Below are 80,774 nucleotides of genomic sequence, written 5' to 3' on the forward strand. Positions count from 1 at the left end.
TAGGAGCGAGCGCAGCTCGCGATGGGGCGCCCAGCGCCCCCTGCAACCTGTAACCCAACGCTGATATCGCTGGAGCTGCGTTGCAGCCCCTCTACGTACAACCCAACCCGCGAATGGCCCCATGTACCGGCCACGGGTATTGCAACTCCCACTGCCACGCATGCAGCACGATCTGCTCCAGCGCCGCATAGGCCGGCTGCCACCCCAGCACCTGCATGGCCTGGGTGGCATCGGCCACCAGGCTGGGTGGGTCGCCGGGGCGGCGGGGGGCGTCCAAGGTGGCGATGGGCCGGCCGGTGACCGTGCGCGCCGTGTCGATTACCTGTTGCACGGAGAACCCCAGGCCATTGCCCAGGTTGAATGCAGCCCGCTCACCGCCCGCCATCAGGTAATCGACGGCCAGTGCATGGGCCGCTGCCAGGTCGTTCACGTGCACGTAGTCACGGATGCAGGTGCCGTCGGGGGTGTCGTAGTCCCGGCCAAACACCGTCACGGCTTCACGCCGACCCGACGCTGCCTGCAGAATCAGCGGAATCAGGTGCGTCTCCGGCTCGTGCCGCTCGCCGAGCAGGCCTCGCGGGTCTGCGCCCGCCGCGTTGAAATAGCGCAAGCACACAGACTTCAAACCGTATGCCCGGTCGAAATCTTCCAGTATTTGCTCCACCATCCACTTGCTCAGCCCATACGGGTTGATCGGCGCCTTGGGGTGCGCTTCATTGATTGGCACCGCCTGCGGGTTGCCATACACGGCAGCGCTTGACGAAAACACCAGGTGCCTGACGCCGGCATTCACCATCGCCTGCAGCAGGGCCAGTGTTGCGGCCACGTTGTTCTGGTAGTACTTGCCGGGTGCACTCACTGACTCGCCCACTTGAATGAACGAAGCAAAGTGAAACACTGCATCAAACCGGTACATGCCGAACAGCAGGTCCAGCGCCGCCTCGTCGGCAATGTCCAGCCTGGCCCAGCAGATACCCGGGCCGGGTGATACCAGGTCGGCGACCACCACCTCATGGCCCGCCTCCAACAGGTGGCTGACCATGTGCGAGCCGATATAGCCCGAACCCCCGACCACCAGATACCTCATGCCCACCTCCGCGAAGCTGCCATTGACGCATGCAGTGAACTGCCCCAGGAACGTGCAGGTGGGTCACAGGTGACCTGAGCGTAGATGGCCATATGCCCTATTTCAAGAACAGCCAATTGGACATGTAGCTGCCATCCAGCGTGATGCGGTAACGCCCATCCTTGTAGCTGGCCGGCAGCGGCTTGAGCTGGGCCTGGGCATCCCGGGCGAACAGTTTCAGGCCGGCTGGCGCCTTGATACTCAGGTCGGCTTTGAGCGGTTCGACGTAGAAGGGCGTCTTGTCATCGGCCTTGGGTACAGCGCGGGTGCCCAGCGACAGCAGCAGACTGCGGGATTGGCCCAGAGGCGCGCCGTCCAGGCTCTGCACTGCCACGCTGGCATAAGGCGTATGGGCCTTGATCTCGATGGCACCCAAGGTGACGGTGCGCTCGCCCAGCCAACCGGTAGCCGCCTGGGTCAGTGGCGTATCGATGGTGTAGATGCCCTGTTGCCAGTTGCGCGACAGCTCCCCCGTATCACTGACCACGTGGCTGGCATCGGCTGGCAGCAACGCGTGCCCAGGGTCGACCAGCACCTGCGCATCAGCGGGCACGGCGGCAGGTTTCAGCCATGGCAGTTCTGGCGTCACCGGCAGCGCGATCTGCAACTGGCCCAGGCCCACTGCCGTGCGCAGCAATGCCGAGGTGCGTGGGGTGATTTCCTGGTGGTACAAGGTGGCAGGTGGCGGGGCGAACACGTAGTGGGTCTTGGCCAGTTGCACATCGCCGCGACGGTACAACAGGGCGGCTGCGGGCAGGGTGGCGAGCATGGCCGGGTCGTTGTAGGCATGCCAGTTGTCCGCGGTGCGCCACCCGGGGTTGAATGCCTGCTGGCTGTAGGCGTATTGCAGCATGGCGTCCCAGCCCTGGTAGCTGGCGGTACCGGCCACGTACAGCGGCATTGAATGGCGGTCGGGCAGGGGGAATGGCTCGGCATTCCACTCGGTGACGGTCAGCGGCTTGCCGACCACCTGGGCAGCCGCCAGCCAGTCGATCATGCCATCGCTGGTGAGGGGGTTCTTCTCCAGCTGGCCGCCGGCACCATAGCTGTGGGCATCGATCACATCACCCACGCTCAACGCGGGCAGGGCACTCAGCCCATTGCCACCCCAGGTGCTGGTGGTGGCAATCGGCACCCGCACCCCCAGGCCCCGCAGGTGCGCGATCATGTCGGCGTTGAAGCGCTGTTCCAGGTCATTGAGAAACAGCTTTGACGGGCCGTGCTCCCAGGCGCGCCAGGTCTGGTCCGCTGGCAGGTCGTGCTGCCTGGCAAATGCCTTGGCGGCAGCCATGTAACGCTCACTGTGCTGCGGTACGCCTTTGTCGGGCAACAGCGCGTTGCCGTAATGCTGGATAATGTCGTTTTCGTTGGTGATGAGCACGGCGGCGATGGCCGGGTCATCCTTGTAGGCAAGCCCCGTGTAGGCATTCACGTGGGTCAGGTATTGCTCGGCAAAGCGCTTCATCGCCTGCTGGATGCTGGCGTTGACGTAGGCGTAGCCCTTGAGGTCAACCCGGTCGCCGCCCTTGGCCAGCTCAGCGAAATCATCAATGCCGTCGGCTGCGGTAAGCGCCCTTTGCACATGCATGTCCAGCCAGATGTAAATGCCTTCGTCCTTCAACGCCTTGATCCACAGGTCGAGCTTGCGCAGGGCTTCGGCGTCCAGCTGGCGGGTATCACGCACACGTGTGCCATCGCCGAACACGTTGGGGCTCACCCAGGGCGAGTCGTGGTGGTGCAGGCGTACCAGGTTGAACCCCAGCGCCGACAGCCGCTTGGCTTGCTGGCGAATCTCTTCGTCAGGGCTCTTGAACAGTGAGTAGGCCGACAGGTTGGTGCCCCAGAAGCGCACCGGGGTGTTGTCCTCGAACACCAACCGCTCGCCCTCGGCCTTCAGGAAGCCGTGCTTGCCGGCAGGCTTTTCCTGGGCGTTGAGAAACGACAGGTCCACCGGGGAGGTGCGCCAGTCCAACTGGTCGTCTGGCCAGCTGGCCGGGTCTACCAGGCCAAAGCGTTCAGTGGCCGTGGGCGCCAGGGCGATGTCGCCGGTCACGTTGAGCACGGCTTTTATCTGCTGCTTGCCCGGGGCGATCGGGTCTTTGTACAGAAAAGCGCGGAGCTCGGCCGGGTTGCCCCGCTCGAAGTAGATTTTGGCCAGTGGCGGGTCGAAGCGCATTTCCACGCGCCGCCCCTTGTCTGCATTGCCCCACGACCAGCCGCTGTTGCCGGGCAACAGTTGTGGCGGGCCCATTTCGCCACTGATTTGGGCGGGGTCGAACTGGAACATGATGCCGCCCCCCATTACCCCGGCCTGGCGGCTGTGGGCGGTGAGGTCGAAGGCCCAGCCGAGGGTTTGTGGCTGTTCTCTACCGATGCTGGCCTGCAGGTCGAAGTCCAGTGCCTTGTTCTGCCCTTGCAGGCTGTACTGGTAGGGGCCGTCTACCTTGAACCCGGTCTGGAAGGCCGTCCAGCTCCAGTTCCCTGCCCAGAAGTCGAACTTGGCCGTCATCACGGGCCCGCCGCCCCGGGTCACGGTGGGCAAGCCATTGCTTTCATCGACACTCACTTGCCAGGCCGTCGCCCACCCGGCCAGTGGCAGCACGGCCAGTGCGGCCAGGGTAGAAAGGCGCAGCAGGGATCGCAGCCGGTGCGGGGTCATGGCAAGTTCCTGGGAAGGGAGGGCCTGGGGCCGGTGGCGGGGTCTGCCAGCGGCAACGCCTGGCGCTGGTGAAGCCTGCGCACCATGTGCACATAGGCCACACCAATGCCCGCGATTGACCAGTAGACGATGGGGATGAAGGTAATGCTGCTGACGGTGAAGATGATGACCAGAATGCCGACCAGCGTGGCCAGCAGCACCCGGCCCAGCTGCCTTCGCTCGTCGTCCTTGTCTTCGAAACTGCGCATGGCCTTGTAGATGCCATGCAGCACCACCGCGAAGAACGCCACGAACAGGCCCAGGCCCACCAGCCCGACCCGCAGCGCCAGGTTGATGTAGGTATTGACGATATCAATGATGCCTTCGCCCTGGATCATCGACTGCATTTCGGGCGTGTTGCGGAAATCGAACGAGCCGAACAGCGGGTTACGCTGGATGACGATCCAGGCGTTGTCCATCAGCCGTTCGCGATAGGTGATGTTTTCTTTTTCCAGGTTGCCAATGAATGGCAGCAGGTCCAGCACCTTGTCACCACCCGGTACCACGCTGAGCAAGGGCAGGGTGAGCATGCCGGCCGCTGCCAGCAGCGTCAGGCGCTTTACCGCCCCCCTGCCCAAGGCAATGAACACCGCCACGATAACCACCGCGCCAATCCACGGCCCCCGGGACAACGGCGCAAACAGCCCGGCAGCCAGCAACAGTGCGCCCATCAGCCGGTGAAGCGGGCGGCGTACGTACCCCTGCACAAACAGGAACAAGCCAATGGCTACGCTCATCACGTAACCCAGCACGATGGCCTGCCCGGTAGTGACGCTGGCACGCAATGCCCCGCCTCGGCTGAGGTAACCGGACAGGGTCCAGGGCACGCCCATGGCGTCGATCAGCGCGCTGTAGAGCAGCCAGTGCCGCACGTATTCGGCCACCGCAATGATCGCCAGCACAAATGACACCAGCACGAAGGCCAGCATCGCGTCCTTGAACTCACTGAGCTGGCGCAGCCCACGGCTGGCAACGTAGTAAGGCAGGAACACATCGATGTACAGGTACAGGGCCTGGCGCAGGGTGTCGGTGAGCGTGGTTTCGCGCAGGTACAGCCCGCCCATCAGCAGCAGGCCGGCTGCCAGCAGCCGGTCGGCCCAGGTGCGGCCAAAGCGCAGCCCATCGGGTTGACGGCGCAGTGCCAGGGCCGCCGGCAACAGCACGCACAGGGTCAATAGCCTAATGTGGTTGAGATCGACCAGGTAGTTGACCACGCCAAACCCTGGCACCTGTACCGCCGCAGGGGGGATCAGGAACAGCAGCATGTAGAACAGCGCCGTTGGGTTGTGCTCCCGGCGCCCGGCCAGGTACAGGATGACGCCCGCCGCAATGACGTACAGCCAGAAGCTCTGGGACACGAACGCCAGTACCGTCAACACGAACCACAGGTTGCGCCGGCGCTTGAAGTCGGCGGGTGGAATCAGGTCGGTGGCTGGCCGGCGAGCCAGCACGAAAACCACGGTTGCCAGAAACAGGATGACGATCAGCGCGCGTAAATGTTCAGGCATCGGCTATGTACACCTTTCCCTTGGTGGGCAACGGCTAGCAACGTGGCTAAATGAAACTATAGTGACTTTTAGCCATTCAGTCAGAGATTGAACGCATGCCGTCGATTGATGTGCCAGCCGCCGCCAGCCTGCGCTCGCGGGCCCTGCATGCCGGGTCGTGGAACCTGGTGTCGCAGGTGGCATCGCAGCTCATGCGCCTGGGTGGCAACCTGATCATGGCGCGCCTTCTGCTCCCGGAAATGTTCGGCGTGATGGTCATCGCCACCACGGTATCCGTGCTGCTGCATTTGCTGTCAGACGTGGGCCTTCGGCAGAACATCATCCAGAGCCACCGGGGCGATGACCCTGCGTTTCTCAATACCGCCTGGACCGTGCAGATCATTCGCGGCTTCACCTTGTTCGCCCTGACCTTGCTGCTGTCGCTGCTGGCCTGGCTGGCCCAGGTGGAGAACGTGTGGCCTGCCGATTCCACCTATGCGGCACCGGTACTGCCCTGGGTACTGGCAGCCACCGGCCTGTCTGCGGTCATTTGGGGTTTTCAGTCGACCAAGCTGGATGTGGCGGTGCGCACCTTCCAGCAAAAGCGCGTGGTGCTGGTAGACCTGGCTTCGCAACTGGTCGGCTTGCTGGTGATGCTGGTGCTGGGCTACCTCACCCACTCGATCTGGGCGCTGGTGATCGCCGGGCTGGTGTCGGCGCTGGTGTGGACGGTGCTGGGGCATACCGCGCTGGAAGGCCACGGCAACCGGCTGCAGTGGGACCGCAGTGCGCTGACCGAGCTGATTGTGTTTGGCCGCTGGATCCTGTTGTCATCAATGGTAGGGGTGCTGGCCATGTACGGCGACCGCATCTGGTTCGGTGCCAGCATGACGGCTGCGCAACTGGGCGTGTACTCCATCGCGGTACTGATCCTCGGTGCCGTGCAGATGGCAATCATGAAGGTGGTGGGGGCCGTGGCCCTACCCGCATTCAGTGAAGCGGCGCGTGCCGATGACCGGCCGCGCCTGAACGCCCTGTACCAGCGCTTCCGCCTGTTGGTAGACCTGCTGGTGCTGTTTGTCTGCGGTGGCTTCCTGACCGCCAGCCCACTGCTGATCGGCTGGATGTACGACGAGCGTTACAGCGAGGCTGGGCCGATGCTCGCGATTCTTTCACTCTCTTTCCTTACATTGCGCTATACATTGGCGCATCAGGTATGGATTGCCCTGGGGCTGACCAAGTACCAGGCCATGGACAACATCATCCGCCTGGTATCGCTGTGGGGGCTGCTGCCGCTGCTGCTGGCCCTGGGCGGGGTGGACTGGGCGATCTGGGGCGTCGCCCTGCATACCGCCCCCACGCTGGTGTTGATCGTGTACGTGAATTGCAAGCTGGGGATATTCAGCCTGAAACGTGAACTGGTGGTGTTGCCGATGCTGCTGGTCGGCGCCCTGTGCGGGGCATTGCTCACGGCGTTATCCGAGCGGCTGTAGTGGGGCAGGCAAGTGTAACTTTCTTGGGGACGGGTCGGGTGATCATGGGGAAGCTGACAGTGTGTGCGTCGCAAGTGGGTCGTAGGGGCTTTCTGCAGAGTTGCGTACTGTTGGGCGTGGGGGGCGCAGTGCTTGGCCCCCGGGCGGTGCTGGCGGCCAGGCCTGCCGGGCAGGCGGGCTTCGTGGTGATCAACGGCTGGGTGTTGCCCGCCCGGTATTTTCGGGACCAGCCGGCATGATTGCCGATTATCAGCAGCAGAAAACGCTGCGGGGCAGCTATGACGTGTGCATCATCGGCGCAGGCCCTGCGGGCATCACCTTGGCGCTGCGCCTGGCAACTGCCGGGCACAGCGTATTGCTGGCCGAGGGCGGCGGGCAGGAATATTCGCCCCGCTCCCAAGGGCTGTACGCCTGCTCATCCAGCGGCCTGCAACTGTATGCCGAGGAAGCCCGGCTGCGTTACCTGGGCGGTACGTCCAACCATTGGGCAGGCCGCTGCCGACCGTTCAGCCCCTCGGATTTCACGATCGCGCCCCCGGGCGACCTGCCGGGCTGGCCCATCCCCTATGGGGAAATCGAGCGTTATTTGCCGGCGGCGATGGACATTGTCGACCTGCCTGCCGGCGCGCCGTTCAAGGCCATCAATACCGGCCTGGATGGCGGTGAATTCGACCCGGACCGCTTTCTGCTCAGCCCACCCACCCGGTTTGCGCAAAAGTACGCCACGGCCCTGGAGCAGACCGAGGGCCTGGACGTGTTCCTCAACTGCAATTGCGTCGACCTGGAATTCGACAGTGCCGCTGGCCGCCTGGCGGCAGTAGTGCTGTCTGATTACGAGGGCAACCGCCAGCGCCAGGTGGCGCGCTATTTCATCCTGGCCGCGGGCGCCATTGAAAATGCCCGGCAGTTGCTCAACAGCCAGTCGCTGGCAGATGCCGGTGTGATCAGCCAGGGCGGGCTGGTAGGCGGGTGCTTCATGGAGCACCTGAACGTCGACATGGGTACCTTCATCCTCAAGCCCGGGCTGGACCAGGAAGCCCGCGAGTACTACACCACCGACACCTTCGTCGAGCAGTACAAGATCGGCAAGGGCAACGTAAGAGCCGCGCTGCTGGCTGAGGTGCAAACCTACGGCCGCACGGCCGAGGTGAAGCATTTTCTGGAAAACCTGGCCTGTGACATGGGCGTGGCCGGCAAGGTGGAGTTCGTGGCCCGCTTCAGCTGCCCGGGTGATGGGGTGATCAGCACCATGATCGAGCAGTTCCCGAGCCTGCAAAGCCGTATCTCGTTGCTGGAGCAGAAGGACGCCCTGGGCGTGGCCAAGGTCAACGTCAACTGGGTGCTCACCGCGGAGGACCGCAACACCATCAAGTGCATCGGTACCACGCTGGCCACCCAGTGGGCCGACATGGAACTGGGCTTTGTCAAACTCAACGACTACGTCTACGACACGTCAATACCGCTGAAACTCTCGCCCCACGCCCACCACATGGGCACCACCCGCATGGCCGCTTCACCCCAGCATGGGGTGGTGGACACCGATTGCAAGGTATTCGGCACCGACAACCTCTATGCGGCAGGTAGCAGCATTTTTGCCACCGGCGGTGCTTCCAACCCGACCATGCCGCTGCTGCAATTTGCCGTACGCCTGGCCGAGCACCTTGACGGGAGGATCAGCGCAGACCGCAGCGCAGCGGCGTAAAAAAGCGACAGGGCATGAGCGCGCACCGGTCAGCAACCACAAGAACGAGACCGTGGCGCTTCAGGGACTATTTGGATTGCATTGATCGCGAGGCCAGGCAGCATGATCGGATGGATACGCAGAGCCGTGACGCACTATGCGCACTCCACAGGGCGAGGACGCGCGTTCTACAAGAAATTCTGCAACCCGTCCGGGTTGGAGTGGGGGGCTTACCTGGCCCGCTGGGGTGGCTTTCATTCGGTGGGCAGTAACTTCTATGTCAACCAGGGCTGCAACATCACCGACCCCTCGTTGGTGCGCATCGGCAACAGTGTGGGGTTGTCCGACTGCACCCTGATCGGGCACGACGGGGTGGTGCTGCTGATCGAGCACCGCTACGGCAAGCACCTGGATTCGGTCGGTTTCATCGACATCAAGGACAACTGCTTCGTCGGCCACGGCGCCATCGTTATGCCCAGGGTGACCATCGGCCCGGAATCGATCGTGGCCGCAGGTGCCGTCGTGACCAAGGACGTGCCGCCCGGCACGGTGTATGGCGGTAACCCGGCCACTTTTATCTGCACCACCGACGCGCTCATCAAACGGGTGGAAGCCCGCTGTGAGGCCTACCCCTGGATCGACATCGTCAAGCAGCGCAACGGCGCCTACGACCCAGAGGTCGAGCCACTGCTGATGGCGCAGCGGCGCCAGTACTTCTTCGGGGACAGCGACAATGGCTAAGCCCGTGGATGTGCTGGTGGTCAATTTCAACACTGGCGCTTTGCTGCAGCCCATGTTCGACGCTTTGCGGCAGGCCGGCAGTGATGACCTGGCCCGTTACCTGGTGGTCGACAATGCGTCGGCCGACGACTCCGTACGACGCCTGGCCGAAGTCTGCCCCGGCGCTGTAGTGCTGGCCAACCAACAGAACGTAGGGTTCGGCCGCGCCAACAATCAGCTGTTGGCGCATCTGCAGGGCCGCTATGCGTTGCTGCTCAATACCGATGCGTTCGTGGCCGCCGACACCCTGCGCAAAACCTTGGCGTACATGGAAAGCGACCCCCAATGTGGGGTGCTCGGCGTCAGGCTGGAAGGGCGTGATGGCGACTTGCAGCCAAGCTGCCGGTACTTTCCCACCCCGTTGAATGTGTTTGCAGGGCGCACAGGGTTGGGGCGGTTTTTCCCTGGGCTGAAAATGGTCGACGAGATGGGCTGGGACCATGCCTCGGTACGCGAATGCGACTGGCTGCCAGGCTGCTTCTACCTGGTACGCCGTGAAGTGCTGGACCAGGTGGGCCTGTTCGACCCAAGGTTCTTCCTCTATTACGAAGAGGTGGACCACTGCAAGCGGGTCAAGGCGGCGGGGTGGAAGGTGGTGTTCTACCCCGACACCACGGTGGTGCACATCGGTGGCGAAAGCTCCAAGTCGGTAGCTGAACTGGAGGCGGCCAGCCGGCAGATCTCTGCTTACCAGATCGAAAGCGAGCTGCTGTACTTTCGCAAACACCACGGCATTGCCGGCCTGGCCTTGCACATGCTGCTGGTCAGCCTGGGCGACCTGGTGCTGGCGCTCAAGGCCTTGCTCAAGCGCCGGGGGCGGGCTGCAGTGCTGGCCTGCTGGCAACACAGCAAGGCGACGTGGTCATTGCTGCTCAAAACCCGCTGCGCCACCCAACCCACGAGGTAGTACGCGCCATGTTCGAGAATATTCGTGCCGACCTGCGGGCCCATGGGGGCGATTGGGGCGCCCAGGGGTTCTGGGTGCTGCTGGTGTACCGCTTCGGGCGCTGGCGCTACGGGGTGCGCCCGGCCTTGTTGCGCAAGCTGTTTTCGTTCATCTACAAAGTGCTGTTCAAGTTCGTGCAGATCATCACCGGCGTCGAGTTGCCCTGCGAAGCGGTGATCGGCCGCAATTTCGTCATCGACCACTTTGGCGGCATCGTCGTCAGTGGCTATGCGCGCTTCGGTGACAATTGCCGTATCCGCAATGGCGTGGTCGTGGGGCTGAAACGGGTGGACAGGCCGGTGGCGCCGGTATTCGGCGACAACGTGGATATCGGCACCGGGGCCAAGGTGCTGGGGGATATCCGTATCGGTAACAACGTGGTGATTGGGGCCAATGCCGTGGTGCTGGTGGATGTGCCGGACGACTGCATTGCGGTGGGGGTACCTGCCACGGTCAAGGCCAGGCGCACAGCCGGTGCGGAGGCTGTCGAGTGAGCGTTACGCCCGAGCTTGGCGTGGTGGTGATTGGCCGCAACGAAGGCCAGCGACTGGCGCGCTGCCTTCAGTCCCTGGCTGAGCGCACCGACAGCGTGGTGTACGTGGACTCCGGCTCCACGGATGGCTCCGTGGCACTGGCGCAAAGCCTGGGTGTTCAGGTGCTCGCGCTGGACCTGCGCATCCCCTTTACCGCTGCCCGCGCCCGCAATGAAGGCTTTGCAGCCCTGCTGCGGTCAGTGCCGGGCTTGCACTGGGTGCAATTCGTTGACGGCGATTGCGAGGTGGCCCCGCGCTGGCTGGCTACCGCCCAGGCCTATTTGCAGCAGCACGCCGATGTAGCCGTGGTGTGCGGGCGCCGCCGCGAGCGCTTTGCCCGGCAAACGCCTTACAACCTGCTTTGCGACATGGAGTGGGACACCCCGGTGGGCGAGGCGAGGGCCTGCGGTGGCGATGCATTGATGCGGGTACAGGCCTTTGACGCCGTCGGTGGCTTTCGCCCAGGCCTGATTGCGGGCGAGGAGCCTGAGTTGTGCGTACGCCTGCGGGCCGCAGGCTGGAAGGTCTGGCGCCTGGACGCCGAGATGACCCTGCACGACGCGGCCATGACCCGTTTCAGCCAGTGGTGGCGGCGCTCCCAGCGGGCCGGCTTTGCCTATGCCGAAGGCGCGCAACTGCACGGTGCGCCCCCTGAGCGGCATTGGGTGCAGGAGTCACGCCGGGCATGGCTGTGGGGCCTGGGCGTACCCTTGGTGGTGGTGCTGGCCTGCCTGGCGCTGGGCGCCTGGGGGTTGCTGCTGCTGGCTGTGTACCCGCTGCAGGTCGTGCGCCTGGCCCGTCGTGGTCAGCGCACCCCCAAGGAAAACTGGCTGCAGGCGGTGTTTCTGGTCATTGGCAAGTTTCCGGAAATGCTGGGGCAGCTGAAATTTTGGCGCCAGCGCCTGCTGGCCGGCAAATCGACGTTGATCGAGTACAAGTGAGAGCCCACCCATGATGCTCGGCACCCTCGTCAGAAGCGTATCCAGCCTGCAACCGGGTTACTCGTTGCGGGCATTGAACAGCAAGCGCCGGCTGGTGCAGCAGATGCTCATCCACCGCCACGACCTGGGCCGGTTCATGCAACGCATGCAGGCGGCGTTGGGGCCTGATTGCTGGCAGCGGTTGGGCATGGACGGCATAGGCGTCGTGCAATGGCCGTACATCAGCCGGGGCTGGGCGGCGCCGCGCCGGCTGGAGGCGGTGGCTGCGCATTTTGAAGTGGTGGCTGGCCAATTTCCGTACCTGCTTGTGGAGGGCCGGGATCAGTCCATTGTGCTGTATGACCTTTCTGCCCACGCTGCGGGTTGCAGCCTGGTACTGGACCGCCCAGTCTGGTTCAAGCGCGAGGGCGAGCTGGTGCTGAACCTGTTCCAAGGTGACCTGCGGGTCGCTTCGCTGGCGTTCACTCTTAGCCGCAGCGAAGGGCCGCTGGTGATGTTCGTCGGTGCCGTGCAGGGCATCCACAGGGGTATCGACAGCGACACCTCGCTGGCCATCTACCGCGACCTGACCAAGGATTTCGAAGGCCTGCGCCCCCGCAGCCTGCTGCTGGAGGCGCTCAAATGCCTGGCCCGGTGCCTGGGCGTGGCGGAAATCAACGCCGTGAGCGACGCCTACCGCCACCATCGGCACGCCTATTTCGGCCATGACGAGGGCAAGCCCCTGGCAGCGGACTATGACGTTATCTGGCAGGAGAGCGGCGGCATGGCGTCGCACCGTGAAGGCTTCTTCGCCATACCCTTGGTGGCCGCACAGCGCGCCGAGGCGGACATCCCGGCCAAAAAGCGTGCTATGTACCGGCGCCGGCATGCGCTGTTGCTGGAGGTTTTCGCAGGTTTGCAGGGGGCATTGGCGGGCGCGGGTGGCAACCATGAACTACAAGGTAAACAGGGGGATGCATGCGTTGAGCGTGTATCGGCAGTGGGCAGACCGCCGGTGATCGACAGCCAGGAACAGGGCTGACACAGGCGCTAGGCCATCAAGCGGGTTTGGATCTGGATTCGTATGCGTATCGCCTACTTCATCAATCAGTACCCGAAGGTGAGCCACAGTTTCATCCGCCGCGAGATCCTGGCGCTGGAGCGCCTGGGTGTGCAGGTGCAGCGTCTGGCGCTGCGGGGTTGGGATGCCGAGGTGCAGGACGCCGACGATGCCAGTGAAAAGCTCAAGACCCGTTATGTGCTGCAAGGCGGCTTGCGTGCATTGATCGCACCCACCTGGCACGTGCTGCGCCATCAACCCCGGCGGTTTCTTCAGGCACTGCGCCTGGCCTTGGGCATGGGCCGCCGGGCCGACCGGGCCTGGCCCTACCATGTGATCTACCTGGCCGAGGCCTGCCAGTTGCTGCAGTGGTTGCAGGCCAGTGGGTCCAGCCATGTGCATGCCCATTTCGGCACCAATTCGGCTGAGGTGGTGATGCTGGCCAACGCACTGGGTGGCCCTGCGTACAGCTTTACCGTGCACGGGCCTGAAGAGTTCGATAAACCGCAGTTCCTGCACCTGGGTGAAAAGGCCCGACGCGCCGCGTTCGTGGCAGCCGTCAGCGCCTATGGGCGCAGCCAGTTGTACCGTTGGGTGGCCCACGAGCACTGGCCCCGGATAAAAGTGGTGCATTGTGGCCTTGAGCAGGCCTTTCATGCGGTACCGGCTGTAGCGGTGCCCGCTGCGCCCAGGCTGGTGTGCGTGGGGCGCTTGTGCGAACAGAAGGGGCAGTTGCTGTTGCTGGAGGCGGCGCGCAGGCTCGCCGCCGAGGCGACGGCGTTCGAGCTGGTGCTGGCAGGTGACGGCGAGATGCGCGGGGAGATCGAGCGGCTGATTGACCGCTACGGGCTGGAGCGCCACGTGCGGATTACAGGGTGGATCAGCAGTGCACAGGTGCGTGAAGAAATCCTCGCAGCACGCGCGCTGGTTTTACCCAGCTTTGCCGAGGGCCTGCCCGTGGTCATCATGGAGGCCATGGCCTTGCGCCGGCCGGTACTCACTACCTATGTAGCGGGCATCCCCGAACTGGTACGCCCTGGTGAAAATGGCTGGCTGGTGCCGGCTGGCGATGTGGAGCAACTGACCGAAGCCATGGCTGACTGCCTGGCGCAACCGGTGCAGAACCTGCAGCACATGGGCGACGCGGCTTACCACCGTGTACTGCAACGCCATGACATCGATACCGAGGCGGCCCGGCTGGCCGGTTATTTCAAGGCAGACGCATGATTAGTGTATTGGGTGGGTTGCTGGGTGTGCTGGCGTTGATCGCCCTGGTGCCGGTGCTGGTGCTTTTGCTGCAGGTGGTGCTGGCTTGCCTGCCCGCGCGCCGGCAACGGCCGATGGCCGGTGGTGCAAGGCCGCGGGTGGCGGTACTGGTGCCCGCCCATGACGAGGCGTCGATCATCGCCACTACCCTGGCCAGCATCACCCCCCAACTGCTGGCCGGCGACCGCTTGCTGGTGGTGGCGGACAACTGCACCGATGACACCGCACGGCTGGCGGGCGTTGCCGGCGCTGAGGTGGTCGAGCGCCAGGACCCACGGTTGCGTGGCAAGGGCTATGCGCTGGACTTCGGCCTGCGCCACCTGGCCAGCCAGGCCCCGGACGTGGTGATTGTGGTGGATGCCGACTGCGTGGTGGGCGAGGGCGCCATCGAGCGCCTGGCGCGCCGTTGCGTTGAGGCGGGCAGGCCGGTGCAGGGGCTGTACCTGATGCGCGCACCGGCAGGTGCCGGGGCGAAAGTGCAGGTCGCCGAATTTGCCTGGCGGGTAAAAAACCTGGTGCGCCCACGGGGTTGGGCCCGCCTGGGGTTGCCGTGCCAGCTGATGGGGGCTGGCATGGCGTTCCGTTGGCAGGACCTGGCGGGGGTCGACCTGGCCAACGGCCACTTGGTCGAAGACATAAAACTCGGGCTGGACCTGTGCCAGCAGGGCAAGCCCCCGCTCTTTTGCCCCGAGGCGTTGGTGACCAGCCAGTTTCCGGTGAGCCAGCAGGGCCTCAACAGCCAGCGCACCCGTTGGGAGCATGGCCACTTGGGCCTGATTCTGGCCGATGCCCCAAGGCGGGCCATGGCCGCGGTGCAGCAACGCAACGGTGACCTGGCAGCCCTGACCCTGGACCTGCTGGTACCACCTTTAGCGCTGCTGGTGCTGGCCTTGCTCGGGCTGAATCTGCTGACCTGGCTGGCCTACGCCGTGCTGGGCCTGGCAACGCCAGCCTGGCTAGCCCTTTGGGCGCTTGTGTTGCTGGCACTTGCTGTTGGCCTGGCCTGGTTGCGCTTCTGCCGGGAGGTCATTCCGTTCTCGGTGCTGCTGTACGCGCCTTTTTATGCCGCCCGCAAGATCCCGCTGTACCTGGGCTTTCTGATCAAGCGCCAGGTCGAGTGGGTGCGCTCCAAACGGGATGACGATTGATGCCTCGACGACTTTGGCGGCAGCGCTGGCAACGCATCATCGATCAGCTGCAGGTTGTGCAGAACAATGACGCAGCCCAGGGGCTGCTTGCGCAGCTCGCTGCCCCCACTGCGCCTACCGTACTGGGGTTCGTCAACGCCCATGCCATGAACCTGGTAGTGCGCGACAGCGCCTACTGCCAGGCGCTGCTGTCGGCAGGCGTGCTGCTGCGCGACGGTTCGGGCATGGCCATTCTGTACCGCAGGCTGGGGCTGGCGCCGGGCCTGAACATGAACGGCACCGACTTCATCCCCAGGCTGCTGGGGGCGTACCGTGGCCGCCGTGTGGCGTTCTGGGGCACGCGCCAGCCCTACCTGGGCCAGGCCGCGCAGCGCGGCGCGGCTACCTTTGGGGTACAGCCGGTGTCGGTGCACGATGGGTTCGCCGCCATCGACACCTACCTGGAACTGGCCGGCAAGCACCGGCCCGACCTGATCGTGCTGGGCATGGGCATGCCACGGCAGGAAGCCGTGGCGGCAGCGCTGGCCGAAAGCGGCCAACCGTGCCTGATCATCTGTGGCGGGGCGATTCTGGATTTTCTGGGGGGCAAGGTCAGCCGTGCGCCGGGCTGGCTGCGGCGCTTCGGGCTGGAGTGGTTGTACCGCCTGGTGCGCGAACCCAAGCGCCTGTTCATGCGCTATGTGGCCGGTAACCCGCTGTTTCTGCTACGCACCCTGCTGTTCAGCAGCCGCTCGCCATGATGCTACAGTGAGATCAATGCATCGGCGCTTCACCCGCTTCGCTTACGCTGTTTTCAGGTTGGCTGTTTGATCGCTGGCAGTTGCCAGGCACCCACCGAAGAGGTCTGAAATGGTTTTCGAACCCCGAAGCAGCCGTTCGTTGCTTCAGCGCAGAAGCAGTGTGAGCAACGCCATTCAGGCGGGCCTGGACGGCATCGCCGTCACCGGGATCGCCTGGTACCTGATCTACGACCAGTTTGGCTACATCACCTCCGACTACGTGATCATGCTGCTGTTGCTGATCGGTGCCCTGGCGGTCATCTATGACCATTACGCCATCTACCGCACCAATGTCAGCTTGTCGATCAAGGCGTTTCGCTTGTTCAAGGCCTGGTCGGCCACCTTCTGCTTCCTGGTGGTGATGGCGTTTCTGACCAAGCAGAGCGAAACCTATTCCCGGCTGTTGGTGGTGCAGCTGTTCATTATTGGCTACATCGCCCAGCTTTTTATGCACATCGCCGTGCGCGAGTTGCAAAAACGGTTCACGGCCCACGCCCGCCTGGAAAATGCCCTGATCATCGGTGAGGGTGACCTGGCCAATTTCCTCTACCAGAAAATCAGCAACAACCCATGGTTCGGCGAACGGGTGCTGGGCTGCGTGCTGCTGGGCCCGGCCCCTGCCGACGCGCCAGAGGCCGCCGAGGCCAAGCAACGCCTGCCAGTGCTTGGGCATATCGGCGAGCTGGACGACATCGTTGCCCGCCATGCCATCCGCACCGTCTACCTGGTGACCCCCCTGGGCGGTTCCGAGGTGATCAACCAGGTGTATTTCAAGTTGCTGGACAAATGCATCGCCGTGAACTGGGTGCCCGATATCTTCTCGCTGCGCCTGATCAACCACAGCGTGCGAGAAATCGCCGGCATCCCGGTGCTCACCCTTTCCGAAACCCCGCTCACCGGCATGAGCCTGTTCCTGAAAAACCTGGAAGACAAAGTGCTCGCTGCGCTGATTCTGCTATGTGCTTCACCGGTGCTGCTGGCGGTGGCCCTGGCGATCAAACTCGACAGCCCGGGCCCGGTGTTCTTCCGCCAGGAGCGCACGGGTTGGACCGGTGAGTCGTTCCGTATCTGGAAATTTCGCAGCATGCACGTGCACCAACCGGATGGCGGGGAGATCAAGCAGGCGCAGAAGCACGACCCCCGGCTGACCAAGGTGGGCGCGTTCATCCGCCGCACCAGCCTCGACGAGCTGCCCCAGCTATTCAACGTGCTGACCGGCGAGATGTCGCTGGTGGGCCCCAGGCCCCACGCCCTGCAGCATGACACCCTGTATTCGCAGGACATCGTCGACTACTTCGCCCGCCACAACATCAAGCCCGGCATGACTGGCCTGGCTCAGGTACGCGGCTTCCGGGGGGAGACCAAGGACATCGAGCAGATGATCCAGCGCGTGGACTCGGACATCGAATACATCAACAACTGGTCGCTGTGGCTCGACTTCGTGATCCTGGTGCGCACCCTCAACGCTTTTACCGGCAAGCACGCCTATTGAGTGGGCGTCGGGCCCTGGCCCAGCGGGTGCAACTCGCGAAAACTGTGGGCCTCGGCCACCAGCCAGTCATGCACGGCCCGCGCGCCGGGTTGGTTCAGGCCGCCAGGCGGGTAGTGCACCACATAGCGCTTGTGGTTGGCGATGGCCACGCCAAACGGCACGATCAGCGCGCCACGTTCCAGCTCGTCATTGAGCAGTGTCCGCCGGGCAATGGCTACGCCCAGGCCGGCAATGGCCGCCTCGATGGTGAGGTGGTTGCGGTTGAAGGTGTGCCCGCGGCGCACATCCTGCGCGGCGGCGCCGATACCCTCCAGGTAGAACTCCCATTCTGCATACTCCGAGCTGCCCCGCCAGGCGGTGATGTCGTGCAGCAGCGGGTAGTGCACCAGGTCGGCCGGCCCGTGCAGGGGCGGGCGGCCACGCAGCAGGCCGGGGGAGCAGACCGGGAAGATCTGCTCGGCCAGCAGCGGGGTAGAAAGCATGCCGGGGTAACTGCCATCGTTCAGGTCGATGGCCAGGTCGAAGTCCCCCGGGGTCAGGGCCTGGGCACTGTCTTCAGCCACCAGTCGGAGTTCGATGTCCGGGTAGCGTTGCTGGAAGCGCGGCAGGCGCGGGGTCAGCCATTTGGCCAAAAATGACGGGATCGAGCGCACCCGCACAGTCCCGCGGATTTCACCCGCGTCCAGGCGCAGCAGTTCGGCTTCGATGCTGCCATAGGCCTCAGCCACGGTTTGTGCCAGGCGCTGGCCCTCCGCGCTGAGCTCCACGCCACGCGCCCGGCGCACGAACAGGCGATACCCCAGGCGTTCTTCCAACTGGCGCATCTGCTGGCTGACGGCCCCGGGGGTGATGTGCAGCTCCTCGGCGCAACGGGTGAATGACAGGTGCCGCGCCGCGCAGGCGAAGACATGCAGCCAGACAAACGATTGGCCAGTGAGTTGATGTCGCATTGTTTAGCCCTGCTAAAGCCTTGCTTAGGAAGTATCGTTGGTCATTCCAGAGGATGAGGGCCAGTATTGCCGATAACAGGCGCTAGCGCCCACTTTCTTCGCATATCTGTTGCATGCCACAAGGCATCCAGCGGTCAGGTTTTAGCATGGCTATCAGTGTTTTCGACCTCTTCAAAATCGGCATAGGCCCCTCCAGCTCACACACGGTGGGCCCGATGCGCGCTGCGGCAACCTTCGCCCAGGCGTTGCGCGAGCAAGGCCTGCTGGCCCGCGCCCAGCGTGTCGAAGTGCGTCTGTACGGTTCGTTGTCGGCAACCGGGGTAGGGCATGCCACTGACCGGGCGTGCCTGCTGGGTTTGATGGGCCAATGGCCTGATCGCATCGACCCGGCCACCATCGACTCGCGCATCGGCCAGGTGTTGCAGGAGCGTTGCCTGATGCTCGATGGCAGCCAGCCGCTGACCTTCGACTATGCGCAAGACATGCTGCTGCTGGACGAAGACCTGCCGTACCACCCCAATGCCATGCGTCTCGAAGCCTTCGACAGCGGCGCCAGCCTGCTCAGCCAGACCTATTACTCGGTCGGCGGCGGCTTCATCGTCGAGCAGGCAGAAATCGACCAGCCGGCTGGCGACAGCCAGGCGGTGGCCCTGCCGTACGAATTCGACAGCGCCGAGCAGTTGCTGAGCCTGTGCAAGGTTCACGGCTTGAGCGTGGCCCAGCTGATGATGGCCAACGAATGTGCCTGGCGGCCTGAGGCAGGCGTGCGCGAAGGCCTGCTGCGGATCTGGGCGGCCATGCGTGAGTGCGTGAACAATGGCTTGCGCAATGAAGGCATCCTGCCGGGCGGGCTGCATGTGAAGCGCCGTGCGGCAAAGTTGCACCGCAGCCTTCAGGAACTGGGCAAGCCCAACGTGATCGGCTCTACCCTCAGCGCCATGGAGTGGGTCAACCTGTTCGCCCTGGCGGTCAACGAAGAAAACGCCGCCGGCGGGCGCATGGTCACGGCGCCCACCAACGGTGCTGCGGGTATCATCCCCGCCGTGCTGCACTACTACATGAAGTTCAACCCCACGTCCTCTGATGCCGATGTGGTGGACTTCCTGCTGGCCGCGGCAGCGGTGGGCATCCTGTGCAAGAAGAACGCCTCTATTTCCGGTGCGGAAGTGGGTTGCCAGGGAGAGGTGGGTTCAGCCTGTTCGATGGCTGCCGCCGGCCTGGCGCAGGTGCTGGGGGCAACGCCGCCGCAGCTGGAAAACGCAGCGGAAATTGCCTTGGAGCATAACCTGGGCCTTACGTGCGACCCGGTGGGCGGCCTGGTGCAGGTGCCGTGCATCGAGCGCAACGCCATTGCAGCGGTGAAGGCGATCAACGCCGTGCAGATGGCCTTGCGCGGCGACGGTGAGCATTTCATCTCGCTGGACCGGGTGATTCGCACCATGCGTGACACCGGGGCAGACATGCACGCCAATTACAAGGAAACGTCCCGGGGGGGCCTGGCCGTCGCCTTTGTGGAGTGCTGATGCCCCTGTGGCGCTTAACGCGCCAGCGTGCCTTTGAACAACCCGCGCAATTGCTCGTTGCCGGCATCGATCAGGTGGTTGTCGTCGAAATACAGCGGCACCCCACCCTTGGACCCCATGCATTTCCCATCAGGGCACAAGTACGGCACCGGGTCGATGACCTTGGCGTTGCACGTGGCCGCCGCCGTGTCCATGGCTGACAGCGCCAGGCGGTTGCGGGCCAGGTAACCCGCCAGTGGGGTTGAGATATCAGCCTTGATGCCCAAAACCCGCGCCTGCAGGTTCAACCCCTTGTAGACACTGAACGGCATTTCCGGGATGGGCTTGACGATGTACACAGGCCGGTGGCTTGCCAGCATGCAGACCGTGTCGGTGTACGCCTGGATGAACCGCTGCTTGAACGCACGGCTGCCTTGGTCCTGTACCCCCTCGAAGTACAGGCTGTAACCGCTGTGGCGACGCGGGTCGGTGTACAGCGCCGCGCGGCTGAACAGGAACAGCGGCACCCCCTGGTGCTCTGTTTGCAGTATCGCGAACTTCTCGGCATTGAACGCCTTGCAGTCGCGCTCGACCTCCTTGTTGTTCATCTGGAACTCGATCAGGGTAGGGCAGCCCGCGCGGGCCCAGCCAAGCGCTGCCTGATCGGTTTCCAGCATCAAGGCTGCCGCGGTTGACTGGGCATGGCTGTCACCCAGCAGAATGGCGGTGATTTCGCCAGCGCCCAACTGGCATTGCGAAGCGCCAAATGCGTTCGGTGTGCACTGCTGGGTATACAGCTTGCTTTCGTATTCCGGTTTTCCGTCCTGCTTGACCCAGCGCACCTGAGGGTTGTGCTTGACCGCAGAACCCAGCGCGCCGGCAGCGGCAACCACCAGCAGGCCCATGCCAACGTAGCGGGCAAGGCCCATGGCTGGCCGTGCCACTTTGCGTGTTCTGGCCTCGACGCCATAGTAGGAGAGCGCACCCAGGCCCACCGACAAGAGCATGGCGACCGTGGTCGCCAGCGGGTTGTCCAGCAGCCCGCAGGTATACAGAAACACCACCAGCGGCCAATGCCACAGATAGATTGAATACGAGCATTTCCCCAGAAACTGCAGCAACCGGTTGCGTGCGAACGCGCTGTTTGAGTTGGCCTGGATCACCAGCATGGCACCGGCAACGGGCACCAGGGCCAGGTAACCAGGCCAGGCAGCGTCGTGTGGCAGCAGCACCAGGGCGGCGCCAATCAGTGCCAGCCCTAGGGTTTCAGAGGCGGCCACCGCCCGCCCCGAAAGCTTCAGCGGGTACAGGTACACCAGCCCGCCGGCAATCATTTCCCACGCCCGGGTAGGCAACAGGAAGAACGAACCTACAGGGTGGCTGGCGCTGTAGGCCATTGAAGCCGCAAGGGAACAGGCCCCAAGGGCCGCCACCATCAGCTTCACCCTACTCAGGTTGCCCAGCTTGAACAGGGCCATGAGGATCAGCGGGTAGAGCAGGTAGAACTGCCACTCCACCGACAGCGACCAGGTGTGCAGCAGCCAGTTTTCCTGCAGTGGGGCGTCGAAGTAGCTGCCGTCCTTGGCAAAGTAGTGGTTGGACGTGAACAGCAGGCTTTCCTTGGTGGTGCGCAACAACTCCCGGTAGTCGTCCGTGGGCAGGAAGAAGTAACCGAACACGGCCAGCACCACGCACAGTGCGGCAAGCGCGGGAATGATCCGGCGCGCCCTGGCGGCATAGAAAGCGATGAGCGAGAACTGCCCGGCTTGCAGGCCAGTGGCGATGATGCGGGTCATGAGATAACCCGAGATCACGAAGAACACATCCACGCCAATGAAGCCCGCGCTCAGGCCTGCGGTCTTGAAGTGGTAGAGCACGACGGATATCACAGCCAACGCCCGCAAGGCGTTGATGTTCTTGTGGAACTGCATGGGTGAGGAATCCTGAACTAACCGGGGCAGCACTGCCCGCTTCCCTTTGAGCGCCCGCTGGGGTGGCGGTGCGTTTTTTTAGCGGGGCAGGTTAGCACAGGGCCTGCTGCACAGGGGGTTAACCGAGCGCTTCGCGCAGGCGGTACCAGAGCATGCCCATGGCCAACAGCGGCGAGCGCAGGGCTTTGCCGCCGGGGAAGGTGAGGTGGGGGACGGCGCTGAACACGTCCAGGCCCTGGCTGTGGCCCACGGCTATACCCTCGGCCAACAGCTTGGCGGTCCAGTGGGTCACGTTCAGCCCATGGCCCGAATAGCCTTGGGCGTAGTAGACGTTGGGGTGCTGGCGCAGCCGCCCCACCTGCGGGAACCGGTTGGCCGTGATGCCGATCATGCCGCCCCACTGGTAGTCGATACGCACGTTGGCCAGCTGCGGGAACACGTTGAGCACCTTGGGCCGCATGTAGGCGCCGATGTCCCGAGGGTCGCGCCCGGAGTAGTGGCAAGCGCCCCCGAACAGCAGCCTGCGGTCTGCCGTGAGGCGATAGTAGTCCAGGCCCACTTTCTGGTCGCACAGGGCCATGTTCTGCGGGATCAGGCTGGCTGCCAGCGCCTCGGGCAGCGGCTCGGTGGCCACCACATAGCTGCCGGCTGGCAACACCTTGCCGCTGAGCGTTGGCTCCAGGCCCTCCAGGTGGGCATTGCAACCCAGTACCAGGTGCTCCGCCTGCACGCGGCCGTAGGCGGTGTGCACGGTTACCCGTGGGCCGTGTACGATGCGCAGCACCGGGGTTTGCTCGAAGATCTGCACGCCAAGGCCTGTCGCCGCACGGGCCTCGCCCTGCACCAGGTCCAGCGGGTGCAGGTGGCCGGAGCCCATGTCGACCATGCCCCCGGCATAGCGATCGCTCGCCACGACCTCATGCAGGCGCTCGGCGCTGACCAGGCGGGTTTCGGGGCGATACCCCAGGCTGGCCAGGTCATCCTGCTCGGCGGCGAACGCTTCGAACTGGGCGGGGGTGTTGGCCAATTCGCAAAAGCCCCAGCGCAAGTCGCACGCGATGCCATAACGGGCGATGCGCTCGGCCACCAGGGTGACCGAATCGATGCCGGCCTGCTTCAGGTAACGCACGCCCTCCTGGCCCACATGCCGAGCAAAGCCCGTGACGTCATGGCCGATGCCACGGATCAGCTGGCCGCCGTTGCGCCCACTGGCCCCCCAGCCGATGCGCCGGCCTTCCAGCAGCACCACCGAAAGCCCGCGCTCAGCCAGCTCCAGGGCAGTGTTCACCCCGGTGAGGCCGCCGCCGACCACGCACACATCGGCGCTCAGGTCACCCGCAAGGCTGGGGTAGGGCGCCGGTTGCCGGGCGCTGGCGGCATAGTACGAGGCAGTGTGTTGGCTCTGTGCAGGCATGGGTATTCTCGGCTCAGCGGTTGGACTTGATCTTGGTCCAGGACCTGGTCATCAGGCGCATGATCTTCGGGCTCTGGGTGGTGGAGATGTACAGCTTGTCGAGCACCTCCTGCGGCGGATAGATCTCGGGGTTGTTTACCAAGGCTGCATCCATGAAGGCCTTGGCATCCGGGTTGCCGTTGGCGTACCCGACCGTGTCGCTGACCTTGGCGATCACCTTGGGGTCCATCAGGTAGTTGATGAAGGCGAGGGCCTGCTCCGGGTTGTTGGCATCCTTGGGGATGGCCAGCAGGTCGAACCAGAGGTTGCTGCCCTCCTTGGGGATGCTGTAGGCGATTTTCACACCGTTCTTGGCCTCGGCGGCGCGGTGGGCGGCCTGGAACACATCGCCGGAGTAGCCGAAGGCGATGCAGATGTTGCCGTTGGCGAGGTCAGACACGTATTTGGAGGAGTGGAAGTAGGTAATGTAAGGGCGCAGCGCCAGCAGGCGTGCTTCAGCCTTGGGGTAGTCGGCTGCATTTTCGCTGCGCGGGTTCATGCCCAGGTAGTTGAGCATCGCCGGGAACAACTCGTCCGGGGAGTCCATGAACGCCACACCGCACTGCTTGAGCTTCTTCAGGTTCTCGGGCTCGAACAGTACCGCCCACGAATCGATACGGTCTATGCCCAGGGCGGCCTTGACCTTGTCGACGTTGTAGCCGATGCCGTTGGTGCCCCACAGGTAGGGCACGGCATAGCGGTTGCCGGGGTCGTTCTGCTCCAGCAGTTTCAGCAACTTGGGGTCCAGGTGCTGCCAGTTGGGCAGCTTGCTGCGGTCCAGGGGCATGAACGCGCCGGCCTGGGCCTGGCGGGCCAGGAAGTGGTTCGAGGGCACCACCACGTCATAGCCGGTGCGCCCGGCCAACAGCTTGCCCTCCAGGGTTTCGTTGGAGTCGAACACGTCATACACCACCTTGATGCCGCTGCTGGCCTGGAAGTCGGCCAGGGTGGTGTCACCAATGTAGTCGGTCCAGTTGTACACGCTGACGCTGGATTCGGCGTGGCTGGTGGTGGCGAACAGCAGGGTGAGTGCAGCCGCCGTCAGGCTGTGCAGATGACGCATGGGAACACCTCGTTGGTCTTGTTGTTCGAAGTCGGTGTAGCGGGGCTGCGGCGCAGCCCCGGTGGCTCAGACGCTCAGCATCAGGAACTCGCGCTCCCACGAGCTGATGACCCGCTTGTAGTTTTCATGCTCGGCACGCTTGACCGCCACGTACCCCTGGACGAACTGCTTGCCCAGGTACTGCTGCACGGTTTCGCAGTCTTCCATGTGCTGCAGGGCGTCTTCGATGGTGATCGGCAGGCGCAGGTTGCGCCGCTCGTAGGCACGGCCCTGCACCGGTGCGCTGGGGTCGATCTGTTCGACCATGCCCAGGTAGCCGCACAGCAGGCTGGCCGCGATGGCCAGGTAAGGGTTGGCGTCGGCGCCGGGCAGGCGGTTTTCCACGCGCATCGACTCGGGGCTGGAGGTGGGCACCCGCAGGCCTGCGGTGCGGTTTTCTTCACCCCACTCCACGTTCACCGGTGCCGAGGTGTCTGGCAGGAAGCGGCGGAACGAGTTGACGTTGGGTGCAAACATTGGCAGCAGTTTGGGGATGTACTTCTGCAAACCGCCAATATGGTGCAGGAACAACGTGCTCATGCTGCCGTCGTCGTTGGCGAAAATCGGCTTGCCCGTGGCGATGTCCACCACGCTCTGGTGCAGGTGCATGGCGCTGCCGGGCTCGTCGGTGATCGGCTTGGCCATGAAGGTGGCGGCCACGTTGTGCTTGAGCGCAGCTTCGCGCATGGTGCGCTTGAACACCGTGATCTGGTCAGCCAGGTCCAGGGCGTCGCCGTGGCGGAAGTTGATCTCCATCTGCGCCGGGCCGTCTTCATGGATCAAGGTGTCCAGGTCCAGGCCTTGCAGCTCGCACCAGTCGTAGACATCTTCGAACAGGGGGTCGAATTCGTTGGCGGCGTCGATCGAAAACGACTGGCGGCCACTTTCGGCGCGGCCAGAGCGGCCCAGCGGTACCTGCAACGGTAAGTCCGGGTCTTCGCAGCGCTTGGTCAGGTAGAACTCCATTTCCGGGGCGACGATGGGCTGCCAGCCTTTGTCGGCGTAGAGCTTGAGTACTTTCTTGAGCACATTGCGCGGCGACAGCGCAATGGGGTTGCCTTGTTTGTCGAAGGTATCGTGAATCACGATCGCGGTGGGTTCGATGGCCCAGGGTATCTGGTAGACCGCGGTAGGGTCGGGGCGGCAGACCATGTCGATGTCGGCCGCGTCCAGCAGGCTGTAGTAGATGTCGTCATCCACGTAGTCGCCGGTCACGGTCTGCAGCAGCACGCTCTCTGGCAGGCGCATGCCACGCTCATGCAGAAACTTGGCGGTCGGGGCGATCTTGCCTCGGGCGATGCCGGTCAGGTCGCTGATCACGCATTCGACTTCGGTGATGCGATGTTCTTTCAGCCAGGCGGACAGCTGATCGAAAGGGGCGTTCATACAGACCTCTTGGTTGGGTTTTGGGCGGGTAGCAACGCAGGCAGGTGCTTCCCAGGTGACGCGCTGAGGGCTATCTTGGCGACTGATGACTGGGTGATCTATCCACTTTTACCACTTGCCAATGCACCAAAAGAGTGCAAACGGGATATTGCGTGACAACCGCCAATGCGATGCAGGTCCAGGCGTTCCACACCACCGACGTCACTGAGCAAGTGCGTGCCACGCCTGGCTGGCAGCAGCAGTACCGGCAGATGTCCCCGGGGCATTTCAATGGTGAGCTGCGCAGCCTGGGCCTCGATGGCGTGCAGGTGTACGAGGAGCGCCTCAATACCCGGGTGGAGCAGTTTTTCCGTGCGCCGCCGGGGTCACTGACGTTCTGTTTCGACCGCAGCGATGACAGCCTGTACCTGCTGAACGAGCACAGCCGCAACATCTGGATCACGCCCGAGAACTATCAGGAGGTGGCGGTGGTGTTCGACCAGGCCTTCCTGGCGCAGCAGGGGCTGCACCCATCGCGGCTGGACGGCCTGTACATGATGCCGCTGGGCAGCAGGCAGAACGCGTTATTCGGCAGTTGGCTCAGTGCCACATTGCGGCAACTGGCCGAAGCGGACTGCCCGCACCAGGCCCAGGCCCTGGCGCCGCAATTGCTGGAGGACTGCCTGTTCATTCTGGACAACGCCTGCCAGCGCCTGCAGGGCGCGGCCCTGGGCCGGCGTGACGAGGCGCGGGCGATCATGCGTTCGGTCAGTGAATGGGCAGCCGATTGCCCTGAAGAAACGCTCAACCTGGTGGAGCTGGCAGACGTGGCCGGGGTGTCGCTGCGCCAGTTGCAACAGGCGTTCCGCGCATTCACCGGTATGCCACCTGCACAATGGTTGCGCTTGCGCCGGCTCAATGGCGCCAGGCGCGACCTGCTGCGTGACAGTGGCGTCACGGTGGCAGAGGTCGCAATGCGCTGGTCGTTTTGGCATTTAGGAAGGTTTTCAGAGAGTTACAGGCAGTTGTTCAAGGAGTTTCCAAGCGAGACATTGAAGCGGGTGAGGGTGGGGATGGCCTGACAGGGGCCTGCATTCCCCCCTGAAAATTGCTATGGTGCCGCCCTGATCAACCCGAGGTGCCGATGTTCTATCTGCCTTTGTCTGGCGAACAGGCTGAGCGCCTCGCCAACGACGCCCCTGCCCACTTCCTGGCTACGGCCTCGCTGCTTCAGGCTGCGGCTGCCGTGTTCGTGCAGAACCTGCCGCGCCAGCCGGCTACGGCCACAGCAGACGCACAAGAGCGCAGGTTTGCCGAGGTGGTGCGTATCGCCAGCCAAGTCGAGGCCGCCGCACCTGGGCGTTTTCAAGGCCAGGTGCAGCAGCAGTTCGACCGCGAGGCGTTTGCCATGGGCCTGGGCATGCTGGGCGAGAATGGCATCGCCCTGCTGGCGGATGATGTGCCCTGCAGCGCCGACGAACTGCTCGATGCGCAGGGTGAGTGGCGGTTCCAGTTCGCCGACCTGTATCGCCAGCGTGTGACACCGCTGCACCCCGTGTACCTACCAGCCTTGGCCAGCGACCTGATGCTCAGTGACCAACAAAACCGGCTGTTGCGCGAGTTCCTTAGTGGCGTCGACGAATCGGTCGCCGTGCAGGGCTTCGCCGGTACCGGCAAGACCTTCCTGATCCATCAATTCGCTCGCCTGCTGGACCCCAAGCGCACCCTGCTGCTGGCCTTGACCGAAGGCCAGTTGCGCGCATTGCAGGCACGGGTGAAGGATGCCGCCGCGTACACCGCGCTCACCTTCGGGCAACTGGCCGACGAGCTGCTCAACCGCGACCTCACCAGCAATGGCTTCCGCCTGCGTGACGCTTACCGCACCAAACGGTCCTGGCGCCCCCAGGAGGCGCAGGTGGTGCGGTGGCTGGGGATTCCCGACATCGGCCCGCTGGCAGCCCGCGACGTGGTTGCGCTGTGCATACGGGCGGTACGCACCTTCTGTTACAGCGCCGACAGCCAGCTGCAACTGCACCATCTGCCCTTGGCCGGGGCGGGCACCACGCCTCTGGACCAGGAAGTGCTGCTGGAAAAGGCCCGCCTGTACTGGCAAGAGCTGATACGCCCATCGGCGCGGGACATCCAGCTGCCTCTTCGCGACTACCACCGGATCAAGCTGTTGTCGCTCACCGGCTACCTGATCGATCCACGCTACACCCACGTTATCGTCGATGAGGCCCACGAGCTGTCCGCGCCCATGCTGGCTGTGCTCGACCGCACCCCGCAGTCGGTCATCGCGCTGGGCGACGAGTTGCAGAACCTCAATGGCCTCAGCCCGCACCATGGCGGTTTCATCCGCCAGCGCTACATCGATCATTCGCTGCGTGCGGGCCCCGCCATGGACAACGTGCTCAACCCGCTGATTCAGGCGCACCCGGCGTCCATCCAGGCCGCGTTCAGCGGCAGTGCCGAGCACTACACCCGCGTCAGCTTCTTCGACACCGTGACGGTGCCGCAGCAGCCCACCGCCTTGATAGTCGATGACGAATGGGGGCTGTTCGGCTGGTTCCAGCGCTTGACCCACCAGGGCGTGCCCTTTGTGCTGCTGCCAAGTGCGCGCAAGGATTTCGAACTGTTCGTCGAAGACTGCATCGAGCTGTACCGCCATGGCACACGCCCGCGCCACCCCATGCTGTTCCGCTATGCCAGCTGGCAGGCACTGGCCCAGGACAAGGGCGACGACAAGGCGTTCATCGCGGTGCACAACATGCTGGGCAAAGGCTACACCCCAGCGCATTTCGCCAAGGCCAAAAGCCGCTACCGCTGGGACAAGGCGCCCACGTTGTTCCTGGGCCGGGTGCGGGATGTGAAAAACAGGGAGTTCGCCCGGGTGATGGTGTCGCCGGAGCTGATGGTGCCCCCGCAGGTGGCGGGTAATCGCCATGAGCGGGCACGCATGCTGGCGGGGTTGTACACCGCCTGTTCGCGCGCCCGGCACGAGTTGATCGTGCCAGGTGGGATGCTGGACTGGGTCAAAGACCAGGTTCGCGATTGAACATCAGGGGCTGTGCCACAGCCCCTGATGGAGAGGTCAGTTGCGGTCCAGCCAAACGGTTTGGGCGTTGGTGAATTCACGCACGCCGAAGTGTGACAGTTCACGGCCAAACCCGCTTTTCTTCACCCCGCCGAACGCCACGCGGGGGTCGGACGCGCAATAGCCGTTGATGAACACCGCGCCGGTATCCAGGGCCGTGGTCATGCGCTCGGCCAAGGCGTAGTCGGCGGTGTAGATGGTCGAAGCCAGGCCAAAATCGCTGTCGTTGGCCAGCTCCACCGCATGTTCCGCATCGCGGGCCGTGATGATGGCGGCCACCGGCCCGAACAGCTCCTGCTTGAAGGCAGTCATGTCCCGGGTAACGTCACCCAGCACCGTGGGTGCATAGACGTTGGCAACGCCCTCCACCTTACTGCCGCCCAGCAACAGCGTGGCGCCCTCCGCCAGGGTAGCCTGCACCTGGCCGTCCAGCTCATCACGCAGGTCATAGCGGGCCATCGGCCCGACGTAGGTGTCGTCCTGCAGCGGGTTACCGACCTTGAGTGCGCGGGTAGCTTCCACGAACTTGCGGATGAAGGCATCGGCGATGCCCTGTTCCACGATCAGGCGCTTGGCAGCCGCGCACACCTGGCCGGTGTTCTGGTAGCGGCCGATCACAGCGGCCTGCACGGCAGCATCCAGGTCGGCATCGGCCAGCACGATGAACGGGTCGGAACCGCCCAGCTCCAGCACGCACTTCTTCAAGGCAGCACCGGCTTGCGCGCCGATGGCCATACCGGCACGCACGCTGCCGGTCAGGGTGACCGCGGCGATACGCGGGTCGTTGATGGCGCGGGTAACCCCGTCCGGGGTCACGTTCAGCACCTCGAACACGCCGTCGGGCAGGCCGGCATCCTTGAACAACTTGCCCAGCAGGTAGGCGCTGCCCATCACGTTCGGGGCGTGCTTGAGGGCATAGGTGTTGCCGGCCAGAATGGCTGGCACGGCGCCGCGCAGCACCTGCCAGATGGGGAAGTTCCAGGGCATCACAGCCAGGATCGGCCCCAGCGGGCGATACTCGATACGGGCTTTCTCGACCTGGGTCGGTTCCGGGGCCAACATGGCCGGGCCGTGCTCGGCGTACCAGCGGCACAGGCCGACGCACTTGGCCACCTCGCCACGGGCCTGGGTGATCGGCTTGCCGATCTCACGGCTGATCATTTGGGCGAAGGTTTCTGCCTGGCGTTCCAGTGCGTCACCCAGCGCCAACAGGTATTCGCTGCGCTGAGCCAGCGATACCTGGCGCCAGTGCGCATAACCCACCTTGGCACGTTGCAGCGCCGCTTCCAGTGCGGCGTCGTTGTCGAACGGGTAGGCACCAATCTGCTCGCCGGTGAACGGGTCGAGGGAGATGGCGTGGGTCTGGCTGCTGATCGCACTCATGGCAAGGATCTCTCGCTGTTATTAGGCAGTGGAGCCAGACTAGCGGGCTAGGGGTTTAATGAAAACTGAATAATAATGAGCGAAACATTCACGTTTGGAGAATGCAGTGGACCTGGTGCAACTGGAAATTTTCAAGGCTGTGGCGGAGCAGGGCAGCATCAGCGCTGCCGCCCAGCACATTCACCGTGTGCCGTCCAACCTCACCACACGTATCAAGCAGTTGGAAGAAGACCTGGGCGTTGACTTGTTCATTCGGGAAAAAAGCCGCCTGCGGCTGTCACCCGCTGGCTGGAACTTCCTCGAGTACACCCGCCGCATTCTCGACCTGGTGCACGAAGCCCGTGCTGCGGTAGCGGGTGAAGACCCCCAGGGCACCTTTGCCCTGGGTTCGCTGGAAAGCACTGCAGCGGTACGTATTCCGGCGCTGCTGGCCGCTTATAACCAGCGCTACCCCAAGGTGGACCTGGACCTGTCCACCGGGCCCTCGGGCACCATGCTCGAGGGGGTGCTGTCGGGGCGGCTGGTGGCTGCATTTGTCGATGGCCCCATCCTGCACCCCACGCTCGAGGGGATGCCGGTGTTCGAAGAGCAAATGGTGATCATCTCGCCACTCAATCACCCACCGGTCACCCGGGCCCAGGATGTGAATGGCGAAAGCATCTACGCCTTTCGCGCCAACTGCTCCTACCGGCACCACTTCGAGAACTGGTTTGTGCAGGACCAGGCGGTGCCAGGCAAGATCCACGAGATGGAGTCCTACCACGGCATGCTGGCGTGCGTCAGTGCAGGCGCAGGGTTGGCCATGATGCCGCGCACCATGCTGGACAACATGCCCGGGTGCAGCACGGTGAGCGCATGGCCCATGTGTGAAGACTTCCGCTACCTCAAAACGTGGCTGGTGTGGCGGCGGGGCACCGTGTCGCAGAGCCTGAGCGCATTTGTGAAATTGCTTGAGGAAAGTAGTACAACCAGCTGATTTGAATGAATTATTTTTCAAACATCAGGTCTGGTGACTTGGCCACTCGTTCTTCAGGGAAGTTTTTTGGCGTCAATGATGGCATTTTCCTTTCTTCTTCCTGAACAAGTGGACAATAATCAGGAAAGTATTACTTGTTGTGACCAAGAAAAGCTTAATGGTCACCCCATATTTCGAGGGGCCAAAGCCCCCGTTTGCCGTGTACACCATCAGGAGATGTCGTCGATGAAAACCCGTATTGCAGCGTCGCTCGCCGCCGCTTTGCTTGCGTTTGCGGGGGCCAACCTGGCCCAGGCCGCGCAGATTTCCGGCGCTGTAGGCGCGACTAGCCAAGGCGACATGACCTACCGCATCGGCTTGTCCTTCGACTGGGACAAGAAGTGGCTGGAGAGCAGTGTCGGCCACCTGACCGGCTACTGGGATGCCGGTTACACTTACTGGGAGGGCGGTGACGCCAGTGGCGCGCACTCCCTGTCGTTCGCCCCGGTGTTCACCTACGAGTTCAGCGGCTTCACCTACACCCCTTATATCGAGGCGGGCATCGGCGTCGCGGCCTTCTCCAAGACCAACGTGGGTGACCAGCACCTGGGTTCGTCGTTCAACTTCGAAGACCGCATCGGCCTGGGCCTGAAACTGCCGTCGGAGCAGAAGGTCGGCATCCGTGCCATTCACTACTCCAACGCCGGCATCAAGCAGCCCAACGACGGTATCGAGTCGTACTCGCTGTTCTACAGCAAGGGCTTCTGATACCAGGAGCCAGGCCGGTGGGTGGCTCGCTGTCCACAGGCCTGGTGCACCTTAGAACGTGTAGGCAACCCCGGCCTGCAACGTACGCGGTGCCCCCGGGTACACGTAGCTGTTGAATGAGCCTTCGTCGTAGCCTTTGTTGAACACGTTCTTCAAGTCCAGGTTCACACGTACGTGCTCGTTGACCTTGTAGAAGCTCAGCAAGTCCACCACGTTGTAGTGCTCCATGGTGTACGTGGTTGCGGCAGTCTGCCCGGCGCGGTCATCCACGTATTTCACGCCCACACCCAGCCCCAGGCCCTTGGCCACGCCGTCCTGGAATTCGTAGGTGTTCAGCAGGCTGAAGGTGTTGCGCGGGATGTTGGCCAGTCGCGTGCCCGAGGGCAGGGTGGTGTCCTTGGTGACCTCGGCATCCACATAGGAATAGCCGCCGATCACCCGCCATTCCGGGGTCAGGTTGCCGGCCACGTTGATATCCAGGCCACGGCTGCGGACCTCACCGGCCGCCACCTTGAAGGTGCCGGTCGGGTCGTTGGGATCGTTGGCCAGCACATTTTCCTTCACGATATGGTAGATCGCCGCGTCGACGCTGAGCTGCCGGTCCAGCGCTTCCCACTTCACGCCCAGCTCGTAGGACTTGCCTTTTTCCGGGTCGAAGCCGCCGCCGCCACTGGCAGGGGTGCCGGTGTTGGGTTTGAACGACCGCGCCGTGTTGGCATACACCGCCACGGTGTCAGTCAGGTCGTAGAGCAGGCCCAGACGGGGTGTGACGCCATTTTCGCCCTTGCTGAAATCGCGGTTGGTCGGCAGCTTGTCGTCATAGTCATGCTCGAAGCGCTCGAAGCGTACGCCGGCCAGGGCCTTCAGGCGGTCGGTGAGGGCAACCTGGTCCTGGATGAAGAACGCCCAGGTCTGCAGGTTTTCCTTGTCCCAGGTGGTGGTGCGGGTGAGCGCGGGGCGTGGCTGGCCCAGCACGGGGTGGTAGATATCGATCGGGTAGGTGCCATCTTTTGCCGACGAGCGCTGGATGATCGAGTTGTAGTCGTAATTTTCGTACTCCACGCCGGTCAGCAGCGTGTGGCTGAACGTGCCGGTGTCGAAGTGCCCGGTCAGGTTCAATTGCCAGTCGCGGTCGGTCCACTCCAGCTTGCGGTAGTTGAAGTTGCGCTGCAGGGTATGGCCGTCGGCGGGAGCCTTGTTGGCCTCTACTGCGTTGCCCTTCAGGCTGCCGTCCAGAAACTGGAAACCACCAGCCAGGGTCCAGTCGTCGTTGAGCAAGTGCTCGAAGCGGACCTGGGCCATGTTGTTGTCGTTGTGCAGCAGGTTGTCGCTGCCTTTTTCCCAGATGTAAGTGTCACGCGAGGCGCTGCGCGTCTGCGTGCCATAGCGGGTGAGGCCACGGTCCAGCGGGTGGTTGTTGCGCATGAAGTCGCCTTCGAAGACGATCTTGGTGCTGTCGTTCACCTGCCAGCTCAGCACTGGGGCCACGTCGTAGCGCTCGCTCTGCACATCGTCGCGGAAGCTTTCACCCCCTTCGCCCAGCACGTTCAGGCGGTACGCCAGGGCGCCGTCCTGGCTCAGTGGCCCAGTGGCGTCCAGCGTAGCGCGGTGCATGCCCTGGTCATCCACCTGGGTGCCCAGGGTTACTTTCGGGTCTGCCAGCGGCTGCTTGCTGACCACATTGAAAGTGCCGCCAGGGTCGCCACGGCCATACAGGCTGCTGGCCGGGCCGCGGATGACCTCCAGGCGCTCGACGGTGTTGGCGTCTGGCGCGTTGGGGTAGCCGCGGTTGATCGGGAACCCGTTGCGATAGAACTCGCCGGTGGTAAAGCCGCGAACGGTAAAGGTGGTAAGGCCCTGGCCACCAAAGTTGTTGGCCCGGCCCACGCCGCCGGCGTAGTCCAGGCCATCTTGCAGGCGGGTGGCACCGGTGTCCTGCAGCACATCCTTGGGTACAACGCTTAGCGACTGTGGCGTGTCGTGCAAGGCGGTGTCGGTGCGGGTGGCGCTGGCTGAGCGGCTGGCCTTGTAGCCGTCCACCGGGCCGTCAGCCCGCTCGCTGTCGGCGCTACCGGTGATGCTCAAGGCCTGGAGTTCGATCTGGGCCGCGTCACCCGGGGCACCCGGTGCGGCAGAAGTCAGGGGGGAAATGGCATGAAGTACACAAAGCGAAACGAACGTGCGACGCATCGACAGTACGGTCCTGAAAGAGGGCAGTGAAGTGGAAGTTATAACTGCGCCGCGAAAGTACTACGAATCATTATCAAATGCATTATTTAGTTACACGATGTCGCTTTTGGATCAGCAGGCCCCGGCCATCCACTTGGCCAGGCCATGTCGGCCACTCACACCCAGCTTGGCGGTGGCGCGCTTGAGGTAGGTTTCCACCGAGCTGTTCTTCACATTCAGGCGCTGGGCCATTTCTGGCACGGTGCCCCCGGTGAGCAGGCCCAGGCACACTTCCTGCTCCCGCACCGACAGCCTCACCGCTTCCTGGCTCAATCGCTCGGCAAAGGCCTTGCGCAGCGCAGTGGGTTCCGAATCGTTCTGCGTGCTACCTGGAGGGCGAATGCTGTGGTCCAGCAACTGGCCATGGTGTTCCACCAGGGGCAGCAAGGTTTCGCAAAGGTTCTTGAGCTGTGACAGGTCGCCGAGGGAGAAGGCCGGCTCGCTGGGCTGCCGGTGAAAGCTGATGACCCAGCGCTTGCTGCCACTGCAGGACACCACATGGCACTGGTGGCTGCTGTGCTGCTGGCAGCTGCCGTGCGAAGCCTTGAACTCGATCAGCAGCGGGTCGTGCATCTGCCGGATGCGTTGCAGCAGCGGCTGACGCAAGCGGCGGCCACTGTGCTGCACAGGCTCCAGCCCGGCGCTGCCCAGTACCTGGATAGTGCTGGGCTCGGCCTGGGGCAGGTCGAGTGTCCATTCACTGAGCTCCAGCCAGTGCACGCACACCTGCGCCTGCACCAGCCGCAGCATCTGCCCGGCAAAGCCGGCGCCACCGGTGCCGGCGATGAGTTCGCCCAACTGCAGGTACAGTTGCGGGTCGGGGCGTTGTTCGCGGGGGCTGCTCAGCATCATGTCTGTTTTCCTGTAGCCAAAGGTTTGCGGCAGGTGCGCGCTCAGGCGTTCCTCGACGTTGGGGCGGATGTGTGGTTGGCACCTATTCAAGCCCGCCAGGGCCTGGGCGTCTGTAATGGGAATCGGGGACAGAAAATGCCATGGTCTGCCGCTGATGAAAGGCCGGGCCCAGCGTGCGGCAACCTGTGAGGTTGCAAGATGCCAGCATTTTGACGTCAGAACTGCGACGGTTGCGACCGGATCGCGACGCATACGGTATGCCGTGCGCCATCACACGCGCAGGGTTATAGCCAATGTCCTACACAACATTAAGCCAACGGCTGCAACTGGCCGGATGTCCGGGTTTAACAGGCCATACAATGCGCAGGGCCAGTGGTTGAATCGGCGGATGATCAATCAGAAGGACCTGCCGAATCATGCCCGTCGCCGACACTTTCGACCTGACCGTTGCCCAGCAGGACATCTGGCTGGACCAGCTCAGCCACGGGCCTTCGCCGTTGTACAACATTGGCGCCTACCTGCATGTGCACGGCCCGGTGGACCAGGCACGGCTGGAGCAGGCCATTGCGCACTTGGCGCGGCTGCACGATGGGCTGCGGGCTGCACTGGTCTCCGACCAGGGCATCGCGCGCCAGTGCTTTGCCGGCGCCACGCCTGTGCGCTTTGCAGTGGATGACGTGCAGGCCAGCCAAGACCCGCTGCAGGCAGCACGCGCCCTGTTACAGGGCTGGATGCAAACGCCTTTCGAACTGGGCACAGCGCCTCTCTGGGGGGTGATGCTGGTGCGCATCGACGAGCATCAACACCTGTTGGCGCTCAAGGCGCACCACCTGGTGCTGGACGGCTGGGGTGTCGATCAATGGTTCAAGCAGCTTGCCCACCTGTACCGGCAGCTTGAACTGGGCCAGCCCCTGCCGGGCAGCGCACCGTCCTACACAACCTTCATCGAAGACGATGCCCGCTATCAGGCCTCTGCGCGCCACGCCAAGGACCGTGCCTACTGGCTGGCCCGGTACGCAAGCCTGCCCGACCCGCTGTTGCAACCCCGCCGACAACCTGCGCACGCCCCCTCGCCGAGTGGCGCGCTGGAACTGGCGTTTGCCCCAAGCCTGCTGGCACGCATGCGCGAGTTGGCCGCGCCGCTGAACGCCTCGCCATTCCACGTATTGCTGGCCGCGCTGCACGTATGTGTGAGCCGCACTTGGCAACGCGATGAATGGGTGGTGGGCTTGCCTGTGCGCAACCGCAGCAATGCACAGTTCAAGGCCACGCTCGGGCTGTTCACGCAAGTGAGCGCATTGCGCATGGGCTTCGGTCGCGCGTTGGCGTTTTCGCCGTTGGTCCAGGGCATTGCCGAGGCGCTGAAACAGGACTTTCGCCATCAACGCTACGCCCTGAGCGCGTTGCAGCGCGAGCTGGCCGTTCAACCTGGCGGGCGAGCACGGCTGTTCGAAGTGCTGGTGTCGTTTGAGGAGGACACCAACGCCCTGTGCATCGGTGACACCGCCAGCCATACCGTGATGATCAGCAACGGCCATGAACCTGCACCGCTGAGTATTCACCTGCGCTGCAACACCCACACCGGCGCAGCGCGCCTGCACTTGGTGCATGACCGCGCATGGCTGGCGGACGACGAAGTGCAGGCCCTGGCGGCGCGTCTGCTGCATGTGCTGGAGCAGGGCCTGGCCCAGCCGCAACTGGCGGTGGCTGCGTTCGAGGTGCTGACCGAGGCAGATCAACACAGCCTGCGGCGCTGGAACGACACGGGGCGCACGTTGGCCGCAGGCGACGCGGCGTTGATCCAGCGGCGCATCGAGTGGCAGGCCAACACCCGCCCGCACACCATTGCTGCGCGCTTCGGTGAACACCAACTGAGCTATGGCGAACTGGACCACCGGGCGACCGTGCTGGCCCAGCACCTGGCAAGCCTGGGCGTCACCCCCGAGCAGCGGGTGGCGGTGGTGGGCCAGCGCGGGCTGGACACCTTGGCAGGGCTGCTGGCGGTGCTCAAAAGCGGGGCTGCCTACGTACCGATCGACGCCACTCACCCCACAGAGCGCATCGCCTACCTGTTGCGCGACAGCGCGCCGCAGGTGGTGCTGACCCTGTCGCGCTTCAGTGAACGCCTGCCTGCCCATGGCCGGCCGCAGATCGAGTTGGACCGGTTTGCCTGGCAGGGCCAGCCCGCCGCCGGCTTCAGGTTCCTGCCGCAGTCACCCGAGCACTTGGCCTACGTCATTTATACCTCCGGCTCGACCGGGCAACCCAAAGGCGTGATGGTGGAGCAACGCATGCTGGCCAACCTGGTCGATTGGCATTGCAGCCGCTTCGACCTCGGCCCAGGTCGCCATCAGTCCAGCGTCGCCGGCTTTGGCTTCGACGCCATGGCCTGGGAAACCTGGCCGGCACTGTGCTGCGGGGCGACCTTGCACCTGGCGCCTGTGCGCGACGGCGCCGAAGACATCGATGCATTGCTCGCCTGGTGGCGTGCCCAGCCACTGGACGTGAGTTTTCTGCCAACCCCCGTGGCCGAGCACGCCTTTGCCCAAGGCCACCCGCACCCGACCTTGCGCACCCTGCTGGTGGGGGGCGACCGCTTGCGCCGTCTTGGCCGCGAGCGCGGCTACCAGGTGATCAACAACTACGGCCCCACCGAAACCACGGTGGTGGCGACGTCGGGCCTGGTAGTACCCGGCGGCCCGTTGCACATTGGCGGCCCGGTGGCCAACACCCGGCTGTACGTGCTGGATGCGCAGCGCAACCTGCTGCCGGTTGGCGCGGCCGGTGAGTTGTACATCGGTGGCGAGGGCGTTGCCCGTGGCTACCTGAACCAGCCGCAGATGACCGCCGAGCGTTTTCTGCACGACCCGTTCAGCCCACAGCCGGGGGCGCGTATGTACCGCACCGGCGACTGGGTGCGCTGGCAGCCCGACGGTGCTTTGCAGTACCTGGGGCGCAACGACGACCAGGTGAAGATCCGCGGGGTACGGGTAGAGTTGGCCGAAATCGAGGCGGCGCTGTGCAGCCACGCGGCAGTGGGCGAAGCAGTGGTCATGCTGCGTGAAGGCCAGTTGCAGGCCTGGTTCATGGCAGACCAGGCGGTCGCGCCCCGCGAATTGCATGATCACCTGCGTGACCGCCTGCCCGTCGCGTTGCTACCGGCGGCCTACGTGCGCATTGCTCGCTGGCCGTTGACAGCCAACGGCAAGCTGGACCGGCGCGCTTTGCCGGCAGCAGACGAAGCGGCCAGCGTACGGCGTGAACATGAGCCGCCGCAGGGCGAGGTTGAGTGCTGCCTGGCACAGTTATGGGCCGAGCTGTTGCAGGTTGAACGCGTGGGCCGGCGTGACCACTTCTTCGAGTTGGGCGGCCACTCGCTGCTTGCGGTGCAATTGATCGAACGCATGCGTCAGCTCGGCCTGCAAGCCGATGTGCAGGTGCTGTTTGCGCAATCCACCCTGGCCGCGCTGGCGGCCAGCGCTCGCCCCAGCGACACCGTGGCCACGCCGGCGCCCGCCGTCCCCGCGGGCTGCCAGCGCATTACCCCGCCGATGTTGCCGCTCACCTCCCTGAGCCAGGCCGCCATCGACCACATCGTGGGCACCGTGCCGGGCGGCGCCGCCAATGTGCAGGAAATCTACCCCCTGGCGCCCTTGCAGCAGGGGCTGCTGTACCACCATGTGACCGATGCGCGGGACCCGTACCAGCAGCAGGCGCTGTTTGCCTTCACCACGGCCGAGCAGTTGCAGGCGTTCGCCGAGGCGCTGCAGCAGGTCATCGACCGCCACGACATCCTGCGCACCAGCCTTGTCTGGGAAGGCCTGCAGGCACCCCAGCAGGTCGTGTGGCGATCCGCCCGCTTGCCGGTGCAGCATTGGCACGGACCGGCTGAACGGTTGCGCAGCCACTTTGACCCACAGCTACAGCCGTTGTCGTTGCTGGCAGCGCCCATGATGGCCCTGGTGTATACCGAGGATGCCGCGCAAGGCCGTTGGCTAGGCCTGCTGCGCTTTCATCACCTGGTCAACGACGCGGTTTCGCTCCAGGTGCTGCTGGGCGAACTGCGCGCCTGCATGGCCGGGCAGGCGCAACAGTTACCAGCGCCGGTGCCCTACCGCGACTACGTTGCCGTCAGCACCCGCCCGGAGCGCCAGGCCGCCCATGAGGCGTTTTTCCGCAAGCAGCTAGCCGAGCGCCAGCCGCAGCCACCTTTGCAAGGGTGGGGCGGGGCAACGCTGGACGAACAGGACGTGGAAAGCCGCACCCTCGACCTGCAGCCTGAACTGATCGCTGGGCTGCGCCTGCAATCCCGTAGGCACGGTGCCAGCCTCGCCAGCCTACTGCACCTGGCCTGGGCCCAGGTGCTGGGTAGCCTCGGCGGCCGCGACCAGGTGGTGCTCGGCACCGTGTTGCTGGGGCGCAGCATGGCCGGGCCCGGCGCCGACCGTGCCATGGGCATATTCATCAACAGCCTGCCGCTGTGCGTCCAGCTGGCCGACCGCTCGCCCCAGCAGGCGCTGAGCGATACCCACGCGGGCTTAGCGGCGTTGCTTGCCCATGAAGATGCACCGTTGATCCTCGCCCAGCAATGCAGTGGCCTGCCCGCGGGCACGCCGCTGTTCGACAGCCTGGTGAACTACCGCCAGGGCGGCGTGGGCTTCGGCCAGGTGCTGCCCGGGGTGGAACTGGTGGAGGCCAGCGAAGTGCACAGCCACGGTTTGGTACTGACCGTGGATGACCTTGGCGATGCGTTGCAACTGGCCGTGCGGGCGCCCTGTGCCCTGGGTGCACAGCGGGTACTGGGCTTTCTGCTCGAGGCCTTGGGCCAGCTCAACCACGCCCTGGCATGCCAGGACACCGCCGGGCTGCACACGCTGTGCCCGATTCCGGAGGGCGAACTGCAACTGCTGCTGCACGGTTTCAATGACAGCGAGGACCGCAGTAGCCCGTATGGCCAGACCCTGCCTGCATTGTTCGAGGCGCAGGTCCAGCGCACCCCCGATGCCATCGCCGTACAGGACGAGCAAGGCAGCCTGAGCTACCAATGTCTGAATGAACAGGCCAACCGGCTGGCCCATCATCTTATCGCATTGGGTGTGGGCCCGGACCGTCGGGTGACGGTGTGTATAGAGCGTGGCATCTGCCTGATGGTGGCCTTGCTCGGGGTGATGAAGGCGGGCGGTGCCTACGTGCCGCTGGACCCGGAATACCCTGAAGAGCGCCTGCGCTTCATGCTGCAGGACAGTGAACCGCTGGTTGTGCTGGTACAGGGCGCTACCCGTGGCTTGTTCAGCAACGCGCCGTGCCCCGTGCTGGACCTGGGCACGGATGGCTGGCAAGCCAGCGCAGTCGGCAACCCGCAGGTGGCGGGCCTGGGGCCCAGGCACCTGGCCTATGTGATGTACACCTCAGGCTCGACCGGTACCCCCAAGGGCGTGATGATCGAACACCGCGGCCTGTGCAACCTCATGCACTGGGGCTCGCACATTCGCCCACCACGGCCGGGCGACGCGTTATTGCAACGAGCGCCGTGCACCTTCGACGGCTCGGTGTGGGAACTGTTCTGGCCGCTCACCGCCGGGTTGCGCCTGGTACTGGCCCGCCCGGATGGCCATCGTGACCCGGCCTACCTGGTAGCGCTGGTGCAGGCCAGGCAGGTGACGGTTGTCAAGTTCGTACCCGCGCTGCTGCACCCGTTTCTGGAACAGCCCGGCGTGGAGCGTTGCACCAGCCTGACCGATATTTTCTGTGGTGGCGGCGACCTGACCGTGGCCTTGCTGCGCAGCGTCCGCCAACGCCTGCCCAAGGTACGGGTGCACAACGTGTACGGCCCCACCGAGGCAACGGTGGACAGCACCGCCTGGACCTTGCACCCCCACGAACCCGTACCCGAGCAGGCGCCGCCGATCGGCAGGGCGATTGCCAATACCCGTTTGTACGTGCTCGATGAACATGATCGCCCGGTACCGGTGGGGGCGGTGGGGCAGCTGCACATTGGCGGGGTTGGCGTGGCGCGCGGCTACCTGGGGCTGGCGCAGTTGCAGGCCGAGCGCTTCATCGCCAGCCCGTTCGTCGACGGCGACCGGCTGTACCGCACGGGTGACCTGGTGCGCTACCGAGCCGATGGCCAGCTGGACTTCATCGGGCGCAATGATTTCCAGGTCAAGTTGCGTGGTTTGCGCGTGGAGCTGGGAGAGATCGAAACGTCCCTGGCGGCCCACCCCGCAGTGGACCAGGCGGTGGTGCTGATGCGCGATGAGCGCCTGGTGGCGTATTTCACCTGCCGCCCCGGCACGTCGGCACCCGCCCTGGCCGTACTGCGCAGCCACCTGTTGGGGTGCATGCCCGAGTACATGGTGCCCCAGGCGTTCGTGGCGTTGGCGCGCCTGCCACTGAGTGCCAACGGCAAGCTGGACCGCGCTGCATTGCCAGAACCGGATGCGCACGCGGTGATCAGCCGCGCCTACCACGCGCCGCAGGGGGAGGTGGAAGCAGCGCTTGCAGCGATCTGGGCCGAGGTGCTGAAAATCGAGCAAGTCGGCCGGGATGACAACTTCTTCGAGTTGGGCGGGCACTCACTGCTGGCGGTCGGCCTGGTCGCACGCATGCGCCAGGCCGGCTTGCACGTCGATGCAAGGACCTTGTTCAGCCGACCTACCTTGTCGGGCCTGGCAGCCAGCACCCGGCCGGAACAGGAGCAGGCCGTGATCCCGGCGACCACTATCCCCAGCCTGGGCAAGCGCAGGCGCCTGTGACATCTGCTTAGGCAAACCAGGCGATCGCGCGCGTCTGTCACAGGCGTTACTGGCCCGAAACAAACGTAGGAGCGAGCGTAGCTCGCGATGCGCCGCGCGGGCGGCGCTCGATCTTACAAGCGCCGCCCCCGCCACGACGCACACCTCTCCGCGCCCACCCCATAAGGCATATCCCCTTTGTCCCCGCTTCCCATGTCAGACCGCCCAGTCACGATCCATTAGCGTGTCGGCCACTACCCATTCCAGGCAAAGCAGGATGCTTACCGATGCACTTCAGCGAACTGATGGCTGCTCTTTCCACCCGTGCAATCCGACTCCAGCGTGAAGACCAGGACCTGATCGTCCTGGGCGACGACGAAACCCTGGACGACCAGCTGTGGGAGGCGCTGTCGCGGCACAAGCCGGCGTTGCTGGAGATGCTTGCGTCACAGGATGACGACTGGCTCAGCCCGGCCTTGCGCATCACCCCCGACATGCTGCCGCTGGTCACGCTGGAGCAATCGGCCATCGACCGCATCGTCGACAGTGTGCCGGGCGGTGCTGCCAATGTGCAGGACATCTACCCGCTGGCTCCCCTGCAGCAGGGCATGCTGTACCACTACCTGTCTGCCACTGATGGCGACCCCTACCTGTCACAGGTGCAACTGCGCTTTGCCAGCAAGGCCCACCTGGACGCATTCGCCCACGCCCTGCAGTGGGTCATCCAGCGCCACGACATACTGCGCACTGCGCTGCACTGGGAATACCTGGACGCGCCCGTCCAGGTGGTATGGCGCGAAGCCGCGCTGGTGCGCGAGGCGTTGCCGTTGAAGGGGCCGGATGCCCTGGCAAGCCTTTGCGAGCGCTTCAACCCACGCCGTTATCGCCTCGACCTGCGGCAGGCGCCATTGATGCAACTGGCCCATGCCCAGGGTGAAGGTGACCAATGGATCGGCCTGCTGATGTTCCATCACGTGATCATGGACCACACCGCGCTGGACATCGTACGCCGGGAAATCCAGGCCCACCTGGCAGGGGCCGAGGCCCAGCTAGCGCCGCCCATGCCATTTCGCAACGTGCTGGCGGCTTCGCGCCAGGCGCTGGATGAGCAGGCCCATGCCGGGTTCTTCGAAGCCATGCTGGGTGATATCGACGAGCCCACCCTTGCATTCGGCGTGCAGGCCAGAACCGATCAGCCTCTGCAGCAGGCGCGCCTGACCCTGCCAGCCACCCTGGCGCAACGCCTGCGCAGCCAGGCCCGGCAGCTGGGTGTCAGCCCTGCCAGCGTGCTGCACCTGGGCTTTGCCCGGCTGGTCGGCCAGTTGTCTGGCCGCCAGGCCGTGGTGTTCGGCAGCGTCCTGCTCGGGCGCATGACCACCGGCGAGGGCGGCGAGCAAGCGCTGGGCATGTTCATCAATACCCTGCCATTGCGCATCGACCTGGGGGCACTGGGCGTGCGCGACGGGCTGCTGGCTACCCATAAGCGTCTGTGCGGCCTGCTGGCCCATGAACAGGCCTCGCTGGCACTGGCCCAGCGTTGCAGCGGCGTGGCCGCACCGGCGCCGCTGTTCAACAGCATGCTCAACTACCGCCACAGCGACGCCGGTGATGCTGACGAGATCATCCCCGTAGCGCCAGGCATCGACATCGTCGGCGCTGAGGAACGTACCGACTACCCGCTGACCGTTAGCGTGGATGACCTGGGTGAAGACCTGCGCCTGACCGTGCAGAGCCTGCCTGAGTGGGGCGCGCACCGCCTGTGCGGGCAATTCCAGCAGGTACTGACCAGCCTGGTGGACGCCGTGGAGCAGGCGCCAGATGCACAACTGCAGTGCCTGCCGGTACTGCCGCATGGCGAGCGTGAGCAGGTGTTGCGCCGGTTCAACGACACGGTCAGCGTGTATCCCCAGGGCAATACCGTGCACGCGCTGGTCGAGGCCCGCGCAGCCCAGGTGCCGGCCGCCCTGGCGGTGGTCCAGGGCGATCAGGCGCTTACCTATGCGCAGCTCAACCAGCAGGCCAACCAGCTGGCCAACCGCTTGATGGCGTTGGGTGTAACCGTCGGCGACCGTGTCGCCCTGTGCCTGCCGCGCAATTGCAACAGGCTGGTCGGCGTGCTGGGTGTGCTCAAGGCCGGCGCTGCCTACGTGCCGGTAGACCCCGGCTACCCCGCCGACCGCATCGCCTACCTGCTGGCAGACAGCGCGCCGGCCTGGGTGCTGGCAGAGTCCACGCTGGCAGGCCTGCCGGCAGAGGTGCCGCGCCTGAACATGGACCACGCCGACACCTACGCGGCTAACGAGGCCAACCCACAGGTGCCCGGGCTGGACGCCCAGCAACTGGCTTACCTGGTGTACACCTCAGGCTCCACAGGCCATCCCAAGGGCGTGATGATCGAACATCAGGCCTTGGCCAACCTGGTGCATTGGCATTGCCACGCATTCGCCGTAGGCGCAGGCGCCCATGTCTCGAGCGTTGCCGGTTTCGGCTTCGATGCCTTTGCCTGGGAAGCCTGGCCGGCCCTGTGTGCCGGCGCCACCTTGCACCTGCCACCGGCGCACATCGGCAACGAGCACGTGGAAGAACTGCTCGACTGGTGGCTGCAGCAACCCCTTACCGTCAGCTTTCTGCCCACCCCTGTGGCCGAGCAGGCGCTTGGCCGCGACCAGCAGCACGCCACCTTGTGCACCCTGCTGGTAGGCGGTGACCGGCTGCGCCAGTTCGACCGCGACCCAGGCTTTGCCCTGGTCAACAACTACGGCCCGACGGAAGTCACCGTGGTGGCTACCTCCGGCCAGGTGCAACCAGGCGGCGCGCTGCACATGGGTACGCCCATCGCCAACACCCGTGCCTACGTGTTGGACACGGGCCTGCAACCGGTGCCCGTTGGGGTAGTGGGCGAGCTGTACCTGGGCGGTGCCCAGGTAGCGCGTGGCTACTTCAACCGCCAGGCCCTGACGCAGGAGCGGTTCATGGCCGACCCGTTCAGCGAACAGGCCAACGCACGTCTATACCGCACGGGCGACCTGGTACGCTGGAACGCGGACGGCACGCTGGACTACGTGGGCCGCAATGACGACCAGGTCAAGATCCGTGGCGTGCGTGTGGAGCTGGGCGAAATTGAAGCCACCTTGAATGCGCAACCCGGCGTGAGCCAGGCTGTGGTGTTGGTGCGCGACGGGCGCCTGCTGGCCTGGTACACCCAGGCACAACCGCTTGACCCTGCGGTGCTACGCGACGCCTTGCAGGCCAGCCTGCCTGGGCACATGGTGCCGCAGGCCTTCATCGGCCTGGATGAACTGCCGCTGACCAGCCATGGCAAACTCGACCGCCGGGCGCTGCCAGACCCTGACACAACAAGCCTGGCCAGTGTCGCCTTCACCGCGCCGCTTACCCCAACCGAAGTCGCGATGGCTCAGGTATGGGCCGAGGTGCTGGGCGTGGAGCGGGTAGGGCGGCATGACAATTTCTTCGAGCTGGGCGGCCACTCGCTGCTGGCTGTAACCCTGGTCGAACGCCTGCGCCGTGCAGGCATGGCCATAGACGTGCGTGTGCTGTTCGCCCAGCCCACCGTGGCAGCGCTGGCGGCAGTGGTGGGGGCAAGCCAGGAAGCCCAGGTGCCGCCCAACCGCGTACCCGAGCAGGCCACCCACATCACCCCGGACATGCTCAGCCTGATCCAGCTAGACCAGGCGGCCATCGACCGCATCGTCACCGTTGTGCCCGGTGGTGCATGCAACGTGCAGGAAATCTACCCCCTGGCGCCGTTGCAGCAGGGTGTGCTGTACCACCACCTGAGCGCCGAGCAGGGCGACCCCTACCTGCTGCAAACCCGCCTGGCATTCGACAGCATCGAGCGCCTGCTGGCCTGGGCCGGCGCCCTGCAACAGGTCATCGACCGCCATGACATCCTACGCACCGCCGTGCTCAGCCAAGGGCTGCCGCAGCCGGTGCAGGTGGTCTGGCGCAAGGCTGAGCTGAGCGTGTGCGAAGTGACGGACCTGCCCCACCAGCCCGGCATGGCCCGCATCGAGCAACTGCATGCCCGCTTCGACGCGCGCCACCACCGCCTGGACCTGGCCCAGGCGCCCCTGGCCCGTTTGTATTACGCCCTGGACCCAGACAATCACCAGGTGGTCGCGGTGCTGCTGTTCCACCACCTGGCCCTGGACCACACCGCCATGGACGTGGTCACCCACGAGATGCGGGCGCTGTTGTTCGGCCAGGGGCAGACCTTGCCGCCCCCCGTGCCTTACCGCAACTACGTGGCCCAGGCCTGCCTGGGCGATCAACAGGCCCATGAAACCTTCTTCGACGCCATGCTCAACGATGTGAGCGAGCCGACCCTGCCGCTGGGGTATGCCGACGTGCAGGGCGACGGTGGCGGAATCGAGCACGCCGTAGTGGCACTGGACGCTGCCTTGGCCGTTGACGTGCGCAGCCAGGCCCGGCGCCTGGGTGTCAGCGCTGCAAGCCTGATGCACCTGGCCTGGGCACGGGTGCTGGGCGTGCTGGCCAACCGCAGCGACGTGGTGTTCGGCACGGTGCTGATGGGGCGCCTGCAGGGCGGCGAGGGCGCCGACCGGGCATTGGGCATGTTCATCAACACCTTGCCCCTGCGCATCGACACCACGCTGGGTGCAAGCAACGGGGTACTGGCCACCCACCGCAACCTGTCGGCGCTGCTGGCCCACGAACATGCGCCCCTGGCGCTGGCCCAGCGCTGCAGTGGCGTGGCGGCAGGGGTGCCTTTGTTCAGTGCGCTGCTCAACTACCGGCACAGCAGCGACGCTGGCGCGGCGTCGGAGGGTTTGTGGGAGGGCGTGCGCCTGTTAGGCGGTGAGGAGCGCAGCAACTACCCGCTTACCCTCAGCGTCAACGACCTTGGCAGTGGGTTCACCTTCAACGTGCTGGCCGTGCCTGGCATTGGTGGGCAGCGGGTGGCCAACTGGATGGTCACCGCGGTGCAGCAGTTGGTGCGTGCCCTCGAACAGCAGCCGCTGGCGCGCGTCGATGGCTTGTCGATCCTCGATGACGACGCCCGTCGCCAGGTGCTGGGTGCATTCAATGCCACCGCGCAGGTGTACCCACAGGATCAGACCGTGCATGGTCTGGTCGAAGCCCGCGCCGTGGCCACCCCGGAGGCCACGGCGGTGTGCCAGGGTGATGAGGTACTGACGTATGGCGAGCTCAACCAGCGTGCCAACCAGCTGGCCCACCGCCTGATTGCGGACGGTGTGCGCTGTGGCGACCGCGTCGCCTTGTGCCTGAACCGCACCGTGGAGCGCATCGTTGCCCTGCTGGCCGTGCTCAAGGCCGGCGCCGCCTATGTGCCGGTCGACCCGGCCTACCCGCCAGCGCGTATCGCCTACCTGCTCGACGACAGCGCACCGGTGCTGGTGCTCACCCAGTCGGGCATCGGCGGCCTGCCTGCCCAGTTGCCGCGGCTGGACCTGGACAACCCCGATACTTGCTTCAGCCGCGCCGATAACCCGCAGGTGCCCGACTTGACACCGCGCTCACTGGCTTACCTGGTCTACACCTCGGGCTCCACGGGCCAACCCAAGGGCGTGATGATCGAACACCACGCCTTGGCTAACTTGGTGCACTGGCACTGCCAGGCGTTTGCCGTGCAGGTCGGCACCCGCACGTCCAGCGTGGCCGGTTTTGGTTTCGATGCCATGGCCTGGGAGGTGTGGCCAGCCCTGTGTGCAGGTGCCACCCTGCACCTGCCGCCTGCCTACCTGGCCAACGAGCATGTCGAGGCCTTGCTGGACTGGTGGCTCGAACAACCGCTCACCGTCAGCTTCCTGCCCACCCCGGTAGCCGAACACGCGCTGCGCCGGCCACGCCAGCATGCCACCTTGCGCACCCTGCTGGTGGGCGGTGACCGCCTGCGCCATTTCGACCGCGACCCAGGGTTTGCCGTGGTCAACAACTACGGCCCCACCGAAACCACGGTGGTGGCCACCTCGGGCACCCTGTTGCCGGGGGGCGCGCTGCATATCGGCCAGCCCATCGCCAATACCCGGGTCTACGTGCTGGACGAACAGCGTCAGCCGGTACCGGTTGGCGTCACTGGCGAGCTGTACATCGGCGGCAGCCAGGTCGCCCGTGGTTATTTCAACCGCCCCGAGCTGACTGAGGAGCGCTTCCTGGCAGACCCGTTCAGCCGCCTGCCAGGGGCGCGCATGTACCGCTCCGGCGACCTGGTGCGCTGGAACCCCGACGGTACCCTGGACTACCTGGGCCGCAACGATGACCAGGTGAAAGTGCGTGGCATGCGCGTGGAACTGGGCGAGATCGAAGCCGCGCTCAAGGCGCAGCCCGGCATCAAGGATGCCGTGGTGCTGGTGCGTGGCGAGCGCCTGTTGGGCTGGTTCACGGAAACCGCACCCGTGGCCGTGGAGCACCTGCGCCTGGCCTTGCAGGCTTGCCTGCCGGGCCATCTGCTGCCGCAGGCACTGATGCGGCTGGGCACGCTGCCGCTGACCAGCCACGGCAAGCTCGACCGCGCGGCCTTGCCCGAGCCACAAGCAGGCGACCTGGCCCAACAGGGCTATGAGGCACCGCTTGGGCCAACCGAAACAGCCATGGCCCAGGTATGGGCCCAGGTGCTGGGCGTAGAGCGGGTAGGGCGGCACGACAACTTCTTCGAACTGGGCGGCCACTCGCTGCTGGCCGTCAGCCTGATCGAGCGCCTGCGCGAGGCCGGTTTGCCTACCGATGTGCGGGTGCTGTTTGGCCAGCCGACCGTGGCCGCACTGGCGGCCGAGCTGGGCGGCGCGCGGCAGGTGGTCATCCCCGAACCGGGCATCCCTGCAGGCTGCACCCACATCACCGGCCACATGCTGGCGCTGCTGGAGCTGGACCAGGCAAGTATCGACCGCATCGTCGGCGCGATCCCCGGTGGTGCTTCCAACGTGCAGGACATCTACCCCCTGGCGCCGCTGCAGGAAGGCATCCTCTATCACCACCTGAGCGCGGCCGACGAAGACCCCTACCGGCTGCAATGGCGCATCACCTTCGACAGCCTGCCAAGGTTGCAGGCCTTTGCCGGCGCCCTGGACCAGGTAATCGCCCGCCATGACGTGCTGCGCACCGCCGTGCTGTGGGATGGCCTGGCGCAGCCTGTGCAGGTGGTGCTGCGCAAGGCGCGCAGCGTCGTGGTGCAGGTCGATTCGCTCGATGACGCAGGCCGCCTGCCGTTCGACCTGGCGGCAGCGCCCTTGATCCGCCTGTTGCACCAGGCAGGTGAGGGGGCCGTTGAGGCGATGCTGCAATTCCACCATATCGTGCTCGATCACACCGCGATGAAGGTGGTCTTGCAGGAGATCCGCGACCACCTGCACGGCACCGGGCCCGCCCAGGCCCCGGTGCCCTACCGCAACTACGTGGCCCAGGCCCGCCTGGGCATCAGCGAGGCGGAGCACGAAGCGTTCTTCCGCGCCGAGTTGGCCGATATCGACGAGCCTACCCTGCCTTACGGGCTGGCCGGCATGCCCAACGGCGCCAGCGAGTTCCACCTGGCCCAGGCGGCGCTGCTGCCTGAGCAGTACCAGCGCTTGCGCCAGTTGGCCCGCCAACTGGGGGTGAGCGCCGCGAGCCTGGTGCACCTGGCCTGGGCGCGCTGGGTGGCAGCCACCAGCGGCAAGGCTGACGTAGTGCTTGGCACCGTGCTGCTGGGGCGCCTGCAAGGCGGCGAAGGTGCCGGCCGCGCCCTGGGCATGTTCATCAACACCTTGCCCTTGCGCCTGAACCTGGACGGCGTGAGTGTGCAGGCCGGCGTGCAGCTTGCCCATCAGCGGCTTGCCGGCCTGCTGAGGCACGAGCACGCCCCCTTGGCCCTGGCCCAGCGCTGCAGCGCGGTGGCAGCGCCCACCCCCCTGTTTGGCGCGCTGCTCAACTACCGCCATGGCGCCAACGCCGAAGAGCGCCAGGCATGGGACCAAGCCCTTGCCGGGGTGGCTGTGCACGCTGCCGCCGGGCACGGCCACTACCCCATCAGTGTCAACGCCGATGACCTGGGCGACGGCCTGCGCATTACCGCACAGGTGTGTGAGCCGGTGCAGGCCGGCCAGGTCTGCGAGCAATTGCTGCAGGTGCTGGCAGGCCTGCTCGACGCGCTCGAACAACAGCCTTCGCTGCCCGTGCAACAGCTGCCGTTGCTGGATGCGCAGGCGCGTGCGCCGTTGCTCGGCAACCACGCCGCGTACCCACATGACCTGGAGCAGACGCTGCATGGCCTGTTCGAGGCCCAGGTGCGCAGCACACCAAACGCCATCGCCGTGGTGGACGGTAGCCAGCAGCTCACCTTCAGCCAGCTCGACGGGCGGGCGAATACCCTGGCCCATCACCTGCTCGCCCTGGGTGTGCAGCCGGATGACCGCGTGGCCATTTGCGTCGAGCGTAGCGCGGCCCTGGTGGTCGGCTTGCTGGGCATTCTCAAGGCAGGTGCCGCCTATGTGCCGGTAGACCCTGGTTATCCAGCTGCGCGCCTGCGCCACATGCTGTGCGACAGTGCACCGCGGGCCGTGCTGGTGCAGGGGGCAACGGTGACGATGCCGCTTGCCGCCCAGGCACCTGTGGTCGACCTGGACCACCCGTCCCTGGCGCAGTTGCCCACCACAGCCCCGCAGGTCCCCGGCTTGAATGCCCGGCACCTGGCGTACGTGATCTACACCTCTGGCTCCACCGGCGTGCCCAAAGGGGTCATGGTGGAGCACCGCAACGTGGTCAACCTGGTGCACTGGAGCCGTCGCCTGTGGCCTGTATCGGGTGAGCGGGTGGTCATGCATAAAACGCCGATCAGCTTCGATGCCTCGGTGTGGGAGCTGTTCTGGCCGCTGTGCAGTGGCCTGCGCCTGGTACTGGCGCGCCCTGAAGGCGAACGCGACCCGGCCTACCTGGCGCAGTTGATCCAGGCCCAGCAGGTGAGTGCGGTGCAGTTCGTGCCCGCATTGCTCCAGCAGTTCGTTGAACAGCCCGAAAGCTGCCACTGCTCATCGCTCACCGATATTCTGTGCGGCGGTGGGGAGTTGACCGCCGCCCTGGCTGCACAGGTAAGGCAATGCCTGCCCCAGGTTCGCCTGCATAACGTGTACGGGCCCACCGAAACCACGGTGGATTGCAGCCTGTGGACACTGGAGCCAGATGCGCCAGTACCTAGCGGCGCCTTGCCCATCGGCAAGCCCATCGACAATACCCGCCTCTACGTGCTCGACGCCTACGACCAGCCCGTGCCCGCTGGCGTGGCAGGGCACCTGCACATTGGTGGAGCCGGGGTCACCCGCGGTTACCTGGGCCTGCCCGAGCAGCAGGCCGAGCGGTTCATCGCCAACCCGTTCGTGGCCGGTGAGGGGCTGTACCGCAGCGGCGACCTCGCGCGCCTGGACGCCGACGGCAACCTGGTGTTCCTCGGCCGCCTGGACCAGCAGATCAAACTGCGCGGCCTGCGCATCGAGCCGGGCGAAATCGAGGCGTGCCTGTTGCAGGTGCAGGGCGTGCGCGAGGCGGTGGTACTGGCTGTAGACGGCACACGCCTGGTGGCCTGGTACACGGGCACGGCGCTGCCCGCAGACACCCTGCGCCAGGCGCTGGCGGCGCAGCTGCCCGAGCACATGGTGCCAGCCGTGTACATCCCGCTCGAGCGGCTGCCATTGACCCCCAACGGCAAACTCGACCGCCAGGCACTGCCGGCGCCGGACGTCGCATTGCAGGGGCGACGCTACGAGGTGCCAGTCGGCGCAACCGAGACGTTGCTGGCACAACGCTGGGCCGAGCTGCTGGGTGTGGCGCAGGTAGGCCGGCATGACAACTTCTTCGAACTGGGCGGCCACTCGCTGCTGGCAGTGAGCCTGACGGCGCGGCTGCGTCTGGAAGGCCTGCAGGTGGACGTGCGCACCCTGTTCGGCCAGCCGACCGTCGCCGCGCTTGCGGCCACGCTCAGCCGCAGTGAGCAAGTGCAGGTGCCCGAGAACCGCATCCCGCCTGATTGCGCCCACATCACGCCCGACATGCTGAGCCTGATCGACCTGGACGCTGCAGCCATTGCACGCATCGTTGCCCAGGTACCTGGCGGCGTGGCAAACATTCAGGACATCTACCCCCTGGCACCGCTCCAGGAAGGCATTCTTTACCACCACCTGTCCGCAGAGCACGACCCATACGTGCTCTACTCAAGCCTGCGCTTCGCCAGCCTGGCCCGCCTGGATGCCTTTGCCAGCGCCCTGGACAAGGTGATCGCCCGGCATGATGTACTGCGTACCGGCATCTTGTGGGAAGGCCTGCCGCAGCCGGTGCAGGTGGTAGTGCGCCAGGCCAGCCTGGCGCGCATGGCCTGTAGCGACCCGTGGAATGCTGCGAATGAAGCCCCGCTGCTGGACATCGCCCAGGCGCCGTTGATTCGCCTGTTGTACGGCGAACGTGATGGCGAGATCCAAGCCACCCTCCAGTTCCACCATATCGTGCTCGACCACACGGCCCTGGAAGTGGTGGGTGAAGAGCTGACTGCGTACCTGGGCGGCGCGCCAGCACCGGTGAAGGCCTCGGTGCCATACCGGAACTACGTGGCCCAGGCACGCCTGGGTGTCAGCCAGGGCGAGCACGAAGCGTTTTTCACCGGGCAGCTGGCGGATATCGATGAGCCAACACTGCCGTTTGGCCTGAGCGACGTGCAAGGCGATGGTCGCCACCTGGAGGAGGCCAGCCTCACACTTGCGCAGGCGCTCGCCAGCGGGCTGCGGCAACAGGCGCGCCTGCTGGGTATCAGCGTTGCCAGCCTGTTCCACCTGGCGTTCGCCAGGGTTCTGGCGGCTGCCAGTGGCAAGGCACCGGTGGTGTTCGGCACCGTACTGCTGGGCCGCCTGCAAAGCGGTGAAGGGGCCGAGCGTGCCCTTGGGATGTTCATCAACACGCTGCCGCTGCGTGTGGAACTGGCCGGCCACGGCGTGCGCGATGCGGCCCGTGATGTGCATCAGCGCCTGAGCGGGCTGCTGGCCCACGAACACGCCTCGCTGGCCCTGGCGCAACGTTGCAGCGCTGTGGCCGCGCCGTTGCCGCTGTTCAGCGCCATGCTCAACTACCGCCATGGTACCCAGCCGGGCGCCGACCGCGGGGCGGCCTGGGCAGGCATCGAGGTGCTGGACGGGCAGGAACGGACCAACTACCCGTTGAGCCTCAATGTGGATGACCTGGGTCAGGCCTTCCGCCTGGTGGCCACGGCGCCTGCCGAGGTAGGCGCACTGCGCATCTGTGGCCAGGTGCACCAGGTGCTGGAGGCGTTGGTTGAGGCACTGCAGCAGGCGCCAGACCTGCCGGTGCTGCAACTGCCTGTACTCGAAGCCGATGAGCGCAACCGGGTACTCACCGGCTTCAATGACACTGCCGTGAATTACGACTTGGAGCACACGCTGCACGGCTTGATCGAGGCGCAGGTGCAACGTACATCCCAGGCCATCGCGGTACAGGCCGAGGAGGGCACGCTGACCTACGCCCAGCTCAACGCCCAGGCCAACCGCCTTGCTCATCATTTGATCAGCCTTGGCGTCAAACCCGATGACCGGGTCGTGATCTGTGTCGAACGCGGGCTGGCGATGGTAGTAGGCCTGCTTGGCATCCTGAAGGCGGGTGCAGCGTATGTGCCGGTGGACCCGGACTATCCAGCAGAACGTATCCGCCATATGGTCAGCGACAGTGCGCCCGTCGCCATCCTGGTACAGGGTGCAACGCGTCACGTGCTTGAGCAGGGTGTGCGGGTTGACCTTGACGCCCCCCTGGATCCTGGGCTCCCCGATACCAACCCAGAGGTTGCAGGGCTCACGCCGCAGCATCTGGCCTACGTGATCTATACCTCAGGCTCGACCGGCTTGCCCAAAGGCGTAATGAACGAACACCGCGCCGTGGTCAACCGCCTGCTGTGGATGCAGGATGCATACGGCCTGAGCGCTGAGGACGTCGTCCTGCAAAAAACGCCGTTCAGCTTCGACGTGTCCGTGTGGGAATTGCTGTGGCCACTGCAAACGGGTGCGAAGCTGGTGATGGCTCGCCCGGGCGGGCATCGTGATCCGCAGTACCTGCAACACGCCATCGAGCAGGATCGCGTCAGCACGCTGCACTTCGTGCCGTCGATGCTGGAAGTGTTCCTGTCTGCGCTTGCCGCGGGCTGGCAGGCCCCTGGGTTGAAACGCGTGGTGTGCAGCGGTGAAGCGCTGCCGGGCAGCCTGGTGCGTCGGTTCCATGCGCAACTGCCTCAGGTAGAGCTGCACAACCTGTACGGCCCGACCGAAGCAGCGGTAGACGTCAGCGCCTGGCGCTGCGTGACAGCGCCGGACAACACTCCAATCGGCACACCCATCGCCAACACCACGCTGTACGTACTGGACGAGCAACGGCAACCGGTGCCACACGGCGTCGCCGGGGAGCTGTACATCGGCGGTGTCCAGGTGGCCCGGGGCTACCTGAACCGCCCTGAACTCACCGCTGAACGCTTCATCGATGACCCGTTCAGCACGCAACCCGGTGCACGCCTGTACCGCACCGGCGACCTTGCACGGCACTTGCCGGATGGCAACCTGGAATACCTGGGCCGCAACGACGACCAGGTGAAGCTGCGCGGCCTGCGTATCGAACTAGGTGAGATCCAGGCGGGGCTGACCCGCCTCGAGGGCGTGAATGAAGCGGTGGTCATCGCCCGTGATCAGCGCCTGGTCGCGTACTACACGGGCGAGCCGCAAGCGGTCGATGACCTGCGTAGTGCCTTGCTGCTGCACTTGCCGGAATTCATGGTGCCGGCGCAGTTCATGCACCTGCAGGCATTGCCACTGAGCCCCAATGGCAAGCTGGACCGCAAGGCCCTGCCAGAGCCCGGCGCCGTGGCTGATCGCCCTTATGAAGCGCCCGAGGGCGACACCGAAACCCTGCTGGCGGCACTCTGGTGCGAATTGCTGGGCGTGGAACGGGTAGGGCGTCACGACAATTTCTTCGAACTGGGCGGCCACTCGCTGCTGGCCGTGACCCTTACTGCACGCCTGCGCGAGCGGGGCTTGCAGGCCGACATCCGGGTGCTGTTCGGCCAGCCAACGTTGGCGGCCCTGGCAGCTGCGCTGGGCAGCGAGAGTGCCGTGGTGGTGCCAGCCAACCGCATCGTACCGGGCTGCACTCACATCACCCCAGCGCTGCTGCCACTGGCCAGCCTTTCGCAAGCCGCTATCGACGGCCTTGTCAGGCAGATCCCGGGCGGCGTCGCGAACATTCAGGACATTTATGGCCTGGCGCCCCTGCAACAGGGCATTCTGTACCACCACCTGGCCAGCGAGGGGGTGGACCCCTACGTGCTGCAGGCCCGTTTCAGCTTCCCGACCCAGGCCGAGCTGGACGCTTTCGCCGCAGCACTTGACCAGGTCATCGCCCGGCATGATGTGTTGCGTACCAGCATTCACTGGCACGCGCTGGAAGAGCCGGTACAGGTGGTATGGCGCGAGGTGCCGGCACTGCAAACCGCACACGGCGGCGCCCAGGCAGACCAGGGGCTGAACCTGAACCAGGCGCCGCTGCTGCGGCTGGTGCCCGAGCAAAGCGACGCGGGGCTGCAGGCAACCCTGCTGATCCACCACATCCTGCTGGACCACGCCGCCGTCGAGCAGCTGGTGGCTGAAATCACTGCCGTGCTGCAACACCAACCGCTGGCCTTTGCCAGCGTGCCGTACCGAAACTACGTTGCCCACGCACGGTTGGGCGCGGACGCGGCAGCGGACGAAGCGCTGTTCAGCGAACTGCTGGGGGATATCGACGAACCTACGGTGGTGTTCGGCCTCACGGATGCCCTGGCCAGTACCCGCGAGGTGCTGGAAACGCGCCATTCGCTGCAACCGCAGGTGTCGGCGCAACTGCGCGCGCAGGCCCGGCAATTGGGCGTCAGTGTCGCGAGCCTGGTGCATCAGGCCTGGGCACAGGTACTGGCGCAACTGAGCGGGCGCGAAGAAGTGGTGTTCGGCACCGTGCTGCTGGGCCGCCTGCAAGGCGGTGCAGGAGCCGAACGGGCGCTGGGCATGTTCATCAACACCTTGCCGCTGCGGGTCAGCGCAGGCGGGGCAGCAGTGGCCGACGGCGTGCGCCTGACCCACCAGCGCCTGGCCCGGTTGCTGGCCCACGAGCAGGCCTCGCTGGCACTGGCCCAGCGCTGCAGCGGTGTTGCGCCTGGGCAGGCACTGTTCACCAGCCTGCTGAACGTCCGCCACAGTGCAGCGCCCAAGGCCGCGCTCAGCGACGCCTGGCGCGGCATCGAGCAGGTCGCGGCCATCGAGCGCAGCAATTACCCGCTGGTGGTCAACGTGGACGACACCGGCGACGGCTTCACCCTTACCGTACAGGCCGTGCCACAGGTCGACGGCGCACAGGTCTGCCACCTGCTCAGCCTTGCCCTGGCGCAATTGGCCGAAGCGCTGCACCACGCGCCCGGCACACCGCTGTGGCAGCTGCGGCAGTTGTGCGCCAGCGACCGTGAGCAGGTGCTGGAGCACTTCAACGCCACCTCCCGCGATTACCCAGCCACACAGCCGGTGCATCAGCTGTTCGCGGCCCAGGCCGCCCGAGCGCCCGAGGCCTGCGCGGTGGTTCACGGCCAACAGCAGTGGACCTACGGCCAGTTGCAGCAGCACGTCAACCAGTTGGCCCACCACCTGATCGGCCTGGGTGTGGCACCTGGCGATGCGGTGGCCCTGCTGCTGCCACGCGGGTTCGACCTGCTGGCCGCGCAACTGGCCGCCAGCACCTGCGGCGCGGTGTATGTGCCGCTGGACAACAACGCACCCATCGAGCGCCAGGCCTATATGGTCGGCGACTGCGGCGCCCGGGTATTGCTCACCCTGGCCAGCGAGCCCCAGGTGGGCTGCACCGTGCGCGTCGAGCTGGACCGCTGCCCGCTGGCGGGCTACCCGGCAAACGCCCCAGGCATCACCGTCAGTGCACAGGACCCGGCCTATGTCATGTATACCTCCGGCTCCACGGGTGCGGCCAAAGGCGTGCTGGTGACGCACCAGGCCATTGCCCGCCTGGTGATCAACAACGGCTTCGCCACCTTCAACGCCCAGGATCGGGTGGCCTTCGCCTCCAACCCGGCGTTCGATGCCAGCACCCTGGAAGTGTGGGCGCCGCTGCTCAACGGGGGTGCCGTTGTGGTGGTGGACCAGCATCAGGTGCTGTCGCGCGAGGCGTTGCGCGATGTACTCATGGAGCAGTCCGTCAGCGTGCTGTGGCTCACCGCTGGCCTGTTCCATCAGTTCGCCGATGCCCTGCTGCCAGCCTTTGCCCAACTGCGTTACCTGATGGTGGGCGGCGATGTGCTGGACCCGCAGGTGGTGCAGCGTGTGCTGCAAGGCGGCGCCCCGGCACATTTGCTCAATGGCTACGGGCCGACCGAAGCGACCACGTTCAGCACCACCCACGCCATAACCGCAGTCGATGGCGGCAGCATTCCGATCGGCAAACCCATCGGCAACAGCCGCTGCTATGTGCTCGATGCCCACCAGCAACCGCTGCCGGTGGGGGCGGTGGGCGAGTTGTACTTGGGTGGCGACGGCGTGGCCCTGGGCTACCTGGGCCAACCCGAGCTCACCGCCGAGCGTTTCAGCGCCGACCCCTTCAGCAGCAACCCGGCCGCGCGCATGTACCGCAGTGGCGACCTGGCCAGCTGGCAGGGCGACGGCACCTTGCGCTACCTGGGCCGCGCCGACCAGCAGATCAAGCTGCGTGGGTTCCGCATCGAACTGGGTGAGATCGAGGCGCGGCTGGCGCTGTGCGACGGTGTGCGCGACGTCGCCGTGGTGCTGCGTGAAGACCCGCCGGGAGGCAAGCGGCTGGTGGCGTATTTCACCGCTGCTGCCACCGTACCTGACATCGCCGAACTGCATACCCGCTTGCAGGCGCAGTTGCCCGACTACATGCTGCCGGCTGCCTACGTGCACCTCGACGCACTGCCGCTCACGGCCAACGGCAAGCTCGACCGCCGCAGCCTGCCGCTACCGGGCCGCGATGCCGTGGTGAGCCGTGGGTTTGAGGCCCCCCAGGGCGAGGTGGAAACCGCCCTTGCGGGCATCTGGGCCCAGGTGCTGAACGTGGAGCAAGTGGGGCGCCACGACCACTTCTTCGAGCTGGGTGGCCACTCACTGCTGGCTGTGACCCTGGTCGAGCGCATGCGCCAGGCTGGCTTGAGCGCTGATGTGCGCGTGCTGTTCGCCCAACCGACCCTGGCGGCCCTGGCAGCGGCGGTTGGCGAAGGCCGCGAGGTACAGGTGCCGGCCAACGCAGTGCCCGCCGATGCCTGCAGCATTACCCCGGCCATGCTCAGCCTGATCGACCTCGACCAGGCCAGCATCGACCGCATCATCGCCACTGTGCCGGGTGGGGCGGCGAATGTTCAGGAAATCTACCCCCTGGCACCCTTGCAGGCGGGCATCCTGTTCCACCACCTGAGCGCCGAGCAGGGCGACCCCTACCTGCTGCAGTCCCGCCTGGCGTTCGACAGCCTGGCGCACCTGCAGCGCTGGGCCGATGCCCTGCAAGTTGTGATCGAGCGGCATGACATCCTGCGCACGGCAGTGGTCAGCGAAGGGCTGGACCAGCCGGTGCAGGTGGTGTGGCGCACCGCCCGCATGAACGTGACCGCCATCTCTGGCCTGGGTGAGCAGGGCGTGCTGGCCGCCTTGCAAGCACGTTTCGACGCGCGTCGGCAACGGCTGGACCTGACCCAGGCACCGATGATGCGCCTGGTGCACGCAGCCGACCCCGTCAACCAGCGCGAGGTGGCCATTTTGCAGTTCCACCACCTGGCCCTGGACCACACAGCCATGGAGGTGATCGCCGGCGAGATGCAGGCGCTGTTGACGGGCCGGGCAGACCAACTGGCAGCAGCGGTGCCCTATCGCAACTATGTGGCCCAGGCGCGGCTGGCCGCAGATGAAGCTGCGCACGAGGTGTTCTTCCGCGACATGCTGGGTGACCTGGACGAACCGACGCTGCCGTACGGCCTGGCCGATGTGCAGGGCGAAGGGCATGCCATCGAGGAAGCTCACCTGGGTATCGACACGCAACTGGCCCTGCGCCTGCGCGAACAGGCCCGGCACCTTGGGGTAAGCCTGGCCAGCCTCGCTCACCTGGCCTGGGCGCGGGTACTCGGCGCCCTGGCCAACCGCACGGATGTGGTGTTCGGTACGGTGCTGATGGGCCGGTTGCAGGGCGGCGCAGGGGCGGACCGGGCGCTGGGGGTGTTCATCAACACCTTGCCCCTGCGCATCGACCTGGCCGTGCCGGTAGCCCAGGCAGTCAGCATGGCCCACCAGCGGCTGTCGGCGCTGCTGATGCACGAACATGCATCGCTGGCATTGGCTCAACGCTGCAGCGGTGTATCCCCGTCGCTGCCGCTGTTCAGTGCACTGTTCAACTACCGTCACAGCAGCCCGGTGCACAGCGACGCCGCGGGTGCGCTGCAAGGCATGCGCCTGCTGGGCGGCGAGGAGCGCAGTAACTACCCACTGACCCTCAGCGTCGATGACCATGGCGAAGGCCTGAGCCTGAGCGTGTTGGCCCAGCGAGGGATCGAAGCCACGCAGGTTGCCAGGTTGATGAACCAGGCACTCGGTGCCCTGGCGGATGCCTTGCAACGCCCGGGCGATAGCGTGGCAGCCGAGTTGCCGGTGCTCGACGCCGGCGCCCGCCAGCAGGTACTCGAAGGCTTCAACGCCACCGCCCGGGCTTACCCTGCCGGGCACACCGTGCATGCCCTGGTCGAAGCCCGGGCAGCGCGCAGCGCGCAAGCGGCTGCCGTGGTGCAGGATGGCCAGGTGCTGAGCTACGGCGAACTCAACCGTTGCGCCAACCGCCTTGCCCATCATTTGATCGACGGCGGCGTAGGGGTGGGTGACCGGGTCGCCCTGTGCCTGCCGCGCAACCCGCAGCGGCTGATCGCCTTGCTGGCTGTTCTGAAAACCGGCGCGGCCTACGTGCCTGTCGACCCGGCGTACCCGGCCGAACGCATCGCCTACCTGCTGGCAGACAGCGCCCCGGCACGGGTGCTGGTGGATTCCACCACCCGCGATCGGGTGGGCGGCGCGGCCTGCACGGTGCTCGACTGCGAGCGCTGGCAAGGCATGGCCGACCACAACCCGCAGGTAAACGGCCTGGATGCCGGGCAACTGGCCTACGTCATCTACACCTCCGGCTCTACCGGGCAGCCCAAAGGCGTGATGGTGGAGCACGCGACCCTGGCCAACCTGGTGCACTGGCACTGCGAGGCGTTTGCCGTGGGTGCAGGCACCCACACCAGCACGGTGGCCGGGTTTGGCTTCGACGCCGTGGCCTGGGAAGTGTGGCCTGCGTTGTGCGCCGGGGCCGCGTTGCACCTGCCGCCGGCGTGTATTGCGGGCGAGCACGTGGATGAACTGCTGGACTGGTGGCTGGAGCAACCGCTGGCGGTGAGCTTCCTGCCCACCCCGGTGGCCGAGCAGGCCCTGCGCCGGGAGCGTCAGCACCCGACCTTGCGCACCTTGCTGGTCGGTGGCGACCGCCTGCGCCAGTTCGAGCGCGACCCTGGCTTTGCGCTGGTCAACAACTACGGCCCCACTGAAACGACAGTGGTCGCGACGGCCGGGCGCTTGATGGCGGGTGGCCCGCTGCATATTGGCAAGCCCATCGCCAATACCCGGGCCTACGTGCTGGATGCCCACCGGCAACTGGTGCCGGTGGGCGCGGTGGGCGAGCTGTACATCGGTGGCGCCGGTGTGGCCCGTGGCTACTTCCAGCGCGAGGCCTTGAGCACCGAGCGCTTCCTGGCCGACCCGTTCAGTGATGTGGTCGGGGCACGCATGTACCGCACGGGCGACCTGGTGCGCTGGAACCCGGAGGGCACCCTGGACTACCTGGGCCGCAACGATGACCAAGTGAAGGTGCGTGGCGTGCGCGTGGAGTTGGGCGAAATCGAGGCCACACTGGCCGCACAGCCTGACGTGGACAATGCCGTGGTGCTGGTACGCGAAGACCGGCTGCTGGCCTGGTACACCGGGTCTGCGGCCGTGGCCACCCTGCGCCAGGCGTTGCAGGCGAGCCTGCCCGCACACCTGGTGCCGCAGGCCTTCACCCCGATGGCTGCACTGCCCCTGACCAGCCACGGCAAGCTGGACCGCAAGGCCCTGCCGGCCCCGGACCTGGCGCAGCTGGCAAGCCGCACCTACGAGGCGCCGCGCGGCCCGGTGGAGGTTGCGCTGGCACAGGTTTGGGCTGAGCTGCTGGGTGTCGAGCAGGTGGGCCGGCATGACAACTTCTTCGAACTGGGTGGCCATTCGCTGCTGGCTGTAAACCTGACGGCACGTTTGCGCCGCGACGGCCTGCAGGTGGATGTGCGCACGCTGTTCGGCCAGCCAACCATCGCCGCGCTGGCCAGCACCCTTGGCCAGGCTGGCACCGTGGAGGTACCGCCCAACCTGATCCCCGCAGGCTGCGAGCAGATCACCCCGGCGATGCTGCCCCTGATAACACTGCAGCAGGCGGCCATCGAACGCATCGTTGCCCAGGTGCCAGGCGGGGCCGGCAATGTGCAGGACATCTACCCCCTGGCTCCGCTGCAGGAGGGCATCCTGTACCACCATCTCAGCGCTGCAGGGCACGACCCGTATGTGTTGCAGACACGGTTCGTGTTCGACAGCCGCGCCCACCTGGACAGGTTCGCGGCAGCGCTGGACAAGGTCATCGCCCGGCACGACGTGCTGCGTACGGCCATTTTCTGGCAGGGGCTGCCGCAACCGGTGCAGGTGGTCCTGCGCCAGGCCCGCCTGCCTCGGTTACTGCAGCAGGCCGAGCCCGAGGCGCATCCGCAGGCATTCGACCTTGGCCAGGCGCCTTTGATGCGCTTGCTGTACAGCCAGGCGGCAGGTGAGCAGGCCGTGGAGGCTACCCTGCAGTTCCACCATATCGTCATGGACCACATGGCCATGGAGGTGGTCGCCCAGGAGTTGATCGGCTTCCTGCAAGGCGATGGCGAACCCGTACGCCCCTCTGTGCCCTATCGCAACTATGTGGCCCAGGCACGCCTGGGCATCAGCCAGGCCGAGCACGAGGCGTTTTTCCGGGCGCAACTGGGTGCGGTCGACGAACCGACCCTGCCGTTCGGCCTGGGCGATGTGCACGGCGATGGCCGTGCGCTGGAGGACGCCCAGGTATGGCTCGACCGCGCATTGGCAGAGCGCTTGCGCACCCAGGCGCGGCAGGCGGGCATCAGCGTGGCCAGCCTGTTCCACCTGGGCTGGGCGCGCCTGTTGAGCGCCGCCAGCGGGCAGGGCAGCGTGGTGTTCGGCACCGTGCTGCTGGGGAGGCTGCAGGGCGGTGAAGGTGCTGAACGGGCCCTGGGCATGTTCATCAACACCTTGCCGCTGCGTGTCGACCTGGCGGATCTGGGGGTGGCAGCCGCTGCCCGCGCCGCGCATCAGGGGCTGAGCAAGCTGCTGGCCCACGAGCATGCCTCGTTGGCCCTGGCGCAGCGCTGCAGCGGCGTGGCTGCACCCTTGCCGCTGTTCAGCGCCATGCTCAACTACCGCCACAGCACCCAGGCCAGCGCTGACCAGCGCCAGGCCAGTACAGGCATGGCCATACGTGACAGCCAGGAGCGTAGCAACTACCCACTGAGCCTGAACGTGGACGATGTGGGTGATGGCTTCCGCTTGGCCGCCACGGCGCCCGCCGAGGTGGGCGCCCAGCGGATCTGCGGGCAGATGCAACAGGTACTGCAGGCACTGGTGGAGGCATTGGAGCAGGCGCCGAGCCTGCCAGTGCAGCATTTGCCCGTGCTGGAGGCCGCAGAGCACGAACTGGTGGTAGGCGGCTTCAACGCCACCGCTGTCGGCTACGACCTGGAGCAGACCCTGCACGGTTTGATCGAGTCGCAGGTGCGACGCACACCCCAGGCCATTGCCGTGCAGGCCGAGGAAGGTGCGCTGACGTACGCCCAGCTCAACGCCCAGGCCAACCGCCTCGCTCACCATTTGATCAGCCTTGGTGTCAAACCCGATGACCGGGTGGTGATCTGTGTGGAACGCGGGCTGGCGATGGTGGTAGGGCTGCTGGGCATTCTGAAGGCAGGCGCCGCGTATGTACCGGTGGACCCGGACTACCCGGCTGAACGTATCCGTCACATGGTCAGCGACAGCAACCCGGTGGCGGTCTTGGTACATCGCGCCACGCGGCTTGCGCTTCAGCACGAACAGCTCATCAACCTGGACGAGCCATTGCCCAGCGGGCTGCCCGACAGCAACCCCGCCGTGCCGGCGCTCACGCCACGGCACCTTGCCTATGTGATCTACACCTCAGGCTCGACCGGCTTGCCCAAAGGCGTGATGAACGAACACCGCGCCGTGGTCAACCGCCTGCTGTGGATGCAAGATGCATATGGCCTGGATGCCGAGGACGTCGTCCTGCAAAAAACGCCGTTCAGCTTCGACGTGTCTGTGTGGGAATTGCTGTGGCCACTGCAAACGGGTGCCAAGCTGGTGATGGCGCGCCCGGGCGGGCATCGTGATCCGCAGTACCTGCAACACACCCTCGAACAGGAGCGCGTCAGCACACTGCACTTCGTGCCGTCGATGCTGGAAGTGTTCTTGTCTGCGCTTGCCGGTGGCTGGCAGGCCCCTGGGTTGAAACGCGTGGTGTGCAGCGGTGAAGCGCTGCCGGGCAGCCTAGTGCGTCGGTTCCATGCGCAACTGCCGCAGGTGGAACTGCACAACCTGTACGGCCCGACCGAAGCAGCGGTAGACGTCAGCGCCTGGCACTGTGTGACAGCGCCGGATAACACCCCAATCGGCCAACCCATCGCCAACACCACGCTGTACGTACTGGACGAGCAACGGCAACCGGTACCATACGGCGTAGCCGGGGAGCTGTACATCGGCGGTGTCCAGGTGGCCCGGGGCTACCTGAACCGGCCGGAACTCACCGCTGAGCGCTTCATCAATGACCCGTTCAGCACGCAACCCGGTGCACGCCTGTACCGCACCGGCGACCTTGCACGGCACTTGCCGGATGGCAACCTGGAGTACCTGGGCCGCAACGACGACCAGGTGAAGCTGCGCGGCCTGCGTATCGAACTGGGTGAGATCCAGGCGCGGCTGACCGGCATCGAGGGCGTCAATGAAGCGGTGGTCATCGCCCGCGATCAGCGTCTGGCGGCCTACTACACGGGTGAGCCGCAAGCGGTCGATGACCTGCGTAGTGCCTTGCTGCTGCACTTGCCGGAATTCATGGTGCCGGCGCAGTTCATGCACCTGCCGGCATTGCCGCTGAGCCCCAATGGCAAGCTGGACCGCAAGGCCCTGCCAGAGCCCGGCGCCGTGGCTGATCGCCCCTATGAAGCGCCCGAGGGCGACACCGAAACCCTGCTGGCGACACTCTGGTGCGAATTGCTGGACGTGGAACGGGTAGGGCGCCACGACAACTTCTTCGAACTGGGCGGCCACTCGCTGCTGGCCGTGACCCTCACGTCCCGCCTGCGTGAACACGGCCTGGAGGCCGATGTACGCGCCCTGTTCGACCACCCGACACTGGCAGGCTATGCGGCCATCACAGACAGAATGGAGATCGTCCTGTGAGCATCAATCAATTACTGGCCACTCTGGCCGACCTCAACGTTCAACTGGCAATCAAGGATGGTCAACTGGCCGTGCAGGGCAACCGCCAGGCATTGACCGATGCGGCGTTGGTGGCCCAGTTGCGGGCACACAAGCCTGCACTGCTGGGCATGATCGAGCGTGGCGAGTACGTGGCCAGCAAGCAGGGGCCGGTCGACGCGCCGGCCAACCTGATCCCGCCAGGCTGCACGCACATCACCCCGGCCATGCTCAACCTGGTGACGCTCGACCAGCAGGCCCTCGATGAGCTTGTCGCCCAGATCCCCGGCGGTGCGGCGAACGTTCAGGACATCTACCCACTCGCGCCGCTGCAGCAAGGCATGCTGTTCCATCACGCCAGTGCTACCGGGCACGACCCCTACGTGATGCAGGCGCGCTTCGTGTTCGCCAGCGAGGCCCGCCTGCAGGCGTTCGCCCAGGCGTTGCTGGGGGTGATCGCCCGGCACGACATCCTGCGCACCTCGGTGCACTGGCAGGGGCTGGCAGCGCCGTTGCAGGTGGTGTGGCGGCATGCCGAGCTTGCCGTGTTGACGCGGGCTGGCAATGCCCCCGAATACGACAGCTTCGACCTGACCCAGGCGCCGTTGATCCGCCTGTTGCGCGAGGCCCCGCAGGCAGATGGCAGCCTGACCGCCACGTTGCAGTTCCACCATATTGCGCTGGATCACAGCGCCTTGGATGTGGTGCGCCAGGAACTGATCGCCTTTCTCACCGGCGAGCAGGCGCACCTTGGCACGCCGGTCCCGTTCCGCAACTACGTGGCCCAGGCGGTGCTGGGGGTGACCGAGGCGCAGCACGAGGCATTCTTCCGCGACATGCTGGGTGATATCGACCAGCCCACCCTCGCTTACGGCCTGCTGGAACTGCAAGGTGAAGGCCCGCCGCACGTCGAGCATCAGCTTGATTTGCCGCCGCCGCTCTGCCTGGGCCTGCGCAACCAGGCGCGGGCCCAGGGGGTGAGTGTGGCCAGCCTGTTCCACCTGGCCTGGGGCCGGGTGCTGGGTGGGCTTACAGGCCGCGACCAGGTGGTGTTCGGCACGGTGATGATGGGCCGCCTGCTGGGGGCTGAGGCCACCGACAGAGCATTGGGCATCTTCATCAACACCTTGCCGCTGCGCGTCGACCTGGACGCAGGCAGCGCGCAAAGCGCCGTCCACGCTACCCACAAGCGCCTGACAGCACTGATGCGCCATGAGCATGCGCCGCTGGCGCTGGCACAGCGCTGCAGCCAGGTGGCTGCGCCCGCGCCGCTGTTCAACGCCTTGCTCAATTACCGGCACAGCGCCGTCGACGCCACCCAGCCCCGGCGTGCAGCACTCGCTGGCATCGATGTGGTGGAGTCGATCGAGGCCACCAACTACCCCTTGACCCTGAGCATCGATGACCTGGGGGCGGGCTTTCGCCTGACCCTGTTGGCGGCGGCGCAAATCCCAGGGGAACGGGTGTGCGCCTACCTGCAACACACCCTGGAAAGCCTGCTGAACGGGCCAGAAGTAGCGGCCCACAGCCTGCCGATGCTGCCGGCTGACGAGCGTGAACTGTTGCTGGACGGGTTCAACGCGTGCAGCGCCGGTTACCCGCAGCCCTTCACCTTGCATCAGCGCATCGAACAGCAGGCCGAGCGTTTTCCGCATGCAGTGGCCGCCGTCAGCGGTCAGCAACAACTCTCGTATGCCGTGCTGAACCAACAGGCCAACGCCTTGGCGCACCATCTGCTGGCGCTGGGTGTGCAGCCCGATGACCGCGTCGCGGTGCTGGCACGCCGCGGGCTGGATACCTTGGTGGGCCTGCTGGCGGTGCTCAAGGCAGGGGCAGGGTATGTACCCATCGACCCTGCCCACCCTGACGAGCGCGTGCGCTACCTGCTGGAGGACTGCGCACCGGTGGCGGTGCTGACCCAGCAGGTGCTGCTGCCCAGGGTCGGGCCTGCAGACCTGCCGGTGCTGGTACTGGACCAGCCGGGTTGGCCGGTGCGGCAAGACAACCCCCATGTACCGAGCCTTGGCCCGGGGCACCTGGCCTATGTGATCTACACCTCAGGCTCTACCGGCCAACCGAAAGGGGTGATGGTGGAGCACCAGGCGGTGAACAACCTGGTGGACTGGCATTGCCGCGCCTTCGACCTGTGCCAAGGGCGACACACCTCGAGCCTGGCCGGCTTTGGCTTCGATGCCATGGCCTGGGAAGTGTGGCCGGCCCTGTGCGCCGGGGCCACGCTGCACCTGGCACCCACCTCTGAAGGCAACGACGACCTCGACGCCGTGCTCGCCTGGTGGCAGGCGCAGCCGCTGGATGTAAGCTTCTTGCCCACCCCAGTAGCGGAGTACGCCTTCAGCCACCAGCTGGAGCACCCGACCTTGCGCACGCTGCTGATCGGCGGTGACCGGCTGCGCCAGTTCAACCGCACTCAGCGTTTTACCGTGGTGAACAACTACGGCCCCACTGAGACCACGGTGGTGGCCAGCTCCGGCGCAGTGCAGGCCGGTGGCCACCTGCACATTGGCAAGCCAGTGGACAATGCCCGGCTGTACGTGCTCGACAGCCGTTTGCAGCCAGTGCCCCTGGGGGTGCCCGGCGAACTGTTCATCGGCGGGGCCGGTGTGGCGCGTGGTTACCTGCACAGGCCAGCGCTTACGGCTGAGCGTTTTCTCGAAGACCCGTTCGTGGCACCGGGTGGCGGGCGCATGTACCGCACCGGCGACCTGGTGCGCTGGAACACCGACGGCACCCTGGACTACCTGGGGCGCAATGACGACCAGATCAAACTGCGCGGCCTGCGCATCGAACCCGGCGAGATCGAGAGCCGCCTGGCCGCCTTGGCCGGCATTGCCGAAGCGGTGGTGGTGGCCCGCGAAGATCAGCCCGGGCATCCGCAGCTGGTGGCGTACTACACCGCCACGGCGGATGTGCAACCGCTGGCAGGTGAAGGCCTGCGCACGCAGTTGCAGGCCCACTTACCCGAATACATGATCCCGGTGGCCTTCGTCGAGCTGGCGGCGCTGCCGCTGACCGCCAACGGCAAGCTGGACCGCCGGGCGCTGCCGGCGCCTGACCGGGCGGCAATGGTGCAGGGGTGCCATCAGGCACCGGTGGGTGAGCTGGAACAGGCCCTGGCGCAGATCTGGCAGCAACTGCTGCAAGTCGACGAGGTTGGCCGCCAGGACGACTTCTTCCGCCTGGGCGGGCATTCGCTGCTGGCCATGCGCATGGTTTCACAGGTGCGCGTGCGCCTGGGTGTGGAGCTGACCCTGGCAGGGCTGTTTGCCAACCCGCAGCTGGCCGCGGTCGCCAGGTTGCTGGAAGATGCGGCAGCCAGCGACCTGCCGGCGATTCTGCCCATGACTGGCGCACAGCCGTTGCCCATGTCGTTCGCCCAGCAACGCATGTGGTTCCTGGCGCAAATGGAAGGGGGCAGCCAGGCCTACAACGTGCCACTGGCACTCAGGCTGTGTGGTGCACTCAATAGTGATGCACTGGAAGGCGCGCTGCTGGCAATCCTTGAGCGTCATCAGGTACTGCGCAGCCAGTTCGTGGCGACTGAAGACAGCGCCGAAGTGCTGATCGCCGCCACCCCCACGCACGGCTGGCTGCAGTGTGAAGACCTCCCTGCCGAAGCGCTGGCCGAGCGTCTGCAGGCCTTGGCCGCTGCGCCATTCGACCTGGCCAGCGGGCCACTGATGCGCGCTCACCTGCTGCGCCTGGGCAGTGAGCACCAGGTGCTGGCACTCACGGTCCACCACATCGTTGCAGACGGTTGGTCGCTGGGTGTGTTGACGCAGGAGCTGAGCGTGCTCTATGGGCAGTTTTGCAAGGGGGCGAGCGGGGCACTGCCCGCACTGCCCATCCAGTACACCGACTACGCGGTATGGCAACGCCGCTGGCTGGCGGGTGAGCGGTTGCAGCGCCAGGCCGACTACTGGCGGCAGGCGCTGGAGGGTGCCCCGGCGCTGCTCAGCCTGCCCAGCGACCGGCCCCGCCCGGAGCGCCAGGACTATACCGGGGCCAGCCTGCCGGTGTTGCTGCCACCCCGGCTGACCGCCGCCCTGCGCACCCTGGCCAACCGCCACGGTGCAACCCTGTACATGACCGTACTGGGGGCCTGGGCGGCGTTGCTTGCACGCCTGGCTGGCCAGGCCGACGTGGTGGTCGGCTGCCCGGTGGCAGGGCGCGGCCGTGCCGAACTCGAGCCGCTGATGGGTCTGTTCGTCAATACCCTGGCCTTGCGTATCGAGCCTGGCATCGCGTCAACCACCCAAGGGTTGCTGCAACAGGTGCGGGGCAGGGTGCTTCAGGCCCAGGCGCACCAGGACCTGCCGTTCGAGCAGGTGGTAGAAGCCGTGCGGCCGGTACGCAGCCTGGCACATACACCGCTGTTCCAGACCACCCTGAACTGGCAGGCCACCGAAGCAGTGGTGCTGAACCTGCAAGGTGTACAGCTGCAGGCAGTGAGCCAGGCCGCCGCCGTGGCCAAGTTCGACCTCACGCTTAACCTCGGCGAACAAGGGGAGCACCTGGCCGGCAGCCTTGACTACGCCACAGCACTGTTTGACGAGGCCACCGTACAGCGCTACCTAGGCTACTTCGAGCGGTTGCTGTGGGCCATGGCTGACGACGACCAGCAGCCCCTCGGCCAGGTAGACCTGCTGGACGATGCCGAACGCCATGCCTTGCTGCACACCTGCAACCAGACCGCCCATGCCTACCCCCGTGATGCGCCTGTGCACCGGCTGTTCGAGCAGCGTGCAGCGCTGCACCCGCAGGCAGTGGCCGCGGTGGAGGGGCCCCAGGCCCTGACCTACGGCGAATTGAACGCCCGTGCCAACCGCCTGGCCCATCACCTGCTGGCCAGCGGAGTGAGCCCCCAGGATCGGGTGGCCATGCTGCTGCCACGCTCGCTGGACTTGCTGGTGGCGCAGCTGGCGGTACTCAAGTGCGCGGCCTGCTACGTGCCGCTGGACCTGCATGCGCCCGCAGATCGTCAGGCATTCATGCTGGACGATTGCCAGGCAGTCGCCCTGTTGACCTTGGCCGGCATGGGGGGCGAGCACCGGGTGGCACGCCTGGCGCTGGACGCCCTCAGGCTCGATGACCAGCCCTCGCATAACCCCGACCTGGCGCAGGATGCCGGCAGTGCCGCCTATGTGATGTACACCTCCGGCACCACAGGCAAACCCAAGGGTGTGTGCGTGCCGCACCGCGGCATCGCACGGCTGGTGTTGAACAACGGCTACCTCGAACTGCTGGGCAGTGACCACATTGCATTCGCCTCCAACCCTGCGTTCGATGCCAGTACCCTGGAAACCTGGGGGGCGCTGCTCAATGGTGCGCAGCTGCGGGTCATCGAGCACGCCACACTGCTCGACCCTGACCGCTTCGCCGCGGCCCTCGCGCAGCAGGGCGTCAGCGTACTGTTCCTGACCACGGCGCTGTTCAACCAATACGTACAGCAGATACCGGACGCGCTATCAGGCCTGCGAGCCCTGCTTACCGGTGGCGAGCGGGCCGAGCCAGCAGCGTTTCGCGCTCTGCTGGCCAGGGCCCCTGGGCTGCGCCTGTTCAACGGCTATGGCCCTACCGAAACCACCACCTTCGCCAGCACCTGCGAGGTGCGCGAGGTGCCGGCGCATGCCACCCAAGTGCCCATTGGCCGGCCAATCGGCAATACCCAAGTGTATGTACTGGATGCCCGGCAGCAGCTGGTGCCGCAGGGGGTCGTGGGTGAGCTTTATATCGGCGGTGATGGCGTGGCACTGGGCTACCTGAACAGCGCAGCGCTTACGGCCGAACGCTTCATCGACGACCCCTTCAGCCAGCACCCTGGCGCCCGGCTGTACCGCACGGGTGACTTGGTGCGCTGGCGCGCCGACGGTGAACTGGAATGCCTGGGCCGCACCGACGACCAGGTGAAGATTCGTGGTTTCCGTATCGAGCCCGGCGAGATCCAGCAGCAACTGGCCCAGGCGCCAGGTGTTGGCGAGGTGCTGGTCATGGCCGTCACCCAGGCGCAGGGGCCACAGCAACTGGTGGCGTGGTACACCCGCAGGGCCGCCGAAGTGGATGCAGCCGCGCTGCGGGAATACCTGCGCAACCACTTGCCTGACTACATGGTGCCTTCGGCGTTTGTGGCCCTGGAGCGCATGCCGCTGACCAATAACGGCAAGGTCGACCGCGCCAAGCTGCCAGCGCCCACTGCACAGGACATCGCCATGGCAGCGTTCGAGGCGCCTGAGGGTGAGCAGGAGCACGCCATGGCACTGCTGTGGGCACAGCTGCTGGGGGTGGCGGCTGTGGGCCGTCAGGACCGCTTCTTCGAGCTGGGCGGCCACTCCTTGCTGGCCATGCGCATGCTGGCGCAGGTGCGCCAGACCCTTGGCTGCGAACTGCAGCTGGCGGACCTGTTCGCGGATGATCGGCTCATGGCAGTTGCGGCTTGCCTGCACCCAGAGCGTGATGCCCTGCCGCCCATCGAACCGTTGCCCAGGGAAGGCCAACTGCCGCTGTCGCTCGCCCAACAGCGCCTGTGGTTCCTGGCACGCATGGACGCCGACAGCGCGGCTTACCACATTCCCGTCGCGCTGCAGCTCAACGGGCACCTGAACAAACAGGCGCTCGCACGCAGCCTGGCGCGCTTGGTAGAGCGTCACGAGAGCCTGCGCAGCCAGTTCATGGCGCCTGACGGTGAACCGTACGTTAAAATTTCCCACGATCCGCTGGTCCCGAGCTGGCATGACCTCACGCAGCAAGATGAAAGCGCGTTCGAAGCCTGGCTGCATGAAGAAGCGGTAAAACCCTTCGCCCTGGATCGTGAATTGCCCATCCGCGCCGCAGTGGTAAACCGCGGAGCGGACTGCCATGTGCTGCTGTTGGTGGTGCATCACCTGGTCGCCGATGGTTGGTCGCTGGGGGTGATGCTGGGGGAGCTGGGCGACCTGTATCAGGCGTTTGCCAATGACTGTGACGACCCGCTGCCCGCGCTGCCCGTGCAATACCTCGACTACGCCTTGTGGCAGCGCCAATGGGCAAGCGGGCCCTTGCTGCAGCGCCAGGCAGACTACTGGCGTAGCCAATTGGCAGGCGCGCCCGCACTCATCAGCCTGCCCTATGACCGGCCACGGCCAGAACGCCAGCACGCTGCAGGCGATAGCCATGAAATCCACATCGCTGCAGACTTGAGCGAGGCGCTGAAAGCCGTGTGCAGGCGCCATGGCCTGACGCCGTACATGTTGTTCACCGCGGCCTGGGGGCTGCTGCTCGGGCGGCTGGCAGGGCAGCAGGAAGTGGTCATTGGCTCGCCCGTGGCCAATCGGCAGCACCCGCAGATCCAAGGCCTGGTGGGCATGTTCGTGAATTCCCTGGCACTGCGCCTGGACCTGTCCGGCGAGCCGGATGTGGCAACGCTGCTGGCCCGGGCCAAGGCCACGCTGCTGCAGGCCCAGGCCCACCAGGACCTGCCGTTCGAGCAGGTGGTGGAAGTGCTGCGCCCAGCCCGCAGCCTGGCCTATACCCCCGTGTACCAGGTGTCGCTGGACTGGGATGCTAGCGCCGGCCACCAGGCCTTGCGCATGGGCGATCTGAAGGTCTGCGCCCTGGGTGGCCAGGCCCAGGTGGCCAAGTTCGACCTGAGCCTTAGCCTGGGCGAGGGCGCTGAGGGGTTTGCGGGTGGCATCGTCTATGCCACAGCCTTGTTTGACCGGGCGACCATCGAGCGTTTTGCCGGGTATTTCCAGCAGATACTGCGCAGCTTCGCTGCTGGCGACGATGTGGTCCCGGGGCATGTAGCGCTGCCTGGCGCAGCCGAGCGCGAGTGCCTGCTGCACACCTTCAACGACACGGCGGTGGCCTATGACCTGGCGCAAACCCTGCACGGGCTGATCGAGGCGCAGGTACAGCGTACGTCAGAGGCGGTAGCCGTAAGCGCGCCGGATGGCGAACTGACCTATGCGCAGCTCAACCAGCAGGCCAACCGCCTGGCCCACCATCTGCTCGGCGTGGGGGTGAAGCCGGATGACCGGGTTGCCATTTGTGTGGAACGCAGCCTGGCGATGGTGGTGGGGGTGCTGGGCATTCTCAAGGCTGGCGGCGCCTATGTACCCGTAGACCCCGAATACCCGGCTGAGCGCATTGCCCATATGCTGATCGACAGCGCGCCTGTGGCCGTGTTGGTGCACGCTGCCACCCGGCATGTGCTGCAGCACACGCAACGCCTGGACCTCGACGCCCCTTGCTGGGCTGCGCTGCCAGACAGCAACCCGCACGTGGCTGCCCTCACGCCCCGGCACCTGGCCTATGTGATCTACACCTCAGGCTCCACCGGCCTGCCCAAGGGGGTGATGAACGAGCATGCCGGCGTGGTCAACCGCCTGCTGTGGATGCAGGACGCCTACGGTTTAGGGCGCGATGACGTCGTCCTGCAAAAGACCCCGTTCAGCTTCGATGTTTCGGTATGGGAGCTGCTGTGGCCGCTGCAGGCGGGTGCACGGCTGCTGATGGCTAAGCCCGGTGGCCATCGCGACCCTCAGTACTTGCGGCAGGTCATTCAGGCGCAGGGTGTCAGCACCTTGCACTTCGTGCCTTCGATGCTGGACGTGTTCCTGTCTGCCACCGACGGGCAATGGGCGCCGAAAGGGTTGAAACGGGTAATCTGCAGCGGCGAGGCACTGCCGGGCAGCCTGGTGCGGCGCTTCAAGGCGCAACTGCCTGGGGTGGCGCTGCACAACCTCTATGGGCCCACTGAAGCGGCGGTTGACGTCAGTGCCTGGCACTGCACGACCACCCCGGACAACACGCCCATCGGCAAACCCATCGCCAACACCGCCCTGTATGTGCTGGACGAACAGCGTCAGCCAGTACCCCAGGGCGTTGCCGGGGAACTGTACATTGGCGGCGTGCAGGTGGCCCGTGGCTACCTGAACCGTGCAGCGCTCACTGCCGAGCGCTTTGTTGAAGACCCTTTCAGCACAGCACCGGATGCACGCCTTTACCGCACCGGCGACCTCGCCAGGCACCTGCCGGACGGCAACCTGGAGTACCTGGGCCGCAACGACGACCAAGTGAAAATCCATGGGTTGCGCATCGAGCTGGGTGAGATTCAGGCCTGCCTGACCGCGCTTGACGGGGTCAACGAAGCGGTGGTGGTTGCACGGGAGGGGCAACTGCTGGCGTATTTCACCGGGGACGCCTACACGTCCGAGGATATGCGCGGTGCCCTGGGCAGCCAGCTGCCTGCCTTCATGCTGCCTGCGCAGTTCGTTCACCTGCCCGCGCTGCCACTGAGCCCCAATGGCAAGCTCGACCGCAAGGCGCTGCCCGTGCCACAGACACAGGCGCACCGTTCTTATGTAGCGCCAGAGGGGGACGCCGAACGCCTGCTGGCTGCCATCTGGGGGGAATTGCTGGGGGTAGCGCAGGTAGGGCGACATGATGATTTCTTCGAGCTGGGCGGGCATTCCCTGGCGGCTATCCGCCTGGTGGACCGCATGGGCAAGGCGGGTATGCCGGTGACCCTGAACGACGTGTTCCAGCGGCCAAGCGTGGCCTTGCTCGCCGCGCACGCCGGCGAGCCGACAGCGCGAGCGCCGGCCGTCATTACCGTGCGCCCAGGCAGCACCGAGGCGCCACTGTTCCTGGTGCACGAATTCTCCGGGCTGGACTTCTACTTCCCGGTGCTGGGCCAGCACCTGGCAGGTGAGTTTGCCCTCTACGGCTTGCCTGGCGTCCCCGCCGACCAGCCGCAACCGAGCACGCTGGAGTGCCTGGCGCGTTACCACATACAGCAGCTGCGTACGGTGCAGCCCCATGGCCCGTATCGGTTGGCGGGGTGGTCGTTCGGGGGTGTGCTGGCGTTCGAGATGGCCAACCAGTTGCGGGGCGCCGATGAAACGGTGGCGTTTGTGGGGTTGATCGACACCTATGTGCCGCGCCTGGCCGACCAGGGCAAAGCGCGTTGGGATGGGCCCCGTGCGCTGGAGCGGCAGCTGTTACTCAACTGCACGGCCTATTGGGAAACCCAAGGCCAGGCCGGGGTCGGCAAACGGGCATTGTTGCAGCGCCTGGACCATGAGCAGGCTGATTTCGCCACATTGCTGGCCCACTGCCGCGAGCACGGGTTGCTGTACGGCCTGTGGGCGAGCATGAGCGACGGGCAGCTGCGCCACTACTTCAGCCGCGAACTCGCCCACGGCCGCGCGCTGGCCCACTACCGCCCTGCGCCTGTCGATGTTCCGGTGTATCTGCTGCGTGCCAGGGAGGGCGGGGAGGAACACCCGTCCCTGGGGTGGCGTGAAACGTTGCCAGGCCAGCAACTGGTGGTTGTGGACGTACCAGGTGACCATCGCACGCTGATGCAGGCCCCCCATGTGGCGACGGTGGGGCAGGCGTTGAGTGAGGCGATAGCCGGTTGCCTGCCAATACCGGCGCCTGGCCCGGCAGCACCGGTTGCCATCCAGGCCGGCGAGCCAGGGCATGCACCGTTGTTCTGCGTGCCTGGGGCGGGTGACAGCGTTACCAGCTTCATCGGCCTTGCCGAGGCGCTGGGGCCGCAGTGGCCGCTGCACGGCTTGCAGGCACGGGGGCTGGATGGCGCAGCAGTACCGCACAGCACGGTAGAGGCTGCCGCTGACTGGCATGTGCAGGCTATCGACGCCGTGTACCCCCGGGGGCCACTGAACCTGGTGGGGCACTCGTTTGGCGGCTGGGTGGCCCACGCCATGGCTGCCCGCTTCGAAGCCAAGGGCCGCGCGGTGCAATCACTGACCCTGATCGACAGCGAGGGGCCGGGTGGCGGGGGTACCTGTGGCCAGCCCTACACCTTCACCCAGGCGCTGGAGCGGTTGATCGAGGCCTTGAAGCTGTCCACCGGCAAAGCGCTGGCCATCGACGCGAACACGTTTGCCCAGGCCAGTGACGGCCAGCAACTGCAACTGCTACACGGGGCCATGGTGCAGTGCGGGCTACTGCCGCCACGCACCACGGCGCAGGTGCTGCAGGGCACGGTGCGCACCTTCGCTACCGCGCTGCGCACGGTCTACCGGCCAGGGCTTGCCTACACCGGCCCGGCGCGCCTGGTGCTGGTGGACGACCCTGGCCTGGATGCCGTCGGCAATGCCCACGAGCACGAGCAGATGCAGGCCCAGTGGCTGGCGTTGATGCCACAACTGGCGTCATGGAAGGCGCCAGGGGACCACTTCAGCATTTTGAAAGTGCCGGATGTGTTCAGCCTGGCAGCCTGGTGGCACGACGGCCAGGCCCGCCAACCGGCCCGCTTGGCCCAATAGCCCGAGACAGAGGAAAACGCGTGTTCATGGAAAAGAAGACAGTGCGCAAGTGGGGCATCGGCGTGGCCGTTGCCCTGGTGGCAGGGCTGGGCTTGTATGCCGTGCAGGCCCCGGCCAAGCCACCGCAGTACATCACCGCCCAGGTGGAGCGCGGCGACATTGAAAACGCTGTGCTGGCGACCGGGGTGCTGGAGGGGATCGAGCAGGTGGATGTAGGGGCGCAGGTATCGGGGCAGTTGAAGTCGCTGAAGGTAAAACTGGGCGACAAGGTCAGTGCGGGGCAGTGGTTGGCCGAAATCGACCCGCTGGTACTGCGCAATACCCTGCGCCAGGCCGAGGTGGACGAGGACAAACTGCAGGCGCAACGGCGCTCGGCGCTGGCCCAGCTGAAGCAGGCGCGGCGGGTGTACGAGCGCTACCGGGAGCTGCAGGCGGACCAGTCGATCTCCCGCCAGGATTTCGACAACGCCGAAGCAGAGTACGAAGTGCAGCAGGCGGCCGTGCGCTCGCTCGACGCGCAGATCCAGAGCGCCCGGGTGGAAATCGACACCGCCCGGGTCAACCTTGGCTATACGCGTATCAACGCGCCCATCACCGGCCATGTGGTGGCCATCGTCACCCAGCAAGGGCAAACGGTGATCGCCAACCAGCTGGCACCGGTGCTGCTCAAGCTGGCCAACCTCGACACCATGACCGTCAAGGCGCAGGTGTCGGAGGCAGACGTGATCCATATCAGCCCGGGGCAGGCCGTGTACTTCACCATTTTGGGCGAAGACAAACGCTACCACGCCAAGCTGCGTGGCACCGAGCCGGCACCGCAGCATTACGCCCAGAGCACCGACAAGGCCGACGCCGCCGGCGGCAAGCCCAGCGGTGCGGTGTTCTACAACGCGCTGTTCGAAGTGCCCAACCCCGACCACCGGCTGCGCATCGCCATGACCGCCCAGGTGCACATCGTGCTCGACACCGCCGAGCAGGTACTGACCGTGCCGGTGGCGGCGCTGGGGGTGCGCAACGCCGATGGCAGCTACCCGGTGCGGGTGCTCGATGGCAAGGGTTTTGCGCAACAGCGCGTGGTGCAGGCCGGCATCAACAACAACGTGCGGGTGCAGATCAGCCAAGGGCTGCAGGAGGGTGACCGGGTAGTGATCGGCGAACCTGTCACCGGCGACGCGGGGGCTTGAGCATGAACATGAACGTGCAACCCAGCCCGCACCTGGCCGCTACCCACGCGTGCGATGAACCGCTGCTGCGTCTACAGGGGGTGACGCGCAGCTTTCAGGCAGGCGACCGCGCGTTTCTCGCGCTCAAGGGCATCGATTTGCAGATTCAGCGGGGCGAGCTGGTGGCGATCATCGGCGCCTCGGGCTCCGGCAAGTCGACGCTGATGAACATTCTCGGCTGCCTGGACAACGCCACCACCGGCAGTTACCGGGTAGGTGGCCAGGAAACCCGTGCGCTGGGCCCCGATGCCCTGGCGGCACTGCGCCGCGACCACTTCGGGTTCATCTTCCAGCGCTATCACCTGCTGCCACACCTGGATGCCCTGCACAACGTCGAAATCCCAGCCGTATACGCCGGCTTGCCCCTGGACCAACGCCATGCCCGGGCGCGTGACCTGCTGACGCGCCTGGGGCTGGGCGAGCACCTGCGCCATCGCCCTAGCCAATTGTCGGGGGGCCAGCAGCAGCGGGTGAGCATCTGCAGGGCACTGATGAACGGCGGGCAGGTGATTCTGGCCGACGAGCCTACCGGTGCGTTGGACACCGCCAGTGGCAAGGAGGTGATGAACATCCTGCTGGAGCTGCATGGCGCTGGCCATACGGTAATTCTGGTGACTCACGACCCGCAGGTGGCTGCCCATGCCCAGCGCATCATCGAGGTCAGCGACGGGCAGATTGTCAGTGACCGGTACAAACACGCCGCGCCGCCTGCGCTGGCAGCGCCAGGTACGGCGCACCCTGGCGTACAAGGCGCGCGGCGGCTGTTGGCCAGTCTCGGCATGTTCCGCGAAGCGTTCAAGATGGCCTGGCTGGCGTTGGTTTCCCACCGCATGCGGACGCTGCTGACCATGCTTGGCATCATCATCGGCATTACCTCGGTAGTGTCCATTTCAGCCATCGGCGAGGGGGCCAAGGGCTATGTGCTCAAGGACATCCAGGCCATTGGCAGCAATACCATCGATGTCTATTCAGGCAGCAACTTTGGCGACAGCCGCGCGCGCAACATCGAAACCCTGGTACCGGCCGACGTGGCGGCGCTGAACGCGCTGTACTACGTTGACAGCGCCACACCGGTAATTGGCCAGGGCACGTTGGTGCGCTACCGCAACCTGGACGTGGACGTGCAACTGAACGGGGTCAGCGAGCACTACTTCCAGGTACGCAACATCCCGCTGGCGGCTGGTATCGTGTTCAGCGCCGATGACGCGCGGCGCCAGGCCCAGGTAGTGGTCATCGACCACAACACCCGCGAGCGGCTGTTCGGCCCCAACGTCGACCCACTGGGGCAGGTGATTCTGGTGGGTAACCTGCCGTGCACGGTAATTGGCGTAACGGCGCGCAACAAGAACCTGTTCGTGGCCAGCAACCAGCTGAACATCTGGGTGCCCTACGAAACCGCTGCCGGCCGGGTGCTGGGGCAGCGGCACCTGGACAGCATCAGCGTGCGTGTGCGTGAAGGGGTACCCAGCAAGCGGGTGGAAGAGGAGGTGAGCCGGGTGTTGCTGCAGCGCCATGGCACCAAGGACTTCTTCACCAACAACCTGGACAGCATCATGCAGACGGTGCAGAAGACCAGCCGCTCGCTCACCCTGCTGTTGTCGCTGATTGCCGTGATCTCGCTGGTGGTGGGCGGTATCGGGGTGATGAACATCATGCTGGTTTCAGTCACTGAGCGCACCCGTGAGATCGGTATTCGCATGGCTGTGGGGGCGCGTCAGGTGGACATTCGCCAGCAGTTTCTGGTGGAGGCCGTGATGGTGTGCCTGCTGGGTGGTGTGATAGGGGTCGGGTTGTCGTATGGCGTGGGGTACTTGTTCGAGCTGTTCGTCAAACAGTGGGAAATGGTGTTCTCCCCCGGCTCGATCATCATGGCCTTCGCCTGCTCGACGTTGATCGGCGTGGTGTTCGGCTTCGTGCCGGCGCGCAATGCCGCGCGCCTGGACCCGATCGAGGCCCTGGCGCGGGACTAAGGGCCGCCGGTGGCTCAAGGCTGGGCGTACATCCAGCGCATCAGCGAGTGGCGCCCGCCAATGCCCAGCTTGATGGCTGCCCTGCGCAGGTAGCTCTCCACGGTGTTGGCCCGCAGGCCCAACTGCTCGGCCTGCTCGGGGGCAGTGCGCCCGGCCAGCAGGCCGAGGCACACCTGGCGCTCGCGCTCCGACAGTTTCAGGCCGGTCTGGGCCAGGCGGTCGATGAAGCGTTGCTCCAGGCTTTCGGGGGTGGAACGCCCCGGCGCTGGCTGCAGCGCATGGATATGTTTTTCGAGCATGGGCAGCAACAGCGGGGAGATAGCGTCCAGGCGGCTGCGCTCGAATGCGGAGAAACCATAGGTGGAGCCTGCCCGCAGCACATGGATTTCCAGCCTGGCTGGCCCGCTGCCGCGGATCCGGTGCAGGCGTGAGGGGTCGTCGAAGCCGGCCTCGGGCTGGGTGGCTGATGAATACACGGTTTCGCTGAGGCCTGCGCCTTCACAGGGTGTGAGCGGCAACTGGCGGATTTGTGTGGCATCGATGCACAGGTGGGCCTGGATGAGGTCGTGCAACAGGCGTGGGAAATGGCGGCTGCCGGTACTGGCAATGACTTTGCCGATTTGCGGGTAGATCGAGTGGGTATTCATCGTGTCGTCCATGAGTCCGGAACAAGCCTGCCCCGCGCGGGTGCCTGCCCGAATCCTGGGCGTGCGGCGGGGCCTGATAGGTATCCTAGTACAACGAACTGCCTGAGGGTAAATCTAGCCCGATAATGCCACAATGATGGCACTGTTGCGCCCCATGCCGATGAAGGGCGGGTGGGGTATGATGCGGGCCTTCCACCTGTCACGAGGCCCTCCTGCATGTCCCTGTGTGCTGAACAGATTGGCGAATTCCGTGCTTTCGCCGAACAGCTGGCCGACGCCGCTGCTGACGCGATTCAACCCTACTTCCGCGCAAGCCTGGCGGTCGAGGACAAGGGCGGGCGCCTGTACGACCCGGTGACCGTGGCCGACAAGGCCGCTGAAGACGCCATGCGTGCCTTGATCCAGGAGCGCTACCCCACCCACGGCATTCTGGGCGAAGAGGCGGGTGTAGCGGTGGGCAGCAGCCCGCTGACCTGGGTGCTCGACCCCATCGATGGCACCCGCGCCTTCATCACTGGCCTGCCGCTATGGGGCACACTGATCGCCCTGAACGATGGCAAGCGCCCGGTGGTGGGGGTGATGAACCAGCCGTTCACGGGTGAACGCTTCATCGGCACGCCCGACGGCGCCTGGAGCGGCGAAAAGCGCCTGGCCACCCGCGCCTGCGACAGCCTGGCCCAGGCCACGCTGATGTGCACCACCCCTGACATGTTCGATAGCGCCGCCCGCAAGGCTGCATTCGAATCCGTCGCCGGGCAGGCGCGGCTGATGCGCTATGGCGGCGATTGCTACGCCTACTGCATGCTGGCTTCGGGCTTCGTCGACGTGATTGTGGAAGCCAGCTTGCAGCCCTACGACGTCCAGGCGCTGATGCCCATCATCGAAGGTGCAGGCGGCGTCATCACCGCCTGGGATGGCAGCAGCGCACAACAGGGCGGCTGCGTGGTCGCTTGCGGCGATCCGGCATTGCATGCGCAGGTGGTGGAGATGCTTCGTCACGCGATGTAAGCGGTGACATATTGGACATCGCTTCTTGTGTTTTCCACAATGTCCAAGTTGGCGCAATCCTTGTGGGAGTAACTGTCTTCCACAAAATCCGAATGCTGGCACAATCCACGTTGTGGGAGCGGCTTCAGCCGCGAACACCGGCAAAGCCGGTGCTATACACCGCGCTGTCTGCTTCGCGGGTAAACCCGCTCCCACAGTGAGTGTAGTTTGTTTATTGAGTCACTGCCCGCGCGGTAGCGCAGTACGGATGAGTTGATTAAAA

The 80,774-nt window shown here is 65.5% G+C and carries 34 protein-coding genes; 22 read left to right on the top strand and 12 right to left on the bottom strand.

The features are described from left to right. Positions 1-91 precede the first annotated feature (91 nt). From galE to IAE36_RS14060, 3 genes are all read right to left on the bottom strand, one after another. Positions 92-1,087 carry a UDP-glucose 4-epimerase GalE gene (galE, locus tag IAE36_RS14050; RefSeq protein ID WP_201212995.1) on the bottom strand — a complete coding sequence of 332 codons (996 nt, stop codon included), beginning with the start codon at positions 1,085-1,087 and terminating at the stop codon, positions 92-94. Positions 1,088-1,184: 97 nt separating this feature from the next. Beyond that, entirely contained in the window at positions 1,185-3,785 is a 2,601-nt protein-coding gene (locus IAE36_RS14055) for a cellulase family glycosylhydrolase (protein ID WP_201212996.1), read from the bottom strand. After that, positions 3,782-5,332, bottom strand: coding sequence for an O-antigen ligase family protein (locus IAE36_RS14060; protein ID WP_201212997.1), 1,551 nt, complete (start codon positions 5,330-5,332; stop codon positions 3,782-3,784). Before IAE36_RS14060 ends, IAE36_RS14055 begins: the two co-directional genes overlap by 4 nt. Positions 5,333-5,427: 95 nt before the next feature. On the opposite strand from IAE36_RS14060, the gene IAE36_RS14065 reads away from it, so the two are divergent. From IAE36_RS14065 to IAE36_RS14115, 11 genes are all read left to right on the top strand, one after another. Beyond that, positions 5,428-6,804: an oligosaccharide flippase family protein gene (locus tag IAE36_RS14065; RefSeq protein WP_201212998.1), complete on the top strand. Its 1,377-nt coding sequence runs from the start codon at positions 5,428-5,430 to the stop codon at positions 6,802-6,804. 235 nt (positions 6,805-7,039) lie between these two features. Then, positions 7,040-8,506: an FAD-dependent oxidoreductase gene (locus tag IAE36_RS14070; protein ID WP_201213000.1), complete on the top strand. Its 1,467-nt coding sequence runs from the start codon at positions 7,040-7,042 to the stop codon at positions 8,504-8,506. A gap of 102 nt (positions 8,507-8,608) precedes the next feature. After that, positions 8,609-9,226, top strand: a complete 618-nt coding sequence (locus IAE36_RS14075) for an acyltransferase (RefSeq protein WP_201213002.1) — start codon at positions 8,609-8,611, stop codon at positions 9,224-9,226. Continuing rightward, a complete protein-coding gene (locus IAE36_RS14080) occupies positions 9,219-10,172 on the top strand; it encodes a glycosyltransferase family 2 protein (RefSeq protein WP_201213004.1) in 954 nt (317 codons plus the stop codon). Before IAE36_RS14075 ends, IAE36_RS14080 begins: the two co-directional genes overlap by 8 nt. Before the next feature lie 8 nt (positions 10,173-10,180). Further along, positions 10,181-10,705: a serine O-acetyltransferase gene (locus IAE36_RS14085; protein ID WP_201213005.1), complete on the top strand. Its 525-nt coding sequence runs from the start codon at positions 10,181-10,183 to the stop codon at positions 10,703-10,705. Continuing rightward, positions 10,702-11,685, top strand: a complete 984-nt coding sequence (locus IAE36_RS14090; RefSeq protein ID WP_328822866.1) for a glycosyltransferase family 2 protein — start codon at positions 10,702-10,704, stop codon at positions 11,683-11,685. Before IAE36_RS14085 ends, IAE36_RS14090 begins: the two co-directional genes overlap by 4 nt. A gap of 10 nt (positions 11,686-11,695) precedes the next feature. Next, complete coding sequence (locus tag IAE36_RS14095; RefSeq protein ID WP_201213006.1) at positions 11,696-12,706, top strand: DUF535 family protein; 1,011 nt, start codon at positions 11,696-11,698, stop codon at positions 12,704-12,706. A gap of 42 nt (positions 12,707-12,748) precedes the next feature. Beyond that, positions 12,749-13,951: a glycosyltransferase family 4 protein gene (locus IAE36_RS14100; RefSeq protein WP_201213007.1), complete on the top strand. Its 1,203-nt coding sequence runs from the start codon at positions 12,749-12,751 to the stop codon at positions 13,949-13,951. After that, positions 13,948-15,138: a glycosyltransferase family 2 protein gene (locus IAE36_RS14105; protein WP_201213008.1), complete on the top strand. Its 1,191-nt coding sequence runs from the start codon at positions 13,948-13,950 to the stop codon at positions 15,136-15,138. Before IAE36_RS14100 ends, IAE36_RS14105 begins: the two co-directional genes overlap by 4 nt. Then, positions 15,138-15,878 (top strand): WecB/TagA/CpsF family glycosyltransferase, encoded by a 741-nt coding sequence (locus IAE36_RS14110; RefSeq protein WP_201213009.1) that lies wholly within the window; start codon positions 15,138-15,140, stop codon positions 15,876-15,878. Before IAE36_RS14105 ends, IAE36_RS14110 begins: the two co-directional genes overlap by 1 nt. A gap of 109 nt (positions 15,879-15,987) precedes the next feature. Then, complete coding sequence (locus IAE36_RS14115) at positions 15,988-17,409, top strand: undecaprenyl-phosphate glucose phosphotransferase (RefSeq protein WP_028634068.1); 1,422 nt, start codon at positions 15,988-15,990, stop codon at positions 17,407-17,409. On the opposite strand, the gene IAE36_RS14120 is transcribed toward IAE36_RS14115, so the two are convergent. Beyond that, positions 17,403-18,359: a LysR substrate-binding domain-containing protein gene (locus IAE36_RS14120; protein ID WP_201164161.1), complete on the bottom strand. Its 957-nt coding sequence runs from the start codon at positions 18,357-18,359 to the stop codon at positions 17,403-17,405. The two genes, IAE36_RS14115 and IAE36_RS14120, sit on opposite strands and share 7 nt — an antisense overlap. A gap of 146 nt (positions 18,360-18,505) precedes the next feature. Between IAE36_RS14120 and IAE36_RS14125 the strand changes: the two genes are divergently transcribed. After that, positions 18,506-19,882 carry an L-serine ammonia-lyase gene (locus tag IAE36_RS14125; protein ID WP_201213011.1) on the top strand — a complete coding sequence of 459 codons (1,377 nt, stop codon included), beginning with the start codon at positions 18,506-18,508 and terminating at the stop codon, positions 19,880-19,882. 14 nt (positions 19,883-19,896) lie between these two features. On the opposite strand, the gene IAE36_RS14130 is transcribed toward IAE36_RS14125, so the two are convergent. From IAE36_RS14130 to IAE36_RS14145, 4 genes are all read right to left on the bottom strand, one after another. Continuing rightward, positions 19,897-21,792 (bottom strand): acyltransferase family protein, encoded by a 1,896-nt coding sequence (locus IAE36_RS14130; RefSeq protein ID WP_201213013.1) that lies wholly within the window; start codon positions 21,790-21,792, stop codon positions 19,897-19,899. Between the two features lie 118 nt (positions 21,793-21,910). Next, positions 21,911-23,206: an NAD(P)/FAD-dependent oxidoreductase gene (locus IAE36_RS14135; protein ID WP_201213015.1), complete on the bottom strand. Its 1,296-nt coding sequence runs from the start codon at positions 23,204-23,206 to the stop codon at positions 21,911-21,913. A gap of 13 nt (positions 23,207-23,219) precedes the next feature. After that, positions 23,220-24,308 carry a polyamine ABC transporter substrate-binding protein gene (locus tag IAE36_RS14140; protein WP_201213017.1) on the bottom strand — a complete coding sequence of 363 codons (1,089 nt, stop codon included), beginning with the start codon at positions 24,306-24,308 and terminating at the stop codon, positions 23,220-23,222. 66 nt (positions 24,309-24,374) lie between these two features. Next, positions 24,375-25,733, bottom strand: a complete 1,359-nt coding sequence (locus IAE36_RS14145; protein WP_201213019.1) for a glutamine synthetase family protein — start codon at positions 25,731-25,733, stop codon at positions 24,375-24,377. A 152-nt stretch (positions 25,734-25,885) separates the two neighbouring features. Here IAE36_RS14145 and IAE36_RS14150 point away from each other — a divergent pair, with 152 nt between their 5' ends. After that, positions 25,886-26,794 carry a helix-turn-helix domain-containing protein gene (locus IAE36_RS14150; protein ID WP_201213021.1) on the top strand — a complete coding sequence of 303 codons (909 nt, stop codon included), beginning with the start codon at positions 25,886-25,888 and terminating at the stop codon, positions 26,792-26,794. A 62-nt stretch (positions 26,795-26,856) separates the two neighbouring features. Beyond that, the gene (locus IAE36_RS14155; protein WP_201213022.1) at positions 26,857-28,767 is read left to right on the top strand and encodes an AAA family ATPase; all 1,911 of its coding nucleotides are present in this window, start codon (positions 26,857-26,859) and stop codon (positions 28,765-28,767) included. A gap of 36 nt (positions 28,768-28,803) precedes the next feature. On the opposite strand, the gene IAE36_RS14160 is transcribed toward IAE36_RS14155, so the two are convergent. After that, a complete protein-coding gene (locus IAE36_RS14160) occupies positions 28,804-30,189 on the bottom strand; it encodes an aldehyde dehydrogenase family protein (RefSeq protein WP_201213023.1) in 1,386 nt (461 codons plus the stop codon). Positions 30,190-30,295: 106 nt separating this feature from the next. On the opposite strand from IAE36_RS14160, the gene ptrR reads away from it, so the two are divergent. Together ptrR and IAE36_RS14170 are read left to right on the top strand one after the other, a co-directional pair. After that, positions 30,296-31,165, top strand: coding sequence for a putrescine utilization regulator PtrR (gene ptrR, locus IAE36_RS14165; protein WP_201164152.1), 870 nt, complete (start codon positions 30,296-30,298; stop codon positions 31,163-31,165). 225 nt (positions 31,166-31,390) lie between these two features. Next, entirely contained in the window at positions 31,391-31,912 is a 522-nt protein-coding gene (locus IAE36_RS14170; RefSeq protein ID WP_201213024.1) for an acyloxyacyl hydrolase, read from the top strand. Between the two features lie 51 nt (positions 31,913-31,963). Here IAE36_RS14170 and IAE36_RS14175 read toward each other — a convergent pair whose 3' ends face one another. Continuing rightward, complete coding sequence (locus tag IAE36_RS14175; protein ID WP_201213025.1) at positions 31,964-34,102, bottom strand: TonB-dependent siderophore receptor; 2,139 nt, start codon at positions 34,100-34,102, stop codon at positions 31,964-31,966. Positions 34,103-34,213: 111 nt separating this feature from the next. Further along, the gene (locus IAE36_RS14180; protein ID WP_201213026.1) at positions 34,214-34,993 is read right to left on the bottom strand and encodes a helix-turn-helix transcriptional regulator; all 780 of its coding nucleotides are present in this window, start codon (positions 34,991-34,993) and stop codon (positions 34,214-34,216) included. A gap of 416 nt (positions 34,994-35,409) precedes the next feature. On the opposite strand from IAE36_RS14180, the gene IAE36_RS14185 reads away from it, so the two are divergent. The 5 genes from IAE36_RS14185 (at position 35,410) to IAE36_RS14205 (ending at position 78,857) form a co-directional block, all read left to right on the top strand. Continuing rightward, the gene (locus tag IAE36_RS14185; protein ID WP_201213027.1) at positions 35,410-41,748 is read left to right on the top strand and encodes a non-ribosomal peptide synthetase; all 6,339 of its coding nucleotides are present in this window, start codon (positions 35,410-35,412) and stop codon (positions 41,746-41,748) included. 266 nt (positions 41,749-42,014) lie between these two features. Then, positions 42,015-64,352: a non-ribosomal peptide synthase/polyketide synthase gene (locus IAE36_RS14190; RefSeq protein ID WP_201213028.1), complete on the top strand. Its 22,338-nt coding sequence runs from the start codon at positions 42,015-42,017 to the stop codon at positions 64,350-64,352. Next, a complete protein-coding gene (locus IAE36_RS14195; RefSeq protein ID WP_201213030.1) occupies positions 64,349-75,664 on the top strand; it encodes a non-ribosomal peptide synthetase in 11,316 nt (3,771 codons plus the stop codon). The genes IAE36_RS14190 and IAE36_RS14195 overlap by 4 nt, the downstream gene beginning before the upstream one ends. Before the next feature lie 26 nt (positions 75,665-75,690). Next, the gene (gene macA, locus IAE36_RS14200) at positions 75,691-76,848 is read left to right on the top strand and encodes a macrolide transporter subunit MacA (RefSeq protein WP_201213031.1); all 1,158 of its coding nucleotides are present in this window, start codon (positions 75,691-75,693) and stop codon (positions 76,846-76,848) included. Between the two features lie 2 nt (positions 76,849-76,850). Continuing rightward, on the top strand, positions 76,851-78,857 hold the full coding sequence (locus IAE36_RS14205) for a MacB family efflux pump subunit (RefSeq protein ID WP_201213032.1): 2,007 nt from the start codon (positions 76,851-76,853) through the stop codon (positions 78,855-78,857). Between the two features lie 14 nt (positions 78,858-78,871). Here the strand turns inward: IAE36_RS14205 and IAE36_RS14210 are convergent, their stop codons facing one another. Continuing rightward, positions 78,872-79,504: a helix-turn-helix transcriptional regulator gene (locus IAE36_RS14210; RefSeq protein WP_201213033.1), complete on the bottom strand. Its 633-nt coding sequence runs from the start codon at positions 79,502-79,504 to the stop codon at positions 78,872-78,874. Between the two features lie 216 nt (positions 79,505-79,720). On the opposite strand from IAE36_RS14210, the gene hisN reads away from it, so the two are divergent. Then, positions 79,721-80,512 (top strand): histidinol-phosphatase, encoded by a 792-nt coding sequence (gene hisN, locus IAE36_RS14215; RefSeq protein ID WP_028634048.1) that lies wholly within the window; start codon positions 79,721-79,723, stop codon positions 80,510-80,512. The last annotated feature ends 262 nt before the right edge of the window (positions 80,513-80,774 follow it).

The sequence above is a fragment of the Pseudomonas sp. S36 genome (assembly GCF_016647875.1).
In the GTDB taxonomy this organism is placed as follows: Bacteria; Pseudomonadota; Gammaproteobacteria; order Pseudomonadales; family Pseudomonadaceae; genus Aquipseudomonas; species Aquipseudomonas parafulva.

Bases quoted from the DNA above. Each gene is read 5' to 3' on its own strand.
- IAE36_RS14120 (WP_201164161.1), bottom strand. From the start codon at position 18,359: ATGCGACATCAACTCACTGGCCAATCGTTTGTCTGGCTGCATGTCTTC.
- IAE36_RS14145 (WP_201213019.1), bottom strand. From the start codon at position 25,733: ATGAACGCCCCTTTCGATCAGCTGTCCGCCTGGCTGAAAGAACATCGC.
- IAE36_RS14070 (WP_201213000.1), top strand. From the start codon at position 7,040: ATGATTGCCGATTATCAGCAGCAGAAAACGCTGCGGGGCAGCTATGAC.
- IAE36_RS14055 (WP_201212996.1), bottom strand. From the start codon at position 3,785: ATGACCCCGCACCGGCTGCGATCCCTGCTGCGCCTTTCTACCCTGGCC.
- IAE36_RS14190 (WP_201213028.1), top strand. From the start codon at position 42,015: ATGCACTTCAGCGAACTGATGGCTGCTCTTTCCACCCGTGCAATCCGA.
- IAE36_RS14205 (WP_201213032.1), top strand. From the start codon at position 76,851: ATGAACATGAACGTGCAACCCAGCCCGCACCTGGCCGCTACCCACGCG.
- IAE36_RS14160 (WP_201213023.1), bottom strand. From the start codon at position 30,189: ATGAGTGCGATCAGCAGCCAGACCCACGCCATCTCCCTCGACCCGTTC.
- galE (WP_201212995.1), bottom strand. From the start codon at position 1,087: ATGAGGTATCTGGTGGTCGGGGGTTCGGGCTATATCGGCTCGCACATG.
- IAE36_RS14105 (WP_201213008.1), top strand. From the start codon at position 13,948: ATGATTAGTGTATTGGGTGGGTTGCTGGGTGTGCTGGCGTTGATCGCC.
- macA (WP_201213031.1), top strand. From the start codon at position 75,691: ATGGAAAAGAAGACAGTGCGCAAGTGGGGCATCGGCGTGGCCGTTGCC.
- IAE36_RS14130 (WP_201213013.1), bottom strand. From the start codon at position 21,792: ATGCAGTTCCACAAGAACATCAACGCCTTGCGGGCGTTGGCTGTGATA.
- IAE36_RS14080 (WP_201213004.1), top strand. From the start codon at position 9,219: ATGGCTAAGCCCGTGGATGTGCTGGTGGTCAATTTCAACACTGGCGCT.
- IAE36_RS14115 (WP_028634068.1), top strand. From the start codon at position 15,988: ATGGTTTTCGAACCCCGAAGCAGCCGTTCGTTGCTTCAGCGCAGAAGC.
- IAE36_RS14100 (WP_201213007.1), top strand. From the start codon at position 12,749: ATGCGTATCGCCTACTTCATCAATCAGTACCCGAAGGTGAGCCACAGT.
- hisN (WP_028634048.1), top strand. From the start codon at position 79,721: ATGTCCCTGTGTGCTGAACAGATTGGCGAATTCCGTGCTTTCGCCGAA.
- IAE36_RS14170 (WP_201213024.1), top strand. From the start codon at position 31,391: ATGAAAACCCGTATTGCAGCGTCGCTCGCCGCCGCTTTGCTTGCGTTT.
- IAE36_RS14065 (WP_201212998.1), top strand. From the start codon at position 5,428: ATGCCGTCGATTGATGTGCCAGCCGCCGCCAGCCTGCGCTCGCGGGCC.
- IAE36_RS14175 (WP_201213025.1), bottom strand. From the start codon at position 34,102: ATGCGTCGCACGTTCGTTTCGCTTTGTGTACTTCATGCCATTTCCCCC.
- IAE36_RS14210 (WP_201213033.1), bottom strand. From the start codon at position 79,504: ATGAATACCCACTCGATCTACCCGCAAATCGGCAAAGTCATTGCCAGT.
- IAE36_RS14110 (WP_201213009.1), top strand. From the start codon at position 15,138: ATGCCTCGACGACTTTGGCGGCAGCGCTGGCAACGCATCATCGATCAG.
- IAE36_RS14060 (WP_201212997.1), bottom strand. From the start codon at position 5,332: ATGCCTGAACATTTACGCGCGCTGATCGTCATCCTGTTTCTGGCAACC.
- IAE36_RS14085 (WP_201213005.1), top strand. From the start codon at position 10,181: ATGTTCGAGAATATTCGTGCCGACCTGCGGGCCCATGGGGGCGATTGG.
- IAE36_RS14155 (WP_201213022.1), top strand. From the start codon at position 26,857: ATGTTCTATCTGCCTTTGTCTGGCGAACAGGCTGAGCGCCTCGCCAAC.
- IAE36_RS14185 (WP_201213027.1), top strand. From the start codon at position 35,410: ATGCCCGTCGCCGACACTTTCGACCTGACCGTTGCCCAGCAGGACATC.
- IAE36_RS14125 (WP_201213011.1), top strand. From the start codon at position 18,506: ATGGCTATCAGTGTTTTCGACCTCTTCAAAATCGGCATAGGCCCCTCC.
- IAE36_RS14075 (WP_201213002.1), top strand. From the start codon at position 8,609: ATGATCGGATGGATACGCAGAGCCGTGACGCACTATGCGCACTCCACA.
- IAE36_RS14180 (WP_201213026.1), bottom strand. From the start codon at position 34,993: ATGATGCTGAGCAGCCCCCGCGAACAACGCCCCGACCCGCAACTGTAC.
- IAE36_RS14135 (WP_201213015.1), bottom strand. From the start codon at position 23,206: ATGCCTGCACAGAGCCAACACACTGCCTCGTACTATGCCGCCAGCGCC.
- IAE36_RS14140 (WP_201213017.1), bottom strand. From the start codon at position 24,308: ATGCGTCATCTGCACAGCCTGACGGCGGCTGCACTCACCCTGCTGTTC.
- IAE36_RS14095 (WP_201213006.1), top strand. From the start codon at position 11,696: ATGATGCTCGGCACCCTCGTCAGAAGCGTATCCAGCCTGCAACCGGGT.